Source organism: Planococcus sp. BI3 (assembly GCF_056680115.1).
This window is the reverse complement of sequence record NZ_CM155266.1, coordinates 57,672-173,014: the sequence shown is the minus strand read 5'-3', so window position 1 is coordinate 173,014 and position 115,343 is coordinate 57,672. Positions and strand designations below refer to the sequence as shown.

117 protein-coding genes and 1 other annotated feature (2 of these 118 cut by a window edge) are annotated in these 115,343 nt (G+C 46.2%); of the genes, 25 read left to right on the top strand and 92 right to left on the bottom strand.

Annotated features, from left to right (window positions below; translation table 11 throughout):
- The 6 genes from def (AC1MEO_RS00865) to AC1MEO_RS00840 all read right to left on the bottom strand — a co-directional run.
- A protein-coding gene (gene def, locus AC1MEO_RS00865) for a peptide deformylase (RefSeq protein ID WP_480333756.1) crosses the window boundary here: on the bottom strand, positions 1–346 show its 5' portion. It extends 164 nt beyond the left edge of the window; 346 of the gene's 510 nt are visible here — the first part of the coding sequence; its start codon is at positions 344–346; the stop codon falls past the left edge of the window.
- Positions 347–365: 19 nt separating this feature from the next.
- Complete coding sequence (gene priA / locus AC1MEO_RS00860) at positions 366–2,762, bottom strand: primosomal protein N' (RefSeq protein WP_480333755.1); 2,397 nt, start codon at positions 2,760–2,762, stop codon at positions 366–368.
- A complete protein-coding gene (gene coaBC / locus AC1MEO_RS00855) occupies positions 2,752–3,957 on the bottom strand; it encodes a bifunctional phosphopantothenoylcysteine decarboxylase/phosphopantothenate--cysteine ligase CoaBC (RefSeq protein ID WP_480333754.1) in 1,206 nt (401 codons plus the stop codon). The genes priA and coaBC overlap by 11 nt, the downstream gene beginning before the upstream one ends.
- 74 nt (positions 3,958–4,031) lie before the next feature.
- On the bottom strand, positions 4,032–4,256 hold the full coding sequence (gene rpoZ, locus AC1MEO_RS00850; protein WP_215099877.1) for a DNA-directed RNA polymerase subunit omega: 225 nt from the start codon (positions 4,254–4,256) through the stop codon (positions 4,032–4,034).
- The gene (gene gmk / locus AC1MEO_RS00845; RefSeq protein ID WP_480333753.1) at positions 4,256–4,876 is read right to left on the bottom strand and encodes a guanylate kinase; all 621 of its coding nucleotides are present in this window, start codon (positions 4,874–4,876) and stop codon (positions 4,256–4,258) included. The genes rpoZ and gmk overlap by 1 nt, the downstream gene beginning before the upstream one ends.
- A gap of 1 nt (position 4,877) precedes the next feature.
- Positions 4,878–5,147, bottom strand: a complete 270-nt coding sequence (locus tag AC1MEO_RS00840; protein ID WP_480333752.1) for an extracellular matrix/biofilm biosynthesis regulator RemA family protein — start codon at positions 5,145–5,147, stop codon at positions 4,878–4,880.
- A 122-nt stretch (positions 5,148–5,269) separates the two neighbouring features.
- Here AC1MEO_RS00840 and AC1MEO_RS00835 point away from each other — a divergent pair, with 122 nt between their 5' ends.
- From AC1MEO_RS00835 to AC1MEO_RS00825, 3 genes are all read left to right on the top strand, one after another.
- Positions 5,270–6,934, top strand: a complete 1,665-nt coding sequence (locus AC1MEO_RS00835; RefSeq protein WP_480333751.1) for an Rqc2 family fibronectin-binding protein — start codon at positions 5,270–5,272, stop codon at positions 6,932–6,934.
- Positions 6,935–7,223: 289 nt separating this feature from the next.
- Complete coding sequence (locus AC1MEO_RS00830) at positions 7,224–8,045, top strand: transporter substrate-binding domain-containing protein (protein WP_480335992.1); 822 nt, start codon at positions 7,224–7,226, stop codon at positions 8,043–8,045.
- A gap of 12 nt (positions 8,046–8,057) precedes the next feature.
- Entirely contained in the window at positions 8,058–8,738 is a 681-nt protein-coding gene (locus tag AC1MEO_RS00825; protein WP_480335990.1) for an amino acid ABC transporter permease, read from the top strand.
- Between the two features lie 45 nt (positions 8,739–8,783).
- Here AC1MEO_RS00825 and AC1MEO_RS00820 read toward each other — a convergent pair whose 3' ends face one another.
- The 43 genes from AC1MEO_RS00820 to AC1MEO_RS00610 all read right to left on the bottom strand — a co-directional run bounded on the left by AC1MEO_RS00820 (position 8,784) and on the right by AC1MEO_RS00610 (position 50,487).
- Positions 8,784–9,194 carry a VOC family protein gene (locus AC1MEO_RS00820; protein ID WP_480333750.1) on the bottom strand — a complete coding sequence of 137 codons (411 nt, stop codon included), beginning with the start codon at positions 9,192–9,194 and terminating at the stop codon, positions 8,784–8,786.
- Positions 9,195–9,292: 98 nt separating this feature from the next.
- The gene (locus AC1MEO_RS00815; RefSeq protein ID WP_480333749.1) at positions 9,293–9,574 is read right to left on the bottom strand and encodes a TIGR04104 family putative zinc finger protein; all 282 of its coding nucleotides are present in this window, start codon (positions 9,572–9,574) and stop codon (positions 9,293–9,295) included.
- The gene (locus AC1MEO_RS00810; RefSeq protein ID WP_480333748.1) at positions 9,574–9,870 is read right to left on the bottom strand and encodes a hypothetical protein; all 297 of its coding nucleotides are present in this window, start codon (positions 9,868–9,870) and stop codon (positions 9,574–9,576) included. Before AC1MEO_RS00810 ends, AC1MEO_RS00815 begins: the two co-directional genes overlap by 1 nt.
- Positions 9,871–11,211 (bottom strand): D-serine ammonia-lyase, encoded by a 1,341-nt coding sequence (locus AC1MEO_RS00805; protein ID WP_480333747.1) that lies wholly within the window; start codon positions 11,209–11,211, stop codon positions 9,871–9,873.
- A gap of 197 nt (positions 11,212–11,408) precedes the next feature.
- Entirely contained in the window at positions 11,409–12,038 is a 630-nt protein-coding gene (gene pyrE, locus AC1MEO_RS00800; protein ID WP_480333746.1) for an orotate phosphoribosyltransferase, read from the bottom strand.
- Positions 12,035–12,724, bottom strand: a complete 690-nt coding sequence (gene pyrF, locus AC1MEO_RS00795) for an orotidine-5'-phosphate decarboxylase (RefSeq protein WP_480333745.1) — start codon at positions 12,722–12,724, stop codon at positions 12,035–12,037. The genes pyrE and pyrF overlap by 4 nt, the downstream gene beginning before the upstream one ends.
- Entirely contained in the window at positions 12,721–13,635 is a 915-nt protein-coding gene (locus AC1MEO_RS00790; RefSeq protein WP_480333744.1) for a dihydroorotate dehydrogenase, read from the bottom strand. Before AC1MEO_RS00790 ends, pyrF begins: the two co-directional genes overlap by 4 nt.
- Positions 13,632–14,399, bottom strand: coding sequence for a dihydroorotate dehydrogenase electron transfer subunit (locus tag AC1MEO_RS00785; RefSeq protein ID WP_480333743.1), 768 nt, complete (start codon positions 14,397–14,399; stop codon positions 13,632–13,634). Before AC1MEO_RS00785 ends, AC1MEO_RS00790 begins: the two co-directional genes overlap by 4 nt.
- Positions 14,396–17,584 carry a carbamoyl-phosphate synthase large subunit gene (carB, locus tag AC1MEO_RS00780; protein WP_480333742.1) on the bottom strand — a complete coding sequence of 1,063 codons (3,189 nt, stop codon included), beginning with the start codon at positions 17,582–17,584 and terminating at the stop codon, positions 14,396–14,398. The genes AC1MEO_RS00785 and carB overlap by 4 nt, the downstream gene beginning before the upstream one ends.
- On the bottom strand, positions 17,577–18,674 hold the full coding sequence (locus AC1MEO_RS00775; RefSeq protein WP_480333741.1) for a carbamoyl phosphate synthase small subunit: 1,098 nt from the start codon (positions 18,672–18,674) through the stop codon (positions 17,577–17,579). Before AC1MEO_RS00775 ends, carB begins: the two co-directional genes overlap by 8 nt.
- On the bottom strand, positions 18,671–19,948 hold the full coding sequence (locus AC1MEO_RS00770) for a dihydroorotase (RefSeq protein ID WP_480333740.1): 1,278 nt from the start codon (positions 19,946–19,948) through the stop codon (positions 18,671–18,673). The genes AC1MEO_RS00775 and AC1MEO_RS00770 overlap by 4 nt, the downstream gene beginning before the upstream one ends.
- A 1-nt stretch (position 19,949) precedes the next feature.
- Positions 19,950–20,819 (bottom strand): aspartate carbamoyltransferase catalytic subunit, encoded by an 870-nt coding sequence (locus AC1MEO_RS00765; RefSeq protein WP_480333739.1) that lies wholly within the window; start codon positions 20,817–20,819, stop codon positions 19,950–19,952.
- Positions 20,820–20,953: 134 nt separating this feature from the next.
- Positions 20,954–22,240 carry a solute carrier family 23 protein gene (locus AC1MEO_RS00760; RefSeq protein WP_480333738.1) on the bottom strand — a complete coding sequence of 429 codons (1,287 nt, stop codon included), beginning with the start codon at positions 22,238–22,240 and terminating at the stop codon, positions 20,954–20,956.
- Positions 22,241–22,267: 27 nt separating this feature from the next.
- On the bottom strand, positions 22,268–22,804 hold the full coding sequence (pyrR, locus tag AC1MEO_RS00755; RefSeq protein ID WP_480335988.1) for a bifunctional pyr operon transcriptional regulator/uracil phosphoribosyltransferase PyrR: 537 nt from the start codon (positions 22,802–22,804) through the stop codon (positions 22,268–22,270).
- 194 nt (positions 22,805–22,998) lie between these two features.
- Positions 22,999–23,910: an RluA family pseudouridine synthase gene (locus AC1MEO_RS00750; RefSeq protein ID WP_480333737.1), complete on the bottom strand. Its 912-nt coding sequence runs from the start codon at positions 23,908–23,910 to the stop codon at positions 22,999–23,001.
- A complete protein-coding gene (lspA, locus tag AC1MEO_RS00745) occupies positions 23,910–24,386 on the bottom strand; it encodes a signal peptidase II (RefSeq protein WP_480333736.1) in 477 nt (158 codons plus the stop codon). The genes AC1MEO_RS00750 and lspA overlap by 1 nt, the downstream gene beginning before the upstream one ends.
- A 124-nt stretch (positions 24,387–24,510) precedes the next feature.
- Positions 24,511–27,273: an isoleucine--tRNA ligase gene (gene ileS / locus AC1MEO_RS00740; RefSeq protein WP_480333735.1), complete on the bottom strand. Its 2,763-nt coding sequence runs from the start codon at positions 27,271–27,273 to the stop codon at positions 24,511–24,513.
- Between the two features lie 42 nt (positions 27,274–27,315).
- Positions 27,316–27,530: a binding site (T-box leader), on the bottom strand.
- A gap of 37 nt (positions 27,531–27,567) precedes the next feature.
- Complete coding sequence (locus tag AC1MEO_RS00735) at positions 27,568–28,089, bottom strand: DivIVA domain-containing protein (RefSeq protein WP_215099898.1); 522 nt, start codon at positions 28,087–28,089, stop codon at positions 27,568–27,570.
- A 94-nt stretch (positions 28,090–28,183) separates the two neighbouring features.
- Positions 28,184–28,969 (bottom strand): YlmH family RNA-binding protein, encoded by a 786-nt coding sequence (locus AC1MEO_RS00730; RefSeq protein WP_480333734.1) that lies wholly within the window; start codon positions 28,967–28,969, stop codon positions 28,184–28,186.
- 66 nt (positions 28,970–29,035) lie between these two features.
- Positions 29,036–29,299, bottom strand: coding sequence for a YggT family protein (locus AC1MEO_RS00725; protein ID WP_142826624.1), 264 nt, complete (start codon positions 29,297–29,299; stop codon positions 29,036–29,038).
- A gap of 20 nt (positions 29,300–29,319) precedes the next feature.
- Complete coding sequence (locus tag AC1MEO_RS00720) at positions 29,320–29,802, bottom strand: cell division protein SepF (protein ID WP_480333733.1); 483 nt, start codon at positions 29,800–29,802, stop codon at positions 29,320–29,322.
- Positions 29,799–30,470, bottom strand: a complete 672-nt coding sequence (locus AC1MEO_RS00715; protein ID WP_480333732.1) for a YggS family pyridoxal phosphate-dependent enzyme — start codon at positions 30,468–30,470, stop codon at positions 29,799–29,801. Before AC1MEO_RS00715 ends, AC1MEO_RS00720 begins: the two co-directional genes overlap by 4 nt.
- A gap of 112 nt (positions 30,471–30,582) precedes the next feature.
- On the bottom strand, positions 30,583–31,776 hold the full coding sequence (gene ftsZ, locus AC1MEO_RS00710) for a cell division protein FtsZ (protein ID WP_480333731.1): 1,194 nt from the start codon (positions 31,774–31,776) through the stop codon (positions 30,583–30,585).
- 59 nt (positions 31,777–31,835) lie between these two features.
- Positions 31,836–33,119: a cell division protein FtsA gene (gene ftsA, locus AC1MEO_RS00705; protein ID WP_480333730.1), complete on the bottom strand. Its 1,284-nt coding sequence runs from the start codon at positions 33,117–33,119 to the stop codon at positions 31,836–31,838.
- Positions 33,120–33,221: 102 nt separating this feature from the next.
- Positions 33,222–33,584, bottom strand: coding sequence for a small basic family protein (locus AC1MEO_RS00700; protein WP_146556527.1), 363 nt, complete (start codon positions 33,582–33,584; stop codon positions 33,222–33,224).
- Positions 33,585–33,586: 2 nt separating this feature from the next.
- Positions 33,587–34,303, bottom strand: a complete 717-nt coding sequence (locus tag AC1MEO_RS00695; protein WP_480333729.1) for a DUF881 domain-containing protein — start codon at positions 34,301–34,303, stop codon at positions 33,587–33,589.
- A 16-nt stretch (positions 34,304–34,319) separates the two neighbouring features.
- Complete coding sequence (locus AC1MEO_RS00690; protein WP_480333728.1) at positions 34,320–35,048, bottom strand: DUF881 domain-containing protein; 729 nt, start codon at positions 35,046–35,048, stop codon at positions 34,320–34,322.
- Positions 35,023–35,811: a cell division protein FtsQ/DivIB gene (locus tag AC1MEO_RS00685; protein ID WP_480333727.1), complete on the bottom strand. Its 789-nt coding sequence runs from the start codon at positions 35,809–35,811 to the stop codon at positions 35,023–35,025. Before AC1MEO_RS00685 ends, AC1MEO_RS00690 begins: the two co-directional genes overlap by 26 nt.
- Positions 35,812–35,830: 19 nt before the next feature.
- The gene (gene murD / locus AC1MEO_RS00680; RefSeq protein WP_480333726.1) at positions 35,831–37,195 is read right to left on the bottom strand and encodes a UDP-N-acetylmuramoyl-L-alanine--D-glutamate ligase; all 1,365 of its coding nucleotides are present in this window, start codon (positions 37,193–37,195) and stop codon (positions 35,831–35,833) included.
- Positions 37,196–38,164 carry a phospho-N-acetylmuramoyl-pentapeptide-transferase gene (mraY, locus tag AC1MEO_RS00675; RefSeq protein WP_480333725.1) on the bottom strand — a complete coding sequence of 323 codons (969 nt, stop codon included), beginning with the start codon at positions 38,162–38,164 and terminating at the stop codon, positions 37,196–37,198.
- A 25-nt stretch (positions 38,165–38,189) separates the two neighbouring features.
- Positions 38,190–40,598, bottom strand: coding sequence for a penicillin-binding transpeptidase domain-containing protein (locus tag AC1MEO_RS00670; protein WP_480333724.1), 2,409 nt, complete (start codon positions 40,596–40,598; stop codon positions 38,190–38,192).
- A complete protein-coding gene (gene ftsL, locus AC1MEO_RS00665; protein WP_480333723.1) occupies positions 40,595–40,954 on the bottom strand; it encodes a cell division protein FtsL in 360 nt (119 codons plus the stop codon). Before ftsL ends, AC1MEO_RS00670 begins: the two co-directional genes overlap by 4 nt.
- Positions 40,955–40,966: 12 nt before the next feature.
- Positions 40,967–41,905, bottom strand: a complete 939-nt coding sequence (gene rsmH / locus AC1MEO_RS00660; RefSeq protein ID WP_480333722.1) for a 16S rRNA (cytosine(1402)-N(4))-methyltransferase RsmH — start codon at positions 41,903–41,905, stop codon at positions 40,967–40,969.
- Positions 41,906–41,925: 20 nt separating this feature from the next.
- Positions 41,926–42,357 carry a division/cell wall cluster transcriptional repressor MraZ gene (gene mraZ, locus AC1MEO_RS00655; protein ID WP_480333721.1) on the bottom strand — a complete coding sequence of 144 codons (432 nt, stop codon included), beginning with the start codon at positions 42,355–42,357 and terminating at the stop codon, positions 41,926–41,928.
- A 146-nt stretch (positions 42,358–42,503) separates the two neighbouring features.
- On the bottom strand, positions 42,504–44,123 hold the full coding sequence (bshC, locus tag AC1MEO_RS00650) for a bacillithiol biosynthesis cysteine-adding enzyme BshC (RefSeq protein WP_480333720.1): 1,620 nt from the start codon (positions 44,121–44,123) through the stop codon (positions 42,504–42,506).
- A gap of 77 nt (positions 44,124–44,200) precedes the next feature.
- Complete coding sequence (locus AC1MEO_RS00645; protein ID WP_480333719.1) at positions 44,201–44,578, bottom strand: DUF3397 family protein; 378 nt, start codon at positions 44,576–44,578, stop codon at positions 44,201–44,203.
- The gene (locus tag AC1MEO_RS00640) at positions 44,575–45,438 is read right to left on the bottom strand and encodes a ketopantoate reductase family protein (RefSeq protein WP_480333718.1); all 864 of its coding nucleotides are present in this window, start codon (positions 45,436–45,438) and stop codon (positions 44,575–44,577) included. Before AC1MEO_RS00640 ends, AC1MEO_RS00645 begins: the two co-directional genes overlap by 4 nt.
- A gap of 81 nt (positions 45,439–45,519) precedes the next feature.
- Positions 45,520–47,070: an acyl-CoA carboxylase subunit beta gene (locus AC1MEO_RS00635; protein ID WP_480333717.1), complete on the bottom strand. Its 1,551-nt coding sequence runs from the start codon at positions 47,068–47,070 to the stop codon at positions 45,520–45,522.
- 27 nt (positions 47,071–47,097) lie between these two features.
- A complete protein-coding gene (locus tag AC1MEO_RS00630; RefSeq protein WP_480333716.1) occupies positions 47,098–47,313 on the bottom strand; it encodes a biotin/lipoyl-containing protein in 216 nt (71 codons plus the stop codon).
- The gene (locus AC1MEO_RS00625; RefSeq protein ID WP_480333715.1) at positions 47,310–48,659 is read right to left on the bottom strand and encodes an acetyl-CoA carboxylase biotin carboxylase subunit; all 1,350 of its coding nucleotides are present in this window, start codon (positions 48,657–48,659) and stop codon (positions 47,310–47,312) included. The genes AC1MEO_RS00630 and AC1MEO_RS00625 overlap by 4 nt, the downstream gene beginning before the upstream one ends.
- 217 nt (positions 48,660–48,876) lie before the next feature.
- A complete protein-coding gene (locus tag AC1MEO_RS00620) occupies positions 48,877–49,629 on the bottom strand; it encodes an enoyl-CoA hydratase/isomerase family protein (protein ID WP_480333714.1) in 753 nt (250 codons plus the stop codon).
- A 123-nt stretch (positions 49,630–49,752) separates the two neighbouring features.
- A complete protein-coding gene (gene rpmF, locus AC1MEO_RS00615; RefSeq protein WP_006828847.1) occupies positions 49,753–49,929 on the bottom strand; it encodes a 50S ribosomal protein L32 in 177 nt (58 codons plus the stop codon).
- 24 nt (positions 49,930–49,953) lie between these two features.
- The gene (locus AC1MEO_RS00610) at positions 49,954–50,487 is read right to left on the bottom strand and encodes a YceD family protein (protein ID WP_480333713.1); all 534 of its coding nucleotides are present in this window, start codon (positions 50,485–50,487) and stop codon (positions 49,954–49,956) included.
- Positions 50,488–50,613: 126 nt separating this feature from the next.
- Between AC1MEO_RS00610 and AC1MEO_RS00605 the strand changes: the two genes are divergently transcribed.
- Positions 50,614–51,813 carry a nucleotidyltransferase gene (locus AC1MEO_RS00605; protein ID WP_480333712.1) on the top strand — a complete coding sequence of 400 codons (1,200 nt, stop codon included), beginning with the start codon at positions 50,614–50,616 and terminating at the stop codon, positions 51,811–51,813.
- On the opposite strand, the gene AC1MEO_RS00600 is transcribed toward AC1MEO_RS00605, so the two are convergent.
- From AC1MEO_RS00600 to rsmD, 3 genes are all read right to left on the bottom strand, one after another.
- On the bottom strand, positions 51,801–52,826 hold the full coding sequence (locus AC1MEO_RS00600) for a SepM family pheromone-processing serine protease (protein ID WP_480333711.1): 1,026 nt from the start codon (positions 52,824–52,826) through the stop codon (positions 51,801–51,803). The genes AC1MEO_RS00605 and AC1MEO_RS00600 overlap by 13 nt on opposite strands.
- 76 nt (positions 52,827–52,902) lie before the next feature.
- Complete coding sequence (gene coaD / locus AC1MEO_RS00595; protein WP_480336149.1) at positions 52,903–53,337, bottom strand: pantetheine-phosphate adenylyltransferase; 435 nt, start codon at positions 53,335–53,337, stop codon at positions 52,903–52,905.
- A 37-nt stretch (positions 53,338–53,374) separates the two neighbouring features.
- A complete protein-coding gene (gene rsmD, locus AC1MEO_RS00590) occupies positions 53,375–53,950 on the bottom strand; it encodes a 16S rRNA (guanine(966)-N(2))-methyltransferase RsmD (protein ID WP_480333710.1) in 576 nt (191 codons plus the stop codon).
- 83 nt (positions 53,951–54,033) lie between these two features.
- Here rsmD and AC1MEO_RS00585 point away from each other — a divergent pair, with 83 nt between their 5' ends.
- The gene (locus tag AC1MEO_RS00585) at positions 54,034–54,414 is read left to right on the top strand and encodes a DUF7147 family protein (RefSeq protein WP_480333709.1); all 381 of its coding nucleotides are present in this window, start codon (positions 54,034–54,036) and stop codon (positions 54,412–54,414) included.
- Here the strand turns inward: AC1MEO_RS00585 and AC1MEO_RS00580 are convergent, their stop codons facing one another.
- Entirely contained in the window at positions 54,415–54,687 is a 273-nt protein-coding gene (locus AC1MEO_RS00580; RefSeq protein WP_223633528.1) for a YlbG family protein, read from the bottom strand.
- 324 nt (positions 54,688–55,011) lie between these two features.
- Here AC1MEO_RS00580 and AC1MEO_RS00575 point away from each other — a divergent pair, with 324 nt between their 5' ends.
- A complete protein-coding gene (locus tag AC1MEO_RS00575) occupies positions 55,012–55,920 on the top strand; it encodes a glycerophosphodiester phosphodiesterase family protein (protein WP_480333708.1) in 909 nt (302 codons plus the stop codon).
- Positions 55,921–55,993: 73 nt separating this feature from the next.
- On the opposite strand, the gene AC1MEO_RS00570 is transcribed toward AC1MEO_RS00575, so the two are convergent.
- A complete protein-coding gene (locus AC1MEO_RS00570; RefSeq protein WP_480333707.1) occupies positions 55,994–56,440 on the bottom strand; it encodes a YlbF/YmcA family competence regulator in 447 nt (148 codons plus the stop codon).
- Positions 56,441–56,515: 75 nt separating this feature from the next.
- Here AC1MEO_RS00570 and AC1MEO_RS00565 point away from each other — a divergent pair, with 75 nt between their 5' ends.
- A complete protein-coding gene (locus tag AC1MEO_RS00565) occupies positions 56,516–57,025 on the top strand; it encodes a PaaI family thioesterase (protein ID WP_480333706.1) in 510 nt (169 codons plus the stop codon).
- On the opposite strand, the gene AC1MEO_RS00560 is transcribed toward AC1MEO_RS00565, so the two are convergent.
- Positions 57,006–58,070, bottom strand: coding sequence for a CAP domain-containing protein (locus AC1MEO_RS00560; RefSeq protein WP_480333705.1), 1,065 nt, complete (start codon positions 58,068–58,070; stop codon positions 57,006–57,008). The genes AC1MEO_RS00565 and AC1MEO_RS00560 overlap by 20 nt on opposite strands.
- A gap of 144 nt (positions 58,071–58,214) precedes the next feature.
- Here AC1MEO_RS00560 and AC1MEO_RS00555 point away from each other — a divergent pair, with 144 nt between their 5' ends.
- Positions 58,215–58,580, top strand: coding sequence for a YugN family protein (locus AC1MEO_RS00555; protein WP_480333704.1), 366 nt, complete (start codon positions 58,215–58,217; stop codon positions 58,578–58,580).
- An 81-nt stretch (positions 58,581–58,661) separates the two neighbouring features.
- Positions 58,662–59,717 (top strand): sporulation integral membrane protein YtvI, encoded by a 1,056-nt coding sequence (gene ytvI / locus AC1MEO_RS00550; RefSeq protein WP_480333703.1) that lies wholly within the window; start codon positions 58,662–58,664, stop codon positions 59,715–59,717.
- Between the two features lie 29 nt (positions 59,718–59,746).
- Here the strand turns inward: ytvI and AC1MEO_RS00545 are convergent, their stop codons facing one another.
- The 7 genes from AC1MEO_RS00545 to cyoE form a co-directional block, all read right to left on the bottom strand.
- A complete protein-coding gene (locus AC1MEO_RS00545; RefSeq protein ID WP_480333702.1) occupies positions 59,747–60,208 on the bottom strand; it encodes a DUF420 domain-containing protein in 462 nt (153 codons plus the stop codon).
- A 25-nt stretch (positions 60,209–60,233) separates the two neighbouring features.
- Positions 60,234–61,157, bottom strand: coding sequence for a cytochrome c oxidase assembly factor CtaG (gene ctaG / locus AC1MEO_RS00540; protein ID WP_480333701.1), 924 nt, complete (start codon positions 61,155–61,157; stop codon positions 60,234–60,236).
- Positions 61,158–61,435: 278 nt separating this feature from the next.
- Positions 61,436–61,768: a cytochrome c oxidase subunit IVB gene (gene ctaF, locus AC1MEO_RS00535; RefSeq protein ID WP_480333700.1), complete on the bottom strand. Its 333-nt coding sequence runs from the start codon at positions 61,766–61,768 to the stop codon at positions 61,436–61,438.
- Complete coding sequence (locus tag AC1MEO_RS00530) at positions 61,768–62,394, bottom strand: cytochrome (ubi)quinol oxidase subunit III (protein WP_480333699.1); 627 nt, start codon at positions 62,392–62,394, stop codon at positions 61,768–61,770. Before AC1MEO_RS00530 ends, ctaF begins: the two co-directional genes overlap by 1 nt.
- Entirely contained in the window at positions 62,384–64,267 is a 1,884-nt protein-coding gene (locus AC1MEO_RS00525) for a cytochrome c oxidase subunit I (RefSeq protein WP_480333698.1), read from the bottom strand. Before AC1MEO_RS00525 ends, AC1MEO_RS00530 begins: the two co-directional genes overlap by 11 nt.
- 31 nt (positions 64,268–64,298) lie before the next feature.
- Positions 64,299–65,381, bottom strand: coding sequence for a cytochrome c oxidase subunit II (coxB, locus tag AC1MEO_RS00520; RefSeq protein WP_480333697.1), 1,083 nt, complete (start codon positions 65,379–65,381; stop codon positions 64,299–64,301).
- 51 nt (positions 65,382–65,432) lie between these two features.
- Positions 65,433–66,350, bottom strand: coding sequence for a heme o synthase (cyoE, locus tag AC1MEO_RS00515; protein WP_480333696.1), 918 nt, complete (start codon positions 66,348–66,350; stop codon positions 65,433–65,435).
- A gap of 346 nt (positions 66,351–66,696) precedes the next feature.
- Between cyoE and AC1MEO_RS00510 the strand changes: the two genes are divergently transcribed.
- Positions 66,697–67,608 carry a COX15/CtaA family protein gene (locus AC1MEO_RS00510; RefSeq protein ID WP_480333695.1) on the top strand — a complete coding sequence of 304 codons (912 nt, stop codon included), beginning with the start codon at positions 66,697–66,699 and terminating at the stop codon, positions 67,606–67,608.
- 38 nt (positions 67,609–67,646) lie between these two features.
- Here the strand turns inward: AC1MEO_RS00510 and pyc are convergent, their stop codons facing one another.
- The 3 genes from pyc to AC1MEO_RS00495 form a co-directional block, all read right to left on the bottom strand.
- Positions 67,647–71,087 (bottom strand): pyruvate carboxylase, encoded by a 3,441-nt coding sequence (pyc, locus tag AC1MEO_RS00505; RefSeq protein ID WP_480333694.1) that lies wholly within the window; start codon positions 71,085–71,087, stop codon positions 67,647–67,649.
- 15 nt (positions 71,088–71,102) lie between these two features.
- Positions 71,103–72,269 carry an FtsW/RodA/SpoVE family cell cycle protein gene (locus AC1MEO_RS00500; RefSeq protein ID WP_480333692.1) on the bottom strand — a complete coding sequence of 389 codons (1,167 nt, stop codon included), beginning with the start codon at positions 72,267–72,269 and terminating at the stop codon, positions 71,103–71,105.
- Positions 72,270–72,680: 411 nt separating this feature from the next.
- Positions 72,681–72,962 (bottom strand): Fpa/YlaN family protein, encoded by a 282-nt coding sequence (locus tag AC1MEO_RS00495; protein WP_480333690.1) that lies wholly within the window; start codon positions 72,960–72,962, stop codon positions 72,681–72,683.
- A gap of 168 nt (positions 72,963–73,130) precedes the next feature.
- Here AC1MEO_RS00495 and AC1MEO_RS00490 point away from each other — a divergent pair, with 168 nt between their 5' ends.
- From AC1MEO_RS00490 to AC1MEO_RS00480, 3 genes are read left to right on the top strand one after another with little or no spacing between them, the layout of a single operon-like run.
- Positions 73,131–73,637, top strand: coding sequence for a peptidyl-prolyl cis-trans isomerase (locus AC1MEO_RS00490; RefSeq protein ID WP_480333688.1), 507 nt, complete (start codon positions 73,131–73,133; stop codon positions 73,635–73,637).
- Positions 73,638–73,649: 12 nt separating this feature from the next.
- Positions 73,650–73,853 carry a YlaI family protein gene (locus tag AC1MEO_RS00485; protein ID WP_480333686.1) on the top strand — a complete coding sequence of 68 codons (204 nt, stop codon included), beginning with the start codon at positions 73,650–73,652 and terminating at the stop codon, positions 73,851–73,853.
- A complete protein-coding gene (locus AC1MEO_RS00480) occupies positions 73,853–74,302 on the top strand; it encodes a hypothetical protein (protein WP_480333684.1) in 450 nt (149 codons plus the stop codon). The genes AC1MEO_RS00485 and AC1MEO_RS00480 overlap by 1 nt, the downstream gene beginning before the upstream one ends.
- On the opposite strand, the gene AC1MEO_RS00475 is transcribed toward AC1MEO_RS00480, so the two are convergent.
- Both AC1MEO_RS00475 and typA read right to left on the bottom strand, forming a co-directional pair.
- Positions 74,296–74,625, bottom strand: a complete 330-nt coding sequence (locus AC1MEO_RS00475; RefSeq protein ID WP_480333682.1) for a YlaH-like family protein — start codon at positions 74,623–74,625, stop codon at positions 74,296–74,298. The two genes, AC1MEO_RS00480 and AC1MEO_RS00475, sit on opposite strands and share 7 nt — an antisense overlap.
- A gap of 24 nt (positions 74,626–74,649) precedes the next feature.
- Positions 74,650–76,497 (bottom strand): translational GTPase TypA, encoded by a 1,848-nt coding sequence (typA, locus tag AC1MEO_RS00470; RefSeq protein ID WP_480333680.1) that lies wholly within the window; start codon positions 76,495–76,497, stop codon positions 74,650–74,652.
- 114 nt (positions 76,498–76,611) lie between these two features.
- Here typA and AC1MEO_RS00465 point away from each other — a divergent pair, with 114 nt between their 5' ends.
- Positions 76,612–76,806: a YlaF family protein gene (locus AC1MEO_RS00465; RefSeq protein ID WP_480336148.1), complete on the top strand. Its 195-nt coding sequence runs from the start codon at positions 76,612–76,614 to the stop codon at positions 76,804–76,806.
- Between the two features lie 34 nt (positions 76,807–76,840).
- Here AC1MEO_RS00465 and AC1MEO_RS00460 read toward each other — a convergent pair whose 3' ends face one another.
- Both AC1MEO_RS00460 and AC1MEO_RS00455 read right to left on the bottom strand, forming a co-directional pair.
- Complete coding sequence (locus tag AC1MEO_RS00460) at positions 76,841–77,632, bottom strand: inositol monophosphatase family protein (protein ID WP_480333678.1); 792 nt, start codon at positions 77,630–77,632, stop codon at positions 76,841–76,843.
- A gap of 86 nt (positions 77,633–77,718) precedes the next feature.
- A complete protein-coding gene (locus tag AC1MEO_RS00455) occupies positions 77,719–77,913 on the bottom strand; it encodes a hypothetical protein (RefSeq protein ID WP_480333676.1) in 195 nt (64 codons plus the stop codon).
- Between the two features lie 171 nt (positions 77,914–78,084).
- Here AC1MEO_RS00455 and AC1MEO_RS00450 point away from each other — a divergent pair, with 171 nt between their 5' ends.
- Entirely contained in the window at positions 78,085–78,726 is a 642-nt protein-coding gene (locus AC1MEO_RS00450) for a YktB family protein (protein ID WP_480333674.1), read from the top strand.
- Positions 78,727–78,746: 20 nt separating this feature from the next.
- On the opposite strand, the gene AC1MEO_RS00445 is transcribed toward AC1MEO_RS00450, so the two are convergent.
- The gene (locus tag AC1MEO_RS00445) at positions 78,747–79,025 is read right to left on the bottom strand and encodes a UPF0223 family protein (RefSeq protein WP_480333672.1); all 279 of its coding nucleotides are present in this window, start codon (positions 79,023–79,025) and stop codon (positions 78,747–78,749) included.
- Between the two features lie 16 nt (positions 79,026–79,041).
- Positions 79,042–80,007 (bottom strand): NAD(P)H-dependent flavin oxidoreductase, encoded by a 966-nt coding sequence (locus AC1MEO_RS00440; protein ID WP_480333670.1) that lies wholly within the window; start codon positions 80,005–80,007, stop codon positions 79,042–79,044.
- 135 nt (positions 80,008–80,142) lie between these two features.
- Here AC1MEO_RS00440 and AC1MEO_RS00435 point away from each other — a divergent pair, with 135 nt between their 5' ends.
- Positions 80,143–81,612 (top strand): aminotransferase class I/II-fold pyridoxal phosphate-dependent enzyme, encoded by a 1,470-nt coding sequence (locus AC1MEO_RS00435; RefSeq protein ID WP_480333668.1) that lies wholly within the window; start codon positions 80,143–80,145, stop codon positions 81,610–81,612.
- A gap of 40 nt (positions 81,613–81,652) precedes the next feature.
- On the opposite strand, the gene AC1MEO_RS00430 is transcribed toward AC1MEO_RS00435, so the two are convergent.
- From AC1MEO_RS00430 to AC1MEO_RS00405, 6 genes are all read right to left on the bottom strand, one after another.
- A complete protein-coding gene (locus AC1MEO_RS00430) occupies positions 81,653–82,483 on the bottom strand; it encodes a polysaccharide deacetylase family protein (RefSeq protein WP_480333666.1) in 831 nt (276 codons plus the stop codon).
- Positions 82,484–82,571: 88 nt separating this feature from the next.
- On the bottom strand, positions 82,572–83,981 hold the full coding sequence (gene lpdA / locus AC1MEO_RS00425; protein ID WP_480333664.1) for a dihydrolipoyl dehydrogenase: 1,410 nt from the start codon (positions 83,979–83,981) through the stop codon (positions 82,572–82,574).
- Positions 83,982–83,986: 5 nt separating this feature from the next.
- Complete coding sequence (locus AC1MEO_RS00420) at positions 83,987–85,378, bottom strand: dihydrolipoamide acetyltransferase family protein (RefSeq protein ID WP_480333662.1); 1,392 nt, start codon at positions 85,376–85,378, stop codon at positions 83,987–83,989.
- A 28-nt stretch (positions 85,379–85,406) separates the two neighbouring features.
- Complete coding sequence (locus AC1MEO_RS00415; RefSeq protein WP_480333660.1) at positions 85,407–86,384, bottom strand: alpha-ketoacid dehydrogenase subunit beta; 978 nt, start codon at positions 86,382–86,384, stop codon at positions 85,407–85,409.
- A gap of 3 nt (positions 86,385–86,387) precedes the next feature.
- Positions 86,388–87,500 (bottom strand): pyruvate dehydrogenase (acetyl-transferring) E1 component subunit alpha, encoded by a 1,113-nt coding sequence (gene pdhA, locus AC1MEO_RS00410; RefSeq protein ID WP_480333658.1) that lies wholly within the window; start codon positions 87,498–87,500, stop codon positions 86,388–86,390.
- A 252-nt stretch (positions 87,501–87,752) separates the two neighbouring features.
- Positions 87,753–88,397 carry a YkyA family protein gene (locus AC1MEO_RS00405; RefSeq protein WP_480333656.1) on the bottom strand — a complete coding sequence of 215 codons (645 nt, stop codon included), beginning with the start codon at positions 88,395–88,397 and terminating at the stop codon, positions 87,753–87,755.
- A gap of 146 nt (positions 88,398–88,543) precedes the next feature.
- Between AC1MEO_RS00405 and def (AC1MEO_RS00400) the strand changes: the two genes are divergently transcribed.
- On the top strand, positions 88,544–89,110 hold the full coding sequence (def, locus tag AC1MEO_RS00400) for a peptide deformylase (protein WP_480333654.1): 567 nt from the start codon (positions 88,544–88,546) through the stop codon (positions 89,108–89,110).
- A gap of 129 nt (positions 89,111–89,239) precedes the next feature.
- Here def (AC1MEO_RS00400) and AC1MEO_RS00395 read toward each other — a convergent pair whose 3' ends face one another.
- Positions 89,240–90,010 carry a Cof-type HAD-IIB family hydrolase gene (locus AC1MEO_RS00395; protein WP_480333652.1) on the bottom strand — a complete coding sequence of 257 codons (771 nt, stop codon included), beginning with the start codon at positions 90,008–90,010 and terminating at the stop codon, positions 89,240–89,242.
- 285 nt (positions 90,011–90,295) lie between these two features.
- Between AC1MEO_RS00395 and AC1MEO_RS00390 the strand changes: the two genes are divergently transcribed.
- Together AC1MEO_RS00390 and rnjA are read left to right on the top strand one after the other, a co-directional pair.
- Entirely contained in the window at positions 90,296–90,508 is a 213-nt protein-coding gene (locus tag AC1MEO_RS00390; RefSeq protein WP_480333650.1) for a DNA-dependent RNA polymerase subunit epsilon, read from the top strand.
- Positions 90,509–90,510: 2 nt separating this feature from the next.
- Positions 90,511–92,178, top strand: a complete 1,668-nt coding sequence (gene rnjA, locus AC1MEO_RS00385) for a ribonuclease J1 (protein WP_480333648.1) — start codon at positions 90,511–90,513, stop codon at positions 92,176–92,178.
- A gap of 338 nt (positions 92,179–92,516) precedes the next feature.
- Here rnjA and AC1MEO_RS00380 read toward each other — a convergent pair whose 3' ends face one another.
- Both AC1MEO_RS00380 and AC1MEO_RS00375 read right to left on the bottom strand, forming a co-directional pair.
- Positions 92,517–93,176 (bottom strand): potassium channel family protein, encoded by a 660-nt coding sequence (locus AC1MEO_RS00380; protein WP_480333646.1) that lies wholly within the window; start codon positions 93,174–93,176, stop codon positions 92,517–92,519.
- 113 nt (positions 93,177–93,289) lie between these two features.
- Complete coding sequence (locus tag AC1MEO_RS00375; RefSeq protein ID WP_223633691.1) at positions 93,290–93,586, bottom strand: hypothetical protein; 297 nt, start codon at positions 93,584–93,586, stop codon at positions 93,290–93,292.
- A 374-nt stretch (positions 93,587–93,960) separates the two neighbouring features.
- On the opposite strand from AC1MEO_RS00375, the gene AC1MEO_RS00370 reads away from it, so the two are divergent.
- The 6 genes from AC1MEO_RS00370 to AC1MEO_RS00345 all read left to right on the top strand — a co-directional run bounded on the left by AC1MEO_RS00370 (position 93,961) and on the right by AC1MEO_RS00345 (position 99,596).
- Positions 93,961–94,500 carry a helix-turn-helix domain-containing protein gene (locus AC1MEO_RS00370; RefSeq protein WP_480333644.1) on the top strand — a complete coding sequence of 180 codons (540 nt, stop codon included), beginning with the start codon at positions 93,961–93,963 and terminating at the stop codon, positions 94,498–94,500.
- 15 nt (positions 94,501–94,515) lie between these two features.
- Positions 94,516–95,622 (top strand): ABC transporter ATP-binding protein, encoded by a 1,107-nt coding sequence (locus AC1MEO_RS00365; protein WP_480333642.1) that lies wholly within the window; start codon positions 94,516–94,518, stop codon positions 95,620–95,622.
- The gene (locus AC1MEO_RS00360; protein ID WP_480333640.1) at positions 95,612–96,436 is read left to right on the top strand and encodes an ABC transporter permease; all 825 of its coding nucleotides are present in this window, start codon (positions 95,612–95,614) and stop codon (positions 96,434–96,436) included. The genes AC1MEO_RS00365 and AC1MEO_RS00360 overlap by 11 nt, the downstream gene beginning before the upstream one ends.
- Complete coding sequence (locus tag AC1MEO_RS00355; RefSeq protein ID WP_480333638.1) at positions 96,420–97,226, top strand: ABC transporter permease; 807 nt, start codon at positions 96,420–96,422, stop codon at positions 97,224–97,226. Before AC1MEO_RS00360 ends, AC1MEO_RS00355 begins: the two co-directional genes overlap by 17 nt.
- The gene (locus AC1MEO_RS00350) at positions 97,223–98,299 is read left to right on the top strand and encodes an ABC transporter substrate-binding protein (RefSeq protein WP_480333636.1); all 1,077 of its coding nucleotides are present in this window, start codon (positions 97,223–97,225) and stop codon (positions 98,297–98,299) included. Before AC1MEO_RS00355 ends, AC1MEO_RS00350 begins: the two co-directional genes overlap by 4 nt.
- 106 nt (positions 98,300–98,405) lie before the next feature.
- Complete coding sequence (locus AC1MEO_RS00345; RefSeq protein WP_480333634.1) at positions 98,406–99,596, top strand: MFS transporter; 1,191 nt, start codon at positions 98,406–98,408, stop codon at positions 99,594–99,596.
- Between the two features lie 55 nt (positions 99,597–99,651).
- Here the strand turns inward: AC1MEO_RS00345 and AC1MEO_RS00340 are convergent, their stop codons facing one another.
- From AC1MEO_RS00340 to AC1MEO_RS00285, 12 genes are all read right to left on the bottom strand, one after another.
- A complete protein-coding gene (locus tag AC1MEO_RS00340; protein ID WP_480333632.1) occupies positions 99,652–102,225 on the bottom strand; it encodes a VWA domain-containing protein in 2,574 nt (857 codons plus the stop codon).
- A complete protein-coding gene (locus tag AC1MEO_RS00335; RefSeq protein WP_480333630.1) occupies positions 102,206–103,939 on the bottom strand; it encodes a vWA domain-containing protein in 1,734 nt (577 codons plus the stop codon). Before AC1MEO_RS00335 ends, AC1MEO_RS00340 begins: the two co-directional genes overlap by 20 nt.
- 11 nt (positions 103,940–103,950) lie before the next feature.
- Entirely contained in the window at positions 103,951–104,811 is an 861-nt protein-coding gene (locus AC1MEO_RS00330; protein WP_480333628.1) for a DUF58 domain-containing protein, read from the bottom strand.
- The gene (locus AC1MEO_RS00325; protein WP_480333626.1) at positions 104,808–105,800 is read right to left on the bottom strand and encodes an AAA family ATPase; all 993 of its coding nucleotides are present in this window, start codon (positions 105,798–105,800) and stop codon (positions 104,808–104,810) included. The genes AC1MEO_RS00330 and AC1MEO_RS00325 overlap by 4 nt, the downstream gene beginning before the upstream one ends.
- A gap of 14 nt (positions 105,801–105,814) precedes the next feature.
- Complete coding sequence (locus AC1MEO_RS00320) at positions 105,815–107,224, bottom strand: hypothetical protein (RefSeq protein WP_480333624.1); 1,410 nt, start codon at positions 107,222–107,224, stop codon at positions 105,815–105,817.
- Positions 107,225–107,236: 12 nt separating this feature from the next.
- Positions 107,237–108,079: an ABC transporter permease gene (locus AC1MEO_RS00315; RefSeq protein ID WP_480333622.1), complete on the bottom strand. Its 843-nt coding sequence runs from the start codon at positions 108,077–108,079 to the stop codon at positions 107,237–107,239.
- The gene (locus AC1MEO_RS00310; protein WP_480333620.1) at positions 108,076–109,011 is read right to left on the bottom strand and encodes an ABC transporter ATP-binding protein; all 936 of its coding nucleotides are present in this window, start codon (positions 109,009–109,011) and stop codon (positions 108,076–108,078) included. The genes AC1MEO_RS00315 and AC1MEO_RS00310 overlap by 4 nt, the downstream gene beginning before the upstream one ends.
- The gene (locus tag AC1MEO_RS00305; protein WP_480333618.1) at positions 109,008–111,365 is read right to left on the bottom strand and encodes a hypothetical protein; all 2,358 of its coding nucleotides are present in this window, start codon (positions 111,363–111,365) and stop codon (positions 109,008–109,010) included. Before AC1MEO_RS00305 ends, AC1MEO_RS00310 begins: the two co-directional genes overlap by 4 nt.
- Before the next feature lie 134 nt (positions 111,366–111,499).
- Entirely contained in the window at positions 111,500–112,615 is a 1,116-nt protein-coding gene (locus AC1MEO_RS00300) for an N-acetyldiaminopimelate deacetylase (RefSeq protein WP_480333616.1), read from the bottom strand.
- Between the two features lie 12 nt (positions 112,616–112,627).
- Positions 112,628–113,341 carry a 2,3,4,5-tetrahydropyridine-2,6-dicarboxylate N-acetyltransferase gene (gene dapD / locus AC1MEO_RS00295; protein ID WP_480333614.1) on the bottom strand — a complete coding sequence of 238 codons (714 nt, stop codon included), beginning with the start codon at positions 113,339–113,341 and terminating at the stop codon, positions 112,628–112,630.
- A 67-nt stretch (positions 113,342–113,408) separates the two neighbouring features.
- Positions 113,409–114,236, bottom strand: coding sequence for a LysR family transcriptional regulator (locus tag AC1MEO_RS00290; protein WP_480336147.1), 828 nt, complete (start codon positions 114,234–114,236; stop codon positions 113,409–113,411).
- Positions 114,237–114,273: 37 nt separating this feature from the next.
- A protein-coding gene (locus AC1MEO_RS00285; protein WP_480333612.1) for an MDR family MFS transporter crosses the window boundary here: on the bottom strand, positions 114,274–115,343 show its 3' portion. It continues 409 nt past the right edge of the window; only the last 1,070 of its 1,479 coding nucleotides appear in the window; the start codon falls outside the window, past its right edge; it ends in the stop codon at positions 114,274–114,276.

Sequence of the window (115,343 nt, the reverse complement as noted above, 5' to 3'; positions counted from 1 at the left end):
AACCATCGCGCTCCTGCGATTTGATTTTGATGTGGTCCCAACGTTCAACTTCGCCGAAGATGCCCGGAAAACTCAAGCAGCCTTCAATATCTGTATCAGCGCCTTCAAACAGCACCAATTCCGGATTGATCAGTTCAATCGGTTCCTGGCCTTCCTGGAAATCGACGATAGCGGCACGGACTGCGACGCCTACTTGCGGTGCGGCAATGCCGACACCATCAGATTCAACCATCGTTTCATGCATATCATCCAAAAGAATGCCTAAGTTCTTATCAAAAGTTGTGACAGGCAGACATTTAGTTTCCAATACTTCGTTCGGGTGTTTGATTACTTTTCGAATTGACATATTCATTTCCTCTTTTCTGTTACATGACCGATGTCGGGTTCATATCGATTGACAGCGTGGCACCTTTTTTCAGCCATTCGGTGCGATGGATTTTGATCAATTGCTGCATCGTATCGGTCAGTTTCGGTTCTTTTTTGTATTTTATCAAACATTGGTAGCGATATCTATTGTTGACGCGGGCAATGAGCGATGCTGAAGGCCCGATGATCAGGGTGTTTGGAGACAGATGGCTCTTCAGGTAACGGACCGTTTGATCCGCATATTCCGCCACTGTCATCAAATCTTCATGCGTAAACTGGATATTGACGACGTAATAATACGGCGGATAGCCGCTCGCTCTGCGCATAGCCATTTCCTGTTCATAAAACGGCTCATACAATTGGTCTTTTGCCAGCGTAATGGCATAATGCTCCGGTGTATACGACTGAACAAAAACCGTACCCGGGAGAATATCTCTTCCTGCACGGCCACTGACTTGTGTCAGCAGCTGATAGGTTTTTTCCGCCGCACGGAAATCAGGCAAATGCAGGGTGGTATCTGCCGACAGCACGCCGACCAGGGTGATGTTCGGAAAATCCAGCCCTTTGGCGATCATTTGAGTGCCCAGCAGGATATCTGCTTTGCCATCGCCAAAAGCGGACAGGATTTTTTCATGCGCGCCTTTATTGCGTGTCGTATCGACATCCATCCGCAGCACCCGTGCTTCGGGCACCACTTTCGCCAATTCTTCTTCAACTTTTTGTGTGCCGGTTCCGAAAAACCGGATATGCTCACTTTCACATTCCGGACAGGTTTTCGGTACGCGTTCGTCATAGCCGCAATAATGGCATTTCATCGTTTCGCTTGACCGGTGATAGGTCAGAGAAATATCACAGTTCGGACATTGCATAACAGTTCCGCAATCACGGCATAGCACAAAGGATGAATAGCCGCGTTTGTTGAGAAACAGAACCGTTTGCTGTTTTTTCTCCAAACGGTCGCGGATGGCTTCCGCCAATTGCACCGAGAACATCGACCGGTTGCCGTTACGCAGCTCTTCCCGCATATCGACAATGTGGACTTCCGGCAAAGGCTGATTTTTTGCCCGTTTTTCCAGCACCAGCAATTCGTAGACGCCTTTTTGTGCGCGTGCATACGATTCCAGCGAAGGCGTAGCACTGCCCAGAATTACCGGACACTTATGGTACTCGCTGCGCCAGATAGCCATGTCGCGTGCGTGATAGCGGGGAGAATCGTCCTGCTTGTAGCTTGATTCATGCTCTTCATCGAGGATGATCAGCCCCAAGTTCTGAAACGGCGCAAAAATGGCTGAACGTGCACCTACTACGACTTTCACTTCCGCGCGTTGGATTTTTCGCCATTCATCGTATTTTTCGCCAGCCGACAATCCGCTGTGGAGGACCGCGACCTGGTCGCCGAAACGCTCTTTAAAACGAATCGTCATTTGGGGTGTCAATGAAATTTCCGGCACCAGCATGATCGCTTCTTTGCCTTGCTTCAGCACTTGATCGATCGTCTGCAGGTAGATCTCCGTTTTCCCGCTGCCTGTGATGCCGTGCAACAGGAAGGTTTTTGGTGTGTTCAATGCGCTTTCAATCGAATCAAACGCAATCTGCTGTGCACCTGTCAATTCCAGGGAAGATTTCTGTTCAATTGCTGTCAGCAATTTCGGATCCCGGTAAGATTCCATGTTGGAAATCTGGGCCGCTCCTTTTTCCACTAAACTGTAGATCGTCGGCAGTGAAACACCTGCCTCTTTCTGCAATTGTGAAGATTCAATCGAACGCCCTGCATTTTTCTGGAAAAACTCCATCAGCTTTATTTGCTGTTTAGCGTTTGCCCGGATGTCCAAGGCCTCCAGCTGTTCAATGCTGTCAGCGATATGGATCATCCGCACTTTTTTCACAGCGGTCTGCTGCTGAATATCCGTATCGGCAAGGATTGTGCCTTTTTCCATTTCCTGCTTCAGCAAGCCATATATATCAACTGCATCCTGCAGCCGGATAAAGGATCGTTTTTCAAAATACGGCCGTAAAGCGGCGGCAATTTCTTCAAGCGGCGCATTCAGTACAAAACGTTTTTCGTATTTTGCACGCAATGCGGCCGGCACCATGACCTGCAGCGCATCAATTTCAAAACACACAGTCTGTTCTTTCATCCACTGGGCCATTTTCAATAACTCTTCATTTAATACAGGCACAACGTCCATCAGTTCATGGATGGGCTTCAGACGCTTTGGATCAAACTCTGAGGTCTCTTTGATTTTAGTGATAAATCCAAGTACTTTGCGGTTGCCAAACGGCACTTTGACACGCATTCCCGGCTCTGCCAACACTTCCACACTTTTCGGGATGGCGTAATCAAAAGGGCGGTCAATCGGATGCGCGGCGACGTCCACAATGACTTCAGCTATCATATGGCTCTTCCTTATCCGTGATCAATTCAAGCAATTGGCGCGCCAATTGTTGTTTGGGCATCATTTCAAAAGCTCTTTCAAAGCCGTTTTTTCCGTAAACCGTCACCCGGTTGGTGTCCGATTCAAAACCTGCCTGTGCTTCTGTCACATCGTTGGCGATAATATAATCCGCATTTTTGCGCTCTAATTTATCTTTGGCATATTGTCCGACATCATTGGTTTCAGCCGCAAACCCGATCAGCACCTGATTCTTTTTTTGCTGGCCCAGCTGCTGAAGGATATCGACTGTCCGTTCGAGGACGATGGTCGAACCGCCTTCTTGTTTCTTCATTTTCTGATCCGCAACCGTTTTAGGCCTGTAATCGGCTACTGCCGCTGTTTTGATGACATAATTTGCCGTATCAAACTGGGCTTGGACTGCCCGCAGCATATCTTCTGCACTTTCCACCAGAATCCGCGTGACCCCCACCGGTACAGGCAAGGATACCGGACCGCTGATCAAAATGGTTTCGGCACCCATTTCTGCCGCTGCACCAGCCATGGCATAGCCCATTTTGCCGCTTGAGAAATTCGTCAGGAATCGCACAGGATCAATTCGCTCCCGCGTCGGACCCGCCGTAACGATCACTTTTTTGCCAGCAAGTTTAGACTCGCGCGAAAAAAAGCCTTCCACCAGCTCCGTAATTTTTTCCGGTTCTTCCAAGCGGCCCTTGCCGACATACCCACAAGCAAGAAATCCTTCAGACGGCTCGATAAAACGGATGCCGTCTTCATGAAGCTGCTGGATATTGCGCTTTACTGCCGGATGGTCATACATATGGACATTCATTGCCGGAGCAATCCAAATAGGAGCTGTAGCTGCAAGCAAAGTTGTCGTGACCATATCATCACCGATGCCGCCTGCCAGTTTGCCGATGACATTGGCGGTTCCTGGAGCTACAAGGATCAGGTCAGCCCAATCCGCAAGATCGATATGCGCAATGACAGAAGAATCCTTTTCATCAAATGTATCGGTGTAGACATCGTTTCTGGACATGACCTGAAAAGTCAGCGGCTGCACAAATTGCTGCGCCGACCTTGTCATGATTACTTTTACGGAAGCGCCTGCCTGCGATAGCTTGCTGACAAGGGCAACAGCTTTATAAACGGCGATTCCTCCGCTGACACACAATAGGATTTTACGATTCTCCAACAACTCAAACACCCTTTCTAAACAACAAACTCCCAAAGAACAAGTTTGCTCTGGGAGTCGTGTGTTGCGATTAATGGTTAAATTTCGTCTTCGTATACTGCAAATTCATCTTGTTTTTCCTGTGTCAACACGCCGGCTGCTACTTCTTCGAGTGCTTTTCCGACCGATTTAGTAGAAACATATGAATCTAATTTCTCATCACCGTGTTCGTGCAATTGGCGGGCGCGTTTAGAAGCAAGCGCAACCAGCGAGTATTTTGAATCAATTCGGCTTTTTAGTTTATCAACGGATGGGTATAACATCAGACATTCTCCTTTAGCATATCAAAATATCGTTTTTCTACACGTTCACGCTTGCAATGTTCTGCAATAATGATGGCATTGATCCGGTCACAGGCATTTTCAACTTCATCGTTTTCTACAACATAATCGTACAGGTTCATCATTTCCAGCTCCTGGCGGGCAGCCTGCAGCCTTGAAGCAATGACTTCATCCGATTCCGTGCCACGGCCGACCAACCGTTCTTCAAGCTCCGACAAACTCGGCGGCGCTAAAAAGATGAACAGGCCATCCGGAACTTTCGAACGAACCTGTGCGGCACCCTGCACTTCAATTTCCAGGAATACATCACGGCCCGCGTCGCGCATCTTATTGACATACGCAAGCGGCGTGCCATAATAATTCCCGACGAATTCCGCATATTCCAACAGCTGATCCTGTTCGATCAATTCTTCAAACTCACTCCGGGTCTTGAAGAAATAATCGACTTCATCAACTTCCCCTTCCCGTGGCGAACGTGTCGTCATCGAGATGGAGTATTCGTAATTTGTATCCGGCTGTGAGAACAGCTCTTTTCTTACCGTGCCTTTGCCAACACCCGAAGGCCCTGATAGGACGATCAGCAGTCCACGTTGGTTTCTCATTTTATCCCTCATTTGCCTCATCATCATTTTCTTCTAAACGCAAGAGCGCTGTCTCTGCAGAAAGCGCAGAAATCACCACATGATCACTGTCCATAATAAAAATCGATCTGGTTTTTTTCCCGCTGGTCGCATCAACCAGCAACCCTTTGCTGCGCGATTCCTGGATCAGCCGCTTTGCCGGTGCAGAATCTGGTGTGATGACCGCCACAATCCGGCTGACCGAAACTGCGTTGCCGCCGCCAAGTGAAAAGAACTTCACGTTTTTCGCCAAACTCTTCACCACCATTCACTGCTGATCCCTATTCTTCGTTTTCTAACTAACTGTCTTATTATATCATAATACACCGGGAAAATGATAAGATGGAACAAAACGATTTGAAAGAGGGATATTTAATGGCATTTGATGGATTATTCACAAAATCGATGACAAGCGAACTGCAACAGCTGGTCACCGGCAGGATTTCAAAAGTTCATCAGCCCAACCAGCTTGAACTGCTTCTACATATACGCGCCCAAGGAAAAAACCATAAGTTATTGATTTCAATCCACCCGTCTTATTCACGGATCCATTTGACGGCCGCGGCAAACGTCAATCCGTCAGAACCGCCGATGTTTTGCATGCTGCTTCGCAAGCATATCGAAGGCGGCGTCATCACAGAGATTTCCCAATACGGGATGGACCGCCTGATCATGCTGAAGATCAAAGCAAAAAATGAAATCGGCGATGACATTGAACGCGAGCTGCATGTCGAAATGATGGGACGGCATTCCAATGTCATCCTGATCGATGCAGAGCGGACGATGATTCTCGACAGCCTGAAGCATTTGCCGCCAAGCGTCAATTCATTCCGCACCATTCTTCCTGGACAGCCGTATATCTTCCCGCCGTCCCAGGAGAAAAAAGATCCGTTTGGAGCCATCGAAGAGTTGGCCGCTACAGATCCAAAAGAAATCGTCGGCCAATTTTCCGGCTTTTCTCCATTGAATGCGCGTGAACTTGCGTTTCGCCTGGAAGCTTCAGAAGACAAATCCGAAACCGCCAAGGCATTTCTGGCGGATTTCCTTAAGACCCAACCGACAGGCCATTACGTGGAGCATGACGGCAAAAGTTTCTTTTCTGCCACTCCGCTGACACATATCGGAGTGAGCGGACTGGAATTCCCGACGCTCGCCGAACTGCTCGACCGGATGTATTATGCCAAAGCTGAACGCGACCGCGTCAAACAGCAGGCAGGTGATTTGGAAAGATGGCTGCAAAATGAAATCTCCAAGCTGAAACTCAAGCTGAAGAAATTGAAGAAAGAGCAGGACCAGGCAGAAAAACGCGAACTGCTCCAATTAAATGGCGAATTGATCATGGCCAACCTTCACCGCATCACCAAAGGCATGAAGGAAATCGAAGTCGACAATTATTACAACGATGAAAAAGTGACCATCACGCTGGATCCGCGCAAAACGCCGATCGACAATTCGCAGCGCTATTACTCGCGCTACCAGAAAGCGAAAACCGCAGTCGTCAAAACCGAGGAACAAATCAACAAGACCACTGAGGACATCGAGTATTTCGAGACTTTGATGTCACAGGTCCAGCAGGCCGGCATTTCCGATATCGAGGAAATCCGTGAAGAATTGGCTGAGCAAGGCTTTATGAAAGCGCAAAAGTCGAAGAAAAAGAAAAAACCGACAAAACCTTCTGTGGAAGCTTACGTGTCTTCTACCGGCACACCGATCTCTGTCGGTAAAAACAACAAGCAGAATGATTATGTAACATTTAAAGTAGCATCTAAATCTGATACTTGGCTGCATACCAAAGATATTCCAGGGTCGCACGTCATCATCCACGACAGCAATCCAGATGAGACGACGATCCTGGAAGCAGCCACCATCGCCGCTTATTTCAGCAAAGCGCGTGAGTCATCGTCTGTACCCGTCGACTATACCGAGGTGCGCCAGGTGAAAAAACCAAATGGCTCAAAGCCAGGATTTGTTATTTATTTTGAACAGAAAACGGTATTCGTCACACCCGATGAAGAACTGGTCATTAAATTGAAGAAATAATTTTAAATAGGGGCTGTCCCAAAAGGTCATCAAAAATGACTTATGGGGACAGCCCTTTTGCTACGCTTAAAGTGGCTGTTTATCTTTGCAGCGGCCCATTTTGGTGAAGCAAAACCAGTTTTTTTAAAAGACTCTTTTTTGTTTACATAATAAATATATATGAAACTGAAAGAGTTTTCTCACAAGTTGAGCTCAACCCGTTGCTCAACCCACCAGTAAATGCTATGTTCTTAAAGGACTTAAATTTAAGGGGGCTTTACACGTGTATACATATTCCACAAAAAACAAAATGCTTTTGGCTACCGGTGCCATTGCAGCCTTACTGCTGGCAGGATGTGGCAGCGAAGAAAGCAAAACCGAGGAGAACAAAACAGCTTGGGATGAAATTCAGGAAAAGGGATCATTGACCGTTGCCACTTCCGGAACCTTGATTGCCACTTCTTTCCGTGATGCAGATTCTGATGAACTGACGGGCTTTGAAGTGGAAGTGGTACGGGAGCTCGGCGAACGCTTGGAGCTTGACATCGACTTTACGGAACTTGGATTTGATGAAATGCTGACAAGTGTCAATACAGGGCAGATAGATATTGCCGCCAATGATATTGAAATCACTGAAGACCGCGCGGAAGAGTTCATCTTTTCGACGCCGATCAAACATTCATACGGCACAGCGGTTGTCCGAAAAGACGATTTATCCGGCATTGCAAGCCTTGAAGATTTGGAAGGCAAGAAAGCAGCCGGAGCTTCCACATCGATCTACATGGAAATTGCACGCGATTACGGTGCAGAAGAAGTGACTTATGACAACGCCACCAACGAAGTGTATTTACGCGACGTGTCAATCGGACGCACGGATGTCATCCTGAATGATTATTATTTGTCGACATTCGGGGTTGCGGCTTTTCCTGAGCTGAATATCACCATCCATCCGGATATCAAATATGCACCGTCTGAGGTCGGCCTTGTCATGAACAAAGACAATAATGAGCTTGCGGAAAATGTCAATAAAGCATTGGAAGAAATGCTTGAAGACGGCACCATCACTGGAATCTCCGAAGAATTCTTCGGCGGCGCGGATGTTTCTGTCAAACCTGATATTGAAGAAAATTAAGCAGGAGGTTGTCTGATGAATGACATTGAATGGGGATTGCTTTTTGACCCTGCCTTAGCCATCGAATCCCTGCCCTATGTATTGGAAGGAATCGGCTATACGTTATTGATTTCCATGGTCAGTATGGTTCTTGGCATCGTCATCGGCTTTTTCCTGGCCCTCGCCCGCACATCCCGGTTGCATATCCTGCAATTTCCGGCCCGCCTGTATATTTCGTTTATGCGAGGCGTCCCGATTCTGGTCATCCTGTTCTTGCTGTATTTTGCCCTGCCGGTCATCGGCATCGAATTTACAGCTGTGCAAGCTGCGTTGATCGGCTTCACCATCAATAGTGCAGCTTATATTGCCGAAGTGTTCCGGTCTTCACTGGCATCGGTTGATAAAGGCCAATGGGAATCCTCCACCGCACTTGGATTGACCTACTGGCAGGCCATGCGCCGCATCATTCTTCCACAATCTATACGGATTGCGGTTCCGCCTTTATCGAATGTCTACCTGGACCTGATCAAAGCCTCTTCTTTGGCTGCCATGATCACCGTTCCAGAGATTTTCCAGAAGGCACGGATTGTCGGCGCCCGTGAATATGATTTGTTGACTATGCTGATTCTGGTGGCATTGATCTATTGGGCCATCTGTTCTGTGATGACCATTCTGCAGAACTATCTTGAAAAACGCTATGCAGATTATCTATAAAGAAAAAGGCATCCGGGACAAAATCTCCCGGATGCCTTTTTGTGTTCATCCCGTTGCTTCTTCAGCCATATAAATAATTTCCCACATATGGCCGTCCAAATCCTTGAAACTCTTGAGGTACATAAATTCATCATCCATTTTTTCACTTGCTTGTTGGGCACCTGCTTTGAACGCAGCGTCAACCAGTCGATCCACTTCTTCTTTGCTGTTTGCCGAGATGGCCGTGATCACTTCAGCGCTGCTTGCGGTATCGGCAATTTCCCTTTTTGAGAAACTCTTGAAAAAATCTTCGGTCAGCAGCATCCCGTAAATCGAAGGCCCGATAATCATGCATGCGCCTTTTTCATCTGTCATCTGTTCATCAAACCCAAATCCAATTTCTTCGAAAAAAGCCTTGGACCGCTCCAGATTCTTCACCGGCAAATTGACGAAAATATGGCTGGATTGGACACTCATGTTTTCTCCCTCCTTTCCTTTGATTTTGTTATTACCATTATTCGCCCCCAGATTCAAATATCCTGCAAAATAAAAAAGATCCCCACAATGAGGATCTTTCAGGCAAGCCGGTACCGCATTATCGACGGCAGCATCAATAAAACTGCAGGCATTATGACCAACACACTAATGAAAAAACCCCATGTACCCGCAAAAGGCGGAAGAACATTCAATACAAAAAGGGGTCCCACCAGCATTAATGAAGCCATAATGCGTGATAGGAATTGGACTTTATGGAGCTTGCCGCAACCGGGACAGGCGATGGGTTTGTATGCAAGCCATAATGATTTGCTGATTTGCTTCCAGGTAAATGGCGTCTGGCAATCTACACATCGCTGCATCAGTTGCCGGCCTTCAATTCATCCACGTATTGCTTTGCTTCCAGCAAAGACCAGCCGAACTCCTGTCTTGTACGCTTGACGGCTTCGACCATTTTCCCTTTTTGCAGAAGTTCCCGAAGTTCTTCATTGATATCAGGCTCTGCTATTTTTTGGCCTTGCGTAGCGTGTTGGAGAAGTTTCTCCACATGCCTGATTCTGGTTTCCAAGGCTTTTACCCGCTGTTCCGTAGCATTGTAAAAGATGTAGCCAAACACTAGAACGGCTCCAACTATAATCAGTATCCAAGAAGAATCCATTTACTCAGCACCTCTCAAATAGGTTTTGCCGCGTTGATAAAACCCGTCCATTTCCTCTTTCGGCACCAAAGCGCCGCCTGTTGACCAGACGACGTGGGTCGCAGCCGACATTGGGATTTTATTCGTTTCAGCGTATTCAGTTGGCTGAATTTCCAGTGGACCCAGCAATCCCGCAGTAGCAGATGGTTCGACGAAGATGCCTTCACTGTCCGCCAGCAGCGCCAATAATTTAAACAGATCCTGATCTTCCACCGTGTAGATGCCGCTGACAGTTTTTTCGCTGATGCCAGACGCAAAGCTCGAAGGCCTGCCGACTGCCAACCCGTCCCCTTCCGTCACATTGTCGATGCCGAAATCCTGGACGCTGACCTTGTCTTTTTCGCCGGTCATCAAGCCGATCAGCACTGCGGGCGAATGCGTCGGTTCCACGAAAAAGCAATGGACTGCGTCGCCAAAGACCTGGCGCAGACCGAACGCAATTCCTCCGGGAGCTCCGCCCACTCCGCACGGCAGGTAAACAAAGAGCGGATGCTCGGCATCCACTTGGATGTCCGCATTATCCAACTGCTGTTTGAGGCGGAACGCAGCGACGCTATAGCCTAAAAACAAGTGTTTAGACTTTTCGTCGTCGACAAAATAAGCATCCGGCTTGCCGAACGTCTCTTCGCGCCCCGACAAAATCGCTTCGCTGAAATCCCCTTCAAACTCCACAACTTCCGCCCCTTTTTCACGGAGCAAGTCTTTTTTCCACTGCTTGGCATCTGAAGACATATAGACGGATACCTGGAAACCGAGCTTGGCGCTGATGATGCCGATGCTGAGGCCCAAATTCCCCGTGGAGCCTACGCCAATGGAATACTGGTTGAAAAATTGCTTGAACCGCTCGGATGAGAATTGCTCGTAAGATTGTCCAGCTTCCGACAAGCCGGCATCCATGGCCAATCTTTCTGCATGATGCAGCACTTCGTAAACGCCGCCGCGTGCTTTGATGGATCCCGCTATCGGCAATTCATTGTCGCATTTCAAGAAAAGCCTGCCCGGCAGATTTCTGCCATAGTTGGCGATGAGCTGCTCTTTCATTTCAGGAATTTCACGCAATGGCGATTCGACAATCCCTTTTGCCGCTGTCGTGTCGTCAAATTCAGCTGCCAGGTAAGGCGCAAACCGCTGCCATAACTGTTCTGCATCTGTCATATCCTCCAGATCCACTGGCAGACCGGACATATCAGCCATCTTTTGAAGATTCGGATTCAGCCAGACTACCGGCTCTAAACGAATGATGTTGTTCAACAGTGGATAGTTTTCGATCCAGCTATTTAATTGCTGCTGTGGAATAGTCATAAAAATCCCCTTTCAGTCGTTCGTGCTATCAGTTTCATCATACAGGACAGCCAAATAAAATTCATCCTCATGAGGCATTTGTATCTATGGCAGTCGGACAGTCGGTTAAATTCTCTGTTGATGGACAACTAGAAATTGATTGTCGATAGTCCAACACTCCATTGACAAGCGGTATATAAAAACAGCCGACCCAAAGGTCAGCTGTTTAAGGTTCCTGCTTTTAACTTTTCATGCCAATCAGCGAGCATCGGCATATCTTCTTCATTGATGGCACCTGTATTCAATGCCTGTTCGACCAAAGCCGGAAAATCCGTCAGTGTGTGGAAGGTGTATCCAGCCCCTGTGATTGCTTCGATCGACTGCGGCAAATCGTAGGTGAAGATCGCCACAATGCCCAGCACGTCAAAGCCTGCCGCTTCGAGTGCCTGTGCCGCCTGCAACACCGATCCGCCTTTGGAGATCAGGTCTTCCACCACCACCACTTTTTTGCCTGGCTCCACTTTGCCTTCAATCATATTTGTCTGGCCATGTTCTTTCGCTTTGGAACGCACATAGACCATCGGCAATTCAAGCAGATCGCTGACCCAGGCAGCATGTGGGATGCCTGCAGTCGCCGTTCCAGCAACCACTTCGCATTCCGGATAGAACTCTTTGATCGTTTCCGCTAATCCCGCGGCAATGTCTTTTCGCACTGTCGGATAAGACATCGTCAAGCGGTTATCGCAGTAAATCGGTGATTTGACGCCGGACGCCCATGTAAATGGATCCTGCGGACGCAGCTCCACCGCTCCGATGGATAATAAATGGTTTGCAATTTCATTTTTCAAGATTGTCCACTCCATTCTGCTGCAATCTGTCTGTAGCTTTCTGATGGATTCGCCGACTTCGTAATGGCTCGTCCGACCACAATATGGCTGGACCCTTTTGCACGCGCTTCTTCAGGTGTCGCCACCCGTTTCTGATCATCAGCTGAAACTTCTGCCGGACGGATGCCTGGTGTCACACACAGGAAATCCGGACCGCAGACCTTTGTGATTGCTTGGGCTTCAAGTACGGAGCAGACTACGCCGTCCAGTCCCGCCTTCATCGCCCGCTTCGCATAGTGCAGCACCGATTCTTCAAGACTGACATAAACGAGTTGGTCTTCATGCATTTCTTCTTCATTCGTCGAAGTCAGCTGCGTCACAGCGATGAGTTTTGTGTCACTGCCTGCCAACCCGCGTTTTGCGGCCTTCATCATTTCCAGCCCGCCAGCGGCATGGACATTGACCATATCCACACCCAGTTTGGACAAGCCGCGCATAGCGGATTCCACCGTGTTCGGGATGTCGTGCAGTTTCAGGTCCAGGAAAATGTCATGTCCCAATGACTTGATGTAACGGATCAGTTCCGGCCCTTCCTGAAAATAAAGCTCCATGCCTACTTTTACAAAAAGCGGCTCGGAAAACTGAGCGAGAAACTCCTCTACTTGTTGTTTTGATGCAAAGTCTAAAGCAATGATGGGTTTATTCACAGACGGTGGCTCCTTCCGACAAGTTGTTCGACTGAATCAAATCCAAGTTCATGCAAACGTTCCGGCAGTTGCCCGATGATTTCAGGGCAGACAAAGGGATTGACGAAATTGGCGGTTCCGACAGCTACGGCGCTGGCGCCTGCTGACAGGAAGTCGATGACATCATCCACATTGGTGACGCCGCCCATGCCGATAATCGGCAATTTGGTGTGCTTGCTGACTTCATAGACCATCCGCAACGCCACCGGTTTGATGGCGGGGCCGGACAGCCCACCTGTAATATTGGCGATGATCGGACGTCCGGTTTTGGTGTCCATGCGCATGCCAAGCAGCGTATTGATCATCGTGATGCCATCCGCTCCGCCTTCTTCTACCGCTTTGGCGATTGAAACAATGTCTGTGACATTCGGCGACAATTTGATGTAGACAGGGACCGAAGAAACTTCTTTCACTGCGCGCGTCAACTCGCGGGCAATGTCAGGGTCTGTTCCGAATGTGATGCCCCCAAGTTTAACGTTCGGACAGGAAATATTGATTTCCAGCGCATGGACATTCGGCGCCTGTGAAATGGCTTTCGCGACTTCCACATAATCTTCAGTCGTGGTGCCGGCTACGTTGGCAATGATCGGCACGTCGTATTGTTCGAGCCACGGCAGTTCCTGGCCGGCCACTTTTTCAAGTCCCGGATTCTGCAGGCCGATGGCGTTCAACATGCCGGATGCCGTTTCCGCTACGCGCGGCGTCGGATTGCCGAGACGCGTTTCAACGGTCGTCGCTTTGATCATGATGGCGCCGAGCTGCGACAAGTCATACAGCTGCGCATACTCTTTGCCGAAACCGAAACAGCCGGATGCCGGCATGATCGGATTCTTTAAATGGAGTCCTGGAAGTTTAACTGTTAAATCTGTCATGAAATCACCACTCCTGCTGGAAATACCGGTCCATCTGAACATACCTTGATGTAATCCGTTTCGCTTTTCGTTGTCCGGCAGACACAGGCAAAGCATGCCCCGATGCCGCAGCCCATCCGCTGCTCATAGGATAGGAAACCTTTTTTCTGCGGATAAGCCCATTGCACCGCTTCCAGCATCGCCGTCGGCCCACAGCTGTAATACGTATCGAAATCAGTCGGCAGTTCATTGAGGATATGCGTCACGAAGCCTTGCGTGCCATGAGAGCCGTCGACTGTGGCGATATGTGTGTCGCCGAGTGCCCGGAACTTGTCTTCATAGAAGACAGCCTGCTTGCTTTCAAACCCTAAGATATGGACGGTTTCAATGCCGCTTGCGTTCAATTGTTTCGCCAGTTCGTACAATGGCGGCACACCGATTCCCCCGCCGATCAAATACGCTTTTTTCTGGGCTTCTTCCACGGGAAAGCCGTGGCCAAGCGGGCCCAGGACATCCAGCGTGTCGCCTGGTTTCTTTTCTGAAAGCAACCCTGTTCCCCGTCCTTCCGCCCGGTAGATCATGGTGAATTGGGAAGCTTCCAAATCAATGGATGCTACCGAAATCGGCCGGCGCAGCAACGGTTCAAAGCTGTCTGCCACACGGATATGGACAAATTGCCCCGGTTCTGCCATTTCATTGGCCAAGCTGCCCTGTAGAGTCAGTTCAAAAATATGCTTGGCGATTTCCTGCTGCTTAATGACTTGCATACGTTCTTGTTTGATCATACACCTGCCCCCATTTCTTCAGCTGAGAAGGTCATGGATTCGATGACGCGCAGCATTGCTTCTGCCGTATCCAGTGAAGTCAGGCAAGGAATGCCGTTCTCGACCGATTCGCGGCGGATGCGGAAACCGTCACGCTGCGGCTGCTTGCCTTTGGTCAAAGTGTTGATGACAAGCTGCGTGTCGCCGTTTTGGATGACATCCAGCAAGGTTTTGCCTTCTGAACCGATTTTGCCGATTGGTGCAACGGCAATCCCTGCTTCTTCGAAGGCTTTCGCTGTGCCACCGGTCGCCATGATCTGGTAGCCGATCGCTTTAAAGCGTTTCGCTAAGCCGACTGCTTCTTCTTTGTCTTTGTCCGCTACTGTCAACAGCACCGTTCCGTGGTCTTTGACTTCCATGCCGGCTGCTGCCAAGCCTTTGTACAACGCTTTTTCAAGTGTCGTGTCTTTGCCCATGACTTCTCCGGTGGATTTCATTTCAGGCCCAAGCGTGATGTCAACTCGGCGAAGCTTCGCGAAGGAGAAGACCGGTACTTTGACAAAAACACCTTTTGAAATTGGTGCAAGGCCTGGTGTAAAGCCTTGGTCGACAATGCTTTGCCCCAAGATCGCTTTTGTCGCGATATTGGCCATCGGGATGGAGGTGATCTTGCTCATGAAGGGCACGGTCCGGCTAGAGCGCGGATTGACTTCAATCACGTAGACTTCACCTTTGGAAATGACGTACTGGATATTCAGCAAGCCGATGATGTTCAGCCCTTTGGCCAGGCGCGTCGTATAGTCGACCAGTGTATCCAATAATTCCGTCGAGATGTTTTGCGTCGGATATACCGCGATCGAGTCGCCCGAATGGACGCCTGCGCGTTCGATATGCTCCATGATGCCTGGAATCAGCACGTTTTCTCCATCCGAGATGGCATCCACTTCGATTTCGATGCCTGTCAGGTAACGGTCGACCAGCACCGGATGTTCCGGGCTTGCTTCCACTGCATGCTCCATATAATACTCTAAATCTTCTTCGTTGTAGACGATTTCCATTGCACGTCCCCCGAGGACATAAGAAGGGCGGACCAAGACCGGATAGCCGATGTCAGCTGCAATGATGATCGCTTCTTTCGCGTTGACAGCCGTTTTGCCTAAAGGCTGCGGAATGCCAATTTCGTGCAGGGCGGCTTCGAATTTATTGCGGTTTTCAGCCCGGTCCGTATCCTCCAGTGAAGTTCCCAGGATCTTGACGCCGTTCTGTTCCAGTTTCTCCGCCAGATTGATCGCTGTCTGCCCGCCGAACTGGACAACGACGCCTTTCGGCTGTTCCAGGTCGACAATGTGCATGACATCTTCAATCGTCAAAGGCTCGAAATAGAGTTTGTCTGATATCGAGAAATCCGTCGAGACGGTTTCCGGGTTGTTGTTGACGATGATCGCTTCATAGCCCGCTTCTTTGATGGCCCAGACGGAATGGACTGTGGCGTAATCGAATTCGACTCCCTGGCCAATGCGGATTGGGCCTGATCCGAGTACGATGACGGATTCTTTGTCCGTTTTCACCGATTCGTTTTCATCTTCGTACGTGCCGTAGAAATAAGGCGTTTCGGATTCGAACTCTGCAGCACATGTATCAACCATCTTATAGACCGGCATTAATTTGTTTTCTTTGCGCCAGTTGTAAACTTCCTGCTCGGTCGTATTCCAAAGCTTCGCAATCGTCCGGTCCGCAAAGCCCAGGCGCTTCGCACGTTTGGCTGTGTCGTAATCGAAAGCCGCGTTTTTCAATACTTCTTCATATTTGACGATGTTTTCGAATTTTTTCAGGAAGAATAAATCGATTTGGCTCCATTCGTTGATGGTTTCAATCGTCACCCCGCGGCGCAGCGCTTCGCCGATAAAGAACAGACGCTCATCTCCTGCGCGGCAGATGCGTTTTTGAATCCATTCATCGCTCATGGCATCGGCATTTTTGAGCTCCAGGTGGAATTGGCCTGTTTCCAGTGAACGCACCGCTTTCAGGATCGATTCTTCGAACGTGCGGCCCATGGCCATCACTTCTCCTGTCGCTTTCATCTGGGTGCCCAAATTGCGTTTTGCCGCTTCGAATTTATCAAACGGCCAGCGCGGGATTTTCGTGACAACATAGTCCAGTGCCGGTTCGAAAGCGGCGTAAGTCCGGCCGGTGACCGGGTTCATCATTTCATCCAATGTCAGGCCGACTGCGATTTTGGCAGCCAGTTTGGCGATCGGATAGCCCGTCGCTTTAGAAGCCAGTGCAGAAGACCGGCTGACACGCGGATTTACTTCGATGATGTAGTAATTAAAGCTGAATGGGTCGAGTGCCAGTTGCACGTTGCAGCCGCCTTCAATTTTCAGCGCACGGATAATTTTCAATGACACATTGCGCAGCATCTGGTATTCCCGGTCCGACAAGGTCTGGCTTGGCGCCACGACAATCGAATCGCCTGTATGGATGCCGACCGGATCGATGTTTTCCATGTTGCAGACGACAATCGCTGTATCGTTCTTATCGCGCATCACTTCGTATTCGATTTCCTTGAAGCCGGCAATCGATTTTTCCAGCAGGCATTGCGTCACTGGACTATATTTCAAGCCGCTCGCAACGATTTCCTTCAATTCTTCGTAATTGTGGCATATCCCCCCGCCTGTGCCGCCTAAAGTGAAAGCCGGGCGGACGATGACCGGATAGCCGACACGTGCGATGAATTTCTCCGCTTCAGCCATGTTGTGGATAATATCCGAATCCGGAACCGGTTCCCCGAGTTCATTCATCAACGTTCTGAAAAGGTCACGGTCTTCCGCTTTATGGATCGCTTCGAGCTTGGTGCCCAAGATTTCGATATTCAATTCGTCCAGAATGCCCGATTCGTCAAGTTCAATCGCCATGTTCAATCCCGTTTGGCCTCCGAGTGTCGGAAGCAGTGCATCCGGACGCTCTTTGCGCAAGATGCGGCTGACGAATTCCAGTGTGATCGGTTCGATATAGACTTTATCTGCAATTTCGGTATCCGTCATGATGGTCGCCGGATTCGAGTTGATGAGGATGACACGGTAGCCCTCTTCCTTCAATGCCAGGCAGGCCTGTGTTCCTGCATAGTCAAACTCCGCTGCTTGTCCGATGACGATAGGTCCGGATCCGATTACGAGTATACTTTGAATATCTTGTCTTTTAGGCATGTTGTTGCTCCTTTCGAGTTGCGTTCATGACATCGATAAAACGGTCGAATAAGTAGTTCGAGTCTTCCGGGCCCGGTGAGGATTCCGGATGGTACTGGACAGTGAAAGCAGGAAAATCCAAATGTGCCAGCCCTTCATTCGTTCCGTCGTTCAATGCGCTGTGCGTCACTTTCAGGCGTGTGCCTTGCAGTGTTTCTTCATCTACCGCATAGCCATGGTTCTGGGAGGTGATTTCAATTTTTCCGGTGACCAGGTCACGGACCGGATGGTTGCCGCCCCGGTGGCCGAACTTCAGCTTGAAAGTATCTGCTCCACAGGCTCTTGCGAATAATTGGTGGCCGAGGCAGATGCCGAAAATCGGAACTTCCCCAAGCAGTTCGCGGACCACTTCCACACATTCTTCTACATCTTTTGGATCTCCAGGGCCATTCGACAGCATGACGCCGTCCGGTCCCCACGCCAGTATTTCTTTAGAAGAGGTGTTATATGGTACGACGATCACATCACAGTCACGATTATTGAGCTCGCGCAGGATGCCGTGCTTCATGCCATAATCAATCAGCACCACACGCTTGCCGCGGCCTGGGCTTGGATAAGGGCGTGCGGTTGAAACCTGTGCCACTTGATTTCTTGGCAGTTCTGTCGACTGAAGGGTCTTCACGACTTCATCAACTTTGACGTCTTCGCCTGCTGCAGTCAAAACGCCTTTAATGGCGCCTTTTGAGCGGATCAGGCGCGTCAATTTACGTGTATCGATACCGGAGATCCCGGGAATATCTTTGATTTTAAAAAGTTCATCGAGCGTTGCTTTATTTCTGAAGTTGGATGGGAATTCAGCAATTTCACGGACCACCATTCCTTTAACTGCCGGTTCGATCGATTCGAAATCATCGCTGTTGATGCCGTAATTGCCGATCAGCGGATAAGTCATGGTGACAATCTGTCCACAATAAGAAGGATCTGACAAAATTTCCTGGTAGCCGGTCATACTGGTATTAAAAACGATTTCCCCTACTGAAGCACCTTCGCCTCCGAATGCTGTTCCTTCAAATACCGTACCGTCTTCTAAGATCAAATAACGTTTCATCAATTTGTCTCCTCCTGCCATACGATTTCTCCACCAAAAATAGTCATCACGGGCCAGCCCTTACAATTCCAGCCGTCAAACGGTGTGTTTCTGCCTTTCGATAAAAACCCATCTGCGTCGATGGCCTGCTGTTTTTCCAGATCCAGTAATACCAAATCCGCAGTTTGGCCCAATGCCACTGTACCATACGGCAAGTTGAAGGTTTCGCTCGGCTTGATGGTCAGCCAGTCGATCAATTGCTGCAGCGTCCATGTGCCGGTTTCTACAAACTTGCTGTAGAGCAGCGGAAACGCCGTTTCAAATCCGACAATCCCGAACATCGAACCGTTCATGCCATTGGTTTTCTCTGCCGCTGTGTGCGGGGCATGGTCTGTTGCAATAAAGTCCAGTGTTCCGTCAAGCAAGCCTTCGTGCAGCGCCTGCCAGTCTTCTTTGGCGCGGAGCGGCGGGTTCATCTTGTAGTTCGCGTCGTCTGCCGGAATATCGTCTTCTGTCAACAGCAAGTGATGCGGCGTCACTTCGGCGGTTACGCGAACGCCTGCGCGCTTTGCATCGCGGATGACTCGGACCGATTCTTTCGTGCTGACGTGGCAGACATGATAGTGTGCGCCTGCCGCTTCTGCAAGCAGGATGTCGCGCGCGATGTGCACTGATTCTGCAATCGATGGAATCCCTTTCAGCCCAAGTTCTTTGCTGCGCTTGCCTTCGTGCATGACGCCTCCGTAAATCAGGCTGTTGTCTTCGCAGTGCGCCACGACCGCCATATCGATTTTTGCTGCATCCTGCATCGTTTCGTACATCATGCCCGCCTCTTGGATGCCCACTCCGTCATCGGTGAAAGCGAAAGCCCCGTTTTCTTTCAGCTCCTGCAAGTTCGTGCGTTCTTTCCCTGCTTCCCGGATGGTGATGGAAGCATACGGCAAAACCCGGATAAGCGCATTTTTTTCGATCAATCCGTTGACCAGCTGCAGATTTTCTTTCGTATCGGGAACAGGCCGCGTGTTCGGCATGGCGCAGATGGTGGTGAAGCCGCCTTTTGCTGCTGACTTTGTCCCGCTTTCGATCGTTTCTTTCTGCTCGCCGCCCGGTTCACGCAAATGCACGTGGACATCGACAAATCCTGGTGCGATCATCCGGCCTTTGCCGTCAATTTCCGCTTCGCCGTTCACTTTCAAGTCTGTTCCGATTTCAGCGATTTTGCCGTCCGAAATGCGGATAGTGGTTGGAGCAAGTTCTCCGTTTTGCAGCATGTTTACGTTTTTGATGAATAAATTCAAGTTAATCTCTCCCTTTCAATGCGTATTCAAGTACTGCCATCCGGACAAATACTCCGTTAGCCATTTGTTTAAAAATTCGTGAGCGTTCGCATTCGACGAGGCAATCTGCAATTTCCACGCCTCGGTTGATCGGTGCCGGATGCATGATGATTGCGCCGTCTTTCATCTTCTTCTCGCGTTCAATCGTCAAGCCAAACTGCTCATGGTAATTATCTTTCGAAAAGAGGGCCGATACTGCGTGGCGCTCATGCTGAACCCGGAGCATCATCACCACATCCGTCTTTTCAATAAAGTCGTCCAGGTGTTCGGATGACTCATACTCTCCGCTCCATTCTGCTGGACAGATGAAAGTCACTTCTGCCCCCAATTTCTGAAGAGCTGCTGCATTTGATTTTGCTACGCGGCTGTGTGCGATATCCCCGACGATCGTGACGTGAACCCCTTCGATGCGCCCGAACTCCTGGTAGATCGTCATCAAGTCCAGCAGGGACTGCGTCGGATGCTGACCCGATCCATCTCCTCCGTTGATGACCGCTACATTGCAGCCTTCCAGCTGCTGGTAGTATTCCTCTTCTTCGTGGCGGATGATGACCGCGTTTACGCCGATTGCTTCCATTGTCTTGACCGTGTCATACAGCGTCTCGCCTTTCAGGATGCTGGAAAAAGCTGTTTCAAACGGCAGGACAGCCAGCCCCAGTTTATGTTCGGCCATCTCAAAGCTCATCTTGGTCCGTGTGCTCGGTTCGAAAAACAGATTAACGACTGTACCATCGATTGGCGCCTTTTCCCCGCGCTGAAATTCTCCAGCCCGCTCCAGCAAGCTCATGATCGTTTTGTTTTCCAAGTTGTTCATGGATAGTAAATTCGGCAAAATCATCTCATCCTTTCATCCCTCAGACAAAAAAAACACCTTCCCAGGGGCAGGAAGGTGTGAGGAAAGAAGGGTAGCGTCCACCCCAATCTTCAACCCTTTCCATGCCTCTCTGGACATTCATTAAAAGGTGATTATTCAGTTCCGTCGTCTAATTCTTTTTTATTCATTCCTGGCAGCACCAGATTCAAGATGACGCCGACAATAGCGGCGAGTGCCATGCCTTCAATAGAGAAGGATTCGCTGAACTCCAGCTTGGCTCCTCCGATTCCGATGACCAGAATCACTGAAGAGATTACCAGGTTGCGGTTGTTGCCAAAGTCGATGTTATTGTCTACCAGCATGCGCAGCCCTGAAGAAGCGATGATGCCGAACAGCAGGATTGAAATTCCGCCAAGAACTGCTGTCGGAATGGTCTCGATGACTGCCATCAGTTTGCCCAGGAAAGAGAAGGCGGTGGCGAACACCGCAGCTCCAAGAATGACATAAACCGAGAACACTTTCGTAATGGCCAGAACGCCGATGTTTTCACCGTATGTGGTCTTTGGCGGGCCACCGACCAGTGAAGAAATAAAGGTCCCGATGCCGTCGCCCAGAATCGAGCGATGCAAGCCCGGGTCTTTTATGTAATTGCGATTTACGATTTTGCCAAGTACCAGTTGATGTCCGATATGTTCTGAAATCGTGACGATGGCAATCGGAACCATGACGAACAGCAAGGTTGGTGTGACCTGGAACGAATAATCCACTCCTGGAATCAGGAACTCCGGCACTGCGAACCAGCTTGCTGCACTGATAGCTGAATAATCGATGATGCCGATGGCGGCTGAATAGACATAGCCCACGATGATGCCGATCAGGATGGGCATCAATGAAATGATGTTCTTGAAGTAGATATTGCAGATGATCGCTGTCAACAATGTGACGATGGCTGCCGAGAAATGCAGCAGGCTGTACTCTGAGCCTTCTCCAACCGGAATGGTCATTGCCATATCCACCGCTGTACCGGATAAAGCCAGTCCGATGACGATGATGACAGGACCCACCACTATCGGCGGAAGCAGTTTCATGAGCCACCTGTAACCTGTTTTCCAGATGATCAGCGCGACGATGGCGTAGACCAATGACACGAACATGGCGCCGATCATTGCTGATCCGATGCCGCCGGTTTCAGTGGCGATGGTAATCGGCACGATAAAGGCGAATGAAGATCCCAGATACGCCGGCACTTTAAATTGGGTGATGATGATGAAGATGATAGTGGCGATACCACTTGTCAACAATGCGATGGCTGGGCTCAAACCCACCAGCTGCGGCACCAGGATGGTCGCTCCAAACATTGCAAACATGTGCTGCAGGCTTAATGAGATCCATTGTGCTGCTTTCGGTTTATCGTGTACATCTAAAATGGCTTCGCTCAATTTCCGTTCTCCCCTGTCTCTATCTCTCTATTCGTGAATGGCTACCCGGTCAACCTGGTCGCTTTCAATCATTTGTACGACAATCCGTTCATCACTCGAAGTCGGAATGTTTTTTCCGACAAAATCGGCACGGATCGGCAACTCCCGGTGCCCCCGGTCAATCAGTACAGCCAACTGGATCTGTGCCGGCCGGCCAAGATCCATGACGGCGTCCATTGCAGCCCGTACTGTCCGCCCTGTGTAAAGCACATCATCCACCAGGATGACTTTTTTATCCAGGATGCTGTGCTTGATGTCCACCTGCTGCACAAGCGGTTCCTGATTTTTCGTTTTGATGCTCAGGTCGTCTCTGTAAAGGGTGATATCAAGTTCACCTTTCATGATCGGACGCCCTTCAATTTTCTCTATTTTTTCTGCCAGACGCTTCGCGATAAAAGCTCCACGCGTCTTGATGCCGACCAGTATGCATTCATCGATGCCTTTATTGCGTTCGATGATTTCGTGTGCAATACGGGTGATGGCACGAGCAATTGCCTGTTCGTCCAGAATATCCGCTTTTTCCACCATGGGATCCGCTCCTTTTTTGCAAATAAAAAACCTCTTGCCCGAGAGGCAAGAGAATAGATGCGCAGAAAAATTCAGCACGGAAGACAAACTTCCGGCTTGCGTAAATACCTTCTCAGCCTCTCTGGACTGTTATTAAAGGTGTTTGTTATTCAGTTCGTTTTTTCAAGTATAAAGAAAGGTGATCGGGTTTGTCAATCCTTGTCGCGAAGAGATTCCAGAAGTTCTGCAAATTCAGCTGGCGGTTCTACAGAAAACTCCATGTATTCGCCGGATTTCGGATGAACAAATCCAATGACTTCCGCGTGCAAAGCCTGTCCGCCAACATCCATCGTTTTTTTCGGTCCGTATTTTGGATCGCCGACAAGCGGGTAACCGATATACTTCATATGGACACGGATTTGATGGGTTCTTCCCGTTTCCAGGCGACATTCCACCAGCGTGAAATTGCCGAAGCGCTCCAATACGCGGAAATGCGTTACTGCATGCTTTCCTCTATCAACGATTGCCATGTTCTGGCGTTCTTTCGGATCGCGTGCAATCGGCGCTTGAATCGTTCCCTTATCATGAGGAATGTGGCCGTGTACAAGCGCTACGTATTTACGGGTAACAGTCTTTTTCACCAATTGATCGACTAATGATGTATGGGAAGCATCATTTTTGGCCACCATCAATAAACCAGAAGTATCTTTATCGATTCTATGGACAATCCCTGGACGCACCACACCATTGATTCCTGAAAGGTCCGTGCATTGATGCATCAAGCCATTCACCAATGTGCCTTTGGCATGTCCTGGAGCCGGATGGACAACCATCCCTTTTGGTTTGTTGACCACCAGTACATCTTCGTCTTCATAGACGATTTCCAAGTTTAGGTCTTCAGGCACAACATCCAGTTCTACAAGCTCTGGAGGCGTGACTATGATGATGTCCTGCAAACGCACTTTGTAATTCGGTTTTACGGTAAGGCCGTTAACTTTTACGGCACCTTCTTTGACCCAGTTGGCAATCTGTGAACGTGACCATTCTTCATCTATCGATGACACGGCTTTGTCTAATCGTTCGCCGGCCATTTCCTCTAAAATTTCAATCGTTAAATCTTCCATTAAGACACCTTTTTCTTTTGTTGTTTTTCGTCATAAATAATATAGATGATCATCAATACGACACCGATCGTCAAAGCAGCATCCGCAACATTAAATATCGGAAAATCATAATTGATTACTGGAATCAGCACATCAACAAAATCGACGACTTCTCCGCGCAGCATCCGGTCGATGAAATTGCCGACCGCCCCACCTAAAAGAACCATCAAACTCAGTTGAAACAGGGGCTGCCCTTTGGCATGTTTATGAAAATAGTAAAGAATTCCGATGATGACTGCCACGGTGATGATCGCAAACAGCCACATCTGTCCCTCCAGCATTCCCCAGGCAGCTCCACGATTGCGGTGTGAAAGCCATCCGAGATAAGGGTCAATTACCGAAATCCGTTCACCCAATTCCATATTTTTCAGAACCAGCCATTTTGTCCATTGGTCTAATGCGATTATCAATAATGCGATTCCATAATAAATAAACATCCGTATCCTCCGTCAATTCAGCAGTCAATCTATTTTAACACAATGTCAGCAAAAAAAGTAAAGGTCTGAAAAACCGGATAGCCGGTTCTCCAAACCTTTCTTGTGAATAGGCGTTCAGCTTTGCTTACGCGTATTGTGTTTCTACTACGCTTGCACAACGAGGGCATAATGCCGGATGTGCTTCGCTTTGGCCAATTTCTTCAGAAATCGTCCAGCAGCGCTCACATTTCTCGCCTTCCGCTTTTTCAACTGTCACCGAAACTTCGTTCAGCTCTACAGCATAGTCCGGCGCCTGGTCCTGAGTGCCACCGTATTCGTATTTGGATACGATGAACAATTGAGCCAGATTTTCATCAGTTGAAGCCAGAAGAGACGCAAGTTCTTCATTGCCGTAAACCGTCACTTTTGCTTCCAGTGATTTACCGATGGTTTTAGCGGCGCGTGCTTCTTCCAATGCCTTCAGCACATCATCACGGACATCCATGAAGCGGCCCCACTTTTCATCCAGGCCTTCAAACGCCGGATTCGAAACGGCTTCTGGGAAGTCGGTCAATTGAACACTTTCTTCTTCAACAAAGCTCAGGTATGACCACAACTCATCAGCTGTATGCGGAATGATCGGTGCCGACAGCTTAAGAATCGCCATCAACGAATCGAACATGACGGTCTGCATCGCACGGCGGTGCAGATTATCAGCGCTTTCGATATAGACGACATCCTTCGCGACATCCAGATAGAAAGAACTCAAGTCGTTGGCGCAGTAATTATTCAATGCATGGTAGATCGTTGAAAATTCGTAGGTTTCGTATGATTTCCGAACTGTCTCCACCATCTTCTGCAGTTTCATCGCCATGTATTGATCCATTTCGCGCATATCTTCAAATGCCACGCGATTCTCTTTTTCATTGAAATCAGCCAAGTTTCCGTGAAGGAATTTCAGCGTGTTGCGGATTTTGCGGTAAACTTCCGATACCTGCTTGAAGTTCTCGTCAGAAACTCGAACGTCCGCAGTATAGTCTACAGAAGCAACCCACAAACGCAGAATGTCCGCTCCCATTTGGTTCATCACTTTCGATGGCACAATGACGTTGCCGAGCGACTTGCTCATCTTGCGGCCATTGCCGTCAAGCGTGAAACCATGGCTCAGGATGCCTTTATAAGGTGCGATGCCGTTAATTGCGACACTTGTCGTCAACGAAGAGTTGAACCAGCCGCGGTATTGGTCAGATCCTTCCAGATACAGATCCGCCGGGTACTGCAGATCTTCACGCTCAACAAGTACACCCTGATGAGACGATCCTGAATCGAACCAAACATCCATGATGTCCATCTCTTTCGTGAACAAGCCGTTCGGGCTGCTCGGATGGGTGAATCCTGCAGGCAGTAATTCTGCCGCTGGACGTTCAAACCAGATATTCGAACCGTTTTCACGGAACAGATCTGCAATATGCGCAATCGTTTCTTCTGTGATGACCGGATCGCCATTTTCAGCGTAGAATACTGGAATCGGAACTCCCCATACGCGTTGGCGTGAAATGTTCCAATCTCCGCGGTCGCGCAGCATATTATACAGGCGTGTTTCGCCCCATGCCGGTGTGAACGAAGTTTCTCCGATGGCTTTCAGGATCTGGTCGCGGAATGCATCGATCGATACAAACCACTGAGCCGTTGCACGGTAGATGACCGGTTTTTTCGTCCGCCAGTCATGCGGATACGAGTGCGTAATAAAGGAAAGTTTCTCAAGAGCGCCCGCATTGTCCAGCGCTTCTGTGATGGATTTGTTGGCTTTGTCATAGAATTCCCCTTCAAATCCAGGAGCTTCATCTGTCATGACTCCGCGCTCATCAACTGGACAAAGAATCCCCAACCCGTATTTCTTGCCGATCAGGAAGTCATCTTCACCATGGCCAGGTGCCGTATGGACGCAGCCTGTACCAGAATCAGTCGTTACGTGATCACCCAGCATGACCAATGAAGTCCGGTCATATAATGGATGCTTCGCCAGGATATTTTCCATTTCGGCACCTTGCAATACGCGGACGACTTCGTAATCCGTCCAGCCCAATTCTTCCGCAACTTCTTTCAATAGCTCCTGAGCAATGATATACAGTGAGCCGTTTACGGAAACTTCCGCATAATCCAATTTGGCATGTACAGAAATTCCAAGGTTTGCCGGGATTGTCCAAGGTGTGGTTGTCCAGATCACCAATTTTGTTCCTTCAACCAAAACGCCTTTGCCGTCAGTGACAGGGAAAGATACGTAGATAGAAGGAGATTTTTTATCATGGTATTCGATTTCGGCTTCAGCAAGTGATGATTCACTTGACGGGGACCAATAAACCGGCTTTAGCCCTTTATAGATATAGCCTTTATTGGCCATTTTGCCGAATACTTCAATTTGGCGTGCTTCGTATGCCGGATTTAACGTTACGTATGGATTGTCCCAATCACCGCGGACACCGATTCGTTTGAATTGTGAACGCTGGCTGTCGATTTGCTGATAGGCATATTCTTCACAAAGCTTGCGGAATTCCGCTAGTGACATTTCTTTGCGATTGACGCCTTTGTTCGTCAAAGCCTGCTCAATCGGCAATCCGTGTGTATCCCAGCCTGGAACGTATGGTGCGTGGAAGCCCATCATCGAGCGGGAGCGCACGATCATATCTTTTAATACTTTGTTTAAGGCATGGCCCATATGCAAATCGCCGTTCGCATAGGGAGGCCCATCATGAAGGATGAAGAAAGGACGGCCTTTGGTGCGATCCAATACTTTCTTGTAGATATCCATCTCTTCCCATTTCTGTTGCATTTCCGGTTCCCGATTCGGCAAATTGCCACGCATCGGAAAATCTGTTTTCGGCATCAATAACGTATCTTTGTATTCCATTTCCATTCCTCCTGTAGGCATAATAAAAAGCCCCCATCCCTGGAAAGGGACGAGAAGCTTAGACTCGCGGTACCACCCTTGTTGCAGCTAGATAGCTGCCACTCGATCACCGTAACGTGGCGTAGACGGAATTGGATACTGTCGTTCACCAATTCTGCTCAAGAGTGATTTTCGTCCATGCGTCCGTACCAGGCTCCCACTGCCCCTGGTTCGCTTTACCGTCCTTCATGGCGTACTGTCTCTATCAGCGCGTTTTTTTGTATGTCGTAATTATAGAAGCAGAAAGTCTCAGAGTCAAGAGTTCGACTCTTCTTTGTCCTTCTCGATCTTCTCCAAATTCTGAGTATCGATGTCGTATTCCAAAAGCGTCTCCCAATCATCTGTTTCGATTAAATCCAATTGGGCCTCGACCAACATTTTAAAGCGGTTCTTAAAGATGCGTGATTGCTTTTTCAACTCTTCGATTTCTGTTGCAATGCGGCGTGCTTTGGTCAATGATTCATTGACGATGCGGTCTGCATTTTTCTCAGCTTCCTTGATGATCAATTCTGCTTCTTTCTGCGAATTGCGGCGAACTTCTTCCGAAGCTTCCTGTGCCACAAAAATCGATTTCTGCAGGGTTGATTCTATTGTATTGAAATGGCCAACACGCTCATCAGTGGTTTTTAACCGTTCTTCAAGCGTTGACTTGTCTTTTAGCAGGATTTCATAATCTCTCATAATCTGTTCCAGGAATTCATTTACTTCATCTTCCTGATATCCTCGGAATGCTCGGCTGAATTCTTTGTTATGTATATCTAACGGGGATAATGGCATTGAGTAAACCTCTCCTTAAAGTGTCATCTTATCTTCCTATTATACAGTTCATGACTCGAAATTTCAGTATTATTTCGTATTTTTTCCTAGCCGCCTACTTTTTCGCTTCCAGGCGGCCGATCTGCAGCCGGACTTTGTCCTTTTTGGTTCGCCCTTCGATCATGATCAACCGCACACGGCCATAGCCTCTTGATGAAATCATATCCGATTCGTGCAGCTCAAACGACGGCTGTTCCTGCAGGGTCCAGTTGACTTTCACTTTGCCTCCATGAATCAATGCGGATGCTTTCTGCCGGGAAATATTATAGACCGAACTCATAACCGTATCCAGCCTCATCGAACTGACCGTATACGATTCTTCTGTCCACTCTTCGCTGGTCTCGATCATTTCTTCTGCTGCTGCCACTTCGTTCAATTGAACTTTCACCTTTGCCGCACTGACAAAATTGCTTTGCAGATAAGGGCTGATTTCATTCATGACAGCCAGTTGAACCCGCTCATTGTCGATTCGGATATCCCCGAACTTGCTGCGGTCCAGTCCAAGCGACATCAAAGATCCCAGAATATCCGGATGGCGCAGATTGACAAACTTCGATGGGTATTTCAATTCAAAAACGGTAATGTTGAAATCCTCTTGCTGCGGCTCAAAATAAGATGGATACAGCAAGACTCGCTGACGTTCCGCGTCTTTGAATCCTCCCGAAGACATCATTTTCACATCACTCGAGCCCATCACCGCTTCCACGATGAATCGCTGCCGGGGATCTAAAAAATCAGTCAGCTTGGGTGAATAGCGGTCTTCCACTTCCCGCAGCCAGCCTGACACTTGCTCGATAAATTGCTGTTCTTCTTTTCTAAAATGCTGAAATATCTCTTCCATAGGGATGCTCCTTCACGTGTGATCAGTTGTTCAAGAAAAAAACCTCACATCACGTGAGGTTTTGAGTTAAATGAGGTAACCAGCCAGAACAACAATCCCCTGGCTTGCTAAGCTTAATGTAAAAATCGCCACAATCGGAGAGATATCTATCATGCCGATCGGCGGGATGAAACGTCTGAAAATATCCAGATACGGATCCGTAATCTTTGAAATCATTTGGCCAAAGCTGGATTCTTTAATGCTCGGCACCCAGCTCATAAAGACACTGACAATCAAGATATAGAAATAGATGTTAATGGCCGAAAGCAATAAGTTTACAAGAACTATCATATTATTTTATGGCACCCCTCTTATTGTTGATCATCGTAATAATAATCTGAAATGGCGCCATCCACTTCTACAGTGTCTGGTACACAAAGGAAGATGTCAGTTCCAATGCGTTGAATATCTCCGCCAAGGGCATACACTGTCCCACTCAAAAAGTCGATGATCCGAAGACCCTGATCTTTTTCAATGCGTTGAAGATTTACAACTACAGCCTGTTTGCTTTTCAGGCTTTCTGCAATATCCTGCGCTTCTGCATAAACTCTAGGTTCTGCCAAGCTGACTTTCGAAGATTTTGCAGCACTTTGTAAACTGACTAAATTAGGCACAATGGTCTCCTCCACTTTCTGGCGCCGTTCTTTCGGTGATTTTTTCGGCTCTTGTATTGCTGCAGCCGGTTTCTCATACCTGGGAGCTGGCTTTTGTTGTGTTGCGGGCTGTTCCCGTACTTGTTCTTCTTCGTATTCATCCAAATAAAAGAAGTTTTTGAATTTGTTTTTCATGCTCATCGCTTTGCCTCACTTTCCGACCCGACTAACGCTGTTCCAATCCGGACAAAACTTGCCCCTTCCTGAGCAGCGATCAAGTAATCATTGGACATGCCCATAGAGCACTCTGTGCATGGTGCATGTGTCCAGTTTTTCTCTGACACTTGGAGTTGGAGTAATTTTAATCCTTTAAACGCTTCACGGATAACGCGTTCATCTGTTGTATTCGGTGCCATCGTCATCAATCCGACTACCTGGATTTTGTCATAAGCCTCCAGCGATTTGATGAAATCAATTGTTTCGTCAGCCGCAATCCCGCTTTTTGACTCTTCACCGGACACATTCACCTGAACAAAACATTTCACTTGCCGATTTGCACGTTTTTGAATTTCTTTCGCCAAGCTTAAACGGTCCAATGAATGCAAATAATCAATTTCATTGATGACGTCTTTTACTTTTCTGGTTTGCAGATTGCCGATATAATGCCAGGATACATCCTCATCAATCGCTTCGAGTTTCTGCGCCAATCCTTCTGGACGGTTTTCACCCAAATGGCGAATTCCTGCCTGGATTGCTTCTTTCGTACGCTCCACGCCAACTTGTTTGGTGACAGCGATCACTTGTATATTATCCTTCACAGCATTCAACTGCTCGGTGATTTCTTCAAATACCGGTTTAATGGGTTTCATGTATTCACAACTTTTCTATAGAAGTCCAATATATTGTATCAAGTTTTGGCTAATTTATCAATCGAGCCCTTTTCCGAAAAAAAAACAGCTGCCCAACCGGCAGCTGTTCGGATTAACGTCTCTTTTGACGATTGCGTAAAAACGTTGGGATGTCCAATGCATCGTCGCTATGTTTTTCCTGTCTTTGTGGTTCCTGATTGTAATAAGGGGGCTGTTCTTCACGGCGCTGCTCATCGCGGCGCTGATCTTCACGACGCGCATCACGGATTGAAGGTGTTGGAGCCTGTTGTTGAATCGACTGCACGCGGCTTGAATTCAATCCAGAGCCTTTAGGCGTTCTTGGCTGAAGCTGTTCTTCATTAAAGCCGGTAGCAATAACTGTCACGATGATTTCGTCCTTCAGGTTATCATTGATAACAGAACCGAAAATCATATTTACTTCTTCATCAGAAGCTGAAGCTACGATATCCGCTGCTTCTTGAACTTCATAAAGGCTTAGGTTTGAACCGCCTGTAATATTCATCAGAACACCTTTTGCTCCATCAACAGAAACTTCCAGCAATGGGCTTGAAACAGCTTTTTTAGCAGCTTCTGAAGCGCGGTTTTCTCCTGAAGAAACTCCGATGCCCATCAATGCAGAACCTTTATTGGACATGATTGTTTTTACATCGGCAAAATCCAAGTTGATCAATCCAGGAACGGCGATCAAGTCGGAAATACCGGATACACCCTGGCGAAGAACATTGTCAGCTTCGCGGAATGCTTCAAGCATTGGTGTGTTTTTATCAACGATTTCAAGCAAACGGTCATTTGGAATAACGATCAATGTATCAACAGATTCTTTCATTGAAGAAATGCCGCCGATTGCTTGCGTCGAACGTTTGCGGCCTTCGAATGTGAAAGGACGTGTAACTACTCCTACAGTCAAAGCGCCAAGTTCTTTAGCGATTCCAGCTATAACCGGTGCTGCACCTGTTCCGGTACCGCCACCCATTCCTGCTGTAACGAAAACCATATCCGCTCCGCGCAAGGCTTCTTCGATTTGTTCTTTGCTTTCTTCTGCTGCTTTTTTCCCTACGTCAGGGTTAGCTCCGGCACCAAGTCCGCGCGTCAATTTTCCGCCAATTTGAAGGCGTACTTCTGCTTTGGACAAGTTTAAAGCCTGTGCATCTGTGTTTACAGCAATAAATTCTACACCTTGGACTCCGTGCTCGATCATGCGGTTAACAGCATTATTTCCGCCGCCGCCTACACCGATAACTTTAATTACGGCTAGTGCGTCAATATTTGTATCAAATTCCAACATTCTTTTTCCTCCTAAAATTGCTTAGCTTTTATAGTTGCAAGCTAGATACAATGTTGATTTTATTCAAAGAATCGATCAAACATCTTTTTGGCTCTAGTTACGACACCTTCAGAATTTTGTTTTGGCTGTTTTTGTTTCTTAGGTTGCTGTACTTCCTGGTGTTCAACTTTAGCAGTTCCTGAAACAGCTCCACCATTTCCAACACGGCCATAGAAGACATCTTCCATATACGCATATTGAATAAGGCCGACTGCTGTCGTGTATTGAGGTTCACGGACGCCGATAAATTCTGGTGTGAATAGTCGAACACGCGTCTGCAGGATGTTTCGTGCAAGTTCAGGGAGTCCGTCCAATTTAGCCATACCACCGGTTAAAACGACTCCTCCTGGCAGGTCTTGGACACCCAGACGGTAAAACTCATCTAAAATCAGTTCGAAAAGTTCTTCCAGGCGAACCCCGATTATTTCAGATATGTATTTTTGGTTATATTGTTCTGTTGAATCCGATCCTATGACAGGAACTTCAAAGACTTCATCTTCTGAAGCATCTTCATAAAATGCATGGCCATGTTCAAGTTTGATTTTTTCAGCTTGATCTGTCGGTGTCTTTAAAATGATGGACAAATCTTTTGTAACGTGGTCGCCTCCAACTGGTATAACAGAAGAAGCGGTCAAGTGGCCGTCTTGGAAGATGGCAATGGAAGTAGAACCTCCACCGATATCGATACATGCTGTGCCATGATTTTTCTCATCTTCAGTCAATGCGTAACTTCCTGCAGCAAGTGGCTGTACGTAGATATCACGGATTTCAAGCCCTGCTCTTTCCACACAGCGGAGTACATTGTGCAGAATTGTTTTAGAAGTTGTCACCATTGTACCATCCATTTCGAGGCGGATACCAATCATGCCCCGCGGATCTTTAATTTCACCTAAATGATCAACCACATACTGTTCAGGAATTATGTTGACCAATTCCCGTTCTGGTGGAATCGACATGACTTGAGCCGCTTCCAATACACGATCCAGATCATCGTCGGTAATTTCCCGATTTTCACTGTTCACTGCTACAATTCCCTTAACAGGCTGCAGCACCGCTTTGTTCGCTGGAATTCCCAGCACAACTTCATGGATTGATTTGCCTATCATACGCTCTGCTTGATCGACCGCTTTTTTAATGGACTGCACCGTTGCATCTATGTCAACAATCGCACCTTTTTTAATCCCATTAGATTTCACATTTCCGACGCCGATTACATTCAGCGACTTGTTGGCCATTTCCCCGATTAAAACTTTAACGGATGACGAACCGATATCTAGACTAACGTATAATTCTGATTGACTCAATTCGTGGCACCTCCTTATTAAACTGCTGTACTTATATTCTATTGTAAATTATGCACCTTGTCTAAGAAAATCGCAAAACTTCGAACAATTTCCTTCAATTGTTCAAATAGTCTCTCTAACTTCTTTCTTTTCAGCCCATTTCGCCAAAATGATGCGGCGAATAACCGCAATGTTCTGGAATAGCCGCACACCGAACGCGAAAATTGCAGCCAAGTATAAATCGACTCCTAGATGGACACCAAGAAAAGCAAGGCCGGCCGCCAACGCGATGTTGAAGAAAAAGCCGGAGACAAATACTTTATCGTCGTAGACTTGCTGCAAATGAGCCCGGATTCCTCCGAAAAGTGTATCAAGTGACGCCAATACGGCTATCGATAGATAATTGGCATATTCTGGAGGGATTTGAATGTCTGTCAAGAGCCCAAGCGATATACCGAGTATTAAACCTAAAATGGACAGCCACATCGCTATTCCCCCTCTGATGCCTGTAAATAATTGGTGTCGATGACACCATCATATGCTTCAATGACCAGATCGTCTTGTGGCTCTGAAACCGTCAACGTCAAATTATCGATGTAAAAATCATCCAGAATACGGGATGCCAATAAATGATTGTAGAGCTTTTCTGAGTCATCCATCGATTCAGAAATAATTTTTATGGAGAACGGCGGCGTTTCCACCGCTTGCGTATTGACGGTCGTTTCTCCATTTATATCCCGGATGGCTGTCGTGTTGATAATCCGTTTTCCATCAATGGATACATACAGACCGTTGTAACGATTGATTTCGTTGACCAGCCGGATAAGCAGATCCGGTGAGATCCCTTCAATTTCCAGTCCCATCGCCACCGCTTCCAAGGAAGGTTCGACAAAAATTTCAATTCCGGATCCTGTTGTCTCCATTAAACCTGCAGCTGTTCTCAGTTTGCCGGCGGTTTCACGTAAAGCCTGTTCCGGGCTGGCATCCGCAGTTGCTCCATACTTGTCCAAGGTCTCATCAAGGGAACTGATTTCCGACAACAATTGAGAGTGCAGCTGCTTTTCCCTAGCCAATTCCTGCCTGATTTCCCAAGCATCCCGTGTATCGCGGATATCAGGTTCATTGATCGTATTATATTGGATGGCTGTCATCAAGCCAATGACAAACATGATTACCGTAAATCGGGTAAGAATCCTTTTTTTCATGCAACTACCCCTTTACTCATGATTCTGTCAGCAAGGCAGGCATTTCAATGATCTGCCCCTCATCCAACGTGACGATAATGTTATCATTCAACAATTGATCCATGACCCCACCCGACAATTCCATTGAAGATGTCAACACTTCCGGTTCGCCGATAGCTTCAATGACAAAAGGAGCTGGATATTGTACACCATCTACAGTTATAACCGGCCCGGTACAGACAATATACGAATTTCCATGAATGCGCTGGCCGTTGATCGAAATGGCTTGGGCGCCTGAAATATACAATTCATTGATCACTTGGAAAACATGGCTTTCGTGAACAATGTAATCGTTCGGGTTGACCGAGTTTGGGTTATAATCCCCGTCCTGCAGCGTCACTTTCAAACCGCTTCCCTCTACTGGCACAAGCCCGAGATATCTCCGCAGTTCTTCAGCTTCCGTCGCATATTCTGTATAACGGTTTTCTCCATCGGCAAATGATTTTTCATATTCCTGAACTTCGCTTTGCTTTTCCTGCAACTCACCCCGCAGGTCTTTATTGCGCTCCTGCTGATCAATGAGTTCTTTCCGATACTGTTCTTCCTGTTCAAAAAATGCGCCGCCTGTAAATCCTTCTGTTTCTTTGTTGGCGCTCGATAAGCTATAGGAATAGGCCATGATAAACCCCAGTACCAGAAAGACCAGTGAAAACACGATCGATTTACTGAAGCTCTTGCGGTTATTCTTCTTCTTCGGTGGTTTCATCTTCGGCACCTTCCTTCGCAAAGCCATAGACATCTGCATAAGAGCGGAAGAAAATACCCACTTCCATATCGATTACCCCTTTTTGGCCATCTTCCAATTGAGCGATGACAGATGGGTAATAATTCATTTTCTCAGCTAAAGTACTTAAGATTCCACGTATTTCATTTCCGTCATTCATGTATAGGGTCACAAAATCCGCGTCTTCCTGCTCAGGATCCAGAATAACTTGAGAAACCAATTGAAGAACTTCAGGATCTATTTCAGTTAATTGATCGATCAATTTTCCACGTTTCTTCTCGTCTTCAAAATTCGAGTAGATCGGACCGTCCACATCAGCAACCGGCTGATCCAGAGCGAGGCTATTCGACAGAACAATTTGGTAGCTGTTGCCTCGGTCCAAGTAGCCCATTTTAATGTATTCCTTCAAATTAATTTCAACGCCGGTCAACCAATTTTTTTTGACAGATGCTTCTTCCACCCATTCCAACTCTTCCAGTTGTTGCGCTATATCACCTGCATCAAAGGACCACATCGAATCGCCGATGGTTAATCCACTTCCTGCCTGGTAGCTTTCCTGGTCGAAAAGAACAGCGCCTTCGATAGTGATGGTCTGGATTTCACTGTACTTCGACTGGCTGTATAGGAGTACGGCAAGCAAAGTGAGAAAAATGAACAGCAGCGCCACGAACTTGCGATTGGTCCTTTTTTTCCGGCGCTCACGTAGCGTCGGGATGCGTTCTTCGATGTCAATCACTTTGTCCATAATTGCTGCCCCTTATCTTTTATTCATTCGCTTCCGTCATCTGCTGGACTGCGGTGATGAAAGCATCTCCCCGAATTTCAAAACTATCGTATTGATCCCAGCTTGCGCAGGCAGGAGATAGCAGAATCGTATCTCCACTCACAGACTGTTTGATCGCTTTCTCGACTGCATCGTCCATTTTTCCTGCCTGAATAATTTTCGATACACCACAGGTTTCTGCAAATGCCGTAAATCGTTGTGCAGTCTCTCCAAATGTAACCAGTACTTTGACACGATCCATAAATGGCCGAATTTCCTCCAGAGAATGATTGCGCTCTAAACCGCCGGCCAGTAAAATGATGTTTTCCGGAAAAGCTTCCAATGCACTTTTCGTTGCCAAGGCATTGGTGGCTTTTGAATCGTTGTAGAATCTACGCCCCTGCCATTCCACAATAAATTGAGAACGGTGCTTTACGCCTGTAAATGAAGTCAGCACACGTATAATGGTTTCTTTGGTTCCGCCACAAAGCAAAGTCGCTGCCGTGGCCGCTAAGATATTTTCCAGGTTGTGCTGGCCAGCGAGCATGATTTTTGAACGTTCAATCAGTTTTTCGCCCTGCCAATAAACAAATTCATCATCTGCACTGATGCTGGTCGCGGTACGCCCTTGTAATGTAAAAGGCACCAACTGAGCATTACAGTTCTTTGCATGTTCAACCAATAATGGCTGATCAGCGTTGTAGATAAAATAATCTTGTGCTGTTTGATTTTCAGTAAGTTTCATTTTAGAAGCCCGATAGTCTTCAATCGTTCCATGATAATCCAAATGCGCCTCATATAAATTCGTAATGATCGCAATTTCCGGCCGGAAAGACACGGTGCCTTTAAGCTGGAACGAAGACAGTTCAGTGACGATGACATTTTTCGCTTTCGCTTTTTCAGCCACTCCACTTGCTACGGTACCGATATTCCCGGCAATCAACGGATTTTTATTGTCCTGGTTGAGCATATGGAACAATAACGTAGTTGTTGTTGTTTTTCCGTTTGAACCGGTGATTCCGATAAATGGCGCTTCACTGATCAAATAAGCCAATTCAATTTCAGTCCATACTGGAATGTTTTTTTCGATAGCTGATTCAATCAATATATTGCTATAAGGAATACCCGGGTTTTTTACGACCAGCTCAAAGCCTTCCTCCAACAAGTCTTCAGGATGTCTGCCGCAAATCACAGTAACACCCATGTTTAATAATTCCTGTGCTTCCGGATTCGCTTCAAACGGCTTGGAATCGTTGACAGTTACAAATGCACCCAGTTTGTGCAGGATGCGGGCAGCTGTAAAACCGCTTTTTGCCAATCCGAGAACCAGGATTTTCTTTTGATATAATTGTGGAGCCTCTTTCATTTACATTACCTCCAAAAAGACTGCGATTGCCGCACTGATAAGACCGACTGACCAGAATACGAGTACTACTTTCCATTCTGACCAACCGCTCAATTCGAAATGATGATGAATTGGGCTCATTTTAAAAATTCGTTTTTGGCGCAGTTTAAAACTGCCCACCTGCAAAATAACCGAAGCTGTCTCTATAACAAATACCAGTCCGATCAGCAACAGCAATAACTCCTGTTTCAAAAGGATTGAAACCATCGCGAGTGCTCCACCTAACGCCAGTGAACCCGTATCGCCCATAAAGACTTTTGCAGGATATTTATTGAAGATCAAAAATCCGAGCAAACCGCCTGTAACGGAAAAAGTAAATATTGCAATACCGATTTCATCCTGATGGATCGCAAGTGCACCAAATGCAGCAAATGCGATGGATGCCGTTCCAGCTACCAAGCCGTCAAGTCCATCTGTTAAATTGACCGCATTGGAAAATCCAACCAGCCAAAATACAATAAAGAATACATACAGCCATGACAACTCGATGGAAATATCTGTAAACGGAATGTTGACTCCCGTTTCAAAATCAATGCTGCTCAGGACAAAGAACGAAATGACCGCTATAACGATTTGAGCAAGCAGTTTCTGCAGGGATGTCAATCCCAGATTACGCTTGACGACAACTTTGATGAAGTCATCCAGAAATCCGATCATTCCATATCCGAAAAGCACCAGCAATAAAATCAGTACTTTAGCGGTCAAAAGATCAGCAAACCAGGCAACCAATAAGACAGTGATGATGATGGAAATTAAGAAAACCAGTCCGCCCATAGTGGGGGTACCTGTTTTTTTCATATGTGATTGGGGTCCTTCTTCGCGAATGCTTTGGCCGAATTTCATCCGTTTCAACAACGGTATGAAAATCGGCATCAGTACAACTGTTAAGAGTAAAGCAATTCCAAGACCCATTACTATATAAGCGTTCATTTATTGAGCTCCTTTAAACACGAGATTACTCGGTTGTTTCTTCTGATTCTATTTGTGGTTCTGCTTCTGTTTGTGATTCTGTTTCTAGTTCTGTTTGTGGTTCTGTTTGTGGTTCTGTTTCTAGTTCTGTTTGTGGTTCTGTTTGTGGTTCTGTTTGTGGTTCAGGGTCTATTTCTATTGCTTCTTCATTGTTTCCAGCATCGGATTCTTCCAATGCGCCCTGATCTTCTTCCGCTTCGTCCCCTTCTTCAACTGCTTCGGCTTCGGCCCGGGCAGGATAGTAGATTTCAGGAGGATGAAGCTCAATTACCACAGGCTCATTATCCGTTACTATTTCCCCTTCGGCAATACTTTGCGTCAAAACATATCCCTGTCCGGCAATCTCAAGTTTTAAGCCACTCAAGGATTGATAGGCCAGCAATTCCCGTTTAGACCACCCTGTAAAGTCAGGCAAGCTTGTTTTTCCCGCTGTTTTCAAGACAACTCGCCCACTTTCCAACACGGTATTTCCGGCTGCTGGATATTGGGAAATCACTTTATCCGTGTCTCCTGCAACGACGACTTCGAGACCCAATTCACCTAAGGCTTCAGAAGCTTCTGTGACCGTTTGCCCCACATAATCACCGACGGGCATGGTTGTTGCTTCAGCCATATTTTCCGGTTCGATGTTCAAATACTTCAAACTATTTTCCATAACGGAAGTAAAGATTTTCGCAACCGGCACAGAACCATATTCGTCAGCCGGCACATTAGGCTGCTGGACGCCAATATAGATGAGCAGTTCCGGATCGTCGGCAGGAGCCATCCCCAGGAAGGAGAACAAGTAATTATTTCTTCCTGTCAGGTAACCGCCGCCTTCTTTCGGAACTTGAGCAGTTCCGGTCTTTCCGGCAATTGTATAATCCTGCAGCGCAAATCCTTGCGCCGAGCCTACTTCGGAAGTGACAGTTGAAGCCATGAGCTCTCTAACTTTTTCAGCAGTTTCAGCTGAAATAGGCTGTCCTGCCTCTTCGGGCTCACTTTCTACAGTAACTTTTCCAGTGTCGGTATTCTTGATTTGATCGATGACATATGGCTTCATCATGACACCGCCATTTGCAATCGCAGATGCCGCCTGAATCATTTGAATCGGTGTTACAGTCGACCCTTGGCCATATGCCGTCGTCAATTTATTGATCGGGTATTGATCGAGTATGGTACCCGATGCCTCTTTCGGCAAATCTATTCCTGTCTGCTCGCCGAATCCAAAAGCATCGACATAGGTCATGAATGTATCTGCACCTAAGCGTTCCAATAAATAGGCCATTGAAACGTTGGAGGAGCGTTGGAAACCTTCCAGAAACGAGATGGTTCCCCATCCACGCCCGCTGTTATGGTCGCCGATTGTACTGTCCAGCAAGGTATAGGTTCCAGAATTATAGGTAGCATTCGGATCCCATTTGCCTTCTTCGATTGCTGCCGCCAGTGTAAAGATCTTCATCGGAGATCCAGGTTCAATTGTCAATTCAATGCTTTCATTCAACCAATTGTCGGACAACCCTTCCCGTGTATTCGGGTTGAATGTCGGACGTTGGGACATCGCCAAAATTTCACCAGTTTTCGGATCAGCAATCACGGCGATCATCCGTGTCGGATCGTATTCTTCCTGGACACCAGTCATGGCATCTTCCAAAAAATTCTGTAAGGTTTTGTCTAAAGTCAGTTGGACATCCGAGCCGTCGACAGCGGGGGTAACTGCAGATTCACTATTCGGCAATAAGAATCCCCATTTATCGGTGTCAAACTCCATTTTGCCGTTTTGGCCAGTCAATACATCATTGTGGATGGATTCAAGACCCATTCTTCCAGTCGTTTTCGTTTCGCCGTCTTCCAGCTCTTCTTTCATGGCATAACCGATCAGATGAGATGCAAAGACACCGTTTGGATATAATCGCTTTAAATCCCGAACAAATAATAAGCCCGGAATTTCGGCTTCTTTCATTTCCAGCATCTGCGTATGGCTGATTTCACGGCCAGCCGAACCGAATTCCACCTGATAGCGGTCTTTTTCTTTGCCCACCTTCAGTTTCTCCAGGATGCTTTCTTCAGAAGCATTCAAATAACCCGCCAATTTCTCAGCAGTTTCTTCGATATCCACTACATGCCGTGGATCACTGGCCTTATGGGTGGCTGATTCATCAAGTACTGCCACCAGTTTATAGGTCAGTGTGTCCTCAGCAATCACTTCGCCGTTGCGATCAATGATTCGTCCGCGTTCAGCAGTCAGGACTTCTTCCTGACTGTATTTTGCTGCAGCTTTGGCAGCGAGTTCCTGCCCTTCCACTTCTCCCGTTGCTTGTATCATCACAATTCTAGTCAATAAAAGGAAAAAGAGCCCTGCAAATAACAAAAACAGCAGAAAGGCTCCTCCTTGAAATCGAAACTTTTTTTTCATTGTCCAGGCACTACCTTTACATTTTGCTCATTTAATTTTAGGCCAAGTTCTTTTGCTTTTGACCAAATGCGCTCATATGAAGACAGCTCACTTACTTGTACAGACAAATCTGTATTTTGCTTCGTTTTTTCATTGACTGATTGTTCAATTGTTTGGATTTCCTGGGTAGATGCCTGAATCGTCGATTGATTCTGCAGAACCAGCAATGCGCACATGATACAAACTGTTACAAAAGTTAAATACAGTATTTTCTCACCTTTTGTGATTAAGCTTTTTTTTCTTACCGGCTGTCGACTCGGATTTTGAGGAACGGCCGGCTGTTGGATATAAGTTTCAGTTCTTGCATTCAACGCCATCTGAACACGTCCTTACTCGTTTATTTTTTCTGCAATCCGCAGCTTGGCGGACCTTGACCGATTGTTATGTGCGAGCTCTTCTTCTGAAGGCAGGATTGGTTTTCGTGTAATCAATTTCAAGATTGGCTTCATTCCTTCAGGAATTACCGGGAAATTCGGCGGCAATTCAGGCAGCGACGAAGCTTCTTTAAAGATTGCTTTGCAAAGCCGGTCTTCGAGTGAATGGAAGGTGATGACACTAATTCTTCCACCGATAGCCAATAGATCTATTGCATCCTGCAGAGAAGTTTCTGCAGCACCAAGCTCGTCATTGACCGCAATTCGAATCGCTTGGAATACACGCTTTGCAGGATGGCCTCCTTTTCGTCGGGCAAAAGCAGGAATGCCATCTTTGATGCATTCGACCAATTGGCCGGTTGTTTCGATCGGTTGCTTTTCTCTTTCAGCTTCGATTTTGCGTACAATCTGTTTAGAGAATTTTTCTTCGCCGTAACGGTGGAAAATTCTCACCAAATCTTCAAAAGACCATTCGTTGACAACATGATATGCGCTCAATTCGGCGCTTTGGTCCATCCGCATATCCAGAGGAGCATCATTATGGTAGCTGAAGCCCCGTTCCGGAGTATCCAATTGCGGAGAAGAAACGCCGAGGTCATATAAAATACCATCAACTTTTTCCACTCCACGCTTTTCCAGTTCTTCTTTTAAAAATTTAAAGTTGGCATGGATAAACGTAATTCTATGTAAGTAATCTTGCAGTTTTTCTTTTGCATGAGCTATTGCCGTCGCGTCTTGATCGAAACAATATAAATGACCTTGGTCAGATAATTGCTGAACCAAATATTCGCTGTGCCCTGCTCCGCCCAGCGTACAATCAACATATATGCCGTCAGGGCGAACGTTCAGACCATCGACAGTTTCATGCAGTAAAACCGTGGTGTGATTGAACAATCCATTCCCCCCGTTCACTTCTAAAAGTCAAAATCAGTTAAATTTTCCGCGATTTCATTAAAGGAATCTTCGGATGCTGCAAAATAGCTTTCCCATGAATCTTTTGCCCATATTTCAAAACGGTTGGACACACCCAAGATGATGCATTCTTTTTCAAGTTTCGCATAAGAAATTAATGTCGTCGGTATATTGACGCGTCCCTGCTTATCAAGTTCCACTTCCGTGGCGCCTGAAAAAAAGAAGCGTGTAAAAGCACGAGCGTCTTTTTTAGTGACCGGCAGCTCTTTCAGCTTTTCTTCAATTTTCTGCCATTCGTCCATCGTGTAGCCAAATAAACAATGATCCAGGCCTCTGGTGATGACAAAATTGTCTCCCAGCTGTTCACGAAACTTAGCCGGAACGATTAACCGTCCCTTCGCATCAACGCTATGTTGATATTCGCCCATGAACATACCCTTCACCCCACTTATTGTAATAAATGTACCACAATCCCCCACTTGTCACCACTTGTTTTTGAAATATTTCATGTTTGTTACAGTAAAATATCTCAACAAGTTATTTTGACATAAAAAAAGCCTGCATATGCAGACTTTTCCGGTTAAATATAAATAATCTTATGATTTTTGTCATAATTCAACGGCAGTGCCAGGAGCTCTTTTACTAGTCCCATTCCGTACTGGTTCATATAGATGAACGGGCTATAAATTCGTTCCTGAAAACCGCCATTCGGCAGCAGTTCATTTTCGATGGAAGAAAGATGGCCAAACTCAATGCTGTTTTGCAGCATGACTTCATCCTGCAGCTTGTTCTTCAGGAAGGTTAATTGTTTGGTATGCAGCTGCAGATTCTTTTCAACCAGCGGCGTCAATCCTTTGCTGATGGAAGTAAAATGCTGATTGATCCCCTTATATGCCTGTTCCATTTGTTCCTGCAGTTCGTCTATCAGCGCCTCAGCTTCCTGCTCACGGATCGACTCCATCAATTCGTTCCTCATCACCGGGATTTTGCGGTCGTTGACAACGGCTGAGAAGTCTAATTCGTATTTATCCAGCAAACGCTGCGTGTGCCGGTTTACAAGGGTCAGGCTTAGCCTCGGCATGATGACCGGCAACTCCATCTCAAACAGCTCGAAAGCACCTTTCAATGCTGCCCAGTAGGCGATCTCTCCGGGGCCACCAACAAATGCCAGTACCGGAAACACCATTTCCTGCATCAAAGGGCGCGTCACCACATTATTGCTCAAGAGTTCCGGGTTCTTTTCGGCAATGTCCAGAAGCTGCTGTTTTGTGTAGCGGATAGCGCCATTGTTTGCCACAAACTCTTCATTTTGCCGCTCTAACAGCAAACGCTCATTTTTCACAGTAAGAAACAGGTTGGCGGCATTTTCTTCTGCTCCAATGACCGCACTATAGCCATCCTTCACAAGTGCCTGTTCGGCAGCAGTCACGGTTTTTGCAATTTCACCCGCATGTTCAATCATTTCCACGAAATAAGGAGATTCGTATTTGCGGAATTCTCCATCTGCTGCATCAATATACAGCAAGCCTTCTTCCTGGAAAAAATAATGAAGCAGCAAAGTGAAAAAATCAGTGTAGGAAACAGATTTCTCCAGCAGACCGAAAGCCAGATCATGGATTTCTTTAGAATGCTCAGTTTCTGGCAGGCTGCGGAAATACTCTTCCAAAAAAAGAGCGATTTTCAGTTTATTGAGTTGTGCGGAAGAAGCCGAGTGCTTGCCATATTCAGCATGGGGAATATTCAATTTGTCCACTCGCCCATTTATTTCCCGGTATAGATGGCTGATTTCAGCGAAATCATGGTCTTCACCGGCAACCCAAAAAACCGGCACTACTTTGGTATGCAACTGCTCCGAGGCCTGTTTTGCCAAAACAATCACCGAAATGGCTTTATGTACCGTATAGAGGGGACCCGTTAAGATACCCGCCTGCTGGCCTGTTATGACCACCGGCGCACCTTCTTCGAAATCACCTAAATTTTGTTCTGCTGCTTCCGACAATCCATTATGTCCCATATACTCACGCATAATGCCTGCCAATTTTTGGCGGTCGACAGAATGGTTTTGAAGTTTCTTCAACCGTTCATCAAATGACTGCGTCTGCGGATCGTATGAAAAATAAGTGCGGATTGCCGGTCTGCCATTCACATAGTCACTCATCAATTTACTGGCTGGTTCTACGTATTGTTCCTCTACCTTCATGAAAAAAAGTCCCCTTTTCCCTTTACATTAGAATCTACTATATCAAATGCATCACTTAAAGAAAAAAAATACGCCTGTCAAAATGATTTTATGATAACAATCACAAGGCCAACCAGCCAAACTAGGGCATACACGGAGGCTAACAGCAAAAAATAGGTTCTCCACAGTTTCCGGAAAAATGGAATGATCTCGATCTCTTTGGCCGTTCTCCATTCAATGACTAAAAAAATGATTGCCAAAACAAGTGCAACAAAATAAATTACTGCCGAAATTGAATAACCCCATAAGAATTCAACGGAAGCCGGCACGGAGAAGAACAGTAAAAGGGTGGTGGCATCAGATGCCATACCAAGCGCTTTCCGTTTTTTTCTTCTCAGAGAAATAAAATAAATAAAAGCAAAAAGGAGAAAAGGAATATAGAGGAAAACAATTCCGATTGTATGTAATAACGTCATTTTTCTACCTCAACAGTTTTCAAAAGATGATAGAAAGCCTTAAATAAAGGCAATTCCAGTTTCGAACGGTTTAATACATACAGCAACAATCCTTCAATCTCCATCGGATCCCCTGCAAGACGATCCGCAAGCATCGCTGACACTCTCTCAGGCTCTGCGGCGCATAATGTTGCCACCTTTTCAATCGGCTGCAGCCGCTCGATTTCAGGGAAGGCCAGGTAAAGTTCACTGTATAGATTTCTGAACAATTCATAGGCATGTGGATTGGTGATCAGTTCGCCGTTGCTTATTTTCATTATTGCCGTCAACGGGTCGATCAGGCTGCTTAACAGCAGGTGTTCAAAAAGCGATGCTTCGATATCTTCTACCCACTTGCTCTGCCAGGCAGCCGTTTCAAGAAGCGGCTGGAATTCTTCCGCATTCCCTTTCACTAAGCCGAATGTAAGGCGCGCAGCCCGTTTGAAGCTGATTTCGGTATCGCTCAGCTTGACGCAATCCGTTTCGAGAACGGCTGCTGCAATATGTCGATGCGATAAGGTTCTCGCTTTTTCCAGAAACAACATGCCCTGCTGAAGAAAAATGATCTTATTGCTTGGACAGCGGATCTTCAGAAGCCTTAAAATCGGCGGCTGGTCTTCGTAATTCACCGTCAGAATGATAAAAGCATCCGGATCGATCTGTTCAACATCCGTGTAGGCTTTCATCTGCTGGCGGTTTTCACCATGTATGATTCCCTGCTCGTTAATGGATGCAGCTTGTTCTTCATGCTGCGCAATCACCTGCACATCATGGCCTGCTTTTTTCAATAAATAGGCTGGCAGCAGTCCACTCGCTCCAGCTCCGATAATTGCATAGTTCACGGAATCACTCCTTACAGTGCCACAATTTTTCTTAAAAAAGAAGCCTGCCCATATTAGGCAGACTTCCAATAATAGTTTTTATTATACAGGATAAATCGGATGTTTTCGATATGGCAACGGCAAATCTTTTGTTTCATAAAAAGATAGGCGCTGCGAAAGCACTCCACGCAATTGATGGGGCGCCACAATTTCATCCACAATCAATTCGGATGCCAGACGGTAAATATCGATTTCTTCTTTGTATTCCTGATGTTTTTGCTGCACGTACTGAAGACGTTCTTTCGGATCTTCAATCGCTTCGATTTTGTTCGAATACACGGCATTGACTGCCGCTTCCGGACCCATCACCGCGATTTGCGCAGTCGGCAAAGCGATGCAGACATCCGGCTCAAATGCCGGGCCCGCCATTGCGTAAAGACCCGCTCCATAAGCCTTGCGGACTATAACAGAGATCTTCGGCACTGTCGCCGAACTCATGGCGGCAATAAACTTCGCGCCGTGGCGGATAATGCCCGCACGTTCCACTTTCGTGCCGATCATAAAGCCCGGTACGTCGGCAAGGAACAGCAACGGAATCGAGAAGGCGTCGCAAAGATTAATGAACTTCGCGCCTTTATCAGCTGAATCACCGAACAGGACGCCGCCTTTAACTTTCGGCTGGTTGGCAAGAATACCGACCACCTGGCCGTCGATGCGTGCAATTCCTGTAATCAATTCCCCGGCGAACAGCTTTTTAATATCAAAAAAGCTGCCTTCGTCGACCAATTGATCAATCAGTTCATACATATCAAAAGGCGCATTCTGGTTTTCCGGAATGATCGCTTCCAACGAACGCCCTGCTTTTGCCGCTTTGGCTTCAATCTTTTCAGGCTTAATGGCAAAGTTGGCTGGAAAATTCGTCAAATAGCGGCGCGCTTCAGAAATCGCTTCTTCTTCCGTTGCAACCAATACATCACCAACCCCGCTGACGGTGCAGTGCATGCGCGCACCGCCCATTTCTTCAAGCGTGACTTTCTCTCCGATGACTTTTTCCGCCATGCGCGGCGAACCAAGGTACATCGAGGCATTGCCTTCCACCATGATGACGATGTCACAGAAAGCAGGAATATAAGCGCCCCCTGCAGCGGATGGACCGAACAACAAGCAGATCTGCGGCACCATTCCAGACATCCTTACCTGGTTATGGAAAATCTTCCCTGCACCGCGGCGGTTGGGGAACATATCCAGCTGATCTGTGATCCGGGCTCCGGCAGAATCCACCAGATACAACATTGGCACCTGCATTTTTTCTGCTGTCTCCTGAATTCGGATAATTTTCTCAACGGTACGGGATCCCCATGAACCAGCTTTGACCGTTGAATCGTTGGCCATGACGCAGACCGTTTCTCCGTTAATTTTCCCAATGGCCGTAACAACGCCATCTGCCGGAAGGTCTTCCGCTTCGACATTGGCAAAACGCCCGTCTTCCGCGTAGTTTTCGTCATCGAATAATAACTTCAAACGGTCACGGACAAACAGTTTATTGCTTTCTTTCATTTTTTCGTGGTATTTTTGCTGCCCCCCAGCAAAAATCTTCGCCAGTTTTTGTTCCAGCCGGTCATTGTACCCTGTTGTTTCAGTCGTTTTTGTCATTTCACTGCCCCCTTTGCTTTGGATCGATTATTCTCCGACAGTCAACAGCAAATCACCTTCGTTGACGAAACCGCCAACTTCCACATGGACCTTTTCCACTTTGCCGCTAAATTCCGCTTCAATCGGGATTTCCATTTTCATGGATTCGATTGTCAAAACAGCTTGTCCGGCAGTTACAGCTTCACCTTCGGTTGCCAGTAAATTCAATACAGTTCCTGCCATAGACGCTTTCAATTCTTTCATAATGTATGTTCCTCCTTGGTTTTTTCCATCCATTGCGGCAATACCGCTGTTGCATAGTCACCTGAAATAAATTCTTCTGACCTAATAAATTCCTTGAATAATGGGATATTGGTTTTTACGCCATTAATCGTAACACGATTGAAAAAACTCTGTGATTTCGACAATGCATCGACACGATCAGTTCCGTAAATGATGATCTTCGAAATCATTGGATCGTAGAAAGGCGTCACCAGATTGCCTTCTTCGTAGCCCGTTTCAATTCGTGCACCTTCTCCCCATTGAAGCTTTTCGAGCTTTCCGGGAGAAGGGAAAAATGTTTTCGGATCTTCGGCATATACACGGTACTCAATGGCATGGCCTTTGGTCGCTATGCTGTCTTGAGGCGGCAGTTTGCCTCCATCAGCTATAGTCAGCTGCCATTCGACCAGATCAAGCCCTGTTACTTCTTCGGTAACGGGGTGCTCCACCTGCAGACGCGTGTTCATCTCCAGGAAATAAAACTCGTTATCCGGGTCGACGATAAATTCCACGGTACCGGCATTCGTGTAATCAACTGCTTTCCCTGCCTTCAGCGCAGCTTCGCAAAGGCGCTCGCGCACATCCTGCGGCAAGTTCGGCGAAGGTGATTCTTCAATCACTTTCTGGTTGCGGCGTTGGACCGAACAATTCCGTTCGTACAGATGAACCAGATTGCCGTGGTGGTCGCCGAAAATCTGCACTTCAATATGGCGGGCGTCCGCGATAAACTTCTCAAGGTAGACCACATCGTCGCCAAAATAGGCTTTGGCGCGATTTTTGACAGAGGCAAACTGTTGAGTGAGCGCTTGCTCACTTTCACAGCGCACCATGCCGATCCCACCGCCGCCTGCACTTGCTTTCAGCATCAAAGGATAGCCGATCGCTCCAGCTTCCTGGAGAGCTTCCTCAAGCGTCGCTACGCCTTCTTCAGTTCCGGGAACCACAGGCACCCCAGCCTGGATCATGGTTCTCCGTGATTCAATCTTGTCGCCCATCTTTTCGATGATGTCGCTTGACGGTCCGATAAAGACCATTCCCGCTTCCGCCACTTTGCGTGCAAAATCGGCATTTTCCGACAACAAGCCGTATCCGGGATGAATCGCATCTACTTCATGTTTTTTGGCTGCTTCTATAATTTTTTCAATTTGCAGGTAAGACTGTACGACCGGATTGGGACCGATCAGTACAGCTTGAGTCGCTTCACTGACGTAAGGCAGATCCCCATCTGCCTCAGAATGAATGGCGACTGTTTCGATTCCGAGGCGCTCGCATGTCCGAATGATTCGGCGCGCTATTTCTCCCCGGTTCGCAATCAGGATTCTTTTCATATTTGAAATACCCCCTATGTTTTCTCCCTTCTATAGCATATACGAATTTTGTAAGCGATTTCAACTATTCAGTGAAATATTTCTTTTAAAGCAGATTGAAATACAGAATCCTCCTTCTAAAGTCGCTTTGGGTAGAGCAAAGACGATTGATGTTCTTCATTGCTGAGGAATAATATTGTTGGGTTTATAAAAAAAAAAACCCCCAACAAAAGGGATTTCATTTTTTCGTTTTATTGAGGAATCCGTCGACCGCTTCGTGGTGGGCGTCTTTCTCCCATAGGACGGCGCATCTTCTGACTTCCTGTTCGACGCGTTCCTGCAGGTCAGTCATGCGCCATTTGCGGATGGCCATTTCCTTATAAGCACGGTGAACGTCTGGATGGACACCTTTCATCGCGCCGAAAAAGGTTTCGATGTCCTGGTTATCCCGAATAACAGCAGATGCCCAGCCTATTTCCTGCAGCTCAGCTGCCGTATAGACTCTGGCCTCACTGAGCATTTTCAAGGCTTTGTCATGCTGCAGGGTTTCCAGCAGGTAGGTTCCGCCTCCCCAGCCGCTGGTGATGGCGAGGGTGCCTTGAATAAAGCCGCATTTCGCATGATCCCATACAAGCCTGTAATCGCACGCTGTAGCGATTTCACAGCCGCCGCCGACAGCTGCTCCATTAACCACTGCAACTACCGGCACAGGCAGTGTTTTGATCGAATACAGCACATCGCTCATGCGCTTCAGCATACCGTAAGCCTGCTCTTCTGTCCGCAAGGCATGGAATACCGAAAGATCCCCGCCCGAACAAAAAGCCTGTTTGCCGGACGCTGTGATGATGACCGCCCGGACGGACGGATGCTGCGCCTTTTCCGCCAGTTCTTCAAGCCCTGCTGTCACTTCGTCGTTGATGGCGTTGCGGACATGGGGCCGGTCAATTGTAAATGTCATAATGCCATCGGTAAGGTTAATCGTATAAGACAATAGAATCCCTCTTTTCTGACAGTTTACCTGCTGACGGCTTAAATCCGCCACTTGCTTATGTATAGAGAAAAAGACTATCGAGAGCCATGGCCTCTCAATAGTCTTTCAGCAACAAATACTGTTTTATTTGCTTGCTACTACTTCTTTCCCTTTGTATGATCCACATGCTTTGCAGACGTGGTGAGCCAATTTACTTTCGCCACAGCTTGGGCAAATTACCATGCCCGGCACTGACAATTTAAAATGTGTACGGCGTTTTCTTTTAGCGGTTTTGGACGTTCTTCTAGCTGGTACAGCCATTGGTGACACCTCCTTACACTAATTCTATTCATCTGACTGATCAAAATACTTTGCTAAATCAGCAAGTCTTGGATCCGGTTTTGGTGGTGCCGCTTCTTTCTCGGCCTCATACTCTTCGTCTGTTGAATACGACCAATCATTTCCGCCTTTGATGACAGTCTGATCGGCGTCTTCCTTAAACACCTGAATCGGTATTTCCAGCAAAACAAGTTCTTCCAGTATCGGCTGCAGATCAATGACCTCAGTTTCTACGGCGTGAACGTCGCTAAGCTTATCCTCCTGGCCTTTATCAGACCAATCGAACATTTCAACCGAATCGACATTTATCGGAAACTCAACATCCTCCCAAGTTCTGGCGCAAGGCAGCGTGAGCATACCTTCGAGGTGGAGTTGGCACGTTAATTGCTGCGAACCAATTGTGCAATGTCCTGTAACATGTACAGGTGAAATTTCCCGAATATCGCTATTCCGTGATTTCACTGCATCCAAATAAACCATTTGGTCAATTGGCAGTCCGTCTTTGCGATGCTTTTGAAGCTGTTGAATCGCTATTTTCATAAGTAATCACCTCAAGACAACAAAGTTGATTATATAATGCACAGAAAAAGATGTCAAGAAAAAATCTTGTCAGTCTATTTCAAACATCGGTATACTAGAGTTAATTCTACCAAAGAGGTGAGCAGATTGAAAGCTGTAGGAATCATTGTTGAGTACAACCCTTTCCATAATGGCCATCTTCACCATGCAGAGCAGGCACGTGCGGAGTCAGGTGCTGACATTGTCATTGCGGTCATGAGCGGACAATTTCTGCAGCGCGGGGAACCGGCATTTGCCGATAAATGGACGCGGACACAAATGGCGTTGGATGCCGGCATCGACCTGGTGATTGAACTTCCTTATGTCTATGCGACAGCACAAGCCTCGGATTTCGCCAAAGGCGGAATTGCGCTGCTCGACGCAATCGGCTGTTCTTCCTTTTGCTTTGGCAGCGAACAGGGATCGATTGCCCCTTTCCTGAACTCCAGGCAGCTGTTGACCGAGCACGAGGATGAATACCAGCGCCTCATCCATGAGGCCGTCCAAACCGGCATCAGCTATCCAAAAGCGCTGAACAATGCTTACCTAACATTGACAGGCAGACGGACGGGTTTTGCGGATCTGACGCAGCCGAATAATATTTTAGGGTTTCATTATTTGGAAGCCGTTCAAAATCTCGGATCTTCGATGAAGCCGCTGACCATCCAACGCATTGGCGCTAATTACCATGATCCGATTCAAGCGGGGCTGCCGATTGCCAGCGCCACCGGAATACGCGAAGCCCTTTTCACGGGTAAGTCAGTCGATGAGCTGTCAGCCTATATGCCGGAAAGTTCAATCCTGTCATTAAAGAAGATGGAAAAGGAATATGGCACGTTCGGCAGCTGGGAACAGTTCTATCCATTCCTGCGTTTCACAATTTTGCGGGAAGGCCCGGACAACCTGAAGCGCTTTGCCGAAATAACAGAAGGCATCGAAAACCTGATCTACCAGTCAGCGAAAACAGCGAATGACTTTGAATCTTTCATCTCCCTTGTTAAATCAAAACGCTTTACACGAACGCGGATCCAGCGGATGTTGACGCATATTTATACAGGCTTTACGTGGCAGTTGCTGCGTTCTTTTGATTCTCCAGATTATCTGAGGCTTCTCGGCATGTCCGCCGCCGGCAGAAGCTATTTGAACCATAAAAAAAAGAATATCGGCCTTCCCCTTGTGAGCCGCGCAGCCGATCTGAACGGTCCCATGGGAAAGTTTGATATTCATGCCACCGCCATGTATTTGATGGGAATGGGTTCTGCAGATTTGAAAAAGGAATTTACGACACCTCCAGTTTACCGGGGCTGAAGCTCTTCCAGAAAAGCAAGTGCGTCTTCAACGGTGTCCACCGGAACAATTTCCATTGATGTCCCAATTTTTTCTGCGGTTTCAACAGCTATCGTATAATTGCTGTCTCCCCCGCCCTCCACCGGTTCATTCGGCGCAAAGAATATATCGATGTCCGCGGAATCAGCGGCCATGATTTTCTGATCGATGCCTCCGATTCTCCCGATAGAGCCGTCACTTTCCATAGTTCCTGTGCCGGCGATGTCATAACCTTTTGTAATGTCTTCGTCCACCAGTTGATTAAGAATTTCCAGTGTGAACATCAGTCCGGCTGATGGGCCCCCTATCGTATCCGAATCGATTTCCACTTCTGGTGTCGTTTCGATACTTTTGTCTTCCACGAAAGAGATTCCCAAGCCCACCCGTTCCGGATCCGTCGGCAATGGCGCCAATTCGATGTCGGTTCTGATGTCGCGGTCCTCGCGCTCGTAAAGTACCTCCACCATTTCCCCGTCTTCTTTGCCACTCAAGTAATCGATGAATTCCTGCATTTCGGTAAAGCTATTGCCATCGACTTCCAGGACACGGTCTCCAGGCGCCAAAATACCATCCGCCGCTCCCCCCGTTAGGACATTCAAGACAAAAACACCGTTATTGCTGATTTCATATGGCAGCTCGGCCTGCTCAAAAGCGATCTGCAGCGCATTCACCTGTGAATCGGACATCAGCTTTAATTGGCGCACATTGTATTCTTCATCGCTTTCATGAGGGCTTCTGACCTGCTCTGGAGGCATAACTTTATAGCCATCCTGAAATTTTGCCCAGACGTAGAGAGCAGGAGTCGCTGTCAGCATCGAAACTGTCATCAGGCTGAGGCTTCCCTGATCATCTTCATCACCGCCCGCAACTTCAACCAGCGGCGACAGTTCGTAGGCTGCGCCTGGTCTTGTAATATAGGCATCTAATTGATAAGAGGACAGAAAGACTACAAGAGCCATCACGATGACGAAAATAAATAAGCGTTTATTTTTCATGCAGTTCTTCCTTTCATCGGCTGAAGCCTTATTCTTTCTTAACTTTCACATAAGAAAAAGCCACGAAATTCGTGACTTATTGAAATTTTGAATGAAGGGCTTTTTCAACTACTTCAGGAACCAGGCCTGTTATGCTGCCTTTGTATTTGGCCACTTCTTTGACGATGCTCGAGCTGAGGAATGAATATTGGTTGTTGGACACCATGAATAAGGTCTCGATATCTTCATTTAGGAACCTGTTCATCGATGTAATCTGCATTTCATATTCAAAATCACTGACCGCACGCAGGCCGCGAATGATAGCGTTTGCTTGTACTTCAACTGAATAATCAATCAGCAAACCTGAAAATGAATCCACTTTGACGTTTGGGATGGATTCCGTCACCTGCGAAATCAAATCCATCCGCTCATTGACGTCGAATAATGGATTTTTAGAAGAATTATTCATCACGACCACTTTCACTTCGTCAAAAATTTTGGACGCCCGTTTAATGATATCCAGATGCCCCATTGTGATCGGATCGAAACTCCCTGGAACTACAGCAATTTTATTCAATATGTTCTCCCTCTTCCCCCTGATAACGGTAAATTGAAATGATGGTGCTCCCGTAAAGTTCTTTTTTGTAGCGTTCAAAATACCTGGTCCGATCGGGAAGCTCCACTTCGCGATCATGTTCACAAACTATAATCGCATCTTTCGTGACAATTTCCAATTCTCCCGCTTTATCCATCAGGTCATAGGATTTTTTCATGTGGTAAGGAGGATCCAAAAACAGCAGCCTGGCCTGGATGCCATTTTTCTTTATCGCTTTTACTGCACGTTCTGCATCTGCCCGGTAAACTTCAGCACGGTCAAAGAGGCGTGTCTTTTCCAGATTGGCCTGGATCGTTTCCACGGCACGTTTATCTTTATCCGTAAAGATGACCTGGTCAATGCCGCGGCTAAGGGCTTCAATGCCGAGTCCACCGCTTCCCGCAAACAGATCCAGAGCAATTCCGCCGTCAAAAAATGGGCCGATCATATTGAAAATGGATTCCTTCACTTTGTCCGTCGTCGGTCTGGTCGAATTGCCAGGCACCGCCTTTAATGGAATCCCTTTAACTGTACCTGCTACAACACGCATACTATCGCCTCTAACTTAAATGATTTTCTTGATGCATTTTGCACACATAATGGTAAAATGAAGACTGGAAAGGACGTGTAACGATGATTCAACGTTTTATCGAACTCGGAGAAGGGTACGGAGATATTTATGAACTCCGTGAACTCATCACCAGTAACCAAAAACGCTTTATGCATGGATTTGTATTTATTTCCACCAACCCACAAGGGCAGAATGTTTTGTCGGTTGCAGCTGCATTTAAACCGGCTTCAGAAGGCAACTTCATGCCAATCTATATTTGTAGAGAAGGCATTCCAGTCGATTCCAAGCGTTTGGCTATCTTTGAGCAAGCCGTGGCAGAAATCGGCTATACTCCGATCAAGATGGAAGTCAAGCATTCAACCGTTTATGCAGATCGAAAATTCTACCATAGCCATTTGATTTCAGTTTTAAGATTAAATCATTATATTCCGCCAATGCAATAATCAAAGACCGATTTTATAATCGTATTCCTTCGCCTTATCCGGCTTGGCATTTTCATATTCTGTTTTCAGGAACGGACGGTAGGATTCAAGCACCTGTTTTACATAAGGTAATTTATTTAACTTCGTTTTGGTCGTTTCGATAGCATCCTGGTCCATATAAAGGACTACATATTTCAATTTACGGGAAATATAATGAACATGCCCGAACTTCCGCAGCGATTTAGCTTGTTTTAAATGATGCACATAGACAATGAGGCCTTGGCGATCATGCATAAGTATCCCTCTTTTCTTAACTTCTAGAATACCATAGGAAAGAAAAAAGCCGCAACTGAATGCAGAGAAACTTCAATCAGTGAAAAGGTCTTGCTCCGCCACTGGAGACAAGCAGAACACCGGCTAAGAACGCCGCTTCCTGTGGCAATGCCTATATAACCGATATCTTGTCGGCCCGATTCAATCGGACTTATACGTCCAGTGGCTTTTCTTATTTGCGAAAGCCAGAATCTTACTGACTGTTAAAGCGGAATAAACTGACAATGCAGCATACAATTCGCTATACTATTTTTAGTATAGAATTCCAGGGAGGTCACACAGAGTATGGGAAAAAAGACGAAAATCGGTTTTGCTGCCGCTGCTGTCGGAGCTGCCGCTTGGGCAGGTTCCAAAGTTTTGGCAAACCCACAGCAGCGTCCTGCTAAAGAAGTCCTGAATTATGAACGCCCGATTGTTCTTGCACATCGCGGCGGAGCCAAACTGGCACCCGAAAATACCTTGGCTGCGTTTAACCGATCAGCCGAACTCGGAGTCCACGGTTTTGAAATCGATATCCGGATGACGAATGATGAAGAAATTTTGGTTTTTCACGACGAGTTTATTGACCGGACTACAGACGGAGCCGGAAGAGTAGCTGATATGTCCCTCGAACAGTTAAAAGCTTTTGATCTCGGCTACCATTTCATTGATTCAGACGGCCAGCATTCATACCGAGGCAAAAACGAAAAAGTTGTGCTGCTCCGTGAGCTGATTGAAAAGTTTCCGCAAATGTATATCAATATCGATATAAAAGATGATCCTGAAACATATGAAGGCAGCTTGGTGCCATCAAAATTGTGGCGGCTGATAGATTCGCTTGGAGTGCATGACCGCGTAGCTGTGACTTCTTTTTATGATGAACAAATCGACCGCTTCAATTTATACGCCCAAAATCGGGTAGCTATCGGCGCAGGTGAAAATGAGGTCAGAAAAGCTTATACATCCTTTAACAGCCAATTTGGCCATTTGTATCAGCCGCGTGCAGATGTTTTTCAGATTCCCGTTAAATCATCGCTGTTCCGATTGGATTCTCCCCGCTTTATTGCATTTCTTGAGAACTTGAACATACCGGTCCATTATTGGATCATCGATGAACCGGAAGCGATGCGCGCTTTGATCGGTGCCGGGGCAAAAGGCATCATAACCGACCGACCCGATCTTGCTGTAGCTCTCATTTCAGAAATGGAAGAATAGTTAACGTAAAAAAGAGCAACGCAAGGCGTTGCTCTTTTTTTATGGAACTGGCTTATACTGGCTTATATTTCGGTTAAGCTGAACAAGAACAGCCGCCGCCAGTACCACAGCTTCCCCCACAGGAAGATTCCGATGAAAAGAACGGATTGGTGGAAGGAATTTTAACTGCCTCAGATACAGATCTTCCAAGTATGAAACTCACTTGGTCCATCAAGTCCTGCAATTCATTTTCGGCAAGACGCAGATGTGCCACTTTTTCATTTAAGTCCAAATGGCGTTTATCTACACGAATCTGTTTCATCACCCGCGAGTATTCCGGATGGTATTTGCCAAAACGCTGCACTTCTTCGTATTGTTCTTTTAATCTGGCGAAGTCGTGGATTTCATCCGCAAGATTTTTATCGTTATAGACAGAGGCGTATGCTGCCCGGTAAAGGTCAGCTTGCTCTGATTGTAGGATCATTTGGCTTAACTCATCTGCAAAGTCAGTTATTTCAGCCCATTCATAGGTCATAATCATAGCATTTTCCTCCTTTACACTTTAATCATAGCAGATATTTTTGAATTTCACTATAGACTTGAAAGGATTGTCAGCATGAACTCTTTAACCGATCAATTCACACGCATTATGGAAAATTCCAGCACCGAAGACCTTAGGATCTTAACTGATTATCTGACGAATTTCGAGAAAAAACAACAAGGTGAATTCTCCACTTATTTAAGTGCAGGCTTGAACATGACACGCAATACAGATGAACAGTCTTCGATTGTGTCTATACCAAATACTCCATTTATCCATAATAATGTTGATATTCCACATGGCGGCATTCTCGCAGTTCTTCTTGATACTGCAATGGGCACTCTTGCAAACAGCAAATGCCCGACCGGATTCGGAGCTGTGACTACAAACCTTACGATCCATTACCTCACTGTTGCACACGAAGACATCATAAGCGCAGAAGCACGGATCATCCGCAGCGGCAGACATACGATGGTTCTTGAAGGAAATATCTTTCAAAAAGATGGAAAACATATTGCAACCGCAACCGGATCTTTTTTTATCATCCCTAAAAAAACAAAGCCTGCTATTGCTTCACAGCAATAGCAGGCTCTTTTTCGAGAAAAATCTGAGTATAGTATTTTCCGAAGACCCCGACTCCCGTTTGGTTGAATTGGTTACTGAGAAGGGTCTTGCGGTGGGCACCCGAATTAATCCATCCATGGACTGTCTCTGCTGCATCATAATAACGGGTGGCTGTATTGGCAGCTGCCTTTTCGAAAACGATATTGCCTTCTTCTAAACGGGCATGCAAGTCCTTGATTTCCATTTCTTCAGAAGAAAAATTCTGTTTGGCCATCCCTTCACTGTTTGCTGCTGCAATCCTGTTTACCAGCGGATTGGCAATCAAGGGTTTTGTCTGATGATGAAGCCGATAGACATTCACCAGGTCGACAATCTGTTTGGCGTTTGCGTCATCTATTGATTGCTGCATGGTCGAAGAAGGCGTCTCTACCGGCAATAATTCACCAGAGAACATCATGTCATACGGCTGATGGCGAACGAGCGTTTCCGCGTCCATAAAGCGTACAGCTTCCAGTGCACGGTCGATGGAATCGATATACAGTTGTGCATAGACCCCTTCAAATTTCACCAGAATACGTTTGTCCATATCTTCAGCAGTGACATTGAATGTATAGATATTTTCTCCATATTTAACCGTGACTTCATTTTCCAGAATTGTAAATCGGTATAAGTCATCGAGACTTTGCCCAATCTGATAAGGAGCGGCATCTGCTGCAGCCCCTGCAGTGTATACTTGAACCACCTTGCCGTCTTTTACCCCTATCATGGTAAAGTGAGCATAGCTGGCATTATAGACCCACCAGTCATATCCATATGCAGAAGGTTCTATCCGTTCGGGTTCTCCATACTGTTCAACCCAGTGGTCACTGGAACCGCCTATATAGCTTGAAATACCCGTGCTGGGACGGTCAATGTCCAAAGTTTTGTCTGTGCTATCCACGTTCGGCAAAGGCTCTACCGTCCGGGGCGCTTCAAGAATATCATTTTCATTTATTGATGGATCCAAATAAAACAAACCGATCAGAACTATCGATAGAAAAATCATAATGCGCAGCAAGTCTTTCAACCGAACAGCCCCTTTGCTATTGTATTCTCATTATTATAACAGCCGCCTCCACACTGACACAATCTAGCCATTGCAACAACTTAAATTATGATCTATTATTAAAGGAGCATGTAGTCTTTTTTGTTATAGAGGAGGAGAGATCCTATGTATTTTGAAAATACAGGACTTGAAAACATTCACGTAGATATCGCATTACTTGAAAGCATCATGAACAAACATGGCTTGACTAAAGAAGGCCAATGGGATTACGAGCGTGTCACCTACGACCGCAAATTCATTATACGCGAAGGTACATACTATTTACGCGTATTTGCTTATGCTACTGACGGAGACGTCGATTCGAACGATGCCACTATGCGCGTCTTGAAGCCGGTACTTGGCAAGCATTATTATCCGCATGGCATTGAATACGGTGAAGATGAAGAGTTCCCGGAACATTTGATCAAAACTTGTATCGGATTGTTGGACTCCATTAAAAAGGAAGTTCAGGCTTTCGAGATCAACGTATAAAAAATCCCGCAGTTCAGCAATTGAACTGCGGTTTTTTTAACTAGCCATAAATAGATGAATTTCATAAGGAGGATTCAATAATTGAAGTGGTTGACGAAAAGAACTGTAACGATCGCAGTTATAGTAGCGGTCTTGATTTTAGTTTCGATATACATACTGCCCGTTTCCATCCCTTTGATCATTGCTTTGATCACTGCTATTTTTTTAGAGCCAGTTGTTAATTTTATACATAAAAGATTCAAGTGGCATAGAAAATCTGCCGTCATATCTGTATTTATCCTTTTTCTGTTGGTAGTGTCTGGTTTGCTTTACTGGATAGTTACGCAGCTAATTGGCCAGATTATCCAGTTCTCGAAAATGGTCCCTGAGTACATCAATTCCTTATCCGCCATGTGGGACGAATTTCAACGATTCTTTTTCCGTTCCACGGAAGATATGCCGGTTGAAGTCGTATCTTCATTTGAAACCGAACTGGCTGGTTTTATGGAAGGAATCCGTACTTGGGTATTGACGATCGTCAATTATGATACGGTCTCCAATCTGTTGACCGGCATCCCTTCTTTTCTTGTCAGCTTTATCGTCTTCCTGATTGCACTGTTTTTGTTTATGCTGGATTTGCCTGATTTAAAAATTATGCTGTTTAACCGATTAAAGGATTCAACAGCCGAAAAGGTCCGCTTCATGTTTGCACGTTTGAACAAAGTGATTTTTGGCTTCCTGAAAGCCCAGTTCCTGGTGAGCTGCATCATCTTTATCGTTTCACTCGTTTCGCTCGCCTTTATAACCCCTGAGTATGCGCTTGTCATGTCATTATTCATTTGGCTCATTGATTTCATACCCATTTTAGGATCGATTATCGTTTTGACCCCATGGTTTATTTATGAATTCATTACAGGCGATATTGTCCAGGGAACGCAATTGGCTGTCTTGGCACTTGTCCTGCTGATTATTCGGCGGACAGTGGAACCAAAGGTCATGGGTACGCAGATCGGCCTTTCTCCTTTAGCAACATTGATCGCTATGTTCATTGGCTTGCAGTTGATTGGTGTTCTCGGTTTTTTTGTCGGACCATTGATCGTCATCCTCTTCACATCAGCACGTGAAGCAGGAATGATTAAGATGGATTTTAAAGTATAAAAAAAAAGAACCCCATGGGGTTCTTTTTTTTATCCACCTAAAATGGCTTTAAAGACTGAAGTTGTATGGCCGCCTTCGTAAAACACATAAAGCAGCAAATAGACCATGACACCTGTTATGGCAGTTGAAAACCAGACGACACTGGTAATCGGACCTATTTTACGGTGCTTAGCCAATTGTTTTTTCCATCCCCAGTACATGGTAATCAAACCCATAATACCACCTGTTGTCGCTAATGTGATGTGGAAAATCAAGAAGACCGTATAGAAGATCTTCAAATCATCAGGTCCACCAAAAGCGGTATTTCCGACAAAAATGGTACGGGACATGTAAATGATGAAGAAAGTCAGTGCTGCTGCACCTGCTCCCACCATCACTTTCTTGTGAGCTTCAATATTGCGGCGACGGATGAGGTTCCAGCCAATCGCCACCAATACTGCGCTTAATACGATAAAAAATGTGCTGATTGTCGGCAATAGCGGCAAATTCATTTAAGTTATTCTCCTTTATGATGCATTAAGCATTATGTCTGTGATAAGCCATATCTTTACGGTCTTGCAATACTTTTGCGGTAATCTCATCAGCGTTGTCATTTTCGTTGCGCAGCCATTCATAGAAAACCAGCCACAAGAATACGGTGAAAACGAGCTCCTGAAGAACTTTCATGGTAATTCCACCTGTGCGCTGATCTTCAAGTGCTGACATGGTAGAAAATAACTCAGGGCCCGACAGGTTCAATTGTGACAGCGTACCAGCTGGCACACATAATGCCATTGCCTGCAGCCATGCCTCTCCATCGGTATAAGTCGCATAAAAAGGAGTGCCACTAAAGATGATCAATGCACATGCAGGGGTCATCAAGACGCTCAATCCAAATAAGTATGCCAGTTTACTCAATCCGTGGAATTTATGCATTCCCTCTAGGTTATTGACTACCGGCCACCAATAAAATATAGCCGAAGTGAATAAGACGATATTTACTGCACCATGAATCCATACATCCTGTTTAACGAAATCAAAAACCATAGGAATGTGATAAAACGAAAAGACCATTCCAAACAGGATTAATGCAAGCATCGGTTTAGTGAGAAAGTTGAATAAGGGTTTGACTACTGGCAGGCTAATAAATGCTCTCCAGATATAAGTCGGTATACCCATAATAAGTAATGGCGGAATCAGCAACAGCAACAGCGCCATTTGGACCATATGCATCGTAAACAAGATATGACCATATAAATCCACCGGTGATCCTTTGATGATGTAAAGCAGGACAATGCCTGAAACAAAAAGTGCAGCTTCCTTTATGCTGAGCGGCTGATTTCCTTTAAACTTTCCGCGCCACTTTGTAGTAGCCAAAAAATATAAAATCGTCACTAAAACGAGGACAGCGAAGTAAACGGGACTCCATAAAGCTTGAAACCCGAAGATACTGATTGGCATGTTGCGGGACCTCCTTTTCCTCAAGTACCCTCATTATATAGTGGCTTGCAAACTATATCAATGAACGAACTATGAACAATACGAAAAGCAGAAGCGCCCGTGTAGATTCGACGGGCATAAGACGCGCTGGCGAAGCGGCGTTTCTCCAGCCGCACAGCCAGAGTGGCTGATATCCTCTTCAGAAAGTAATCTAAGGCATTTTCCGTTACATATTGTTAAAGGATCCTTGCACATAGAAAAACCCCTTACCTCGAAAGGTAAGGGGTTTTCAAACGAATCTACCACCAAATAATTGTGACGAATGTCAGAACTGTGATAAATGCGATAAACATACCACAGAACATAAAGAAGGCAACCATACCGTGCCCTTTACCGCTCAGGTGCATGAAATAATAAAGCTGAAGGATTACTTGAATACCTGCCAACAAAAGAATGATTGGAACAATCAGGTAAGTGGAGAATCCTGCGGCTACCATTGTAAAAGCAACCAATGTCAAAAAGATCATTATTGCAAAAGTTGCCAAATGGCCCCGCATTTCTTCTGCTCTTTTTTTCTTCGTGTATTCGAATTCTGCCTGCGATCTTACATGAATATGTGTATCGTGTGCCATTATCCGATCACTCCCATCAAATAGACGACAGTAAAGATGAATACCCATACGACGTCAATAAAATGCCAGTATAGCGAAGCAAGATAGAATTTTGGTGCATTGTACATGTTCAATCCGCGTTTAGCGTTTCGAAGCATCAATGCGATAAACCAGCTAAGCCCGAATAGTACGTGAGCCCCGTGCGTTCCAACTAAAGTATAAAACGCAGAACTGAAAGCACTGTTCGTATAACCGAATCCTAAATGGACATAATGATTAAACTCATAAATCTCCAATCCTAGGAAAGTTGCACCAAGCAGGACGGTAATTCCCAGCCAAGCCTGCATTGCTTTGAAATTATGGTTTTTCATATGATGCATAGCGTAAACACTTGTCAATGAAGATGTCAAAAGAATCATTGTCATTGCAAAGACCAGCGGCAGTTCAAAAAGTCCAGCGGCAGAAAATTCCATGCCGCTTGGCCCTTTATCTTTTAATGCAAGGTAAGTTGCGAAAAGCGAAGCAAATGTTACTGTTTCCGCAGCAAGAAGCAACCAAAAACCAATAAACTTATTTTTACCTTCCATCGTAGCCGTCTCAGGATGATCTGGCCATGATTGAGGAGTATATCTTTGATTAATGTCCATCGGTGTTGCCTCCTTTCGCATCTTTCAGTAATTCTTCTTTTGTAATATGGAAACCTAAATCATCTTTCAATGAACGCACTAACATCGAACCGAAAGTGATTACTAATCCGATAATTAAGACAGCCAACGCCCAAGGCTTGTCGCCATCGAGGAAGTACAAGGCTCCGAATGAAGCAATGAACATTCCAAGTGAAATCACGAAAGGAATAATCGAACCATTCGGCATATGGATATCGCCAAGAGGTTCAGCAAAAATCATCCCTTTTTTATTGCCTTCCATTTTTTCGATCCAGAATGTATCAAGACCACGAACTAATGGAGTCTGTGCAAAGTTATAGAATGGCGGTGGAGAAGGAATTGCCCATTCCAGTGTACGGCCATCACCCCAAGGGTCATTGCCGACGCGCTCGTTTTTAATAGTTGTCAATACTACGTTGACTAGAAGAATAATGACACCAATAGCCATAAATACTGCACCTACTGAGCTGATTGCGTTGAATAGGTCCCAACCTTGATCTGCTCCGAACGTGTAAACACGGCGTGGCATACCCATCAAGCCTAGGAAATGCTGAATGAAGAATGTTAAATGGAATCCGATGAAGAAGAACCAGAAAGTCCATTTCCCTAATTTTTCACTAAGCATCGTTCCGAACATTTTCGGCCAGTATAAATGTGTACCTGCCAAAATTGCCAAAACAACTCCACCAACAATTACGTAGTGGAAGTGAGCTACGATAAAGTAAGAGTCATGCAATTGGTAATCCAAAGGAGCAATCGCCTGCATTACCCCTGTAACTCCACCCGCTACAAATGACGGAATAAATGCTACAGCGTAAATCATTGGTACTGAGAAGGAAATGTTCCCTCCCCATATTGTCAATAGCCAGTTGAAAATCTTGATTCCGGTTGGAACCGCAATAATCATCGTGGCAAGAGCGAATACAGCATTGGCTGTTGGCCCTAAACCGACTGTGAACATATGGTGAGCCCAAACCATGAATCCGTAGAAACCGATCAGGATTGTAGCAAAAACTAATGCAGTGTATCCGAAAAGGCGTTTACGGGAGAAGATTGCAAAGATTTCGGAGAAAATACCGAAAGCCGGCAAAATCAAGATGTAAACTTCAGGGTGGCCGAAGATCCAGAATAAATGCTCCCAGATGATCGTGTTACCGCCCATTTCGACCGCAAAGAAGCTCGCGCCGAACATACGGTCAAAGACCATGAAGAAAAGTCCGACTGTAAGTGGCGGGAATGCCAATAAGATCAATGCGGAAGCAACGAAAGTTGTCCATGTGAACAAAGGCATTCTCATATACGTCATACCCGGAGCACGCATGTTGATGATCGTAACCAGGAAGTTAATCCCTGCTATCAGCGTACCAAAACCGGATATCGTCAATCCCAGTGAATAGAAGTCGATTCCGTGCCCTTCAGAGGCAAGTGCTAACGAAGCGTAGTTCGTCCAGCCTGCGTCTGGTGCGCCTCCCATGAACCAAGAAAGGTTCAAGAAAATACCACCAAAGAAGAATAACCAGAAACCAAGTGAATTCAGGAATGGAAAGGCAACATCACGGGCGCCGATCTGCAAAGGCATGATCGCATTCATGAAAGCCAGTAAAATCGGCATCGCTGCCAAGAAGATCATGGTAGTACCGTGCATTGTTATAATTTCGTTATATGTTCCAGCACTCAGGAAATCATTTCCTGCTTTAGCCAACTGGACACGGATCAACATCGCTTCGAGACCGCCGACAAGGAAGAAGAAACCACCCGAGATAAGATAAAGGATCGCGATTTTCTTATGGTCGACCGTTGTCATGAAGTCCCAAATTGTAGCGCCGAAGCCCTTTTTTTGAGCAATAGAACTCACACTGTATACCTCCCTTTTTTAAGCTTTATTTCTACTCTTCCACTGATAAGCCCATTAAATAGGCCGCAAGTGAATCAAGCTGTTGTTCAGTGAATGCTTCACCATTATTCAATGCTTCAGGATCAGGCATTAAGTTGCCAGGCTTGTATTCTTGTGGATCTGCAATCCAGTTTTTAAGATTTTCTTCATTGTGTTCTAAGTATCCTGCAACCCGGTTGCGATCGCCGAATGTTGCCAAGTTAGGTCCGACTCCACCAGTACCACCGACACCAGAAGTAGCATGGCACGCGATACAGCTTTGTTCGAATAGTTCTTGGCCTTCCTGAGCTAAAGCATCTTCAGCAGGTGTTGGTTCTGCCTGCATTGCTGTAACCCATTGGTCAAACTCTTCGCGGTCTACAGATTTCACTTTGAAATCCATCAATGCGTGAGAAGGTCCGCAAAGCTCAGCGCATTTGCCGTAAAATACGCCATCATCAAGTTCTGAAGATTGCTGGTCGAACTCCAAATAGAAAGTGTTGACGTTTTCAGGGTTTACATCCAATTTACCGCCAATGGAAGGAATCCAGAAAGAGTGTTTGATATCCGCAGAAATCAGGTTAAAGTACACACGCTCATCAGTTGGTACAACCAACTCCTGTGCAGTGACAATTCCTTGTTCTGGATATTCAAATTCCCACCAGTAAAGCTTACCGGTTACGTTGACTGTCAAATGAGTCGAGTTGCCATCTTCTGCCTGCACGTCCATATCAGTAACGTCAGCCAAGTCGAATGTCGAATAGACTGTTGGAACAGCAAGGATCAAAAGGAGAACGATCGGAACAGCTGTCCATAAGAATTCTAATCTTGCACTTCCTTCAACCTGTTCAGGCATCATATCTTCGCCCATTTTCGAACGTCGGAACTTTACAATTGCCAAAACGAAGATAATCGATACAACAATAATAACAAACAGCATAACTACAGATGATAAAATCAATAGGTTAAATTGATCTTGAGCTACTTTGCCTGCCGGTATTAAGGTCGAAATCTCTTCACGTCCGCATCCCGCAAGAAAAACCAGCAATGTGGTCATCAATGCGAAAAGCCGCCATTTTTTAATTCCTTTCATCATAGCTTTTCATACCCCTCTCTCATATAAATAGTATCGCTTTAGAAATGTTGATTAGACAAAGACTGCAAATATAATCATTGAAACAAATAGAATGGTCATATAGTTCAATGAATAGATGAACATCGTCTTCGCCCATTTCAAGTCATCAGCCACTTTAAATCCACGAATGGCTAATACTAGCCAACCAATGTTCAAAAGTGTGGCTAAGATGATGAAGCCTGTCCCGAGTTCCATTAATAGGAATGGCAGAGGGAAAAGCATTACAACCCATGCAAGCATCGATTTTTTGGTTCGGTGAAAACCTTTAATTACCGGTAGCATCGGAATACCCGCTGCCCGATACTCTTCTGTCCGTTTCATAGCCAAAGCATAGAAATGCGGCGGCTGCCAAATGAACATGATCAGGAATAACGCCCAGGCACCCGTACCGAGTGTCGGTTCTACAGCAGCCCATCCAATAAGTGGAGGAATCGCACCAGAGATGCTCCCCACTATCGTATTGCTGACATGACGTCTTTTAGACCACATGGAATATAAGACGACATAAGCTAAAACTCCAGCAATCCCGAATAGGCCAGCCGATACAGAAGCGGAAAACAAAAACAATTCGCCTAAAACGATGAAAGAAACAGCTAGTGCCAATACAGCTGATGGCTTGAATCTTCCCGTCACTGTCGGTCGCGCTTTCTTACTTTCCATCAAAGGGTCTATATCCGTATCGATGTAATTATTCATCGCTGCGGATCCCCCAATGATCAATGCCGAACCGACGATGGTATAGACAAGAATATCCAGCTCATTCAGAAAATGCCTGTCGGAAAACTGAAATGCGAGCCACAATCCTGTGAAGACAGTAATTAAATTAGAATTTACAATTCCAATTTTTATAAGTGCCAAAAAGTCTTTCAGAAATGTCGTCGCTTCCGGCGCTTCATGTGTCTCTGCAGACATTGTCGGGCCGTTTGACATATAAGTCCCTCCTTTCAAAGTTGTAAGCATATTCCGCTAACCATAACTATATCTAAATTCCAGTCATTTTTCTACATATAACTGAAATTTCCTGATAAAAGAGATGATTTTCACGTAAATGGCCTCACAATTATCCATCTCTAATCATACATGAACAACTACACTATTTTAAGATAGAAAAACAATAGTTTTTGAACAGTTTGTGAAGCTCCAGTTATTATGTCCAAATCTTGAAAGTTTCTACTATTGTTGATTTCTCGTTGTATTTTGGAGAAACTTTCGCTATTATCGAGTATGCAGGTGTATAGACATTGAAAAGTTTTCTATAGAAAAAGTAGGTGGTATTTTGCAGCAAAATAGATATATAAAATGGTTTGCTGTTTCGGCTACCATTGGTATGTTATTAATTCTTTTGGGTGGCGCCCTTGTTACCAAGACCGACAGCGGTTTGGGTTGCGGGCGGAATTGGCCAGATTGCAATGGCAAATTGATTCCCGATAATATCACAGCAGAAGTTTTGATTGAATTTTCCCACCGCCTTGTAACTGGGGTCGTTGGTATTTTGATCGTCATTCTGGCCGTTTGGGCCTGGAGAAAATTTGGGCATGTTCGGGAGACAAAATTCCTGGCAATCATGGCCGTCTTCTTTTTAGTCCTACAGGCATTGATCGGAGCAGCACAGGTTCTTTGGGGCCAAGGCGACTTCATCTTAGCCCTTCACTTTGGGATTTCCCTGCTGTCGTTCGCTTCCATATTATTGCTGACGCTGCTGATTTTCGAAGTAGACCGGAAGTTTGATGCAGACCGTTTGCAGATCGGCAAGAAATTGCGTTTTCATACAATAGGTGTCACTTTGTATTCATATATCGTGGTTTATACTGGCGCTTTGGTTCGCCACACTGAGTCTAGCCTCATTTGTTCGGATTGGCCGCTGTGCCGGAATGATGATTTCACATTGCCGAGCAATATGTATGAATGGGTCCAGATGGGACATCGGGCCGCTGCCGGCCTGATTGTCATCTGGCTGGGTTACATTGCCTGGCATGCAATCAAGCAATACAAAGATCAGCGCGTCATCTATTGGGGATGGATAATCGCTTTCAGCATTGTCCTTCTTCAAGCGACAACCGGTATGCTAGTTGTCCTGACAAAACTGAATTTGTTTGTTGCACTTCTTCATTCACTGCTGATTTCCATGCTTTTCGGTTTATTGTGTTACATGGTACTGCTCGTTTCACGCAGCCGAATCAAAAAATAATAAAAAAAAGGCTGGCGCTAATGCGCCAGCCATTTTTTTTATTTCTTCTCCATTTCAATCAGAAGGTCTCCTGTAGAAATGCCCTCATTGGCATCTACGTGGATATCCTGGATCGTTCCATCGAACGGAGCTTGGACAGTCGTCTCCATCTTCATTGCTTCAGTCACCAGCAAATGATCGCCGCGTTTCACTTTAGCGCCTTTTTCCGTAAGCACTTTTAATACAGTGCCCGGCATTGTCGCTGCAATATGGCTTTCGTTTGTTGGATCTGCTTTCGGTTTAGCCGTGCTGTCTGTTTCCACCGTCATGTCCTGAATGCTGACTTCACGAGGCTGGCCGTTCAATTCAAAGTAGATGATGCGCGTTCCGTCTTTTTGCGGTTCGCCAATTGATACCATCTTAATCATCAAGGTTTTGCCTTTTTCGATTTCCACTTCAATCTCTTCGCCCAATCTCATTCCGTACAAGAACGTCAAGGTGTCGAGAACGGATACTTTGCCGAACTGGACATTGGTTGCTGTATATTCTTCGAATACTTTCGGATAAAGTGCATGAGCCAAAATCTCATGGCTTGTTACAGGACGTTCCAATTTATCAAACAAAGTTTTCTTGATTTCATCGAAATCTACAGGTTCCAAAAGTTCGCCTGGCCGAACAGTGATTGGCTCGCGCTCTTTCAAAATGACTTTCTGCAGCTCTTTCGGGAATCCGCCATGCGGCTGACCGATATAACCTTCAAAGAATTCAATGACTGATTCTGGGAAGTCGATCGTTTTCCCACGGGAAATGACAGTTTCTTCATTCAACTCATTTTGAACCATGAACAAAGCCATGTCTCCCACTACTTTCGAAGAAGGTGTAACTTTCACGACATCACCGAACAAGAGGTTGACACGCGAATACATCGTTTTAACTTCTTCCCAGTGCAGACCGAGCCCTACGGCTTTTGCCTGCTGCTGAAGGTTGCTGTATTGGCCGCCCGGCATTTCATGCTCGTATACCTCTGCATGCGGGCTATTCATGCCGCTTTCAAAATCAACATAGTATTTGCGGACATCTTCCCAGTAATGGGACAATTTCTCAAGTCCTTTGACGTCAGCTCTGACTTCACGGCCACTGCCGCTTGTCGCGTAATAAAGTGAATTGGAGCTTGGCTGCGATGTTAGTCCTGCCATCGACCCAAGAGCCGTATCTACGATGTCCACACCCGCTTCAATCGCTTTCGAGTACAGGTAGATGCCGTTTCCGCTTGTATCGTGTGTGTGCAGGTGGATCGGCAACGAAACCGTATCTTTCAATTCCGATACCAGGCGATATGCCGCTTCCGGTTTCAAGAGTCCGGCCATGTCTTTAATTGCCAGAATGTGGGCTCCTGCCGCTTCCAGCTCTTTCGCCATTTCCTTGTAATATTGAACCGTATACTTGTCACGGCTTGGGTCAAGAATATCTCCAGTGTAGCAAATCGCCGCTTCTGCGATTTTACCGGATTGACGAACTTCATCAATCGCCACTTCCATTCCTTTGATCCAGTTCAAGCTGTCGAAGATGCGGAACACATCAATTCCTGCATCGCCTGATTTCCGGACGAACTCACGAATGACATTATCGGGATAATTCTTATAGCCGACAGCATTAGCGCCTCGGAACAACATCTGGAACAAAACATTCGGAATTTCCTGGCGAAGTTTGATGAGACGCTCCCACGGATCTTCTTTCAGGAACCTGTAAGATACATCAAACGTTGCGCCGCCCCACATTTCCAATGAAAACAGGTCACTTTGCAGACGCGCAGTTTCTTTGGCAATCTCAAATAAATCATGTGAACGGACACGTGTCGCCAAAAGTGATTGATGGGCGTCACGGAATGTTGTGTCTGTCAATAAGACATCTTTTTGCTCATGGATCCACTTGGTCAAACCTTCTGCACCCTGAAGATCAAAAATCTGCTTCGTGCCGTTTGGTGCCGGCGCCAAAAGATCCACTTCCGGTTTACGCGGAGCCGCATAGATTGGTTTCTTTTTCTTCTCGATGCCAGGAAACCCGTTAATCGTTACATTTCCGATATAGCTTAATAACTTTGTCCCACGGTCTTGCCGTACAGGGAATATGAATAACTCTGGAGTTGTATCGATAAAGCTTGTATCAAAATCGCCTTTGATGAAATTCTGGTGTTTTACCACATTTTCCAGGAAAGGGATGTTTGTTTTAATTCCACGGATCCGGAATTCCTGTAGGTTACGATCCATTTTAGCTGCTGCTTCCTTGAACGTCACAGCCCAAGTGGAAACTTTAACCAAAAGCGAATCATAATAAGGTGAAATGACCGCGCCCTGGAAACCATTGCCTGCATCCAGACGTACACCGAAGCCGCCGCCTGAACGGTAGACCATCAATTTCCCGGCATCCGGCATGAAATCATTCAACGGATCTTCAGTGGTCACACGCGATTGGATTGCAAAGCCGAATAATGGGATGTCACTTTGCTGTGGAATTCCCACTTCTTCACTGTGGATCATATGGCCTTTGGCGATATGGATCTGCGCATGGACAATGTCGATGCCTGTAATCATTTCGGTAATCGTATGTTCCACCTGAATACGTGGATTTACTTCAATAAAGTAAAATTCATCATTGGCTACAAGAAATTCGACAGTGCCCGCATTTATGTAGTTAATGTTTTTCATCAATTTGACAGCGGCATCACAAATTTCATTGCGTAATTCATTGCTGATTGAATTTGAAGGTGCGATTTCCACGACTTTTTGGTGACGGCGCTGAATCGAACAATCTCTTTCGTACAAATGGACAATATTGCCTTCTGAATCACCCAAAATTTGGACTTCGATATGCTTTGGCTTATCGACAAATTTTTCGACATACATTTCATCTGAACCAAAAGCCGCTTTTGCCTCAGATTTCGCACGTTCATAGGCAGACGCTAATTCATCATGCGATTTGACAATCCGCATTCCGCGTCCTCCACCACCTAGAGATGCTTTGATCATTAACGGGAATCCTGCGGTTTTGCTGAATTCTTCAACTTCGTCCAACGACTTGACAGGACCATCTGTGCCCGGAATAACGGGAATGCCTGCAGCTATCGCTTGCGTACGTGCTTTTACTTTATCGCCGAACATATCCAAATGTTGTGACGTTGGACCGATAAAGACAATTCCTTCTTCCTCGCAGCGTCTTGCAAAATGAACATTTTCAGACAGGAAGCCATAGCCTGGATGGATAGCATCCACATTGGAATCCTTCGCGATGCGGATGATGTCTTCAATATCCAAGTATGCATCGATCGGTTTTTTTCCTTTACCCACCAAATAGGATTCATCCGCTTTGTAACGATGGTATGAACCACTGTCTTCCTGAGAATAAATAGCAACTGTTTGAATCTTCAGTTCTGTACAAGCGCGGAAAACCCGAATAGCGATTTCTCCGCGGTTGGCCACCAAGATTTTGTTGAACTCCTTCACACCGCAGCACACCCTTTACTTTTTCGTTTTTTCGTATTTATTGAACATGGAAACATTCATTAATACTCCCATAGCTAAAGATAACAAAATTACCGACGTTCCGCCATAGCTTATAAAAGGAAGTGTTACTCCAGTCAATGGAATAATGCCGGTCAAGCCCCCCAAATTCACAAAAGATTGGATTCCGATCATGCTGGCGACACCCGCCGCAAGCATTCTCGCCAAGGGATCGTGGGTCGTCATGGCAATCCATAACCCCCGCAGCACAATAAATCCTAAACCGCCTAAAACAAACACTACACCCAGTAAACCAAGCTCTTCAGCAATGACCGACATAATGAAATCGGTATGAGGTTCGGGAAGATAGCCCAACTTTTGGATGGATTGTCCGAGTCCTAACCCACTCAAGCCACCAGAACCGATCGCCAGATAACCGTTGACGATTTGAAAACCAAAACCCAGTTCATCTGAGAATGGATTAAAGAAAGCATCCAGGCGGCCAAGCCGTTTTTCTGTAAAGATGCTGTCTCCGGCAAAAATCATAAGTGGAACAATAAAGACCATTGCCGCTGCGATAAAGACGGCGGCAAGCCGGATAAACGGCTTTAACCGAACGCCGCTCGCTGACATGACGGACAAACCGACAGCTCCGATAATGAGCATCGAGCCAAGATCCGGTTCCAGAAAAACCAAAAACAGTACGAACGTCAAAATCATGACCGGCGGTATGATGGATTCATTCAATTTATTGATGGTGCCTTTATTGTATTTATTTGAAAAGACACCGGCCAAGTACAGGATGATGCCTACCTTTGCCACTTCAGAAGGCTGTATGTTAGCAAATCCGAGGCTAATCCAACTTTTTGCGCCGCCGGCTGCGAAACCGACAAAGTGAACGGCAATCAATCCAGCAAAGACCACTGTTAGGATGGTCACCATCATCCAACGCTTTTTAAAATGCTTATACGGAAAAGCGGCAGCCACTGCAAAGACAGGGAACGCAATTGCCAGGTTTATCAATTGCTGTATGTAAAATCGGTCTGGCTCCGAGCCATAGTAATTGACCGACCAGGCCATGCTTGAACTGTAAATCATGATCAAGCCGAATATCGTTAAGGCTAAATAAGTGAAAAATAAAGGATAGTCGATGAACTTTGCGTATTTCTTGATGTAAGATTTCATTTTTATACCTCTTTTAATTTGATGGGTGAACAAGAAAAGCGGAAACGGCCCAGCAGCAGAAGCTAACCTAAGAGCGCGACGTCGTGTCGCAACGGTTAGCTGACCCGCATCCTGCGGCCCTCCGACAAGCGCTGGAAGTCTTGCCGGTAATGGCGTTCTTCAGCCATTGCTGGCAAGGCTGAAGCGACTCGAAGAGCTAGGCGCTGAAGCTAGACAACACGAAAAGCGGAAGCGCCTGTTCAGCTCTGAAAGGCATAAGGCAGACCGGCAGTGTGGCGTTTTTTGCCACGCAGCTGGGTTGACTTATGACCCGAAGAGCTAGGCGCTGACGCTAGACAATAAATAAAGAGCTCAAATATCATATTCCTTACATTGTAAAAAAACTCAAACAAAATTCGTTTGAGTTTTAGGTCATTTATTTGTATACGCTTCGTGAAGAATGGAAAGTTTCTTCTCCAGCGTATCCATTAAATTTTTTCCAGCCTCACGTTCGATGAGTCCCAGCTTAACCGCAAAATCGATTTCGCGTGAAAGACCGAACATTTGGGTGTCAAGCACCTCTTCATATAAAGGACAAGATGGCAATGTCAAATGATCCATTTGCACCTTGATTAATTGCTCGATTTTTTGTGCATCAGCTTTGAGGAGTTCTAAAGCCTTTAGATGGTATGTTTGTTCTTCTGTATGTTCCATGAGGACTCCCCCATTTTATGAGTTTTCTTCTCTATTTTCCTGTCTAAAGTGTATCTTTTACACAAGAAAAATGCAAGCCTCTATGATGAAAGAGATGAATCCCTTTGGGAACTTGACATTAAAAGGTATACTGTTGGAAGAGTGATTATTTAAATGGAGGGTTTACCAATGGAATTTATCGTACCTTTTAAAGGTGAAGTGAAATTTAAGCTGATATTGGATCCGACTGTCTGGATTTTTGACGACCGCAAATTGAATTTGGAGAGTTATTTCCAGGAAGACCGAGTCGAAAAAGATGAACTTGAAGAATACAAGCGTGGAATGGGTGAACACTGGTCCCGTGAAATCATGGAAGGCAGTACCGTCCCGCCGACTTTGAATTCAGAAAAAACCTACAAGAGCAAAGAAAAGAAGGAAATGCTGACAGGGACATTCGGTATTTTGTTCAAACCGTTCCTTTTGAATGCAGAACCTTATGAACACACTAAACGGGTGATATTCGAAACCTTGCACGGTGAGTTTGAGTTTCCGATTGAACACGCTAAACAATTGATCTTTAAGTTCAGCGAAAAAGGCCAACCCCTGAAAGAAGACGGCCCTGTCCATGTTCTTCTTCCGGATGGTTCCAACCAGCAAAATCCGATTACCGATATCCAAGCCATCCGATTTGAATAGGAGTGATTCACCATGCGTGTACAATGCGTAATCTGCGATAAGATTGAGGAATTAGTGGATGATACCCTGCAGGCCAAACGCCTGCGGAACAGACCCATCCACACCCATATGTGCAATGAATGCCATGACCGGATCACGGCAAGGACCAAAGAACGCCTGGCTACCGGCTCTTTCCGCTTTTACCGCAGTTCCCGAAGCATTGAGGATGACTTCTGATGAAGCTCTTAAAAGGCATCTGGATTGGATTCTGGAGTGGACTGATTTTAGGGCTTCTACTGAAATGGATTCAATCTGTCACAGGCGAACGAGTATATACCCTTCTATTGAATGTGGATTTCATTCCGGTGATCGGCGGTGTGCAATGGTCCGAGGTTACTGAATTCGTTTTCCACCTGATCATCGCGCTGATTATCGGCATCGTCTATGTGTATCTGGCAAAAAGGCGCAATTACCCTTTCAGCCAATTGATGATCATCAGCCTGCTGCTGTCCGTGCCTTTACCGTTCCTTTTTTTCATATTGTCATGGCTTGCAGTTGATGCTGATGTGCCGGCTCCCAATGATTGGGGAGCATTTCTTTACTGGATTTTCGCCCATCTCACTTTTGCTTTATTATTGCCAATCCTATACAAAACATTTGAACGCAAAAACGCTGTATCTCAATGAGATACAGCGTTTTCGCGCTTTTCGCGCCATAGGCGGATTTTATAGAGAATCAGTATGAGCGCGGCAATAACGAGCCCTTCCACAATCGGCAGGAAGAAGGCTAAAAACGTAAGCCCCAAACCACCGACCGCCAGAAACAGGCCGATCATTGCATTTTTTCCAAGTGATAGCTTTTTAGCAAACCCTAATTTATAGACGAACGCCGAGAGCAGGAAAATAACCGCAAATAATGCGTATCCTGCCATTTCAAAACTCGGCAGACTCTGGTATAGAATTCGGGCTACCGGATACATATTGTCATAGACAAAGGCTTGATCGTCCACGGGCTATACATCCTTCCAATTCACTTATTCTTCGATGGCAACTTTCTTTTTCTTAGCCATACGTTCACGTTCAGCTTTATCAAGAATTTTTTTGCGCAAACGAATTGTTTGCGGTGTGATTTCGCAATACTCATCATCATTCAAGTATTCAAGCGACTCTTCAAGACTCATCAAACGTGCTTTTTTCATTGTTGTTGTTTGGTCTTTATTAGCTGAACGGATGTTTGTTGCAGCTTTGATTTTAACGATGTTGACTGTCAAATCGCTATCGCGGTTGTGTTCTCCGACAATCATGCCTTCGTAGATTTCCGCGCCGACTTCAACAAATGAAGTTCCGCGGTCTTCGATTCCCATCAAGCCGTAAGTCGAAACTTTTCCGCGCTCCATAGAAACCAATACACCTTGACGACGTCCGCCCACACGGCCAGAAGCAACTGGCTGGTAGCTGTCGAATGTATGGTTAATGATTCCGTATCCGCGAGTATGTGTAAGGAATTCAGTTGTGTAACCGATCAATCCACGAGCTGGTACGTTAAACACCAAACGGACTTGTCCGCTGCCGTTGTTTATCATATCCAACATTTCGCCTTTACGTTCACCCAATGATTCGATGATATTTCCTGTATATTCTTCAGGCACGTCCACTTGAACGCGTTCGACTGGTTCACAGCGAACTCCGTCAACCATACGTACGATAACTTCAGGTTTTGAAACTTGAATTTCAAATCCTTCACGGCGCATGTTTTCGATCAAGATCGACAAATGCAATTCTCCGCGTCCAGAAACAACCCATGCATCAGGTGAATCTGTAGCATCTACACGCAATGATACATCAGTCTGCAACTGAGCATCCAAACGTTCCTGAATTTTTCTTGAAGTGATCCATTTACCTTCTTTACCTGCAAATGGGCTGTTGTTGACAAGGAAAGTCATTTGCAAGGTCGGCTCATCGATGCGCAGGATCGGCAATGCTTCCTGATGATCTGCAGGACAAACCGTTTCTCCGACGTTGATATCTTCCATACCTGAAATAGCAATCAAGTCGCCAGCTTCAGCTTTTTGGATTTCAACGCGTTTAAGTCCCATGAAACCATGGATTTTTGTGACTCGGAAGTTTTTGAAAGAACCGTCAAGCTTCATTAAAGAAACCGATTGTCCCACTTCGATCGTTCCACGGAATACGCGGCCGATACCGATACGTCCAACATAGTCATTGTAATCAAGAAGAGCAACCTGGAATTGAAGTGGCTCATCTCTGTTATCGATTGGTGCTGGTACATGGTCCAGAATTGCTTCATATAGAACCTGCATAGTTTCTTCCTGATCCGCAGGATCGGCAGAAAGGCTTGCTGTACCATTCATAGCTGATGCAAAGATAACAGGGAATTCCAATTGATCGTCATTTGCTTCAAGTTCAATGAACAATTCGATAACTTCATCAACTACTTCTTCAGGACGTGCGAAGTCGCGGTCAATTTTGTTGACAACTACGATTGGTTTCAAGTTTTGCTCAAGAGCTTTTTTCAAAACGAATCGTGTTTGTGGCATACAGCCTTCGTAAGCGTCTACTACTAATAGAACACCATCAACCATTTTCATGATACGTTCAACTTCTCCACCGAAATCGGCGTGTCCAGGAGTATCCAAAATGTTGATTTTTGCATCTTTGTACTCGATAGCCGTGTTTTTCGCAAGAATGGTAATTCCACGTTCTCTTTCTATATCGTTGGAATCCATCGCACGTTCTTCGTGATGTTCATTTGAACGGAAAATTCCAGATTGTTGTAGAAGTTGGTCTACCAAAGTTGTTTTACCATGGTCAACGTGGGCAATAATTGCAATGTTTCTTAGGTCGTTTCGTAAGTTAGTCATATTTTCACTCCAATATTCTTTTTTCATGCCTATAACTGTGCTAGTATAGCACATATAGGTGTAAAACCCTAAGATTTTATTTCAGGCTATAAGCTACAGGAGGAAAATCGCGTGATGAACTTAATGAAAAACGTAAAATGGGTCTTTGTGATATATTCCCTGGCAGCGATATTGGCAATGGTCGGAATCGGCTTGGCTGTTGGCCTGCGCAGTGTCCTGGGCATATTCGCGGCAATCTTGGTATTGTGTCTGATCATGGGTATGGGGTTCAAGAAGAAAAAAGAGATGCGGGAAGCCGGTATATTATAATTATAAAAAAAGATGCGGAATTCCGCATCTTTTTTTACTTGATTTTGATATATTTTTTTAATAGTTCTTGATGAATAGCCGGATTGGCAGCGATGAACGTATCCTGTTTCAATAAGTTCGCTGGGTCTCCTTTGAAATTCGTCGTTATAGCTCCTACCTCTTGCGCAATGACCATGCCACCCGCAATGTCCCAAGGTGATAATCTCATGGAGATATAAGCATCAACACGTCCGCTTGCCAAGTAGGCTAACTCCAGTGCGGCTGAACCATAAGAGCGCATGCCACGTACGTCACGGATCAACTGAATGGTGGCTTCATGGTCCAGGTAGCGGTTCGGCACTGCCCACGTTGCATTCATGGCGACGATTGATTCGGTTATCAAGGTGTCCAAAAGAGGCTGAAGCTGCTCATCATTATAATAGGCGCCGCCATCTTTAACCCCGTGGTACAGGTCGTCATTGACGACATCATAGATATAGCCCAATTTGCCGATTCCCTCTTCATAGATTCCGAGTGAAATGGCGAAATTGCGTTTCTGATGAACAAAATTCATGGTGCCGTCAATCGGATCAAGCATCCAGATAACTCCTTCCGAACTTTGGATATCATCCCCGAAGCCTTCTTCCCCGAAAATCCGATGTCCCGGAAAGTCTCTGCGGATACGCCCAATGAAAAATTGCTCAATTTCCTTATCGATATTCGTCACCAGGTCATTGGCGTTTGATTTTGATTCGATGGTGATATCGCTCAAAAACGAATTGCGTATCCGATGTCCCGCTTCTTTGATAAGCGACTTTATGTATTTGTCCATAGCATGCAAATCCATGTATGTATCCCTCCCTGTTTGTTTCAGTATAACGAAAAAGGCATCTGCTGTCTTACTTCAGCAGATGCCTTTAATGTATAGACGTATTAGAGCGCATGGAGGGCCTCCAGTTCTACGTGGATCTCTTGAAGCCGTTGCTTGCTTTTTGAAATTTGCACATCATCTTTCTGCTGCATCGCATCAAATAATGAAGCAAGTTCATAATCAAGTTCCAGTTTCAGGACGTGTACATATTCCTTTTCTACATCCGCTTTGCGGATTATCTGAATCATCTGTTTCATAATGAGCACCCCTTTCTCATCATACTCCGAAAATTCTGACTAATTTTGTTACTATCATTATAATACCACTTTCTTTGAATGAAATCCATTGGCAGAATCGTATTTATATTCTTTTTTCCCAAACTTCGTTAAAATGAAACCTGATTACCTAAATTAAAGGAGGATATTTACTTGACGCCTTATTGGAATAAACAGGATTTCGAAGTTTTCAACACCCCTGGCCTCGATGCCAGGATGTCTGCCTTAACGGAGTATGTCCGTCCAAAGTTCCAGGAACTTGGAACTGAGTTCTCATCTTTCTTTTCTGGAAAAACCGGAGATGAGTTTTTCCCCCACGTTGCCAAGCATATGCGGAGAACCGTCAATCCGCCAAATGACAGCTGGGTAGCTTTTGCTCCTTTTAAAAGAGGCTATAAAGCTGTTCCCCATTTTCAGATCGGCATGTGGGAAAGCCACGTATTCGTCATACTGGCCGTGATTTATGAAGCCCCAAACAAAAAAATGATGGCTGAAAATCTGCTGCATTCAGATATATTAGATCATTTATCGGGAGATTTTGTGGCTTCTGGAGACCATATGAAGCCACAGGCTGATCTTTTAATCGAATTAGGGGAAGAAGGCATCGAGAAATTATTGACCCGCTTGCGTGATGTCAAAAAAGGCGAATTTGTGATTGGGCGCCACCTGTCCAGAGAACAGGCTGCCTCTTTAACCAAAGAACAATTTCTTCAATTCGCTGAAGAAACCTTCCAGGCGCTTCTTCCTGTCTACCATACCCTGCTCGAACCAATAAAAGAACCTGTCAGCCGCTGAGGCTGCAGGTTCTTTTTCTGTCATTTCTTATTGATTTTGACGACTTCGTCAGCTGTTCCAGCTTTCATTTCCTTGATGGCTGGAAAACTGGCGTAGCCGCTTTCTTCCTCAAATTCACGGAAATAGGTTTTTTCTTCCGATATCGAAGGAACCACCTGCTTGAATTTGCGGTAACGCGCCAACAGGTCCTGCCTGCTGATGCCTTTTTCATAAGCCATTTCGATGCCTTCGAAAAAACTTACGACATCAATAATTTCTTCTGTTGACCATTCAATAGAAAATGGATAGGAATAATCCATCCTTACATCCCTCTTTTCATTCAGTGATTGACCATTTCCTGCGGATTTCTCCAGCCTGACGGACCATTTCTTCAATCAATTCCTGGACCGTCGGCACATTTTTGATCAGTCCTGTCACTTGTCCGGCCCAGCCGAATCCTTGATCTTTTTCTCCATCATAGATGAATCGCTTATTGGCTTCACCGCTGATGTATGCTTTTAAGGCTTCATAGGTCGGCGTCTGGCTTTCAATCTCCAGGATCTTATCAGTCCAGCTGCTCCGCAACGTCCGCGCAGGAGCACCGATGCTGCGTTTGATGATGACTGTATCGTTCTCGGAGCTGTTGATCAGCTGTTCCTTATAGGCTGCTGACGCATGGACACATTCTTTCGTGGCAATAAAGCGCGTCCCCATTTCAATGCCTTCTGCTCCGAGGGCATGAGCGGCCATCCATCCGCGGCCATCGCCGATACCGCCTGAAGCGATGACTGGAATCTTCACGGCATCGACTACCTGCGGAATCAGCACCATCGTACCGATGTCATCACGCCCTAAATGGCCGCCGCCTTCGTGCCCCACGACCATCACTGCATCCGCACCAAGGCTTTCCGCTTTTTCAGCCTGCCTTCTTGCTGCTACCAGAACGAGCTTTTTGATGTCTGTTCCTTCCAGCTGCTCGAATATCGGCGTCGGGTTGCCTCCGGTCATTGAAACGACCGGCACCTTTTCTTCAATCGCCACATCCAGCATATGTGAAAATGCACGGCCATGTTCGCCAATCGCAAAATTAACACCAAAAGGCTTGTCCGTCAATCTTCGCACTTTTCGGATTTCATCCCGCAACTCTTCAGGCGTGGCCAAGCTCATCGCCGTGATTTGGCCCAATCCTCCAGCATTTGAAACAGCTGCTGCCAGTTCTGCATAGGCTAGATAAGCCAAGCCTCCCTGTATAATGGGATAGCGGATCCCCAATAGCTCAGTCACCCTCGTTTTGAATTCCATAAACTCACTCCTTTTCTCTCTGTATGTCATGTATTCGCTTCTGCAGCAGGAAATCCTCTTATTTTTTACTATAGGGGGTGGCATCATGCTATAATTCTTTTTGTTTTCATTTTATTAAGTGAGGTGGGCTTATCATTGTCTCAATTAGAAACTCCGTTATTTGATGCGCTTTTAAAGCATCGAAACCGGCACCCGATCCAATTTCATATTCCCGGCCATAAAAAAGGCCAGGGCGTCGATCCCGCATTCCGGGAATTTGTCGGCGACAATATTTTATCCATCGATTTGATTAATATCGCCCCTCTGGACGATTTGCATGCTCCAAAAGGCGTCATTAAAGAGGCGCAGGAATTGGCTGCCAAAGCATTCGGCGCAGACCATACTTTCTTTTCGGTACAAGGCACCAGCGGCGCCATCATGACTATGATCCTGAGCGTGGTCGGCCCCAACGACAAGATTCTCGTGCCACGGAATGTCCATAAATCCATTATGTCCGCCATTGTTTTTGCGGGAGCCATCCCAATTTTCATCCATCCGGAAGTTGACCCGGAACTCGGCATTTCCCATGGCATTTCTGCAGAAGCTGTAGAAAAAGCGATGATCGAATACCCGGATGTCAAGGCGGTACTAGTCATCAATCCGACTTACTTTGGCGTAGCCGCTGATTTAAAACGGATTGTCGATATCGCTCATTCACGCAATGTGCCTGTTTTAGTGGATGAAGCACATGGTGTGCACATCCATTTCCATAAATCCCTGCCTGTTTCAGCAATGGCGGCAGGAGCGGATATGGCGGCCACTTCTGTCCATAAACTGGGTGGATCCATGACGCAAAGCTCTGTGCTCAATGTACGGGAAGGCTTAGTATCGCCAAAACGCGTCCAGTCGACCTTGTCGATGCTGACGACGACATCCACTTCCTACCCGATTCTGGCGTCTCTTGACACAGCACGCCGTCAGCTGGCGATCCATGGGTATGACCTGATCGACCAGGCAATCCGCTTGTCCCAGGACGCCCGCAAACGCATCAACAAAATTCCTCACTTGTATTGCGTCGGCAAAGAAGTGCTGAATTCATCGGCAACCTTTGATATGGATCCGACCAAGCTGTTGATCAGCGTCAAGAACCTGGGCATCACAGGCCATCAAGCTGAGGAATGGCTGAGAGAAAACGCCAATATCGAAATCGAACTTTCCGATTTGTATAATATTCTTTGCCTTGTCACTATCGGAGACACCCGCAAAGAATTGAATCTGCTGGTCAATGCCCTTCAGCGCATGAGCGAAGCGCTGGATAATGATGCAGCCATTGTTGAACCCGTTGTGCTGCTGCCGGATATCCCACGGCTTGCGATGACACCGCGCGACGCTTTTTACGCGACGACAGAAGTCATTTCAATCAATGAGGCTGTCGGCCGCATTTCTGCAGAATTCATCATGGTCTATCCTCCGGGCATTCCGATTTTTATTCCCGGCGAAATCATCACAGAAGAAAACATCAACTACATCCATATGAACGTAGCTGCCGGTTTGCCTGTACAGGGACCGGAAGATGATACGCTGCAGATGCTGCGCGTTATCAAGGAGCAGCAAGCAATCAGATAACAGTAAAAAAGACCCAAGAGCCTCCGCTCTTGGGTCTTTTTTAAATGCCTTCTATAGCTGCTGGATCTACAAAGCCGTAACCTTTATCCTTCAAGCCTTGGATGATGTCCGGGAGAGCTTCTGAGGTCCATTCACGGTCATGCATCAAAAGATTTGCGCCATTGTTCAGATACTCTGTATTTAGCATGATGTCCGTTAACGACTGGGCATTCTGGTACTGCTGTTCCCAATCATAGCCGTACGTCCAATTCATGAGCACCATTTCTTGCTCTTCTACAAGCTGTTTGCTGAAATCTGTATTCGCTCCATGGGGTGCCCGGAAAAACTTCGGCTTTTCTCCAATGATCTCTTCGATTGTTTCATTCAACTGCAGAATTTCTTCCCTTTGCTGCTGCTCGGTAAGGTCCCTTAAGTTTGGGTGGCTGTTAGTATGATTGCCGATGGCAAAGCCCATTTCATGGAGCTGCTCTAATTGCCGCCGTTCCTCATCCGTGTCCAAAAAATGCCCATTGACGAAAAAAATTGCGGGGATGTCCTGGCTTTTCAAGATTTCCGCCATCTCCATTGCATGTTTGTCCGGTGCATCATCAATTGTCACCAGCACGACTTTTTCAGAAGCGTCAGCAATGGGCTGTGCGGACCAATTCGCCGAATTGATGCGATATTCCGGTTCAGCGACATTTACTTCTTCTTTCGCCTCTTCTGCCGGTTCAGCTGTTTCTACAATGGCTGCAGCGTCACGTTCTTCTTCTTTTGCTGATGGATCTGCCGAAGCCTCTTTTTCTTCAACTGATAGGGTATTATTTTCTTCGCTGCATGCCGTTAGCAATAATAGTCCAGTTGCAAGAGTTATACATATTTTATGCATCAATACAACCACCCCTTTTCTAAACAAATCTTACCATGGCTAACTCTTTTTTTCCAAAAAAAAAGAAGCCGCATAAGCGGCTTCCTGTATCTTATTTAATGATGTGAATCGGCGTTCCAAGAGCCACTTCTGCAGCTTCCATAGTGATTTCAGAAAGAGTTGGGTGAGCATGGATGGTCATTGCGATATCTTCTACTGTCATTCCAGCTTCGATTGCAAGTCCAAGCTCAGCGATCATATCTGATGCGCCAGCTCCAACAATTTGTGCCCCTAACAGCAAGCCGTCAGATTTGCGTGAAACCAGTTTCACGAATCCTTCAGAAGCGTTTAATGAAAGAGCACGGCCGTTTGCAGCGAATGGGAATTTCGCAGCCGAAGCTTCGAATCCTTCTTCTTTTGCCTGTTCTTCAGACAAACCTACGCTTGCAAGTTCCGGATCTGTAAAGCAGACCGCCGGAATAGCCATATAATCAACTTCAGACTTCTCGCCTGCAATTGCTTCTGCAGCCACTTTGCCTTCATATGATGCTTTATGCGCCAATTGAAGTCCAGCTACCACATCACCGATTGCATAGATATTCGAAATGTTCGTACGGCATTGCTTGTCAACTTCAATCAAGCCGCGGTCTGTCATTTTGATGTTCACTTCTTCAAGACCCATTTCGTCTGTGTTCGGACGACGGCCAACTGTTACAAGAACATAATCAGCTTCAAGCGTTTTTTCTTCTCCGCCTGCTTCATAAGTAACTTTAACGCCAGAATCAGTTTCCTCTACACCTTTAGCAGATGCTTTAGTGATGACTTCAACGCCTTTTTTCTTCAATCCTTTTTTGACGATGGCTGTCATTTGCTTTTCAAATCCAGCAAGGATATCAGGTGCGCCTTCAAGGATCGTCACTTCAGAACCCATGTTTGCAAATGCAGTACCAAGCTCTGTACCGATGTACCCGCCGCCGATAACGACAAGTTTTTTAGGAAGCTCCGTGAGTGCCAAAGCTCCAGTTGAATTAATCACGCGTTTTGTAAATTTAAAAGTCGGGATTTCAACCGGACGAGATCCCGTAGCGATAATCGCATTTTTAAATTTATACGTCTGCGCTGAATTATCATCCATTATACGAACTGTATTTTCATCAACGAAATAAGCTTCGCCGCGCAAGATTTCGACTTTATTGCCTTTAAGAAGAGATTCAACGCCGCCAGTCAATTTCTTCACGACACCATCTTTGAACGCTTGTGCTTTTTCAAAGTTAAGCGAAACTTCTTTGGCAACAATTCCCATATCTTCTGAATGTTGAGCTTCTTCAAAACGATGCCCCACAGAAATCATCGCTTTCGAAGGGATACAGCCGACATTCAAGCAAACGCCGCCGATATATTCCTTTTCAACGATTGTTACTTTTTGGCCAGTTTGTGCTGCACGAATAGCTGCAACATAACCGCCAGGGCCTGAGCCGATTACAAGCGTGTCTGTTTCGATCGGAAAATCTCCTACTACCATAAGTTTTACGCCTCCATTAATAGTAATTCAGGTTGACTTAATAAACGTTTTATATGATTTAATGCATGTTGCGCTGTTGCACCATCGATCATTCTATGATCGAAGCTCAATGATAATGCTAACACAGGTGCCGCTACAATTTCACCATTTTTAATTACTGGCTTCTCTGCAATTCGGCCGATTCCAAGAATCGCCACTTCCGGATGGTTGATAACCGGAGTAAACCATTGTCCACCAGCAGAACCGATGTTTGTAATCGAGCATGAAGCGCCTTTCATTTCAGCAGCGGATAATTTACCATCACGCGCTTTTGTTGCCAAGCCATTGATTTCATCAGAAATGGCAAATACTGATTTGCGGTCTGCATTTTTGATGACTGGCACCATTAAGCCTTTTTCTGTATCAGCTGCAATACCGATATTGAAATAATGCTTCTGGATAACCTCGCTTGTTTCATCATCAAATGATGTATTCAAGGCTGGGAATTCACGCAATGTGCTGACCAATGCTTTTACCACATATGGCAAATAAGTCAACTTGATTTCTTTTTCTGCTGCAATGTCCTTGAATTTTTTGCGGTGTGCCACCAATTCAGTGACATCCACTTCGTCCATCAAAGTTACGTGAGGAGCGGTATGTTTTGAGTGAACCATCGCTTTAGCGATCGCTTTGCGTATACCGGACATCTTCTCGCGCGTTTCAGGGAATTCACCTTCAGGAGCTGCTGCTGCTTTTGGTGCTGCAGCCGCTTTTTCAGTGCTTTCTTCTGCCGTTTCCTGCGGTGCTTCAGAAGCTGCAGGTGTTGCTGCTTTTTGGTCGCCGTTCATAAAGGCTTCCACATCTTCTCTTAATACACGGCCATTGTTGCCTGACCCTGTAACTTTTTTAATATCGATATCGTTGTCACGCGCAAATTTGCGGACAGACGGCATTGAGATGACGCGTGCATTTGGATCAGATTCTTCTGTAGAGTCAGCTTGCGGCTGAGCTCCAGCGCCAGTCTGCTCTTTCGGCTCTTCTTCTTTGGCAGGTGCCTTATCAACATCCTCACCAGATTCGCCTGTACCGGATTGCACTTGCTCCTCGGTTTCTTCTTTTACTTCAGGAGCGGCTTCTTTTTTGTCGCCGTGATTTCCTTTGAAGTTCATTTCTTCAGCGTCTGGTGCGTCGATGCGGACCAAAATATCACCAACTACGGCAACTGTTCCTTCTTCGACCAACACCTCTTCAACTGTTCCTGAAACCGGTGAGGGAATCTCGACGACGGCCTTGTCATTTTGCACTTCAACAAGAATGTCGTCTTCTTCGATCGTATCTCCCGCTTTCACGAACCATTTTACGATTTCACCTTCATGGATACCTTCACCGATATCCGGTAATCGAAATTCAAAAGCCATATATATCACCCTTTCGGTTCTGTTTAATTTAGAAAGTAAGTACTTTCTTCGCTGTTTCTACTATATCCTTCGAATTCGGAAGCCAAACTTCTTCGGCTTGTGAGAATGGGAATATAGTATCCGGCGCAGTTACACGAAGAACCGGTGCCTCTAAGCTCAAAATCGCACGGTCCGTAATTTCAGCTACGATACTCGCTGCGATTCCAGCTTGTTTTTGAGCTTCTTGAACGACCATAGCGCGTCCAGTTTTCTCCACAGAAGCGATGATTGTTTCAATATCAAGCGGTTGGATAGTGCGAAGATCGATCACTTCAACCGAATAATTTTCTTTTTCAAGTGCTTCTGCTGCTTTGATGCTTTCTTGGACCATCGCGCCATAAGCGATAATAGTCAAATCCTTGCCTTCACGCTTCACATCCGCTTTGCCCAGAGGAATTGTGTATTCTTCTTCTGGCACTTCCTGGCGGAATGAACGATACAGTTTCATATGCTCAAGGAAAATAACCGGGTCGTTATCGCGGATTGCTGAAATCAACAAGCCTTTTGCATCGTAAGGTGTAGAAGGAATGACCACTTTCAAACCAGGCTGAGCCGCCATCAATCCTTCCAATGAATCAGCGTGCATTTCCGGTGTATGAACACCGCCGCCAAATGGTGAACGGATTGTTACCGGCGAATTCAAGCTGCCACCGCTGCGGAAACGCATGCGTGCCATTTGTCCGCTGATGGAATCCATTACTTCAAAGACAAATCCGAAAAACTGGATTTCCGGAACAGGACGATATCCCTGCAAAGCAAGACCAATGGCTAAACCGCCGATGCCTGACTCAGCTAAAGGCGTGTCAAAAACACGATCTTCCCCGAATTCTTTCTGCAGACCTTCTGTTGCACGGAATACACCGCCGTTATTCCCTACATCTTCACCGAAAACAAGAACGTTTTCATCGTTCTTCATCTCTGTTTTCAGAGCGTCGGTAATCGCTTGGATCATCGTTAATTGTGCCATAGCTTACTTCGACTCCTTTGCTTTATAGATATCCATCTGCTCTTGTACGTTGAACGGCATTTCTTCGTACATGAATCCAAGCAGATCTGTGACTTTTTGTTTTGGAGCGCCATCCGCTTTTTTGATCGCCGCTTTAATTTCTTCTTTAGCTTTTTCGATCACTTCATTTTCTTTCGCTTCGTCCCAGATACCTTTTGCTTCCAGGTATTTGCGGAAACGGACAAGAGGATCTTTCTTTTCCCATTCGCTGTCGATGTCTGAAGTCCGGTAGCGTGTTGGGTCATCACCAGCCATCGTATGTGGTCCATAACGGTAGCAAAGTGTTTCGATCAATGTCGGTCCGTCGCCTTTAACGGCGCGTTCACGGGCGTCGCGTGTAACTGCATAGACTGCCAATGGATCCATACCGTCTACTAGGACGCCTGGGATTCCGGCAGCAACTGCTTTTTGAGCAATTGTTTTCGCTGAACTCTGAAGTTCACGAGGCGTAGAAATCGCATACTGGTTATTTTGGACAATGAAAATAGCCGGTGCGCGGAATGCGCCTGCAAAGTTGATTCCTTCATAGAAATCACCCTGTGAAGAACCGCCATCACCTGTATAAGTTACTGCAACAGCTTCTTTTTTACGTTTCTGCATACCAAGGGCAACACCTGTAGCCTGGATGATCTGAGCACCGATGATGATTTGCGGCGGCAGAATATTCAAGCCTTCAGCCATCTGATTCCCCATGAAATGTCCACGGGAGAAAAGGAATGCCTGGTGAAGCGGCCAACCGTGCCAGATCAATTGCGGAACGTCACGGTAGCCCGGGAGAATAAAGTCTTCTTTTGTTAATGCAAAATGAGAAGCCAATTGAGAAGCTTCCTGCCCTGCTGTAGGAGCATAGAACCCAAGACGTCCCTGACGGTTCAATGAAATTGAACGTTGATCAAGAATTCGTGTATACACCATCCGTGTCATCAATTCCTGAAGATCTTCATCCGATAGTTTTGGATCCGCCTCTTCGTTGACGATTTCGCCTTCTTCATTCAAAACTTGGACCATTTCAAACTTTTCTTCGATCTCGTTAAGCGTTTTCACTGGATCGAACTGCTGTGATTTTTTGGCAGCCATAAAAGCAACTCTCCTTTTTATCTGTATTAAAATAATTACCCATAGTTTATGATACAATTTCACATTCCCTTTCAGTATACGTCACAAAAATAGCTCGGTCAATCATAGAGAACCTAACATTATCGGACAATCTCAATTGAAAGATAATTCAAATACCTTAAACTGTATCAGTTGATTTAATCTCCTGTATTATAATACAGAAGCATTTTCTTACATCTTTTATAGCACAGAAAAAGCGACCTTAAAGGCCGCTTATTCCTCGCTTTCATTTAATTTCTCCATTGTTTCATCCTTTAATTCATTAAACTGTTGGGTTAACGCATTAAACTCTGTAACAGCCAGCTGCACCTGTTCATTTTGCTCATTCACTTCTGCAGCCTTTTCCTGAAGCATCTGCAATTTGCTTTCTTCATCCTTCAGCAGCTCATAAAGCCCCTTCTGGCGAACGATCAATTCTTCATAAGCACTCGCAAATTCGTCATGGGCCGCAAAACGTTCCTGCATTTTCGCCTTTAGTGCTTTCAGGTCAGTTTTTACAGACTCGTCCTCGGCCTCTTCGATCACTCTGTCGATTTCAGTGAAATTCTCTTCAGCCGACTCTATCGACTCTTTTTCGGTCTGCAGGAATTCCAGACGTTCATCTGCAGAATCAAGAGCTTCCTGTGCCTGCTCTGCCACTTGATCCTGCTGCTCCTGAGTTAATGCCATAATTTCTTCAAATAACTTTTGCTCCGATTTTTCCCGTTCTTCCAAGTCATCCTGCACTGAACGGTAGTCCTCTTCTGCATCAAAGGTATCATTCAGCACCTCATCCAACTCTTCCCGAATGCCCGAACCTGAACAGGCGCCTACTAACAGAAGAGCAGATAAACTAACCGTCAACCCTACTTTTCTCATCTGATTCACCCCTTAATTTCCATGAATTAACTATAGTATGCAGATGACTAAAAAACAACTCCATCCTGCGGCTTTTTCTTTTTTCAAAATCACTGATTTACGTTATACTGAAATATATAGCAAGCCATTTGAAAGGATGAAATCACTTGATACGAATGAAAGACATAATACGTGAAGGTCATCCTACACTCAGAAAACGCGCTGAAGAAGTGAAGTTTCCACTTTCTGAAGCAGACCGGAAATTGGGTGAAGACCTTATGGAATACGTCGTGAACAGCCAGGATGATGAATTGGCTGAAAAATACGATTTGCGCCCGGGCGTCGGAATTGCTGCGCCTCAAATAAATGAAGCAAAGCGGATTTTCGCCCTGCATTTTGATGAAAGCACTGGAGAAGACCTCAACCTGGTTGCAGTGAATCCTAAAATTGTCAGCCATTCTGTAGAAAAAGCTTATTTAGCAGCTGGAGAAGGTTGTTTATCCGTTGACCGCGCAATTCCGGGTTATGTGCCGAGATATGCCCGCATCACCATAAAAGCGTTCAACTTGGATGGCGAAGAAATCAAGATGCGCTTAAAAGGCCTTCCTGCCATCGCCTTCCAGCATGAACTCGATCACTTGAATGGCATCATGTTCTTCGATCACATCGATTCGAAAAACCCATTCGCCGAAATTGAAAATGCCATGGCAATCGAAAGAGACTCGGCTGAGTAAGCCGAGTCTCTTTTTTTGTTAAGTCTTATGCTGGCAGAGGCCCGCAGGATGCGGGTCAGCTAACCGTTGCGACACGATGTCGCGCTCTTAGGTTAGCTTCTGCTGTTGGGCTGCTTCCGCTATTCTTTATCAAATCAATTTCAGATGCTTGAATGCTTTTGCCAGTCCGTCGTTGTCGACGTGGTCCGTGACATAGGATGCGCGTTTTTTTGTTTCTGCATGGCCGTTCTCCATCGCTACGCTGTATCCTGCAATGTCCATCATCTGCAGATCGTTCAAGCCATCGCCGAATGCGATGGTTTCTTCTATTGAGTGTCCAGTAGCTCGGATCAAGTGCTCGATGCCACTTGCCTTCGTACCGCCTTTTGGCGTGATGTCACACGACACCCGGTGCCAGCGGACAAAATCCACTTGCTTGAACGTATCATGATATTGCTGCTCTTCTTCTTTTTCGCAGAACACCAATGCCTGGTAAATATCATTGTTCAAATAAAAATCTTTTTCCACTTCCGGATGAGGCATTTTCAAGGTTTTGATGCTTTCGTCGATGTCTGGATGAAAATCGATGGATGATACCATTTTCTTTTCATTCATAAAAACGATCGGGTGGTCGCGCTGCTCCGCATATTCAAAAATCTCATTGAGCATATCCGAATGGATCGCCTGTTTATGGATTGCTTGTCCTTTATGTGCAATATACTGTCCATTGAACGAAATGTAAGTATCAATTTTTAGTTCTTCCAAAATCTTAGTGATCATGAAAGGTCCGCGGCCTGTGGCAATCGCCAAATCATGGCCATTCAAGCGCGCCTGCTCTAACGCTTCTTTTGCGGAAGGCGGTAATTTTTTATGGGAATCCAGTAAAGTTCCATCAATATCCAATAATAATAATTTAGGCATTTTCGTAGTCTCCATTCTGTTTTATAAGGCCTCTAAAACTAAAGTCCCCTTCTTTACAATTGTCAGAAAACGCAGTATAATCGCTGTAAGGAGTGGTTAATTATGCTGAAACGTTTGAAGAGAAAACTTCTCAGACAGCTCAATGGCGTAATGAACAAAAAGAAAATTGCATAAAACCTCAGGCCCTTCTTTATAAATAAGGAGGGCTATTCTTTATTTTAATCTAATGACATGATAATATAAAGGAAGTGCATTTATTTGAGCGTGGAAAAAGGAGAGCAAACAATGATTTTTAAAGTATACTACCAAGAAAACCAACTTGAAGTACCAATTCGTGAGAATACCCAAAGCCTTTATGTGGAAGCAGCAACCGAGCGTGAAGTCCGACACCACTTAAAAGACCGCAACTACAATATCGAGCTTATTCAACTGCTTGAAGGCAATCATCTTCAGTATGAACAAGCTGGCGAATATTACGAAGTCGAGAGTATTGAATAACGATGAAATTTGTTAAGAACGATCAAACTGCTGTTTTTGCCCTAGGCGGACTAGGTGAAATCGGCAAAAATACGTATGGTGTCCAATTCCAGGATGAAATCATTCTGATTGATGCAGGCATTAAATTCCCGGAAGACGATTTGCTCGGAATCGATTATGTTATTCCGGATTACACATACTTAGTAAAAAATGTTGATAAAATCAAAGGCCTTTTTATCACACATGGCCACGAAGACCATATCGGCGGTATTCCCTATTTGCTTAAAAAAATCAATATTCCAGTATACGGCGGCAAACTGGCTCTAGGCCTATTGCGTAAAAAATTGGAAGAACATGGTTTACTGCGCCAAACGACAATGACAGAAATCGAAGAAGACGATGTCATCAAGTTCCGGAAGACAGCAGTCAGCTTTTTCGGCACCACCCACAGTATTCCTGATTCTTTCGGTGTTGTGGTGAAAACTCCACCCGGCAATATTGTCCATACTGGCGATTTTAAATTTGACTTCACCCCAGTAGGTAAACCGGCCAACTTATTGAAAATGGCCCAAATCGGCAGTGAAGGCGTATTATGCTTGCTATCCGACAGCACGAATGCACAAGTTCCTGACTTTACATTGTCTGAACGAAAAGTTGGCGATACACTTAAAGACATTATGAGAAAAGTTGATGGCCGTTTGATTTTCGCCACTTTCGCTTCAAACATCTACCGTCTTCAGCAAGTGACTGATGAAGCTGTCGCACAGGGACGCAAAATTGCTGTTTTTGGACGCAGTATGGATAATGCCATGACAATCGGACGCGAGCTTGGTTACATCAACGCTCCAGAAGATGCATTTGTGGATACACAAACCTTAAACCGTTTGCCGGCAAACGAAGTATTGATCCTTTGTACCGGTTCACAAGGCGAACCGATGGCTGCTCTTTCGAGAATCGCCAACGGAACTCACCGCCAAATCCAGATTCAGCCAAATGACACAGTTGTCTTTTCGTCTTCCCCGATTCCGGGTAATACGAGCAGCGTCAACCGGACAATCAACTTGTTATTCCGCGCCGGCGCAGATGTGATTCACGGATCACTTAACAATATCCACACATCCGGCCACGGTTCGGAGCCTGAAAATAAATTAATGCTTCGTTTGATCAAACCGAAATACTTTATGCCCATACACGGTGAATACCGGATGTTAAAAACGCATGCAGGCTTAGCGGTTGAATGTGATGTTCCACTGGAAAACACATTCATCATGGAAAACGGCGAGGTTCTTGCTCTAGGGCAGGATGAAGCTTCAATTGCAGGACGCGTTCCTTCCGGTGATGTTTACATCGACGGCAGCGGAATCGGCGACATCGGCAATATTGTATTGCGTGACCGTCGTGTGCTTTCTGAAGAAGGTTTAGTTATCGTAGTCGTAAGTGTTGATATGAAAAAGAATAAAATGGTTTCCGGACCTGATATCATTTCACGCGGATTTGTCTATATGCGTGAGTCAGGCACGATGATCTACGAGGCTCAGCAAATGCTGAACCGCCACTTAAACAAGAAAATACACAGCAAAAACACGGAATGGGCAGAATTGAAAAATGATATTTCTGACGTTCTCGGGCCGTATCTCTATGAAAAAACAAAACGCCGCCCAATGATTTTGCCGGTGATTATGGAAGTTTAGCAGAAAAGCGCAAGCAACTGTCCAGCTCTGCCGGGCATAAGACGGACCAGTGAAGTGGCGTTACTTTGCCACGCAGCTGGGCTGGCTTATGACCCAAAGAGCTAGCTGCTGGAGCCTGGACAAAGAAAAGCGCAAGCGCCCGATAGATCCTATTGGCACTCGCACTAAATCTAAAAAAAGAAGCATTGGATTCGAATCCAATGCTTCTTTTTTTGTCTTTCCTTCCACCCTCTCTTTCTCGGCATCAGCGAACACAATGCCCCCAAAAAAAGACTTGCACTGGAGTTTCATCCGATGCAGGTCTTTTTTGCTGCCAGCTTCACTTTCGAGCATGGGCTTTAGTTCATCATTTTCTTCTCAAAACGATTGATGTCTGCATCCGAGCCGATGATGATCAGGATGTCTTCCTGTTCGATTTCCATGTCAGCCTGTGGAGAAACGATGATGTCGTCTCCCCTTTTGATGGCTACGATGTTAATGCCGTAACGGGCACGGATATCCAGTCCTATCAAGGTATAGCCAGCGAGCTTGTGGTTTGCTTTGATTTCCATGATGGAATGCTCATCGGACAGCTCTAAATAATCCAATACATTATTGGAGAGGATATTATGGGCAATCCGTATCCCCATGTCACGTTCTGGATGCACTACTTTGTCGGCACCGATTTTGTTCAACACTTTGGCATGGTAGTCATTTTGCGCCTTTACGGTGATTTTCTTCACACCAATTTCCTTCAGCATCAAAGTCGTTAAAATACTGGCTTGAATGTTTTCACCGATTGCGACAATCACGTGCTCGAAATTCCGGATGCCAAGCGATTTTAATACCGCTTCATCTGTCGTATCGGCAACGACAGCCTGTGTCGCGATTGAGGAAAATTCATCCACTCGTTCCGAATCTTTGTCAATTGCCATTACGTCCGCATCCTGCTCAATCAATTCACGTACAATGCTGCCGCCAAAACGGCCAAGTCCAATGACTACAAATTCCTTTTTCATATCCATCCTCCAACTAGGTCAAGTTGCTTTATTTTACCATATATAGTCTGAACTAAAAATCATGATTTGTTGCACTCTCTCCATCACTACTCTTATAACAAGAAAAACCCCGCTTATCGGCGGGGATCCAATGGGCGTTTTGGCCGATTTTCACAATACTCACAACTGATGTCTGTGCAGGGTTCTTCACGCCATTCGTTGCAGCTGGCACAATAACTTGCATCAAATTCATCATCAAAAGTTAAAGCCGACAAGCAGCTATGGCAATACGTATGGACATCCATCCAATTGATGAAACGCTTGTCTGCTACAAGGTACAAACCTTGCTGATCCTGTTTATAATTCATAATCGATGGTTTTTGAATGACACGATTTTTAGGATCAAGAAAGAAATTCATTTTGCCGTTCACATTGATCACTCCTAGAGGTTTGGTCAAGCTGTAAAAAATAGATTTACTTAGGTCTGCAGGAAACCCGCTTTCCCATCTTCATTCATCGAGGCTATTACTTACATTGTTGTGGTTTCATTTTTTATAATCGTTCATTTTAAGGTTTCCATTAGTTTGTTGCCGGTTATATACATCATTATTAATTTCACACTTTCTCTATGATAGTAAATACTACTGGTAAATAGCAATAGATAACAATCCTTTATTGAAAAAAATTTTAACTTGAAAAATATCAGTCATCTCGTATAATGAATATATGCTATTAGTAAACTAAAAGTATATTTTAACTAAACTTTCTGCGAGTTTTTATTTACAAGGAATCGAGGAGAATTCTGATGGACATCGGAACAAAAATCAAACGCCTTCGATTAAAAAACGGATTGACTCAGGAAGAACTCGGAAAACGGACTGACCTGAGCAAAGGCTTTATTTCTCAGTTAGAGCGGAATATGAATTCCCCTTCTATTGAAACTTTCTTTACCTTACTCGAAGTATTGGGAACCACTCCTAAAGATTTTTTTGCCGATGAACACGATGTAAAAGTCGTTTACACGACTGCTGACCATACCGCCCACATCGACGAAGAAGCGGGTTATGAAGTCGAATGGCTCATTCCCACATCCAATGAGAAGGAAATGGAACCGGTCTTTTTGACCTTTCAAGCAAATGGCCACTTTAAAAAGTTTGAACCCTCTTCAGCCGAGACGTTTATCTATGTGCTTGAAGGACAGGTTCTGCTCAAAGTCGGGGATCATCAATACACGGCGGCCGCAGGTGACTCGATTTATTTCGAAGCCTCCAATCATCATCAGCTGATCAATGATTTTGATGGGGTATCCGAAATGATCATCGTCACCACACAATCTTATTTATAATTCAGGAGGGATCTTATGACCGAAACATCTATAATACGCTTCGAAAATGTCACGCAGACATACGAAGGTGCCGGCAATGTCCTCGACAATGTCAGCTTTGAACTTGAAAGAGGAAAATTTTATACACTTCTTGGGCCCTCAGGCTGCGGGAAAACAACTATTTTACGGCTGATTGCCGGTTTTGCTACACCAACCAGCGGAGACATTTATATAGAAGGCAAAAAAATGAACACCGTTCCGGCCAATCAACGCCAGGTCAATACGGTGTTTCAGGATTATGCCTTATTTCCGCATTTGAACGTATTCGAAAACATCGCGTTCGGCTTGCGCATCAAAAAAGTTAAAGGCCCCGAAGTTGAGCGCCGGGTACGGGAAGCCTTGGCTTTCGTTAATCTGCAGGGCTATGAGAAACGTGAGATTGCGGAGATGTCCGGCGGCCAGCGCCAGCGCGTCGCCATTGCACGGGCCATCGTCAATGATCCGGAAGTTATTTTGCTTGATGAACCCTTGTCTGCTCTGGACTTGAAACTGCGGACAGAAATGCAGTATGAACTGCGTGAACTTCAGCAGCGCCTCGGCAAAACTTTTGTTTTCGTCACGCATGATCAGGAAGAAGCACTCGCCATGTCTGATGAGATTTTCGTCATGAATGCCGGCCAAATCCAACAAAGCGGCACGCCTATGGACATCTATGACGAGCCCATTAACCGATTTGTCGCTGACTTTATCGGAGAGTCGAATATCGTCAGCGGTGAAATGATTGCCGATTACCAGGTGCGTTTCGCCAATAAGGATTTTGAATGTGTCGATGCCGGGTTGAATCCAAATGAACATGTAGAAATCGTCATCCGTCCGGAAGATTTGGAAATCACTGCGGCCGGTACCGGCAAAATGGCGGTTACCGTCGATACCCAATTGTTTAGAGGGGTCCATTTTGAAATCTCTACAATCGACGAAGTCGGCAATGAATGGCTGGTCCATTCCACGAAAAAAGTGGAAGTTGGTTCACAGATCGGCTTGGATTTCTCACCAGAAGCGATTCACGTCATGCGCTTAAACGAATCGGAAGAAGCGTTCGATGCAAGACTGGAGTCCTACGGAGCGGCAGTCAATGAAAGATAACCCCTCACGCCCGTTATATCTCGTTCCTTATTATATATGGATTGCTTTATTCGTTATCGCGCCAATCGCGCTGATCTTCTATTTTTCATTTTTGGATTTGACTGGTGCCTTCACTATTGAAAACTATCAGAACTTCTTTTCCTCTGTTTACCTGCGGATGACATTGAGTTCTTTCTGGTATGCTTTTCTGATTACGTTGATTACGATTTTGATTGCCTATCCGACAGCTTATTGGCTGACCAAAACCAAGCATAAACAGCTGTGGCTATTGCTGATCATCATTCCGTCATGGATCAATTTGCTGTTGAAAGCCTATGCTTTTATCGGGATCTTCGGATTGTATGGCCCTGCCAACAAGCTTCTGCAGACACTCGGTGCAGGCCCTTGGCAGATCTTGTTCACCGACTTCAGCTTTATCTTTGTTTCTGTTTATATTTTCATTCCGTTCATGGTGCTGCCGATTTTCAATTCGCTGGATAAAATCAATCCCGCGTTGATTGACGCGTCACGCGATTTGGGCGCTTCGTCTTTCACCACTTTCAGGCGCATCATTTTTCCATTGGCCATCAACGGGGTGAAATCAGGAGTACAGGCCGTTTTCATTCCCGCCTTGTCTCTGTTTGTCATCACCCGTTTGATTGCCGGGAACAAGGTCATCACACTGGGTACAGCAATCGAGCAGCAATTTCTGGTGACACAGAACTGGGGAATGGGTTCGACTATCGCTGTGTTCCTGATCTTGTTTATGATCATCATCATGATGCTGACAGGCCAGAAAGAAAGAGGAGGCGCGTACAATGGCAAAACTAAGTAAACCGGCAAAAATCTATTTGGTCTTCGTCTTTGCCATTCTCTATACGCCGATTTTCTACTTGATCTTTTATTCGTTCAACAGCGGCGGCACCATGTCGAGTTTCGAAGGCTTTACCTGGGAGCATTACAGCGCCGTCTTTAATGACACCCGGCTGCTGATCATTTTGATGAACACGGTGATCATCGCGTTGCTGTCTTCTCTCTTTTCAACAGCTATCGGCGTTCTTGGGGCGATCGGCATCGTCTTTTTGCGAAACCGTAAAACACGCAAAGCAGTCCTGTCGCTGAACACGATCCTGATTGTCAGTCCTGACGTCATTATCGGGGCATCGTTCCTGATCTTGTTCACCATGATCGGCGTCAAGCTCGGGTTTGCATCGGTCCTGATTTCCCACATTGCCTTCAGCATCCCGATTGTGGTCATCATGGTCTTGCCGAAACTGCAGGAAATGAGCCCTTCGTTGATCGATGCGGCAACCGACCTTGGCGCATCTAAACGTGATATTTTGACGCGCGTCATCATTCCGTATATCAAACCGGGTATTTTCGCTGGATTTTTCCTGGCCCTGACCTACTCGTTGGATGACTTTGCAGTGACTTTCTTTGTCACTGGAAATGGATTCTCGACTTTATCCATTGAAATCTATTCAATGGCGCGCGCTGGAATCACCTTGACCATCAATGCCCTTTCCGCCTTAATATTTGTGGTAACGCTTGGCCTGGTCCTTGGCTATTACTTCTTTACTCAACGGGCTGGACAAGCCCCTGGAACAGGAGGTGCCAAAGTATGAAGGAAATCATCAGAGCTGCCAGTGCAATCCTCATTGTATCGGCGATCCTCCTATACACCGTCAGTGTCCTGGAAAAGAGTTCAACGACAGTTGGCGGCGGCACTATTTCCGTCTACAACTGGGGTGAATACATCGACCCCGAACTGATCGACCAATTCGAAGAAGAGACCAACATCTCGGTGGTCTATGAAACATTCGATTCAAACGAATCGATGATGACCAAAATTGAGCAAGGCGGTACAACTTATGATGTCGCCATGCCTTCAGAATACGCCATTGAAAAAATGAAGGAAAACGACTTGCTGCATCCGATCGACCATGAGCTGATCCCGAATCTGGAGAACATCGACCCATATTTTCTCGACCTCCCTTTCGATCCGGGCAATGAATACTCAGTTCCTTATTTTTGGGGTACAGTCGGCATTGCCTTCAACCCCACCTTGCTGGAAGGCCAGACTTTTGAGAGCTGGGATGATTTATGGGATCCGACGCTCGAGCAGGAAGTCATCCTGGTCGACAGTGCACGTGAAGTCATCGGTATGGGCTTGAACAGCCTGGGCTATTCATTGAATTCGACTGATCTTGGCGAATTGCGTGAAGCCACCGATAAATTGAAAACTATGGGGCCCAATGTAAAAGCCATCATCGGTGACGAAATCGTTGAGATGATGCGCCGCGAGGAAGCCGCTGTAGCGGTAACCTGGTCTGGACAAGCAGCTGATATGATGTGGATCAATGAAGACATCGATTATTCGGTCCCGCAAGAAGGCTCAAATTTATGGTTTGATAATATGATCATTCCAAAAACAGCCGGAAATGTGGAAGGCGCCCATGCGTTCATCAACTTTATGCTGGATCCCGAAGTGGCGGCTCAAAATGCTGATTATGTCGGATATTCCACACCGAATGAAGAGGCGATTGCCCTGATGGATCCCGAAGTAACAGGAGACGAACGGTTCTACCCGCCGGAAGAACTGCGGGAACGCCTGGAAGTTTACGAGAATTTAGGGCTCGAAATGCTTGGAACATACAACGAATTATTCTTGGAATTTAAAATGGATATGGAAAACTGACAGGCAGAACTTTTGCCTGTTTTTTTTATGCGATTTGGGGTATAGTATGTAGATTCTAAAGACTAAAGTTTAGCCTTACGAAATAACTATGAAAGAAGGTCTGTCAATGGCCGTACGATCAAATAAATTTGCACTTTATGTATTGATGTTCAATATGTTTATCGCCATGAGCGGCATCGGCTTGATCATACCGATCATGCCTGCCTATTTAGATACATTCGGTGTTGCAGGACAGGCGCTTGGCACATTAATCGCCACTTTCGCTCTGGCGCAATTCCTGTTCTCCCCTTTATCCGGCCAACTTTCTGATAAATACGGCCGCAAGAAACTCATCATCTTCGGATTGATCGTCTTCGGCTTATCCCAGCTGGCATTCGGATTGGCTTCCCATTTGTGGATACTCTACGTTGCCCGCTTTTTCAGCGGACTTGGTGCAGCTTTCCTGATTCCTCCGATGATGGCATTTGTTGCGGATATCACAACATTTGAAGAACGCGGAAAAGGCATGGGGCTGCTTGGTGCCTCCATGTCTCTCGGCTTTATGATCGGCCCCGGAATTGGCGGGTTCCTGTCGGAAGTCAGCATTCAGTTTCCGTTTTACATCGCCACTGCCGTTGCACTGATTGCAGCCTTCATTTCCTTTGCGGTGCTGCCGAATGTTGCGCCGACCGTCAAGGCTGCGGATACCAAATCTGAAAATCTGCTGCAGCAGATGAAACGCTCCACTTATACACCTTATTTCGTCATGCTGCTGGTCATGTTCATTTTCGCTTTCGGTTTGGCCAACTTCCAATCGACCATCGCTTTATACGCAGACAAGAAGTTCGGCTTTACCCCGAAAGAAATTGCCATTCTGATCACCGTCGGCGGATTTGTCGGCGTTGTCGTCCAGACCTTCGTCATCGACAAGCTCTTCAAGCGCTTTGGCGAGATGAAGGTTATCCTGGTCAATCTGCTGGTATCAGCTGCTGCGATGATCGGCATTCTGTTTGTCAGCTCGTTTTGGGCAATCCTAATGGTATCAGCCGTATTCTTCACTGCCGCTTCCTTGCTCCGGCCAGCAATCAATACCTTGATTTCGAAATTAGCCGGGGATGAGCAGGGCTTTGCAGCAGGCATGAACAATGCTTATATGAGTCTTGGCAATATGATAGGCCCCGCACTCGCCGGTATCCTGTTCGATATCAATATGAGCTATCCTTATATTTTAGGAACTGCTATTCTGATCACCTGCTTCTTCATCGCCAATACCTGGTCGATGCGGAAACAGCAGCTGTTGGCTACCAGCAGAAGCTGACACGGGCTTTACACCATCCTTTTATAAAAAAATGCAAAATAAAAGCGAAAAAGAGTCAATCTCTCTTTTTCGCTTTTATTAATTGGTCGATTGCCGCTGGAGAAGAATCCTCTTCTTTTGCGGCTTTTCTTTTTAGCGCAGGTTTTGGAAGCCCAAAACGACGAAGCGTGATGTCTGTGAAGAACAAGACCATCGCGGTGAGCAGCAGGAACACTTGAATCGGACGAAGAGTCCCACTGGTAAACGGCATATCACGGAAAGCATCTTCCATGGCAGTCAGTACCTGTCCATCAGTCCGTTCAGCCAACGCTGTCAGCAAAGGCATGTTTGCTTCTGCGGTTTGATATTCGTCGCCATACGGAATCGTCAGGCCTGTTTTATAAGCCGCTCCGTTTTCATTGGTGACGCTGAAGAATACCAGGCCTGGCTGTGCGTCCATTTTCACATCCACTTTTCCGGGTGCAACCGGTTCTGTTTGCAGCGGAATTTCATTGCCTTGCTCGTCAACGGCCGCAACCGTCAAAATCGCGGAGCTTTGTGTAGGATCCTCAACTGTATAGACACCCTGTTCTTTACGCACCACTGAATACGGAATTTCTTCAAAGCTCGGCAATAATTCCGCTGCACTGCGGTTCCAAAAGTCAGGCCACTGCGGCCAGCTCTGGAAGTCCCCGCTCCATGCACCGCTTCCTGACGTATAGGCGATCGTTTTGCCAAGGCCATAATTCCAGCTGGCGAGTACGGGGTCGCCCTCTTCGCTTTCCAGCGCCACAGACGTTGTGCGTTTGGCGGTCGTGGCAATATAGGCATTGAGCTGCGGAACCCCGTCTGTAAACAGTTCATTCCATTTGCTGTCATAGACAAGGGGATAGAACGGTTCATCGACTATATACGTCCGCGACATCATAATGGTTTCGCGAGACAAGATGGCAGGGATTGTGGTGGCATCGGTGACATCGTAAAAACGGCCGCTGCCGGTATCCGCCAATTGCTCCAGCAGATTCCGGTCAGCATCCTGGCCAATTGACACCGTCGATAAAGTGATATTATTTTCCTTGCCATTTTCAATCAAGGCATCGTAATCATTGGCTGTAGCGGATTGGCCATCCGTCAACAGGATGATGTGCTTACGCTGCAGCTCCAAGTCTTCCAGTTCCATGTAAGCCTGCTGCAGCGAACGATAGATTTCGGTGCCGCCTCCTGGGGTAATCCCCAGGATCTTATCCACAGCTTCCTGCGGATCAGCGATTTTGGCAGTCGGCAAAATTTCCCATGGCTGATCGTCAAAGGCGATGACGCCCAAGGTATCGTCCGGACGCAGAAGTTCAACGGAACGAGCCGCCGCTTTTTTTGCGAGTTCCATCTTCATGCCCATCATGCTTCCTGAGCGGTCCATGACAATCATCAATCCAAGCGACGGCAATTCGTGCTTGCCTTTGACTTCCATTTCGACCGGCAACAGCCGTTCAATCGGCGTCTTAAAATAACCGCCCAGGCCGAAGCTTTGATCGCCGCCGACCATCATAAAGCCAACACCGAATTGCTGGACGGCCTGTTCGATGATATTCATCTGCTGTTCTCCAACCGATGTGCCGGAAACATTGTCAAAAATAATGGAATCGTAGCGAAGGATGGAAGACAAGCTGCTCGGCAATTGGGCCGAGGACAGTTCAGTAACCCGTAAGTTGTCTGTATCCAATAGAGCTGGAATTGGACTCGGTTCTCCCCCGTTAACCACCAGGACTTCCGGATTTCCGGAAACTTCTGTGATGCTGGCCAATGCATTGTTTTCGAGAAATGCATCTTCTACCGTCTCCAAGCGCACTTCGTATTTCAAAAGGCCTTCCGAGTTGGTAGGATAGGAATACGTGAAGATATTCTGTCCTTCTGACACGTCGATATCTTTTAGATCCAAATCCCGGTCATTGACGGAGAATACCAGCTTTGCCTGTGCTTCTGTATCTGAATCGACCGTTACAGAAAAGGCTTGAGTTTCACCCAAAAATGCACGCGATGGCGTTTCGAAACGGCTGATGGCCATATCATTTTCCGCAGTTTGCTCGATTGGCCAGACATCCACTTGCAGCCGGTCGGACTGGAGCCTGTTCAAACTTTCAATTGCCGAGGATTGGGTTTCATTGCCATCAGTAAGAATTACCAGCCGTGTTGCAAGGTCGGTGTCCCCGCTGTTTGAAGCCAGCTCTAACGCACGGGCGATGTTGGTGTGGCCATTTTGGCCGATTGCCAGTTCCTGCGGCAGAGTTTCCGGCTCTCTTGTCATCGGAAGCAGGCTTTGGAAATCCTCCGCAAAGGTATAGACAGCAACCGATTGATGGTCTTTTTTAGCATCTAAGGCATTTTCCACAGCAGTTGCCATCTCCGTTTCCATTCCTTCAAGAGAAGCAGAGTGGTCCAGCAGGAAAATGACCTGTTCTTCTTTTACAGGAAGGAACAGTGAAGGTGCAGCTAGTGCAAAAATCAACAAAGCGACGACAGTGATTCGCAGGATATAAACGATTTTTGCAATTTTGGAGCTTGCTGAAAAATGCTTGATAGCGAACCAGCCAAAATAGCTGACTGCAGGGATAAGCAATAACAGCCATAGCGGTTCATCGAGTCGCAATTCCACGGCGGTACACCTCCCATTCCACAGCAACCAGCAGCAGGATCAACCCAATGATAAATGGCACGAACGACAAAAGGACGGTATCCTGAGCAGCTTCTGCCTGCCCCATTTCATAGCTGGAGCCCGCTGAAAGCACCTTCTCTTCTCCCGGCAACCGGACAATCATGGACATGGCCTCATCTTCACCGATCACTTCATAGATTCCCGGCTCGGCAGGTGCGATAAATGGGCCGTTTCCTTCTATATACGAATGGCTGTAAGAGCCATCTTTGAAAATCTCCCATTCACCGCTCTCAGAAGCCAAAGATACAGATCGATGTTCATTCGGTTGGAAAAAACCGAGAAATTCTGCGTCACCTGATAAACTGTCCATCGCACTCCAGAGAAATAGTGGAAATGAAGGAAAAAGAGGCCAGTCAGTCAATTGAATATCTGTCAGCACAACGATGTCCCCTTTTGGAGAAATTTGAACAAAAGGATGGCCGTCAATCGATGCGATGGTTTCATACCCTTCAAAAGGCGGATACACCTGTGAAACATAGATTTCCTCCAAGGCAGCATAAGTGAAGAGCGGGTGCGCCTGCGTTTCAATTTGTCCGGATACGTCGAATGGAGTTTCATCATTGCGGCCAATCAATAAGACCGGTGCAGCCTCTTCCAACAATTCGCTTTGATTCGTGACAAGCGGCACCTTCGAATCGGGCCGCAATTGCCCGGCTTCTGCCAATAGAACATCCAGATCGAGCGAACGAAAACCGCTGGCAACCAATTCATGCAGCGCCGAGTCAACCAATACGGAGTTGCCCGGAGGAGCTAAATAACTGGCCATCGTGTTGTCGGCAGCGTAGTCATCCTGCACTTCTACAGTTGCCTGCCATAGCTTGTCATTTGGCAACTCTTCGAAAGGAACCAGCAACTCCTCAAAAGCTGCCAGTTCTACTGCCACCATTTTTTCCGCACTTCCTGCTGACAAACGCACAATGGCTGGCATCGTTTCTTCGCTGTTATTGACCAGTTGGACAATCCCCCGGACGCCGCCTGCTGTTTCTGAAAGGCCGAACTGCCGAATTGACACATTGCGCAGCGTTTCAGTAAAACCATGAACCTGGTAGCTTTGGCCGGTTTTACTGGCCAACACAGTACGATCCAATGCATCGGTGAAAATGTGGATGACTGTCGAGTCGCTGACCGCGAGAGTATCCGCAAACAAAATTGTCTGCTCCATTTCAGCCCTTTCATAGCTTACTGCCAATTCATCAATTGCTCTTTCGATCAACTCAAGGTCCTGCTCATTGCGGAGGAGCACTTCCGGACTGTTTCCGGTTGTGACGATCGTCACCGGTTTGCCCCCAGCTTGCGCTGCAAGATTCTTCATTTCCTGCTGATGCCCTTCAAAAAGAGAAGGGGAACCGGCCAGCATCGTCGCTGAGGTGTCCACCACAAAAATAAAGTCATTGCCCGCAAGCGTTTCCGACTCGCTGAATGGGCCAAGCAAGCCCAATACGCAAAGCAACAGCGCTGCCAATTGCAGATAGAACAATAAGTGATGCTGCAGTTTTTTCAAATACGGCGAAGCCTGCAGTTCTTTCATCCGTTCCTGCCAAAACAGCGTCGACGACACCCGCTGATCTTTGTATTTTTTTCTGAAGAAATAATAGAGGATCACGGCCAGCGGCATAATTGCTGTCCAGATCATTCCCCAATTCGATGCACCCATGCCGCTCCCCCTCATTTAATCCAATTTTTACGCGCCATCTGATGAAACAGCACCTGTTCGATTCCATCTTCCACACGTACGGGCAAATATGCAATTCCGTATGTTCGGCAAAGCGATTCCAGCCCTTTTGTGTGAAGCTCACTCTGTTTTTGATAAGCACGCAGCGCCTCTTCCGTAACCGTGACATTCAACACTTCCCGCGTTTCATCATCGATAAAACGAAGATCCCCTTTATAAGATGGCGCCCGCTCTTCCTCTGTGCTGATGTGGATAAAGCGGATATCATGCGCATAGGCGGGTGCCTGCCGGAAGAATAGGTGCCAATCTTCCAACGGTTCCAAGCCATCCGAAACGATGAACAGCACCGTAGAATCTTTTGCAGCATGAAAGCTTGCCTGCTTCGCAAACGACAGGTTTTGCGGATCCGGCACCGAAGACATAAAATGTTCGAACAGCTTTCTGGCCGACTTCCCTTTTTTGTGAAAAGGAATGGCTTCTTTTTGTCCGCCTGAAACCGTTAAGCGGTCATCGCTTCCCAAGACCATCAGCCCAAGCGAAAATGCCAGCTGTTTCGCGAACAGCCACTTGTTGTCCATCGATTTCGAGCTGTCGAGCAGGATATGGATGCGCATTTCCTGTTCATCCAGAAAGCGTTTGATGTAGACGCGCTCCGTTCTGGCGTAGACATTCCAATCGATATGGCGCACATCATCTCCCGGATGGTATTCGCGGAAATCGGAAAAATCCAAGGAACTGCCAAAACGCATCGACCGATGGGAACCTTTGTGATGGCCCCTGATTTTCGCTTTTGTTCCAATGGCGTAGCGGCTTAATCGCGAGCCCCAATCAGCGGGCAAGTGCAACAAAGTCATTTCAAAACGCCTTTTCCGGCTGAGCTGAGCACCAGGTCAATCAGCTCGTCCGCTTCCTTGCCCATCGCTTCAGCTTCGTAATTCAGCAACAGACGATGCCGCAATACCGGTTTTGCGACGTGCTTCAAATCACCGATGGATACATGGTAACGCCCTTCCATCAATGCCCGTGCCTTAGCAAGACGGATCAGACTCTGCAACCCGCGCGGTCCGCTGCCGTACTGCACAAACTGGCGGATAGCTTCGTGTTCTGAATGTTCCGGATGAGTATTTTGGATGATATCGACAGCCACCATCAAAATATCTTCCGCCATCAGGACTTCTTTGGCCATCTGCTGCGCATCGATCAGGCTGGCTGTATTCATTTTTTTGTTGAGGTTGATGATGCCTGCCCCCGTCGTCCGGCGGCTGATTTCGGCAAGTTCATTGCGGCTTGGATAGGAAACCAGGATTTTGCATAAAAAACGGTCCATCTGCGCTTCCGGCAAAGGATAGGTCCCTTCCATTTCTATCGGATTCTGTGTCGCTAAAACGAAAAATGGCTTGGCCATCTCTTTTGTGTCCCCAAGGATGGTCACTGTTTTTTCTCCCATCGCCTCAAGCAATGCACTTTGGGTTTTAGGCGTCGCCCGGTTGATTTCATCGGCAAGCACCATTTGATGGAAGATCGGCCCTTCCCGGAATGTAAATTGCTGGTGCCCTTCCGCATCCCGTTCGATCAAGCTGGTGCCAGTGATGTCTGAAGGCATCAGGTCAGGGGTAAACTGGATTCTTGAAAATGACAAATCGAGCACATCCGAAATGGTACGGATCAGCATCGTCTTACCGAGCCCTGGAAGCCCTTCAAGCAGCGCGTGGCCATCCGCCAAAATAGCGTACAAGGAAAACTCGACCGCATTTTCCTGTCCTACGATAAAGCGTCCAATTTCACCTTTGACTTCCCCAAGCAATTGGCTCATTTCCGTAAACTGATCAGTTGTATATGTCATAAAACCCCTCTTTTCTATTCATCGGCTTCAATATCCGTAAAGTATTGTTCTACAATGGTCTGCAGATCCGGCGGCAATTGCAGGCGATCGGCACTTGAGAAGTAAGAATCCGAATAGTCGCCTACCAAATCGGCATAGGGCTGCACGGTTCCTTTAGTTGCGGAAACTGGCCCACGCTGCTCTCCAGCTGCTTGGCCTTCACCAATTTCTCCTCTGTCGACTGCAGTTTCACCTTCACCACCGATTCGTGATGGGGCAGTCAACAACTCACGGCTGCCTTGCCCTTTGCCGGCTCCTCCACCCTGGCCTTGTCCTTGACCTTGACCTTGGCCCTGTCCCTGCCCTTGTCCTTGTCCTTGTCCTTGTCCTTGCCCTTGTCCTTGTCCTTGTCCTTGCCCTTGTCCTTGTCCTTGTCCTTGTTCTTGGCTCTGACTATTCCCTGAACCATCCTCTGAACTTCCAGCTTCTTCTGCATCTGCTTCGCTTGATGGTTGTCCACTGGCACCGGAACTGGCAGTTTCACCTTCTGAATCCGAAGATTCACCATCAGCAGAACCACTCGGATTTTCCTGGCTGGATTGCTCACGGTTGGCAATGGTCTGCTGCAGCGGAAATGCCACAGGTTTCCCCATATTGCTTAAAGCCGTTTGCGTTTTCCCAGCTTGTTCAGCTAGTTGGTCAGAAGCTTTTCCGAGGTCTTTCGAGGTGGTTTCAGAATCCGGGTTGTTTTTTTCTGCCAGTTGCCGTTTTTTTAAATCCAGTTCTTTTTGTTTTTTTACAATGTCTTTCAAAACCGCTTCTGGATCTTCTTTTTCTTCAATCGTTTCTTTTAATGCGTTCAATTCTTTTTTGGCTTCTTCCGTTTCTGCCCGTTTTTCCATTTCATCAACTTCTTTTTTGATGTCTTCCACCAATTCCATCTCTTTTTCGGCATCATTTGCCTGATTCTGTAAATTGCTTGGAAACACCAAAAGCACAAGCAGCAAGGTACCGCTGATCACTGCGCCGAATAGCCACTTAGGCCGCAGCCATTCTTTACGTTCTTTCCGGAACAGCCGGTAGCTGTACGGAATGATTTGTACGGTTTTACTGGTCAATTCCTCTGTCAGAGCGTTTTTCTCGTCCAGCTTCCATACTGCCAAAAGCTGATTATGGGGCGTAAAGCGGTCCAGCTCCTGCACCGCCTGCCGGGTTGTCGGCAAGTCTTTGATGGACAATAAAAGCCAGGATAGTACAGCCGCAAATCCTGCAGCATATGCATAAAATTCATAATAAGGAAGCATGAACAATCGCGATATCAATAATAAAGCCGTGGCTGAAACCAACCCTGCAAACAAAGCGAACTGAAAACTGCGGCTGAAATGAAGCATTTTCAACAGTCGTCCTGTCTTTCTGACATACTTGGTAATATCGCGATTATCCATGGAGATCCCTCCTTATTTGTATTTATTCATATTGACGCGCAGCCGTTTGACTGACAGGAAAATACAGGCAGCTGACAGGAACATATAGAAGATGGTGTAACCGATCCATAATGGTATCGGAACCATCGTCAGGCTTTGCAGCTGCTCTTCCATCGGCGGCTGCAGCAAGGTCAGCATGACGGCCGGCGGATTGATGGTTGCCCAAAAATGCGCGATCGGCGACATGGACGGCGCAGCAGTTCCCATTTGTGATATCTGAACCGAAATCAACAGGAAAAATGCGGTGACACCTGTGATAAAAATCATCGCTCCATAAGTGGCAATGATGGCGACGATGGTTTTCCGGATCAAGGTGGATAACATTACGCCAATACTGGCAATTGCCAGCAAGGTCAGTAAATAAAACAGGAAAATGTAAAGCAATTGGCTGGGTGAAACTCCTCCATATAAGAATACCAGACTGTATATGGGCAGCCCGGAAACAATCATCAAGAGCAGAAAAGCAATGGATGACGTCATTTTCCCAAAAATGATCTGGAAAGAAGTCTGGGAAGTCGTCAATAAAATATTCAAGGTCTGTTTTTCACGTTCAGAGCTGATGGTCCCTGCCGTCAATGCCGGAGTGATGAAAAGAATCAAACCTAATTGAATATAAGTCATGATGCTGAACAGCATAAAACTCTCATCTGGACGGAAAAACCCACTGCCAGTCAAAGAAGTGGCCAAAAAAATGAATCCAAAAACAAAGATGCTCATTGCAATCAAATAGAAAAGAATTCCTGTAAAACTTTTCAGGTTACGGAACCGCAGTTTAAGTTCTTTGATCAGTACGGGATTGGCAAAAAGGGTTTTCATCCTATTTCCACCCCTTTTGTGATTGCCATGAAGACATCTTCCAAATCCGTCTCTTCTTCTGAAAATGACAGGATCGGCAGTTTTTGGTCTATTGCCCTCTGCAGCAGCCGTAATTGATCGTCTTCAGTACCCCGATAGAAAAACTGAATGATGTTTTTATCTTGCTGTTCTTCAATCTGTGAGACAAAAGGATCCATTTCAAAAAATGGAACCACAGAACGCGTATCTCCCATCACTTTAACCCGAATCACTTTCTCACTTTGCAGCTGGGCTTGAATCGCCTGCACAGAACCTTGGGCAATCAACTTCCCATTATCGATGACGCCGATGCTATCACACATTTCAGCAAGCTCCGGCAAAATATGGGAAGAAATCAAAATGGTTTTGCCCATCGCTTTCAATTCCCTTAAGATATCCCGCATTTCTACGCGGGCACGCGGGTCAAGTCCGGAAGCCGGCTCATCCAGGATCAGGATTTTCGGATCATGGATCAAGGCCCGAGCCAAACATAGCCGCTGCTTCATTCCACGCGACAGCAGATCGACATAGTCATAGCGTTTATGCTCCAGGTTGACCAATTCCAGAAGTTTCGGAATCAGCACAGCCCGTTCTTTCGGCTTGATGCCATAACTGGCTCCATAAAAATCCAAATATTCATCAGTCTTCAATTGATCATAGACACCAAAGAAATCTGGCATATAGCCGATTTGTTTGCGTACCTCCTGCGGGTTTTTGGTGACACTGATGCCATTGATGAATGCATCCCCTGCGGTTGGCTGAAGAAGCGTTGCCAGAATTGAAAAGGTCGTTGATTTCCCTGCGCCATTCGCTCCGACAAAGCCGAAAACAGTGCTGTCTTCCACAACCAGGTTCAAATCCTGAAGTGCATAAAAAGAACCGTACTTTTTGGTTAATCCGACTGTCTCAATCACGGGGCAATCACTCCTTTCAATTTGACTTTCGGTACAACAACTTCCGGATTCCCTGAACTATCGGACATTTTCAGTTTCAGCTGGATGGCACCTTCAGGATTCAGGTAATTTTTTGCGTTGTCGGTGAATTTCTGGTTGGATTGCGTGATTTCTTCGTAGTCTCCACTTTCAAGATTCAAGATGCTGACTGCCAGATTTTGACCTGCAGTGGCAACCGATAATTCTTCCCATGAAGCTTTATTCAGTTCAATATCCTCTGGCAGCGTATAGGTCATGTCATATTCCCCTATTTCCATGTAATACAGATAAGGATCGTTGGACACATTATCAAAATATGCGCCGTTGCTGGCTCCGACCAAGCCCATACTAAAGGCATCAGCATTTAAAGAGATATTTCCACTCAGAGACAATTCGGGTTTGAAGCTTTGTGCGATCAAATGGACGGATTCTACAGAAGCCCGTTGATTTTCAAGGGTGATTGGAACGATAGCATCTTTCGTATAAGCAATCACATAAGGAGTCTTGCCACTTTGTGAAATTTGCTCATAGGAAGTTGAAAGCAGTGTCTGACGGCGTGCTTTATCCAGTTCTTCCAAATCGGAAATCGGCTGGTAACCGTAAGATTGGCCGATTGCGGCGGCAGGCGGCAGAATATCCGCCTGGACCTTTTCATCAACCGCTAATTCTTCTCCCGGATTCAAACTTCCCATATCCAAAAGGCGTGTCCCCGACCAAATTGAAACATCTTCGACCGCAAACGGAAAGTTATTCCGGATGGTGCCTGTGATTTTTTCCTCAGCTACTTCTAAATCTATGCTGAAGTTTCCGCTGTCTTCAATATATGTCTGCCCCATGATGGATTCAACCGACCAATAGCGCATGTCACGCAAGGTCATCTGATTGCCAGCAGCCCCTTTTTCCATCATTGCGGAAAGGTAAGGCTGCGTCTCTGAAAATTCATTGGCCATGCGGTAGGTCATAGTGGTGGAAGCAGGCGCAGAAAACTGATAATCACCGCCGCGGTTCGACAGCAATGTATTGACGTAATAGCCTTTTAATCCCTTATCTGCATCTACTTCAAAAAAACCGGTCTGCTGGATTTGCGGATTGCCGATCCGGTCTTTCGCGCCAAAAGCGAATAATCCGACCGAGGTCAGCAAAGCGACTGCCGGGATGATGAACCAGGCATATTCCCGCTTATCCTTTTTCTTCAGCACGATATAAAGAACCGGGACAATCAACAGGATATATAGAAAAACGATGGCAAGGATGAAAGGCTTTGAGACTTGGAAGCTTTCGAATAACTCGTTGACTTCACCGACTTCATAGGCCATATTATCAAGAACTGATTGGCCCCCCATCTGATTATTATAGGCCATGGGAGCAGGGAAAAATTTTGACAGCATCTGGTTATAGCCTTTTTGTCCGGAAACGTTTTCATCTCCAAGAGAAAAGCTCATTTGCGTCAAACTTCCGGAACCGACCGGCTGCGTTGCGGCCAGTACCTGCTCACCACTTTCCAGTCTGGTTTCTGCATCTTCTTTTGCTGTTGCCTGATAAGCCGGAACTGGTTTTTCAAGTCCAGGTACAGACACTTCAATTGGGTCAGCCAATTCCAACGGCAGGTATTCGCTCAAATTCCCCAGTTCGGCTTCCATATTCCCTGATGAACCCGTGATAATATGGCCGCCCTGCTGAACCCATTGCAATACTGCCTGTTGGGTCAACTCCGGCAAATCACTATAGGCAAACTCGTCAATGACCAGGAAATCGATCATGTCCCAAGCCTGCGCTTCAGTCGGCAAGGTGAACCCCTTCAATTGATTGAGGTGGAACACTTCCACCCCTTCACTTGCCGGGACAGTGATCTGCTTCAGCGGCAACAGCCGATCTTGGTTATCCGTCAGGCTGGCGACAAACAAGGTCATCGGCGTGTAATAGGAAGGCTGAATCGTTTTTGATCCTTTAAACGCGATGGATTCCCCTTCTTCCCAGCCCCCCTCGAACAGGAAGATGCTTTGGTCATTGGGTCCTCCTGTATAATACATATCCGATAAACCCGAAGAAGCAATCTGCAGTGTCTTGCTCTCGCCTTCAGCGAGCTCGATCGGCATCGCCAAACCGGCGCCCAGGCTATAGGTTTCTGAATAGCTCAGCACCAGATCCCCCGAGAATGCTGAGCCCTGATTGGTTACCGTAAATTGCAGCGGCAACCCTTTTTCATACTTCACCTTATTTTGAAAACCGGCACTGGAATCCACGGTGATTTGCGGCGCCGCCAGCGATACCTGCGGCACGATAAATAAACTGATAAGCAATGCAAAAGCAAAAAATGCCAGCAAGCGTTTATGCATGATGATCCCCCTTTTACTCGTCTCTTTATTAGTACGCTGGGAAAGTAAAATAGTTCCATCTTCTTACAAGAAATGCCCAGAGAAGTTTCTTAATTTTACAGAAAAAAAGAACGGGCAGCATAAGCTGTCCGTTCCTATAATTCAGAAAAGAATCCGTGGATAAAGTCCGGCATAAGATCCAGAATTTTTTCATCCGGATCCAGTTTCGCATGATGCAATCCGTAAGGGGAAGAAACCCCTGCCCAGAACATCAATCCCGGCAGCTGCTCCGTGAAATACCCGAAATCTTCGCCTGTCATGGCAGCTTCACTACGAATCGCGTTTATCCCTTCAGCACCGCTGGCATATTGAAGGAACTTTTCCGCCAACGCTTCATCATTATTGACTTCCAGATAACTGGAGCCATAATCGATGCTGACCTTGCAGTTATTGGCTTCCTCGACTGCTCGGCAGATTGCTTCGATCCGCTGCTTCATGTGAATCATGGATGCACTATTTAAAGTGCGGATCGTGCCTTCCAGCCGTGCATGTTCAGCGATGATATTCTGCACCGTTCCGGCACTCATCTTGCCGACTGTCAGCACAGCCGAGTCCATCGGATTGACATTGCGGCTGACAATGGTCTGCAGTTGGATCAATAAAGAAGCAGCTGCAACGGCCATGTCTTCCGTCAAATGCGGATAAGCTGCATGGCCGCCTTTGCCGTGGAGGTCGATAAACAGTTCCGACGTATTGGCGAACAGCAGGCCAGGCCGGGTGCCGATTGTACCAACCGGAAGCTCAGGTGCAATATGCAGCGCACAAATCACATCCGGCAGAAAATCCGGTTTGTCATTTTTCAGCCATTCCCGAAAAGGCAATGCCCCTCCTGGACCTTCTTCAGCAGGCTGGAATAAAATCACGGCATCATCCTTGATCGGTTTGTCAATCAGCTTTTCAAGCAACCCGAGTGCCACCGCCATATGGATATCATGCCCACAGGCATGCATATATCCGGGATGGGTCGACTTGAATTCGAAACCGGTCTCTTCAGTGATCGGCAATGCATCAATGTCCGTACGCCAACCAATCCGTTTCGATGGATTCTTGCCACTGACTTTAACCGCGATGCCGGTACGCCATTCCACCACTTCCAGCCGCTCTTGAGGCAACCGGGAAATGGCTGCCAATAGATAGGCCTGTGTTTTGGCTTCCTGAAAACCAATTTCCGGAATTTGATGCAGCTCTCTCCTGATTTTCACTAATTCCATTGGCTTCACCGATTACAGCTGTCTTAGTTCTTGTTTGATTTCTGTTTTTGAACGTGTTTTCGCATCCATCAATTTCAGTACGCGTGCTGGAGTTCCACCCACTACCGAGTTTTCAGGAACGTCTTCAATCACAATAGCGCCTGCAGCGACTACTGCTCCTTTGCCGATGCGGACACCTTCAAGAACTACGGCATTTGCACCGATCATTACATTGTCTTCAACGATAACAGGAGTGGCTGATGCTGGCTCGATTACGCCTGCAAGTACAGCACCGGCACCGATATGGCAGTTTTTCCCGACAGTTGCACGGCCGCCCATGATAACGCCCATATCGATCATTGTTCCGTCACCGATAACAGAGCCGATATTGATGACAGCACCCATCATGATGATGCAGTTATTGCCGATTTCAACATTTTCACGGATAAATGCACCGGGTTCGATGCGGCTGTTGATATTTTTCATATCCAATAACGGAATCGCTGAATTTCTGCGGTCATTTTCCACCACTGAATCTTCAATGACAGAAGCATTGGCTTCCAACGCTTTTTGGATGTCTGTCCATTCGCCGAACACAGTCACTGAACTGCCTTCTCCGAATACTTTTGAATCCGTGCCGTAATCCAAATCAGCAACGCCTTGTCCTTTTATGTATGCTTTTACGGGTGTAGCTTTTTTAGCATTTTGTATGTACGAGATTATTTCGTTTGCATCCATCTGTTTCATCAATAAAACCTCTTTCCATTAAGTGATGTTGTTATTATATCTGATATCGCATAAAAATTCACCCGCTTCACCTTAATAAAGCGGCATGTTTTTTGACTATATCGACAAATGCCTCTACTTGGCGCAACTGAAAAGCTGATTCGTAGCCGATGAGCCATGTATCACGTGTCAATTCCAACTCTTCTTTGTTGTTCGTCAACGGCATCATATGAACATCTTCTGTACCCGTCAGCGTAATTGATGGCAGGATAGCATAGCCGATGCCATTAACGGCCATCTGCTTGCAAGTTTCGATCTGATCGACCGTAATTTGCCTTTTGGGATTAGAAGCAAAATGTTTTTGCCACCATTGCTGAATTTCCTCGTAATAAGTCGAGTCACTTTTAAACTGGATAAATGGCCGCTCTGTCTGAAGAAGCTCTTCAAGTGACCGTATCTCCTTGTCCACCAAATACAATGTATCTTTGAATAGATGGATTTTCGGCCCTTTCCAGTCCGTATGGCCGCGGACAATTCCGATATGGGCTTCGCCATCGTATAGTGAGCGGACAATTTCTGAGCTCCAGCCTGTAATCAATTGAATTTTCGCTTCTGGATAAAGTGTCACAAAATCCTTCAGCACTTTTGGCAGCCAGTTTTGGCCGACAATCGTCGCACACGCGATCTTTAGGGTGCCATGCACTTTGGAAGTCAAAGTATGCAATACTTCGAACACTTCTTCTTTTCGCAGAATGGTTTCATTGGCGTATTGAATGACCAGTTCTCCCGCGGGCGTCGGAGACAGCCCTTTTTGCGAACGGATGAACAATTGCTGCCCCCAATCCTTTTCAATGGTCTGAAGGCGCTGGGAAAGAGCCGGCTGCGATAAAAACAGGCGCTCTGCCGCTTTTCTCATATTCCCTTCTTCTGCCAGTACTTTAATGATCAGTTCTTCATTTGACACTGCTCTTCACTCCTTTTTGTCCGCGCAGCCCAAGGATCAGGATAAAGCTGAGGAGCGCGAAAAATGCAGTCACCAGATAAACATTCTGAAGCGCCCCGGCCAATGCATGCTGCAAAGAGCCAAGTGCTTCAGCAGAAATGCCGGCGCGGCTGTCCACGCTCAATAGATCATTGATAGAGCTTAAGGAATAGTCCTCGCCATTGGCGGCGAAGGTCCGAAGCAATGAACTGTTCAGGATACTGCCAAGCAAAGCCACACCGATCGTGCTGCCCAGATTTCGCATGAACATATTCGAAGCGGTGGCCGACCCACGCAGTTCGTAAGAAACAGACGCTTGGATCGTGACGATAAAAGCAGTGCTGGTCAATCCCATACCAACACCGATAAAAAAGCTCGACATGGCTGCCCATAAAGGACCGAAACCAGGCTGCATCAAAACAAATAACAAGCTTCCTATTATCAAAAAAGATCCACCAGCCAAAGAGGTTTTGAAGTAACCGATCTTCAGCAAGAGCCTTCCGGAGAAAAAAGCAGCCAAAGGCCAGCCGATCGACATGGCAGTCAACGTAAAGCCGGCAATGGCGGCAGGCTGTTCCATCACGCCTGTCACATAAGTGGGCAAGTAGCTGGAGATGCTGATCAAAATGACGCCGGTTGCCAAGGAAACCAGATTGGCATAGAGAATGGTCTTGTTGCGCCAAATTTCAAAAGGCATCATCGGATCGACGGCTTTCTTCTCAACCCATATGAACAGCACAAAAAACAGCAGGCTGGCTGCCAGTAAAATCATGGACGGCCTGGACAGCCATTCAAACGATACGCCACCTTCCACCAACAGATACAGCATGGTCGATAAGGCGGCTGTCAATAAGGCAGCCCCTTTATAATCAATCACCGGTTTTTTTGTATTCACCGGCTCTTTCAAAAATAGCAAGACGCCAAGCAACGAAACGATTCCCAAAGGCAAGTTCAGCCAGAATACATATTCCCAGCCAATCGTCACAACCAGGACGCCGCCGATTGCGGGTCCTGTGACAGCTGAAATTCCCCAGACACTTG

Coding starts and splice junctions, on each gene's coding strand:
- priA (WP_480333755.1), bottom strand. CDS start 2,762: ATGATAGCTGAAGTCATTGTGGACGTCGCCGCGCATCCGATTGACCGC.
- rpoZ (WP_215099877.1), bottom strand. CDS start 4,256: ATGTTATACCCATCCGTTGATAAACTAAAAAGCCGAATTGATTCAAAA.
- gmk (WP_480333753.1), bottom strand. CDS start 4,876: ATGAGAAACCAACGTGGACTGCTGATCGTCCTATCAGGGCCTTCGGGT.
- AC1MEO_RS00835 (WP_480333751.1), top strand. CDS start 5,270: ATGGCATTTGATGGATTATTCACAAAATCGATGACAAGCGAACTGCAA.
- AC1MEO_RS00830 (WP_480335992.1), top strand. CDS start 7,224: ATGCTTTTGGCTACCGGTGCCATTGCAGCCTTACTGCTGGCAGGATGT.
- AC1MEO_RS00820 (WP_480333750.1), bottom strand. CDS start 9,194: ATGAGTGTCCAATCCAGCCATATTTTCGTCAATTTGCCGGTGAAGAAT.
- AC1MEO_RS00815 (WP_480333749.1), bottom strand. CDS start 9,574: ATGCAGCGATGTGTAGATTGCCAGACGCCATTTACCTGGAAGCAAATC.
- AC1MEO_RS00810 (WP_480333748.1), bottom strand. CDS start 9,870: ATGGATTCTTCTTGGATACTGATTATAGTTGGAGCCGTTCTAGTGTTT.
- AC1MEO_RS00805 (WP_480333747.1), bottom strand. CDS start 11,211: ATGACTATTCCACAGCAGCAATTAAATAGCTGGATCGAAAACTATCCA.
- AC1MEO_RS00790 (WP_480333744.1), bottom strand. CDS start 13,635: ATGACAGATTTAACAGTTAAACTTCCAGGACTCCATTTAAAGAATCCG.
- AC1MEO_RS00785 (WP_480333743.1), bottom strand. CDS start 14,399: ATGATCAAACAAGAACGTATGCAAGTCATTAAGCAGCAGGAAATCGCC.
- carB (WP_480333742.1), bottom strand. CDS start 17,584: ATGCCTAAAAGACAAGATATTCAAAGTATACTCGTAATCGGATCCGGA.
- AC1MEO_RS00750 (WP_480333737.1), bottom strand. CDS start 23,910: ATGGAAGATTTAACGATTGAAATTTTAGAGGAAATGGCCGGCGAACGA.
- lspA (WP_480333736.1), bottom strand. CDS start 24,386: ATGTTTATTTATTATGGAATCGCATTATTGATAATCGCATTAGACCAA.
- ileS (WP_480333735.1), bottom strand. CDS start 27,273: ATGGAATACAAAGATACGTTATTGATGCCGAAAACAGATTTTCCGATG.
- AC1MEO_RS00735 (WP_215099898.1), bottom strand. CDS start 28,089: ATGCCATTATCCCCGTTAGATATACATAACAAAGAATTCAGCCGAGCA.
- AC1MEO_RS00730 (WP_480333734.1), bottom strand. CDS start 28,969: ATGGAAGAGATATTTCAGCATTTTAGAAAAGAAGAACAGCAATTTATC.
- AC1MEO_RS00725 (WP_142826624.1), bottom strand. CDS start 29,299: ATGATAGTTCTTGTAAACTTATTGCTTTCGGCCATTAACATCTATTTC.
- AC1MEO_RS00720 (WP_480333733.1), bottom strand. CDS start 29,802: ATGAGCATGAAAAACAAATTCAAAAACTTCTTTTATTTGGATGAATAC.
- AC1MEO_RS00715 (WP_480333732.1), bottom strand. CDS start 30,470: ATGAAACCCATTAAACCGGTATTTGAAGAAATCACCGAGCAGTTGAAT.
- ftsZ (WP_480333731.1), bottom strand. CDS start 31,776: ATGTTGGAATTTGATACAAATATTGACGCACTAGCCGTAATTAAAGTT.
- AC1MEO_RS00700 (WP_146556527.1), bottom strand. CDS start 33,584: ATGTGGCTGTCCATTTTAGGTTTAATACTCGGTATATCGCTTGGGCTC.
- AC1MEO_RS00695 (WP_480333729.1), bottom strand. CDS start 34,303: ATGAAAAAAAGGATTCTTACCCGATTTACGGTAATCATGTTTGTCATT.
- AC1MEO_RS00690 (WP_480333728.1), bottom strand. CDS start 35,048: ATGAAACCACCGAAGAAGAAGAATAACCGCAAGAGCTTCAGTAAATCG.
- AC1MEO_RS00685 (WP_480333727.1), bottom strand. CDS start 35,811: ATGGACAAAGTGATTGACATCGAAGAACGCATCCCGACGCTACGTGAG.
- murD (WP_480333726.1), bottom strand. CDS start 37,195: ATGAAAGAGGCTCCACAATTATATCAAAAGAAAATCCTGGTTCTCGGA.
- mraY (WP_480333725.1), bottom strand. CDS start 38,164: ATGAACGCTTATATAGTAATGGGTCTTGGAATTGCTTTACTCTTAACA.
- AC1MEO_RS00670 (WP_480333724.1), bottom strand. CDS start 40,598: ATGAAAAAAAAGTTTCGATTTCAAGGAGGAGCCTTTCTGCTGTTTTTG.
- ftsL (WP_480333723.1), bottom strand. CDS start 40,954: ATGGCGTTGAATGCAAGAACTGAAACTTATATCCAACAGCCGGCCGTT.
- mraZ (WP_480333721.1), bottom strand. CDS start 42,357: ATGTTCATGGGCGAATATCAACATAGCGTTGATGCGAAGGGACGGTTA.
- bshC (WP_480333720.1), bottom strand. CDS start 44,123: ATGAAGGTAGAGGAACAATACGTAGAACCAGCCAGTAAATTGATGAGT.
- AC1MEO_RS00645 (WP_480333719.1), bottom strand. CDS start 44,578: ATGACGTTATTACATACAATCGGAATTGTTTTCCTCTATATTCCTTTT.
- AC1MEO_RS00635 (WP_480333717.1), bottom strand. CDS start 47,070: ATGACAAAAACGACTGAAACAACAGGGTACAATGACCGGCTGGAACAA.
- AC1MEO_RS00630 (WP_480333716.1), bottom strand. CDS start 47,313: ATGAAAGAATTGAAAGCGTCTATGGCAGGAACTGTATTGAATTTACTG.
- AC1MEO_RS00625 (WP_480333715.1), bottom strand. CDS start 48,659: ATGAAAAGAATCCTGATTGCGAACCGGGGAGAAATAGCGCGCCGAATC.
- rpmF (WP_006828847.1), bottom strand. CDS start 49,929: ATGGCTGTACCAGCTAGAAGAACGTCCAAAACCGCTAAAAGAAAACGC.
- AC1MEO_RS00610 (WP_480333713.1), bottom strand. CDS start 50,487: ATGAAAATAGCGATTCAACAGCTTCAAAAGCATCGCAAAGACGGACTG.
- AC1MEO_RS00600 (WP_480333711.1), bottom strand. CDS start 52,826: ATGAAAAATAAACGCTTATTTATTTTCGTCATCGTGATGGCTCTTGTA.
- coaD (WP_480336149.1), bottom strand. CDS start 53,337: ATGGGGCATCTGGATATCATTAAACGGGCGTCCAAAATTTTTGACGAA.
- rsmD (WP_480333710.1), bottom strand. CDS start 53,950: ATGCGTGTTGTAGCAGGTACAGTTAAAGGGATTCCATTAAAGGCGGTG.
- AC1MEO_RS00585 (WP_480333709.1), top strand. CDS start 54,034: ATGATTCAACGTTTTATCGAACTCGGAGAAGGGTACGGAGATATTTAT.
- AC1MEO_RS00580 (WP_223633528.1), bottom strand. CDS start 54,687: ATGCATGATCGCCAAGGCCTCATTGTCTATGTGCATCATTTAAAACAA.
- AC1MEO_RS00575 (WP_480333708.1), top strand. CDS start 55,012: ATGGGAAAAAAGACGAAAATCGGTTTTGCTGCCGCTGCTGTCGGAGCT.
- AC1MEO_RS00570 (WP_480333707.1), bottom strand. CDS start 56,440: ATGATTATGACCTATGAATGGGCTGAAATAACTGACTTTGCAGATGAG.
- AC1MEO_RS00565 (WP_480333706.1), top strand. CDS start 56,516: ATGAACTCTTTAACCGATCAATTCACACGCATTATGGAAAATTCCAGC.
- AC1MEO_RS00555 (WP_480333704.1), top strand. CDS start 58,215: ATGTATTTTGAAAATACAGGACTTGAAAACATTCACGTAGATATCGCA.
- AC1MEO_RS00545 (WP_480333702.1), bottom strand. CDS start 60,208: ATGAATTTGCCGCTATTGCCGACAATCAGCACATTTTTTATCGTATTA.
- ctaG (WP_480333701.1), bottom strand. CDS start 61,157: ATGCCAATCAGTATCTTCGGGTTTCAAGCTTTATGGAGTCCCGTTTAC.
- ctaF (WP_480333700.1), bottom strand. CDS start 61,768: ATGGCACACGATACACATATTCATGTAAGATCGCAGGCAGAATTCGAA.
- AC1MEO_RS00530 (WP_480333699.1), bottom strand. CDS start 62,394: ATGGACATTAATCAAAGATATACTCCTCAATCATGGCCAGATCATCCT.
- coxB (WP_480333697.1), bottom strand. CDS start 65,381: ATGATGAAAGGAATTAAAAAATGGCGGCTTTTCGCATTGATGACCACA.
- cyoE (WP_480333696.1), bottom strand. CDS start 66,350: ATGTCAAACGGCCCGACAATGTCTGCAGAGACACATGAAGCGCCGGAA.
- AC1MEO_RS00500 (WP_480333692.1), bottom strand. CDS start 72,269: ATGAAATCTTACATCAAGAAATACGCAAAGTTCATCGACTATCCTTTA.
- AC1MEO_RS00495 (WP_480333690.1), bottom strand. CDS start 72,962: ATGGAACATACAGAAGAACAAACATACCATCTAAAGGCTTTAGAACTC.
- AC1MEO_RS00490 (WP_480333688.1), top strand. CDS start 73,131: ATGGAATTTATCGTACCTTTTAAAGGTGAAGTGAAATTTAAGCTGATA.
- AC1MEO_RS00485 (WP_480333686.1), top strand. CDS start 73,650: ATGCGTGTACAATGCGTAATCTGCGATAAGATTGAGGAATTAGTGGAT.
- AC1MEO_RS00480 (WP_480333684.1), top strand. CDS start 73,853: ATGAAGCTCTTAAAAGGCATCTGGATTGGATTCTGGAGTGGACTGATT.
- typA (WP_480333680.1), bottom strand. CDS start 76,497: ATGACTAACTTACGAAACGACCTAAGAAACATTGCAATTATTGCCCAC.
- AC1MEO_RS00465 (WP_480336148.1), top strand. CDS start 76,612: ATGAACTTAATGAAAAACGTAAAATGGGTCTTTGTGATATATTCCCTG.
- AC1MEO_RS00460 (WP_480333678.1), bottom strand. CDS start 77,632: ATGGATTTGCATGCTATGGACAAATACATAAAGTCGCTTATCAAAGAA.
- AC1MEO_RS00455 (WP_480333676.1), bottom strand. CDS start 77,913: ATGAAACAGATGATTCAGATAATCCGCAAAGCGGATGTAGAAAAGGAA.
- AC1MEO_RS00445 (WP_480333672.1), bottom strand. CDS start 79,025: ATGGATTATTCCTATCCATTTTCTATTGAATGGTCAACAGAAGAAATT.
- AC1MEO_RS00440 (WP_480333670.1), bottom strand. CDS start 80,007: ATGGAATTCAAAACGAGGGTGACTGAGCTATTGGGGATCCGCTATCCC.
- lpdA (WP_480333664.1), bottom strand. CDS start 83,981: ATGGTAGTAGGAGATTTTCCGATCGAAACAGACACGCTTGTAATCGGC.
- AC1MEO_RS00420 (WP_480333662.1), bottom strand. CDS start 85,378: ATGGCTTTTGAATTTCGATTACCGGATATCGGTGAAGGTATCCATGAA.
- AC1MEO_RS00415 (WP_480333660.1), bottom strand. CDS start 86,384: ATGGCACAATTAACGATGATCCAAGCGATTACCGACGCTCTGAAAACA.
- pdhA (WP_480333658.1), bottom strand. CDS start 87,500: ATGGCTGCCAAAAAATCACAGCAGTTCGATCCAGTGAAAACGCTTAAC.
- AC1MEO_RS00405 (WP_480333656.1), bottom strand. CDS start 88,397: ATGAGAAAAGTAGGGTTGACGGTTAGTTTATCTGCTCTTCTGTTAGTA.
- AC1MEO_RS00395 (WP_480333652.1), bottom strand. CDS start 90,010: ATGCCTAAATTATTATTATTGGATATTGATGGAACTTTACTGGATTCC.
- AC1MEO_RS00390 (WP_480333650.1), top strand. CDS start 90,296: ATGATTTTTAAAGTATACTACCAAGAAAACCAACTTGAAGTACCAATT.
- rnjA (WP_480333648.1), top strand. CDS start 90,511: ATGAAATTTGTTAAGAACGATCAAACTGCTGTTTTTGCCCTAGGCGGA.
- AC1MEO_RS00380 (WP_480333646.1), bottom strand. CDS start 93,176: ATGAAAAAGGAATTTGTAGTCATTGGACTTGGCCGTTTTGGCGGCAGC.
- AC1MEO_RS00370 (WP_480333644.1), top strand. CDS start 93,961: ATGGACATCGGAACAAAAATCAAACGCCTTCGATTAAAAAACGGATTG.
- AC1MEO_RS00365 (WP_480333642.1), top strand. CDS start 94,516: ATGACCGAAACATCTATAATACGCTTCGAAAATGTCACGCAGACATAC.
- AC1MEO_RS00360 (WP_480333640.1), top strand. CDS start 95,612: ATGAAAGATAACCCCTCACGCCCGTTATATCTCGTTCCTTATTATATA.
- AC1MEO_RS00355 (WP_480333638.1), top strand. CDS start 96,420: ATGGCAAAACTAAGTAAACCGGCAAAAATCTATTTGGTCTTCGTCTTT.
- AC1MEO_RS00350 (WP_480333636.1), top strand. CDS start 97,223: ATGAAGGAAATCATCAGAGCTGCCAGTGCAATCCTCATTGTATCGGCG.
- AC1MEO_RS00345 (WP_480333634.1), top strand. CDS start 98,406: ATGGCCGTACGATCAAATAAATTTGCACTTTATGTATTGATGTTCAAT.
- AC1MEO_RS00335 (WP_480333630.1), bottom strand. CDS start 103,939: ATGGGTGCATCGAATTGGGGAATGATCTGGACAGCAATTATGCCGCTG.
- AC1MEO_RS00330 (WP_480333628.1), bottom strand. CDS start 104,811: ATGACTTTGTTGCACTTGCCCGCTGATTGGGGCTCGCGATTAAGCCGC.
- AC1MEO_RS00325 (WP_480333626.1), bottom strand. CDS start 105,800: ATGACATATACAACTGATCAGTTTACGGAAATGAGCCAATTGCTTGGG.
- AC1MEO_RS00320 (WP_480333624.1), bottom strand. CDS start 107,224: ATGGATAATCGCGATATTACCAAGTATGTCAGAAAGACAGGACGACTG.
- AC1MEO_RS00315 (WP_480333622.1), bottom strand. CDS start 108,079: ATGAAAACCCTTTTTGCCAATCCCGTACTGATCAAAGAACTTAAACTG.
- AC1MEO_RS00305 (WP_480333618.1), bottom strand. CDS start 111,365: ATGCATAAACGCTTGCTGGCATTTTTTGCTTTTGCATTGCTTATCAGT.
- AC1MEO_RS00300 (WP_480333616.1), bottom strand. CDS start 112,615: ATGGAATTAGTGAAAATCAGGAGAGAGCTGCATCAAATTCCGGAAATT.
- dapD (WP_480333614.1), bottom strand. CDS start 113,341: ATGAAACAGATGGATGCAAACGAAATAATCTCGTACATACAAAATGCT.
- AC1MEO_RS00290 (WP_480336147.1), bottom strand. CDS start 114,236: ATGAGAAAAGCGGCAGAGCGCCTGTTTTTATCGCAGCCGGCTCTTTCC.